Raw genomic sequence first — 115,343 nt, forward strand, 5'->3', positions numbered from 1 at the left:
AAGACTTGAAACAAATGAGAAAAATATTCGGACTTTTGAGCTATATAGTATTATGAAATAGCCATGATTAATGAATCGCAATTACTAATAAAGATAACTCCTCATGGCGTATAACATATTCCCCGACCGCTCGGATATGAAGTAAATATCTCGTTCAACGGATAGCCCCCGACCGCTCGGATATGAAGTAAATATCTCGTTCAACGGATAGCGCGGTTTTGCAGACGAGCGATAGCGAACTGAGAAAGTAACCCGACTGCTCGGATATGCAATAAATATCTCGTTCAACGGATAGCGCGGTTTTGTAAACCGTGCCCACAAAGGAGAGCAAGCGATAATTTTGTTGATTGTTTTATTTGCCTATTGGAACGTGCACAGATTATAAATCTGCGCTATCTTTCGTTCGAACAGAGAAAGCAAACCGTGCCCACATAGGAGCAAGCAATAATTTTGTTAGTTGTCTTATTTGCCTATTGGAACGGGCACAGATTACAAATCTGCGCTATCTCTCGTTCGAACTGAGAAAGTAATTGTGTTCACAAAGGAGAGCAAGCAATAAAATTTAAAAAGCTACAGCAATAAAAATGTTGTAGCTTTTTTTATATATTTAAAACAAAAAATGTCTACAAAATACAAAGCTCCTACAACAGATCAAGCTTATTTTATAACTATAACAACAGTAGGCTGGATAGATGTTTTTACTAGATTGAATCAGAAATACAATATCATTAATGCTTTGCAATATTGTCAAAAAAACAAAGGATTAGAAATATATGGGTATTGTATTATGTCGAGTCATATTCATTTGCTTTGTAAAGGAACAAATGGTTTTATTTTGTCGGATATTATGCGAGATTTTAAAAAATTTACTTCAAAGAGAATTATACAAACGATTCTAGACGAGCCTGAAAGTAGAAGAGAGTGGATGTTAGATTATTTTAAAAAATCATGTGAACATTTAAAAAGAGAACAAGAGTATAAGGTTTGGCAAGATGGTTATCATGCAGAGATTGTAGAAACAAATTGGTTTATTAAACAAAAGATGAACTACATTCATAATAATCCAGTAAAAGATAAAATAGTGACTCTTGCCGAAGATTATTATTTTAGTTCAGCAAGAAATTATGCTGGTTTAGAGAATGATTTAGAAGTGATTTTACTAGATTTGTTTTAGTTGCCTATTGAAACGGGCACAGATTACAAATCTGCGCTATCTCTCGTTCGAACTGACGAAGTAAACCGTGTCCACAAAGAGAGCAAGCAATAAAATTTAAAGAAGCTACAACCTGAAAAGACAATCAAGACTTGAAACAAATGAGAAAAATATTCGGACTTTTGAGCTGTATAGTATTATGAAAAGAGGATTTGAATTTCTTAAACAGATAAAAGAAAATAATAATCGGGAATGGTTTACTAAGCACAAACCAGAATACGATTTGATTGTGAAAGAAAATAAATTTTTTTTCGAACAGATTTATTCCGAACTTCAAAAACACGATAGTTTACAAGGCATCCATATTTTTAGAATTTACAATGATGTTCGTTTTTCTAAAGATAAATCACCTTATAAAACTAATTTTGGAGCTGGATATTCCCGTACAAAGCCAATGTTAAGAGGCGGTTATTATATTCATTTAGAACCCAATAATAGTTTTGTAGGTGGAGGATTTTGGGCTCCAAATAGTGAAGATTTACTTCGTATCCGTAAAGAATTTGAAATAGATACCACAGCAATCGAAAAGATTACTTCCGACGATACTTTTGTGAAATATTTCGGAGAGCTTAAAGGAGAAGATGGAGTAAAAACGGCTCCGAAAGGCTTCGATAAAAATCATGCTGCAATTAATCTGATTAAGAAAAAACAATTTGTAGTGAAGAGAAAATTTACAGACAAGGAAGTTTTATCGGATGATTTTCAGAAAGAAGTGATGGCAACATTTTTAGCAATGAGACCTTTTTTCGATTATATGAGTGAATTACTCACTACGGATTTAAATGGAGAATCTTTATTCTAAAAGCAAACGATAATAAAGAAATGTAATTCTAAAAAAAGATTAGAACATTTTAAAATAAAAAAGAAATGACGAGATTAGTATGTCGAACAACTTTAATAGTATTATTGATTTCTTCTCAGGCCTATACGCAAAGTATAGACTCATTGCGGCATCATATTAAAAAAATTGCAGCATCAACGAATGCGGTGGTTGGAGTTTCGATTGTAGGTAACAATGGGGTAGACACCATAGCTGTAAATGCCAAAAGACATTTTCCAATGCAAAGTGTTTTTAAATTTCATATCGCAGTAACAATGCTGTCTGAAATTGATAAGGGCAATTTTTCGCTTGACCAAAAAATAAAAATTCAGAAGAAAGATCTTGTGCCGGGAATTTACAGTCCAATAAGAGAAAAATATCCTGAAGGGACAACGCTTACTATTGCAGAAATTTTGAAATATATGGTTTCTCAAAGCGATAATATAGGCTGCGATGTGCTGCTAAGACTTCTTGGCGGGCCTCAGTTTGTTGAAAATTACTTTTTGAATAATAAGTTCAAAGACATTTCAATAAAAATCAACGAAGAAGTGATGCAGAATAATTGGGATTTACAATTTCAGAACTGGACCACTCCCATGGCAGCAAATCAGGTTTTAGCATCATTTTATAGTAACAGCCAAAAGCTGCTTTCCAAAAAGAGTCATGATTTTATCTGGAAAATAATGCGGGAAACTTCAACAGGATTAGACCAGCTGAAAGGAAAACTGCCAGAGGGAACTGTGGTTGCTCATAAAACAGGATGGTCAGGAAGGAACAAGACTACCGGAATAACAGCTGCGGTAAACGATGTTGGCGTTGTCTTTTTACCAACCGGAGAACACTTTTTTATTAGCATTTTTATAACCGACTCAAAAGAAGATAAAACAGCAGATGCGAAAATAATTGCAGCTATTGCGAAGGCTGCCTGGGATTACTTTTTGGTAAAGACAAAATAAAATCCGATGAACAATTACAGCAATCTATAAAAAACGATTGTTTAACCAATAAGTATAAAGAGATGAAACTTTCAACAAAAGCAGAGGAAATACTTAGTCAAATAAACGAGAAGAATACCAAACTTGGTGACTTGCGGAATATTGCCAAGGAGGTTAAAAAGGATCAGCAATTGGCAGATGAACTTTGGTCTTCTAAATCTTTTTTTGCCCGCCAATTGGCAATCCTGATTATGGACAAAAAACTTCTTACTGAAGAAGGAGTTGACCATTTAGTTAGCGATATGGATCAACACAATCAAAATGAAAAATTGCAACTAATAGATTGGTTAATGGCAAACCAACTCACCAAAGACAAAAAGACAATTGCTTTAATAGAGAGTTGGGAAGACAGTCAATCTTCGCTAAAAAGACGAGTTTATTGGTACTATCAGGCCCACTTGCGTTGGACGGGAAAAATACAAGCCAACAGCGAAGCACTGCTTTCAAAAATTGAAAATAAAATTGAAGAAGAGCAGCCAGAAGTGCAATGGGCAATGAATTTTGCAACAGCCTGGATTGGGGTTTTTGAGAAAAAGTATCGGAGTCGTTGTATTGCACTTGGTGAAAAAACTGGGCTTTACAAAGGTCAAATGGTTTCAAAAGGATGCACACCCGATTATTTACCGGAGTTCATTTCGATTGAAAGTAAAAAAAGAAATTTATAAATAGTTTGTTAGACTCCGAAAATAAAATGAAAAAAATAATTCTATTAATAGTATTTCTGATTGGTTTTGAAACCTATTCACAGGCTAAAAAAGATCCTTTTACTGTTGAGGTTACAAAAGTGATGGGAGATTTAAATAAAGATAATTTAGAAGATAAAGTCATCGTTACTCAGGATACTGTTAATGAGAAATCGCCCTATAAACTTCAAATATTTTTTGCCCAACCCAACGGCAAATTCAAATTAATTGCGACTTCGACTAAAATTATTGCACCACAATATCCTGATGGAAGAGATGGTTACCGCACAGGCGACGGATTTATGGATGTGACCATTACTAAAGGAGTTGTTAGTGTGAATTTTGGTTTATTAAGAGGACACTTTGAACATAAATTCCGATTCCAAAATGGCAATTTTGAACTAATAGGTTTCTCCTATGTAGCATCTGATGGACACGGAACGATGTCTTCTATAGACTTTAATCTTTCAACAGGCATACGAATTGAAAAAACAGAAGCTTACGGCGAAGATGATTTTGCACCAACGTATACCAAAAAGAAAATCCTGATACGACCTCTACCAAAAATTCAGGATGTTGAACCTTTTGAGAATGAGTTGTATTAGGAAAACCGATCTTTTGAATTTGCATTAGAAAGTTTCCTAACTTGATAGAATAGTTTTGCATACGATCGATTACGAACTTGCTAATTAACTATAATCAACTTTCAGTCAGTGTAATAAAAATTATGGAATAGAATTTTGTAAATTTGTGAGATAATAAAAATACTATTATTATGAATACATTGGAATTAAAACAAGAGCTACATCAATTTATTAATGAAGGGGACGAAAAATTCATTAAGATGTTCTATGAAATGGCAAAAGCCTATAGTATTCAAATAAAAAAAGACAGAATGATTGCGGAGTCAGAGAATGATATAAAAGCAGGGAAAATTCATAGTCAAACCGAGGTGCAAAAAATGATTGAAAGTTGGAAAGAATAATCAAGCCTGTTTATTGGACAAGTAGAGCTATTAAAGACTTGGAGAAAGTAACTCGATTTAATGCTACACTACACGGTTTTAAAAAAGCGATAGTAATTGCAACAGAATTAAGGGAAACTACTGAGATTTTAGAAAATAGTAACTTTAAAGAAATAGGAGCTGTTGATGAAGATTTTGTTCATTTAAAGTATGAGTATAGAAAATTAATTCACCATCATTGCAAAATCACCTATCGAGAGGGTAAAACAAAAATTTACATCAATAGAGTTTTTGATACCAGACAAAATCCGAATAAAAATAAATAGTAAAGCTCAAGATTTCGTTCTTGGGCTTTTTCATTTTCTAGACTTCAATCTACTCAAAGTTTCCTGAGAGATATTTAGATAAGAAGCCACCACTTTATTAGGCAGTCTTTGTATCACAATAGGTCTTTCTTTGAGGAGGTTTTCGTAGCGTGTTTTGGCATCCATGGTGATAAACGACATCAGCCGATTAGTATTGGTAACATAAGCAAATTCCAAATAATGTCTGTAGAATTGTTCCCAAACAGGGTATTTTTCTAACAGGTAAAAGAAATCTTTTCGGTTAATGTAAAGCAGTTCAGAATCTTCCAATGCCTGCACATATTCTACAGCAGGAGATTCGGTAATAAAAGAAACTAAGGCTGAGGCAAAATGGTTTTCGAAAGCCAGAAAACGAGTCGATTCCTGTCCTTCTTCATTGATAAAAAAAATACGAAGACATCCTTTTTTTACAAAATACATTTGTTGTCCTAATTCGTCATGATGGACTAAAAGTTCGTTTTTTTGAACAGCAAGTGGTTTAAAAAAAGGCAGGATAATCTCTAAGTCTTCATCAGCAATTGCGACTTTGTTTTTAATAAATTGGATCAGTTGTTCGTACATGGTGATACTTTTTTACAAACTTAAATGAGGATTGGTGACAAACCAAAAATCCGATGGATTAAAATCGGATGTTTTGGGTTGTTTTTGTTTGAGTTGTAGTTTTCTCGGCAAGCTTTCTCGCTCTGGGAATAATGATAAAAGCGGCGAGGTAAGCAACAGGAAGCATCACGCTCCAGGCTTTTAAGAACTTGAAAAACCAGTCTTCGCCAAAACCATAATTTCTAATCAATCCCACAAATGCCATAATCAAAGTCATAGGCAAAACCACAAATAAAGTATTGATATACTTGAAATATTTTTTCTGCATCTTTCTTTAAATTTTAAATTCGGTACAAAGATGAAGTTTGTATTAATCTTAAAAATTGATGTAAGTCAATAAATGAAAAATCCTTTTATTCATGGCGGGAATAAAAGGATTTCTGGGTAATATGAGAGTTTAAAATTAAGTAGAAAAACTAGCTATATACGGCTGTTCTTTTTCTTTCGGCAATTTTTAAAATATCGTTCAGGATACTTTTTGCTGTATTTTGTTTTCCAAATGCGGCTCCCTGAATTCTAATAGGAGTGGTGCCGGTATTTAGAGTGTAAAGTTCAATTAAATGTTCGCCCGCTTTGAGTTGGCCGAAATTAGAATCAATCGGTACTGATACTAATTTAACTTCAAAGGTATTGTGTTCCAAATCGATTTCTCCTATGTAACGCAATACGTGTTTCTCTTTTTGATTTTGTTTGGCAATTTTAAAAAAGCGATCCAAAATTTTCTTTTGCGAATTGTAAATTACTTTTGAAGTCGATTTACTGATACTTTCAGTCAGTAACGATTGGACTTTGATGTCTTTCAGTTCTACCTTTTGGTCCAGTTCTCTTGCTATGATCAATAATTTTCGGGCAACGTCAATTCCGGATAAATCTTCTCTGGAATCGTTGTGAGTATAGCCTAACTTTTCGGCATCTTCAAGTATTTTCGAAAAAGGAACAGCTTCGTTTCCAAAGCGGCTAAAAATATAACTCAGCGAATTAGACGTGACAGTACGTACTTTGGTTACAATATCTCCCGAAGCCTGTAAATCTTTGATGGTATCTACAACGGCTAATCCCGGGCTGATATGTGATTCGTATAAAAATTCGGTGTTGTATTTTTTTAGATTTCTACGCACTTCGGTGTAATAATCATGATGCAGGCTGTTAACAATATTGTTTACTGAAACAATATCAAAACCATTCTGAATGAGCGAAATGTAAGATTTGGCAAATTCAGGACCTCTGGTAGCATCAATAGCAATCAGGTTTTCATGACCTTTCTCTTTAGCACGGTCTATAATATAGCTCATTGTGTACGGAATAGTGAGTTGGTTAACATCGGCTTCCCAATTGTTTTTCTGGTCTTCTTTTTCGAAAAAAGCAAGATTAGAATTAGCAATTATAGGAAAACGAAGGTCTATATTGTGATGGTCTAATAAAGACTGCTGATTTTTGATTACTTCGCGAATAAGTGCACTTCCGATAGTTCGAATGCCAAAAAGGACGATATTTATTCTATAAACTGACATAATTTTGTTTTTGTTGATTGTTTAAGATAGGTCTTAAAATACCTGAAAGCTGATCGAAATCCATTAAAAAAGCATCGTGTCCGTACACCGATTTAATTTCGTTGTAATAAACATTTTGTTTAACGCTTCTTAATTTTTGATAGGTTTTAAGACATTCTTCAGTGGTAAACAAATAATCAGTATCAACAGTAACTAAATGAATATTCGATTCCAGTCTTCGGGCAATAATGCTAATGTCATTTCGATTGCGGGTTACATCATTTGTTTTTAGCAAATGATTCATGAACTTGTAAGCGGCAAGCTGATACCTGTTTTTAAGCTGGCTGCCTTTGTCAGTAAGCCATTCTTCAATTTTAAAAGAAAAAGAATCATCCGTTTCTTCTCTTTCATACAATTGACTGATGTAAGTTGGGCTATGGTACAAAAGTGTCGCGTGCATTCGGGCATCGGCAATAGGATTTTTAGAATTGTTAAGAATTTGATCCTGAATCAAAACATTAGCAATTACCCAGTCCGTCGCTTTCCAGTCGGTCGCAATAGGAACCAGATTTTCAATTTTATCAGGTTGTAAAGCGGCCATTTCCCAGGAAACGGCTCCGCCTAAACTCACGCCAATTACCGCGTAAATTTCATTAACATCCAAAAAGAATAAAGCTTCCCAGAAAATACGGGCTACATCGCGAATACTAAAATCACGGTAATTTTCGATCAAATTCGCTTCGGGATCTCCGTAACCATTTCCGGGTACATTAAAAGAGATAACGGTAAACAAATTGGTGTCGATTGCTTTGTCTTCGCCAACAATTTCTTTCCACCAACCTTTTTCGCCGCCAACAGAAGAATTGCTGGTAAGCGAATGGTTGACCACTATTACAGGTGCCGTTCCAAGTGGTAAACCAAATGTTTCGTAATATAAATGTAAATAGGGTTTTTGTTTGCCATTTTCTAAATCGAAATCAAAAATAGCTATCCTTTTAATATTTCTCATGGTGTACAATTTTATTAGATTAATTTTTGAAAAGAAGATTTGAGGACTATTTGCTTTTCAAAATTTGGATATTTATGCTTCCTGAAGCACTTTAATAGATTCGAATACCGCTTTCAAATCGGCTTTTAAATCTTCAACATCTTCTAAACCTACTGATAATCGAATTAAATCATCGGTAACTCCTGTAGCCAGTTGTTCATCGTAAGTAAGCTGTTGATGTGTGGTACTTGCCGGGTGAATGATTAGGGATTTTGTGTCTCCAATATTAGCCAGAAGCGAAAATAGTTTAGTCTCATCAGCTACTTTTTTAGCTACTTCGTAACCGCCTTTTAGACCAAAGGTGATGACACCGCTTTGTCCTTTTGGTAAATATTTTTGAGCTAAAAGATAGTGTTTGCTAATTTTTAAACCAGGATAATTTACCCAGGCAACTTCGTCCTGAAATTCTAACCATTGTGCTAATGCTAAGGCATTTTCGCTGTGTCTTTTTACACGAACGGCTAAGGTTTCTAATCCCTGAATAATCTGGAATGCATTAAACGGACTTAGTGCGGCTCCCACATCACGTAAACCTTCAATTCTGGCTTTGGCAATAAAAGCAGCGTTTCCTAATGCTTCGTGATATACTAAACCGTGATAAGCAGGAGATGGGCTGGTGAATTCAGGAAATTTTCCGTTGCTCCAGTCAAATTTTCCGGCATCAATAATCGCTCCGCCTAATGAAGTTCCGTTTCCGGAAATGTATTTAGTTAATGAGTGAATAACAATATCAGCACCATGCTCGATTGGGTTTAACAAATAGGGAGTGGCTACTGTATTGTCTACGATGAAAGGAACTTTAGCAATTTTTGCTTCGTTAGAAATAGCTTTTAAGTCCAATACATCCAGTTTAGGATTTCCTAATGATTCTACAAAGAAAGCTCTGGTGTTTTCCTGAACAGCATTACTAAAATTTGCTGCTTCTGTAGGATCGACAAATGTAGTTGTGATTCCTAATCTTGGTAAAGTTACTTTTAATAAGTTGTAAGTTCCGCCATACAAACTATTCGATGCTACAATATGATCTCCGGCTTTTAATAATACTAACAAAGTAGTCGAAATGGCAGCAGCTCCAGATGCTGTTACAACAGCTCCAATTCCGCCTTCCAGTTGGGCTAATCTTTGTTCTAAAATATCATTTGTTGGATTATTTAAGCGAGTGTAGATAAAACCAGATTCGGCTAGTTTGAATAAGTTAGCAGCATGTTCTGAATTATTAAATACATAAGAACTGCTTTGATAAATAGGCACTGCTCTGGTTCCTTTATTGTTTTCTACGTCGTGTCCTGCGTGTAAAGCTTTAGTTTCAAATTTTTGTGTACTCATGATACTATATTTTAAAGTGATTTGTCTATTATTTTTTTATGGAAATTTTGTTTGATTCTGAACTATAAAAAAACCTCTGTTGAGGTACAGAGGCTTTTTAATTTTTTATAAAATTTCTACAGCAACTCTGTCGAAGAATCGAACATTTAGGACATATATCTTGCATCATCTTTTTCATTTTATGTGGCTTTTTTTGTTTTTGTTGAAGCAAATGTGCGAACAAAAATTGAGTTAAACAAATAAAATATATAAATTCTATCAAAATAGTCGAGTATTGTTTTTGAAAGAAAGTAAAATCTTATGTTTTTATATGTGTTTTTAATCTGAATGGGTGTTGAGATATTTAAAAATGATATAGAGTAGGGAAGGAGTAAATTGGGAATTCTTTACAAATATTAAAAAGAAAAAAACCGACTGATTATTCAGTCGGTTTTAAAAATAAGTATGCGTTTTACAAGCTTATTTATTTTGATTTACAAATGGAAACAGAGAAGATTCTACATGTGATGAATTCATTAATACTTCTAATTCTTTCGCTTTTTCAGGAAATTGCTTAGCGATATTTTTACTTTCAGCCGGATCTTTTGCTAAATCATATAATTCTACTTCATTTTTAGGATTAACAGCTGCGTTTAGTTTTACTGCTTTCCAATTTCCCTGTCTTATAGCTTGTTTTCCTCCATTTTCATGAAATTCCCAATAAAGATAGGCATGTTTTGCTTGTGTTTTATTGCCTTTTAAAGTCGGCACAAAAGAGAGTCCGTCGATATTTTGAGGTGCTTTTACACCAGCTAATTCAGCAAAAGTGGGTAAAATGTCCCAAAAAGCACCAATGTGATTACTCTGAGAATTAGGTTTAATGACGTTAGTCCAGCGAGCAATAAATGGCTCACGTATTCCGCCTTCGTACAAATCTCGTTTAACGCCTCTAAAACCACCGCCACTGTTAAAGAAAACAGGATCAGCCCCGCCTTCTATATGTGGTCCATTATCACTTGTGAAGATTACCAAAGTATTTTTATCTAAACCTTCTTGTTTTAGTTTTTCAAGAATTTGCCCTACATACAAATCCAGTCGGCTAACCATTGCAGCAAAAGTAGCGTGTGGATACTCTTGTGAAGTATAACCACCTTTTGTAGCTTCTACACCATAATCATTTCCTTTATATGGCTTTTCATTAAACTGTTTTTTATAATATGCTAATATGCTATCGTTAGGAACAAGTAATTCGGCATGAGGCAGAATATAAGGTAAGAATAAGAAAAACGGTTTGTCTTTTGCTCTGTTATCCACAAACTCCAATGCCTTTTTTTGAATAATATCTGGAGCATATTCTTTATTCTCAATTAGATTTTTATTGGCTTCCAATACGATTTTCTGTCCATTTTCCCATAAATGATTTGGATAATAGCGGTGTGCCAGCGTTTGACAATTGTAACCAAAAAACTGATCAAAACCCTGTTTATTCGGATCTCCCTCAGAACCTACAGAACCTAATCCCCATTTGCCAAAAGCAGCAGTTTGATAACCTGCTTTTTGAAGTATTTCAGCAACGGTAAGCACAGAGTCAGCAATAGGTTCTTGTCCTTCAGGATCAACACCTTTGTTGCCACGAATATAAGTATGTCCGGTATGTTGTCCTGTCAGTAACGAAGAACGTGAAGGAGCACAAACACTTGTGCCTGCATAAAATTGCGTAAAGCAAACACCTTGACTGGCTAATTTGTCAATATTGGGCGTTTTGATCAATTTTTGTCCATTGATTGCGATGTCTCCATAGCCTAAATCATCTGCTAAAATGAAGATAATATTGGGACGAGTATCATTTGGATTTTCTTTGTTTTTTTGTGCCAATAAACTAATTGTTTGTAAGAACAGTAAGGCGGCAATGAATATGACTTTTTTCATGATGATGCGATTTTAAATTTGCTATAAAACAAAAAACATACGTAATAAACTAAATTACTACGTATGTTTTAAAAGACTAGAGCTGTTTAATTATATCCAGGGTTTTGTTTGTAAAGACCTGCTTTTGTATCTATTTGTGTTGCAGGAATCGGATAAATCAAATAATCGGATGTTACGGTATTGATGGTGAGGATTCCATCATTTTTTATCCAGGAATTCATTTTAGTAACAGCATTTCCTGAACGAACTAAATCATTCCAACGTGTACCTTCACCTAAAAATTCTTTTCGTCTTTCTTCAAGTAAGGTATCAAAAGAAACGTTTGAGATAGGACTTTTCAATCCTGCACGATTTCTTACTTCATTCACTAAATCATCTACTTCGGTTTGTGTACCAATTCCTCCTTTTAAAATGGCTTCTGCTTTCATCAAAAGGATGTCAGCATAACGTAAAACGATAAAATTAATAGGCCAGTCTCTACCGTTTGTTCCTCTTTTTGCCACTTCAATATATTTTTTAATGAAGGGTTGCGAATAAGATAATTGAATGTTGAAAGCGTTTCTCACATCTAAGGTATTGGTAAGGTAAGAAGATTTAAGCTCTTTAGAAATATTAAAGTTACTTGCGCCATAACCATTACCATAAGAGTTCGAAATCCCTTGACCAGTCCAGAATGCTACCGGAGCAAGGTGACTTGGAAAACCTGCACCATTTGAAGAACTCATAAACTGTACATCAAAAATTACCTCTTTATTGTTTTCGTTATCATAAGCAAAAACCGAAGAATAACTAGGTAGTAATTCATATTGATTACTTGCAATTACTTCATTGAAAAGTGTAAGTGCTTTATCGTATTCGTTACTGTTCAACCCAGGACCTTCAATGTTATAGTTTGCTCCAGAGCGGGTTAAATAAACTAAGCCTAATAAACCTTTAGCAGCATTATTTGTAGCGCGACCAATGCTTGCACCAGTATAAGAAACAGGAAGATTTTGTGCAGCAAATTCTAAATCGCTAATAATTAATTTATAAATATCAGCTACTGCACTTCTGGGAACAGACTCTACTTCTGTGGCAGTTAAAGGTTTTTCAATTAATGGTACTTTACCAAAAGTGCGGACTAATTGAAAGTAGTAGAAAGCTCTCAGGAAACGTGTTTCAGCGGTAAATCTTGTACGTAAAGCAGCATCAGTGATAATATTTCCTTTGGTTTCTATGGCTTGTAAAACTGAATTAGCGTTGAAAATTCCATTAAAATTATCATTCCATGCACTGGCGATAAAGCCGGTTGTAGCAATACCAGGGGTAAAATCGTTAATTCCCTGCCAGTCACGGTTACCATCATGCAATACATTGAGGTTGTCGCTACGCATTTCGCCTAACCAAAGAACCTGACTAGGATAGGAGGTTAGTTTACTATAAACACCATTTACAGCTTGTGTAAAATCGTTTGTATTAGTATAAAAATTTTCGGCTGTAGTACTGGAAACAGGTTTTTGATCCAGCTGATCTTCGCAGGAAGTAAGTCCTAGTAAGACGGCACTAAGTGCTATATAAATTGTTTTTTTCATGACTATAAAATGAAATTGTGTGAGTTAAAAATTAAGATTAACACCTATTGAAGCAGTTTTGCTTAGTGGCATTGATCCATAATCGCCAGGAATTGGATAACTGCCATTTCCACTTACATTGGTGTTTTGGGCTTCCGGGTTTACTCCGCCTCTATATTTATCGTGGTTAAACCAGTTTTGTAAAGCCATATAAATACGGGCAGATGAGAATACACTATATTTTGCTAAATCCTTAAAGTTGTAACCTAGTGTAATATTTTGAATACGGATAAAATCAGTTGAATAAACCCAGTCTGACGTTACTTGAGGAACGGTATAAGTACTTGCTAATTTTCCACGAGGCGCATTGTAGTTTTGATTTTCCGGAGTCCATCGGTCTCTCCAAACTCCAGCGATATTAGCAGTGGTACTTCCGCTAAAATCAATCGCACGACCAAAATAAGAAAGAATAGAACCGCCAACCTGTCCATATACCTGCACGCTTAAATCAAAGTTTTTGTATTTGAAATTGTTAGTAATTCCCCAGGTATATTTTGGATTTGGTTGTCCATGAATCACTCGGTCATTAGCATCAATTACACCATCATTGTTAGCATCGTAATATTTCGTGTCACCAACAGTTTGATTTTTTATTTTAGCCACTTTTGGATCATCTAAATCAGCTTGTGTTAATATTCCGATTGATTTGGTTACATAATAACTAAACATTGGTAAACCTGGCTGTAAAATATAAGGAGCATTACTTCCGCTATATGCCGAAGGAATATAAATAGGGGAACCGTCAGCATTTAATGAAATTACTTCATTTCTGTTAAATGCAATATTAGCATTGGTACTCCATTGAAAATCTGGTGTTGTTATGTTTCTTGACGTTACGGCTACTTCAATTCCCTGATTTTTTACAGAACCTGTATTTTGTAAACTAGTAGAGAAACCACTGGCACCTAAAACAGGTAGATTCAGTAATAAATCGGTACTTTTCTTAGTGTAAGCATCAAAAGAAAGCGTAAGACGATTGTTAAAGAAAGCAGCGTCTAAACCTAAGTTATATGTATTTGAAGTTTCCCATTTCAAGTTGGGATTTGCTAAACCTGCTACTACCTGTCCGTTTGCTACTATTGGTGTGTTTCCTCCAAAATTGTATGAAGTTCCTGTTAAAGTAGGAATTGAATTGTAGTTTCCAATGTTGTTATTACCTGATTTACCCCAGCTAAAACGCAATTTTAAATCACTAATTTCCTTAACATCTTTCAAGAATGATTCTTGCGAGATTCTCCAGCCGATTGACGCTGATGGGAAAGTTCCCCATTGGTTATTAATACCAAATTTAGAAGAAGCATCTCTACGAATAGTTCCAGTAATTAAATACTTACCATCATAATCATACTGAAGTCTTCCGTAGTAAGAAAAAAGCGTATTGTTGTTTTCGGTAGTTGTACCGGTTACTGTTACTCCGGCAGCATTTGGAATGGCATTGTTAATAGTATTTACAGTATTATTAGCAAAACCACCAGCAGTACGAATATTGAAAGCTTCACTATGAACTGAATTGAATGAAACTCCAGCCACTGCCGAAACATTGTGTACATTATTAAAAGTCTTGATAAAATTCAAAGTGTTTTCGTTTACAAAATTTTGCTTTCGATAACCTCCATAAGAACCACTTGCATTTTTCCCGGGATTTGTAATGCGTTCAGCTGCTCCTCCAACTGCTACGTAATCGGATACATATGTTTTTGTTTGTTGGTTTACATCATCATAATTGATGGTTGTTTTAGCAAACAAACTTGGTAAAATGTAATATTCAGCATAAACTGAAGTGAGAAGACGGGTGTTTTTTGTCAATCCAATTGAATTATTCAAAATAGCATAAGGACTTACTAATCGAGGGCTGCTCCAAGTATAAGTTGGGAATTCACCAGCACCGGAATTCAATCCTGCATTTGCTTCCACTACCGGAGCAATTCCGGCAATATTCATAATTGGACTATCTTTTCCGTCACCTTGCGGAGTATTGTTTTCAGAATAAGTAGGAGCTATATTGATACCTAATTTCAATCTTTTATTGGCTTTTGCTTCAATATTTGCACGTACACCATAACTTTTAAAATCAGTATTTATCAAAGTAGATTGCTGATTTAAATAGTTTGTTGAAAAGAAATAACTCACATCTTCAGTGCCTCCTGTTGCTGATAACTGATAGTTTTGAAAAATCGCCTTTCTATAAATAGCATCTTGCCAGTCCACATAAGTTAAACCGGGATGTCCTGGTTGAGACCAGCGTTCGTCTGGCATATAGGAAGTATTGTATTCACCCGCTTTTAAACCTAAAATAGCTCTTCGTTGGTCATTAGTTTGCTCAGCTGTACGTCCGGCTCCTGAACGTACCCAGTTGGTATTGGCAACTTCGGTGGCTACGTCAACCCATTCGTCAGCACTTAAAATATCCAGTTTTTTAGCAACGCTGCTAACACCGGTATTAGTATTCAGGCTAATTTTTAGTTTGCCTGATTTTCCTCTTTTGGTTGTAATAAGCACAACACCATTGGCAGCACGAGAACCATAAATGGCTCCGGCAGCTGCATCTTTTAATACCTGAATACTCTCAATATCATTGGCACTTAGATTTGCTAGTGGACTCGTTCCGATACTTCCATCAGCACTTTGTCCAGCAATATCTAATGGGAATCCATCTATTACGTAAAGAGGCTCAGAGCCAGCATTGATAGAACCTGTTCCTCGAACCACAATACTTAAACCAGTTCCGGGCATACCTGTTTGTTGTTTTACTTGTACACCAGCCATTTGTCCTATAAGTGCCTGTTCAATTCTTGCGATTGGTTTTTCTTCCAGATGTTTTGCATCAAAAGAGGTTACAGCACCTGTAATGTCACGGTTTTTTTGTGTACCATAACCAATTACAACCACTTCATTCAATGAATTAGATTCAGGTTGTAGTGAGATATTTATTGTCGACGATTGTCCGTTGATTTTTACTTCTTTTGTTAAGTAACCAATGAAAGAAAAAATCAAAGTGGCATCTTTTGTATTAGCAGCAATCGAATATTTTCCGTCTGCATCAGAATTAACACCTATTTGTGTTCCTTTAAGGATTACGTTTACTCCAGGTAGAATATCGCCTTTTTCATCTTTGGTAGTACCAGATATAATTTGTTCTATAGATTTTGTAGAATTTTGAGCAAAAATTTGTGAGGATGCACCTATTGATACAAAAAATATTAAAAATAGTGTTTGAAGTTTTCGTGATTTTTTTTTCCATTGTTTTTGTTGAGTCATAATCTTGTAGTTTAAAATTGGCAAATACTTTTACTTCCATCATGTTCATGATGTTGCTTAAGTTGTCAAAATATTTAAGGTAATTAGCATTGAGAATGCTAAGTTTACTAAGGGGATTATTTATTAAATACGTAGTAAAAAACCATTGATGAAATTGATTTTCAAAAAAGGTTTTCTATGTATTTTTTGCTTCATTTCTAAGCAAAAAAATATTCGAATTTATAACTTAACAGGTAGGAAAATAGAGGTTTTATTTAGTGTAAAAAACACTGACTGTCGAGAATAGAATGTATAGTTATTTCGAACAGTTGATTTTTTCAGGTTCTTATGGTATGAAAAACTTACTATATGTGGTTATATATATTCGTAAGTATTCTACTAAGGGAAGTTTTTATTGTATTTAAATGTTTAATTCTTTTGAATTTGAAGAAAGAAACAAGTTTTTATTGATATTTTATTTAATGTAAATTGGGGCAATTTAGGAAAAGTAAAGCCTATAATTTTAAATTATAGGCTTTACTATATTTATTATAATGAGTATTTCAAAGTAATTCCGTATGTTCTTTGGTCACCTAATACACCAGCATAGTGTCCGGCATTTCCACCAGCAGGTAATAATTGCTCGTAGTAGTTTTTATCTAAGATGTTACGTGCCCAGAAGTTGATTGATAAACCTTCAGTAGCTCTAAATCCGATACGACCATTAAAAATAGCATAACCTGGAACGATTAAGTATTTTGAAGCCGATGGGCTAGAAGAGAATTCAGAACGAGCATAAGAATCAATTCCGATGAAGAATTTACCTAAGTTTCCAAAGAATTTAGCTGCGTTAGTATATTCACCTCCTAAACTTCCTGACCATTTTGAAATTCCTGGTAGTTCGCTTCCAGAAACATCTTTAAAAGCTACTTGGACTCCATTTTCAGTCTTTCCTGTTTCTTCTAATGGAAGTGGCGCATTGGTAAACTTAACATATTTACCATCAGTGTAAGTTACCGCTCCATTGAAAGAGAAATGTTCGTTAATTACAAAACTAGCATCAAGTTCAGCACCTCTTACTCTTACTTTATCAGCATTTGCAAGGTATCCACGATTTACACCTAATTCAGCCGCCTGAACGTTTGTTTGGTAATCTTTAATATCGGTATTATATAAAGTTACGTTCAAGATTGCATTTTTAAATGGAGATGTTTTTACACCTACTTCATAATGATTTACATCTTCTGGTCTGATTACTGCAAGATCAGCTAAAGTTTGTCCGGCTGCAGGAGTTGGAAGACCAGCTACGTTTACACCCACAGGCTTGTAACTTTTTGCATAAGTTGCATAAGCATTCACCTTATCATTTGCTTTGAAGTTCACTGTTAAGTTTCCAGAAAAGTCAAATTTGTCTTTTTCAGCAGCAAATGTTTGATTTGTGTAAACCGCTCTTTTGATAGCTAATAATTGTGGGTCAGTTGTCTCAAGACCTCCATAAGTTTGACGATCGTATTTTGAATCTTTATTATCATAATTGTATCTTAAACCAGGTAAGATGTGTAATTGATCAGTAACAGCCCAGTCTAATTGACCAAATATAGCTGCACTCACTGCATGAATACTTGCATTAGTTCTAATTCCGTATCCTTCAAGAAGTCCTGGTTCAGCCCATCTTGCTAATGGAACCGGAGTAGATACACCATTGTTATTGTAGTTTACAGGTGATTGAGAAAATCTCCATTGTGCACTTCCTGATTCTTCTGTTCCTTTAATTTTAACAGTCTGGTCAATAAAGAAAGCACCAATAACACCGCTTAATTTAGAAGTAACTTGTCCTGCATAACGAATTTCCTGAGTTAATTGTGTATGTCTTGCAGGGTTTTGTGATTTAGCTAATACTTGTAATCCTGTAAAATCTCTATCATTTGATGGATCCCATGTCCAGAAACGCCAAGCAGTAGTTGAAGTCAATGTTCCTCCACCAATTTTTGTATCGATGTTAAGAGAAGCTCCTCCTAAATCTTGACCTGAACGCCATGGTGTATCATGATCAATTTTACGGTCAAAAGCATTTCTGCTAGGAAGTTGGTAGCCTAAATCAGCAATAATGGCATCAAATTGCCTGTAAGCCGCTCTTTGAGTTGGTGCAACTCCTGCAATAACCTGAGCATATCCGTCAGGACGTTGTGTTGTAATATCTCCGGCCAATAAAATACTTGTGTTGTCAGATGGTTCATAAAGTAATTGTCCTCTAATACCTTGATTGTTTAAAGTATTTGTAGGTCTTCCTGTAGCAACGTTATCAATTAAACCATCGCGTTGTGTTCCGGAAAATGAAATACGGCCTGCTAATTTTTCAGTCAATCCTCCAGTTATAGATGTTTTTGCTTGTAAGAAACCATAATTTCCGTAGCTCAATTCAAAATCAGCTCCTGTTGTAAAACTTGGTTTTCTTGTTGTAATATTGAATGCTCCAGAAGTGGTGTTTTTACCAAATAATGATCCTTGTGGCCCACGCAATACTTCGATTCTGTCAATATCAATGAAATCTAAAGTGGTAGCAGCCGGACGTGCATAGTAAACTCCGTCAACATAGAATCCAACACCTGGATCGATTCCGTCATTGGTAAGTCCGTAAGGAGAACCCAGACCACGAATGTTGATACCAGTATTTCTAGGGTTTGATGAATATAATTGAACAGAAGGAACTAATTCTTTAATTCTGTTTACATTAAAAGCACCAGCTTGTTCTGCTTGTTTTCCGCTTACTACCGAAATTGGAATAGGCACACTTTGTGCTTTTTCATTTCTTCTTCGTGAAGAGATAACTACTTCAACTAATTCGTTTTCCTCTGTTAATTTAACAGCTAATGGAGAAGTGGTTTGTCCTTTAACCGCGATTTCTTCCGTTCTGTATCCAACATATTGTACTAAAAGAGTAAAGATTAGTTTATCTCTTGTGTCAATTGAGAAATTTCCGTTCTCATCTGTTGTTGTGTTGTATTTTGTTCCTTTTAATATAATGTTAGCTCCTGGCAAAGCTTGATCCTGACTGTTTTTTACTGTTCCTTTTACAATATTTTGTGCCTGAGAAACTGAATAGGTAAGTAAAAAAGCTAATAATATAAATGATTTTGTATAGATTGTTTTCATGTTTATTTTGTATGTATATTATATGTATATAGTAGAGTTTAAAATTAAATTTTTTTAACTAGCACATACACATTATCATACTATTCTGAATTTGAATTTGGCTTTCTTTTGAATGATCATTCGAAAAAATAAATTTTGTTCGATACGTTTTCATACGTTTGATTTTTGATTATTAAATTGGTGTTAAATTCTGGGGGCAAAGATATAATTAATTCTATAAAAATAGTAGAATTTAAAAAATATTTTTTTATTTTTTTATCAGTGAGGCTATTGTGATCCCTTGCATCGCTTTTAAAGTTTCTTCACGAATCGCTACTAAACCGTGTCGTAGCGCGCATTCCGTCTCGCTAACACAGTCTGAACATGGTTCGTAAAAATTAAGAGAAGCACATGGAAGTAATGCAATTGCACCATCAAAAAGGCGATGAATATCGGCCAGAGTAATGTCATTTTTAGATTTTATTAGATAATAACCTCCAAATTTACCTTGCTTACTACCCACAAAATGAGCACGTTTTAAGTCTAATAGAATTTGTTCAAGAAATTTTTTAGGTATCGATGCTCCATCAGCAATTTCCATTGTACGGGCAATATATCCTGTATCTTTTTCTGCAAGAAATAATAACGCTTTTAATGCATATTTGGTTTTGTGTGAAAGCATATTCTGTTTAGTGTGTTGTTTTGTCTAATAAAATTGGTATAAAGATAAATAATTTTATAGATGAGTCAAGTAATTTTAATGCAGTTTTCTAATTATAGCTTTAAAATGTTAAAATAATTTACTTATCCTAAGTAAAACGCTATTTTATGTTTTCGCTAGCATATAAGATAAATAAATGTGGAAGAAAGGAAAAGAAATACAATGATTCAAGATTTTAGATAAAAAACAATAGCCCATTTCATTGCGAAATGGGCTATTGTTTTTTAGTATTTGATAAAGTGGGTTTTACCAACTTCCGCTAGAGCCACCGCCGGAGAATCCTCCGCCGCCAAAGCCACCACCGAAGCCGCCTCCTCCGAAACCACCGCCAGAAGAACCGCCACCGAAGCCTCCTCCAAAACCACCGCTGTTGCGACCTAAATTACTTAAGATAATTACATCTAATAAACTTGGACCGCCTCCGCCTTGATTTCCGGAGTTTCCGCTACCGCCACCTTTGTTTCTTGAAATTAAAATGATAATAAAAACAACGATGATAACAAAAGGAAGAATTGGAAAATCCTGTCCTTTAGTTTGTTTTCGGGTTCCTTTGTATTTGCCTTTAAAAACGTCAAACAAAGCATCAGTTCCTTTGTCTAAACCTTGGTAATAACTTCCAGCTTTAAATTCCGGCAGAATAATATTTCGAATAATTTCTCCGCCAATTCCTGCAGTCAATCGGTCTTCGAGACCATATCCTGGATTGATGGCTATTTTTCTATCGTTTTTAGAAACCAGAATAATTACTCCGTTATCGTCTTTTTTTGTTCCTCCAATTCCCCAGGTATGTCCCCATTTAGTCGCTAATTGGCTCACATCTTCGCCTTTTAAACTTTCAACTGTAATTACAACAATTTGAGTTGTTGTAGAATCAGAATAACGAATTAATTTTTCTTCTAATTGTGTTTTTTCAGAACTACTTAGAAGATTTGCATAATCATAAACTGAGGTTTGTAAAGAAGGTACTTCAGGAATTGTAAATTGAGCTGACAGGAAATTACTATTCAGTAAAAATGCAAAACTTAAAACAAGATACTGTACTTTTTTTGTTAACAGTTTCTGGATTACTGCTTTCTGATTACTGCTTTCTACTTTTGTTAATTTCATTATTTATCCTTTTGAAATTTCGTTTGATAATTCGTTAGTATCATTTGCTGTTCTGGGAAAATGAATTTTTAATTTTTCTCCAGCCCTCAGGATACCATCTATCAAACCTTGTTTGAAGTTCCCGTTTTTAAAATGAGTTACCATAATATCTTTGGTACAATCCCAAAAAACATTTTCAACAATATCATTAATGCCTTGATCACCACAAATAACAAAAGTGTGATCTTCTACGGCAATATATAGCAGAACTCCATTTTTGAGTTGGGTTTCATCCATTTTAAGATCGTGAAAAACTTCTTTAGCGCGATCATAAGCATCGGCAGAAGAGGATGTTTTTTCAATATGAACTCTGATTTCGCCCGAAGTATTTTTTTCGGCAAGGCAAATTGCCTCAACAATGGCTTGCTCTTCTTCTTTAGTTAAAAAATCTTCAACTTGTGACATGGGATTGATTTTAATTTTTGAATTAAAAAGCCCCTCTTTTGGAGGGGTTGAGGTGGATTAGAACTTTACTTCAGGAGCTTTGTCTGCACCTTCAACAGCATTGAAATACGTTTTTTCTTTGAAACCAAAAATACCTGCAAATAGTGAATTTGGGAAGGTTTTAATGTGATTGTTGTATGGTTTCACTGCTTCATTAAAACGAGTACGTGCTGTTAAAATTTGGTTTTCAGTACTAGCTAATTCGTCTTGTAATTTTAAGAAATTCTGATCAGCTTTTAAGTTTGGATATTGTTCTACAGTAAGTAATAAACGCGATAAAGTGCTGCTTACACCACTTTGTGCTTTGTTGAAAGCTTCTAATTGTTCAGGTGTAATGTTAGTTGGGTCAACCGTTGTTTGCGTTGCCTTTGCACGAGCTTCAATTACAGCAGTTAAAGTGCTTTTTTCGTGCTCAGCATATCCTTTTACAGTATTAACAATGTTTGGGATAAGGTCATTTCTTCGTTGGTAAGCTGTTTGTACATTTCCCCAAGATTCTTCAATATCTTGATTTAAAGTTACTGCAGTATTATTAATTCCTTTAATCCAGCTATATCCGGCAATAACGATAACAGCTACAATAATCCAAGGTAAAAATTTTTTAAAATCCATGTTTCTATTTAATTTAAAGTTTAATATTTATTGTTTTAATTGATTTATTTCAAAATTCATATTGTTTGGAACTCTCTAAAATTGTAATTGATTTTTGCAATTGTCTTTGAGATTTTAAAGTTCGTTTTTAATATTAGTCAGCTGTACTTTGATAGCTTCCAGTTTACTAATGATTTCAAATTTGTCCAATGTTTTCTTTTGCCCTTCTTTTAAATGTATTTTAGCACCTTCGAGAGTAAATCCGCGTTCTTTTACCAAATGATAAATTAATTGCAGGTTTTTGATGTCCTCCGGAGTAAACATTCTGTTGCCTTTAGCATTTTTTTTTGGTTTTAGAATATCAAATTCGCTATCCCAAAATCGAATTAATGAGGCATTGACATCAAAAGCTTTTGCAACTTCGCCAATGCTGTAATATCTTTTTCCAGGTGGTAATTCTATGTGCATATTTTTTTAAATTCCAAATTAATAAATTCCAAAATCCAATATTTTAATTCTAAAATCAGAAATTAACAATCAAAAATTGTTAATCAAGCGACTGATTTTCCTGGTTAGCCAGTTTTGATATCGCAACGTATTCCACCGCCGAAATATTGCCATAATAAAAATTAAGCGGATTTACAACACGACCATCTTTATGAACTTCGTAATGTAAATGTGGTGCTTCTGATCGTCCTGTACTTCCTACATAACCAATAATATCTCCACGTTTAATACGTTGTCCTACTTTACAATTGTATTTGCTTAAATGAGCATACAAGGTTTCGTATCCATAACCATGCCTAATCACTATGTGATTGCCGTATCCTGAAGCTCTGTCATCTGCCTGCTTGATAACACCATCACCAGTAGCAAAAACAGGAGTTCCGGTTTTTGCTGTAAAATCCATGCCTTCGTGCATTTTTCTTACTTTGGTAAAAGGATCCGTTCGATATCCAAAGCCTGATGCCATGTGTTTTAAATTTTCATTTCTGACAGGTTGTATGGCAGGAATGGCAGCTAATAATTTATTTTTTTCCTTGGCTAATTTTAAAATATAATCCAATGATTTGGATTGAATAGCCAGTTCTTTTGTCAAAATGTCAACTCTTTTAGTGGTTTCTAAAACTAGTTTACTATTGTCATAACCTTCTAATAATTTATATCTGTTTACATCTTTAAAACCTGATTTTCTTTCTTCTTCAGAAATAGGAGCAGTGTTGAAATATGTTCGATACAAGTTATTATCTCGTTCTTCGATAGCTTCAACAACGTTGTCCAGCTGATCCATTTTCTTGTTCAAAACGGCATAATTTAGTTTCAAATTTTCAATTTCCCGAAGCAAAAGACGGTCTTTTGGTGTGTCAAAATAAGGTGTATTCAGTAAAATGACAAAACAGATAAAACCAAATAAGGCTGAAGCCAATAAAAACAGAGCAGCAAAGCCAAATTTTCTTCTTTTTTTGACTTTGATTTTTCGATAGGCCAGATTTTCAGAATCGTAATAATATTTTACTTTCGCCATATTTTAAAATACCCTATTTTTGCAGCTTCTAAAAAAGCGCATTGCAACAAATTTAATAAATGTTTTAGTTGTTACGCCCTTTTTTTAGTATTAAATATAACATAAAATTGAGTGAAAGATTTAAAAATTTGATGATTTAAAAATTGTTGAATTGATATGAGTTTTACAAAAAATAAATAAAAACTTTGTGCCTTAGCGCCTTAGTGGCAAAAAAATAGATAAATGAAATCACAAGACATTCGCAAAGCGTATTTACAATTCTTTGAAAGTAAAGGACATTTAATTGTTCCTTCGGCACCTATTGTTCTAAAAGATGATCCAACACTGATGTTCAACAATTCAGGAATGGCACAGTTTAAAGAATATTTTTTAGGAAACGCCACGCCAAAAAGCAATCGTATTACTGATACGCAAAAATGTCTTCGTGTTTCAGGAAAACATAACGATTTAGAAGATGTAGGTTTTGATACTTACCATCATACGATGTTCGAAATGTTAGGAAACTGGTCTTTTGGCGATTATTTCAAAAAAGAGGCTATTCCGTGGGCTTGGGAATTTTTAACAGAAGTGTTGAAATTAGACAAAGACCGTTTGTATGTTTCTGTTTTCGAAGGAAACGAAGCTGAGAACGTTCCTTTTGATCAGGAGGCTTTTGATATTTGGAAACAATTTGTTTCTGAAGACCGAATTATTCTTGGAAATAAAAAAGACAATTTCTGGGAAATGGGAGATCAGGGACCTTGTGGACCTTGTTCAGAAATTCATATCGATTTGCGTACCGATGCTGAAAGAGCTGAAGTTTCAGGTTTCAGTTTAGTAAATGCCGATCATCCGCAGGTGGTGGAAATCTGGAACAACGTATTTATGGAGTTCAACCGCAAAGCCGATGGTTCATTAGAGAAATTACCGGCGCAACACGTAGATACAGGAATGGGATTTGAGCGTTTGTGTATGGCGATGCAAAACGTAACTTCTAATTATGATACGGATGTGTTTACACCGCTTATTGAAAAAGTGGAGCAAATTACAGGATTAAAATATACTTCAAACGAAGTTAAAAATATATCAGAAGAGCAAAATAAAACCAATATTGCGATTCGTGTGGTTGTAGATCACGTGCGTGCGGTAGCCTTTGCTATTGCTGATGGACAATTGCCATCTAATACAGGAGCAGGTTATGTAATTCGTCGTATTTTACGTCGTGCTATTCGTTACGGATTTACTTTTCTGGGAACAAAAGAACCATTTATCAATCAATTGGTGGCTGTTTTAGCAGATCAAATGGGCGAATTTTTCCCTGAAATCAAAAAACAACAAGCATTGGTTACCAATGTAATTCGTGAAGAAGAAGCTTCTTTTTTGAGAACTTTAGATCAGGGATTACAATTGCTTGAAAATGTAATGGCAGAAACTAAAGGGACGGAAGTTTCAGGAGCTAAAGCATTCGAATTGTATGATACTTTTGGTTTCCCAATTGATTTAACGGCTTTGATTCTTAGAGAAAGAGGATTTAGTTTAGACGAAGCCGGTTTTGAAAAAGCGATGCAGGAACAAAAATCACGTTCGCGTGCAGCTTCTGAAGTTTCTACTGACGACTGGCAAATTTTGGTTGACGGAAATGTGGAATCTTTTGTAGGTTATGATCAAGTTGAAAATGAAGTGAAGATTACCCGTATCCGTAAAGTTGATTCTAAAAAAGATGGGGTTTTGTACCAAATCGTATTAGATACTACGCCATTCTATCCGGAAGGTGGAGGTCAGGTAGGTGATAAAGGAACTTTGGTTTCGGCTAACGAAACGATTGAAATCATCGATACCAAAAAAGAGAATAATTTGATTCTGCATTTTGCTAAAAAATTGCCTGAGAATTTAGAAGCTAGTTTTGTAGCTAAAGTAAATACCGATTTAAGAACAGCGACTTCTAAAAATCACTCGGCGACTCACTTGATGCATCAGGCTTTACGAGCTATTTTAGGAACACATGTGGAGCAAAAAGGATCTTTGGTAAACCCGAAAAACTTGCGTTTTGACTTCTCTCATTTTTCTAAAGTAACCGATGAAGAATTACAACAGGTAGAGGATTTTGTAAATGCCCGAATTCAGGAGCAATTACCATTAATCGAAAGAAGAAGCATTCCTATCCAACAGGCTTTAGACGAAGGTGCGATGGCTTTGTTTGGTGAAAAATATGGAGATAATGTGCGTGCAATAAAATTTGGCGACAGTATGGAATTGTGTGGAGGGATCCACGTGAACAATACGGCTGATATCTGGTCTTTCAAAATCGTTTCTGAAGGAGCTGTGGCTGCCGGAATCCGTCGTGTTGAGGCAATTACAGGTGAAGGAGTGAGACAGTTTTTTGCTTCGCAGGAAGAATTGTTGAGCGAAATTAAAACAGCATTGAAAAATCCGCAAGATACTGTGAAAGCAGTAGTTTCTTTACAGGATGAAAATGCTAAGTTGAAAAAGCAAGTTGAAGCTTTATTGAAAGAGAAAGCAAAAAATATGAAAGCTGAATTGGCTAACGAACTTCAGGAAGTAAACGGAGTACAATTTTTAGCGAAACAAGTTGATTTGAATCCAGAAGGAGCAAAAGATTTGGCTTATGAATTAGGACAAAACAGTACTAATTTATTTCTGGTTTTGGCTACAGCCGAAGAAGGAAAACCAATGTTAAGCTGTTATATCTCTAAAGAATTAGTAGCTGAGAAAAATTTAAATGCGGGACAAGTAGTTCGTGAATTAGGAAAATTTATCCAGGGTGGAGGCGGAGGACAGCCGTTCTTTGCTACCGCAGGAGGTAAAAATGCTGCCGGAATCCCTGAAGCATTAGCTAAAGCAATTGATTACGTGAAATAATTAATTTTAGTTCTATAAAAAATTTGAAACCCTTTTAGTTTGTTTTAGGCAAATTAAAAGGGTTTCTTAGGTTAGGGTTTGTAGTTTTTATTTTTACGAATTGGAAATTTCAATACCATTTTCTTCAAGAATATCAAGAAGATATAGGTTTTGTTTGGGGTCGTATTTCTCAATTCCGCTTTGGTACCATTTAAGTAAAACACTTATTTGAAAATGGGTATAGCCTTCGGTATCGATATTAATACCTAATAAACCGGCTAAAAGAAATTCGTCTAAGGTTTTTTCGCTGATTATTTTTTTCGGAATGCCATTAGCAACACTACCGTTTATACTTTCATAATCCAGTCTTCCGGAATTAAAACCTTCATTAAAAGCCGAATTAGGAGTGTTGTTTTTTACTTCTGAATAAGGATTTAGACCAGTAGAATAACCTTGAAGGTAATCTTGTCTGTAAATTGGGTTAAAGATGTTTTTCATGATGTTTTTAGTAGTATTCTTTGTCAAATGTAGAAGCATTAAATCACTAAACCACTTAAAATCGTTGAAAGGAGAAAAAACTCTTTAAACCGCTTGGCACATGTATTTAGTCGTTAAAATAGGTAGTTTAAAATAAGCGTTTTTATTGATAAATGCTTTATTTGATACCATTTAAGGAGAGTAAAAACTCTTTTTTATAGTCTTTTATAATGAAGTGTGAATTTTATGTTTGTTTTCTATAATAATGTTCGTTTAAACGGGTTTTTAGGTTGTTGAACTTGTTTTGTTGACTAAACTGAATTTAAGTTCTAAGTTTGGATACCCCAAAATACCTAAGTTTAAAACATAACCTAAATACACCATGAAAAATTTAGTTAAAACATTTTTTTTCATTTCGATTACTGCTATTTTCTTAAGTTCTTGTTCTAATGACAAAAACGAAAAAGGGAAAAACTTCATTAAGATTATTGAATCTACTCAAAACGGAATTGTTGAGAATTCAGTGTTCACTTATAATGATAAACAGCTTGTCAGTGCTGAGAATTCGAAATCAAAAACAGATTATACATATAATGATGGTTTGATAACTAAAGTTATCACTTATAGTAAGACAACTAATGCAACTATTGTTGTGAATTATAAGTACAATAATGAAAAATTAACTGAAGTTACTTCTTCTGAAAATTATGTAATCAATTATACTCACAATTCAGATGGAACGGTAAGCTATGAGAAATTTACTGTTGACGCTAAAAAACAACAGCAAAAAGTATATCATGGTACATTGGTTTTTAAAAACCAAAACCTGATTAAAGACGAACGTGTTTTTGATGACGCCGATGAAAATTCGGTTTCTAGTTCTAAAACTACTTTTGATTACGATACTTTCAATAATCCGTATTTTAGTATTGTAGGATTTGATAAATTATTAGATCAGGGAGCTGCTATTTCTAAAAACAATATTGTAATGACTGTTGCCGAAACTACTGTTGTTTCTGGTGAAGGAACAATTTCTTCTGCAAATATGTATAAAACTACTTTTAAATATGATTCGGATGATTATCCAACAGAGCAAGTGTCTGAAGCTAGTTTGAACAATCCAAATTATTCTAAAATCCAGTATTTGTATTAAATTTTAATACTTAATTTTGGAAAAAAGTCCTAATGCAATTTCGTACCAAAATTCCTGTTCAACAAAATCCGTTTCTTATTGATTATAATTCGTCAATGCTATCATTAGGATCTTGTTTTGCAGTAAATATGGCTAGTAAATTAGATTATTATAAATTTCAAAATAACTGCAATCCGTTTGGGATTATTTTTAATCCTGTTTCAATTGAAAAATTAATTGAAAGAGCTGTCAATAAGCAATTATTTACTGAAAAAGATATTTTTTTCTACAATGATTTATGGCATTGTTTCGAAGTGCATTCGGAACTTTCAAATCCTGATAAGGCAACTTTTTTAAAGTTATTAAATGAATTGGTTCTGGCTACAAATCAACAAATAGCAGAATCGACTCATTTTATAATTACCTACGGAACGTCATGGGTATATCGAAATATTGAAAGCAATACCATTGTTGCCAATTGCCATAAAGTGCCACAAAAACAATTTACGAAAGAAATACTTTCAATAGAAACGATTCAAAACGCAATCCAGAAAACATTTGCTTTAATTGAATCCTTAAACCCTAAAGCAAAATTTATTGTAACCGTTTCGCCAGTGCGACATGTCAAAGATGGTTTTGTAGAAAATCAAAGGAGTAAAGCTCATTTAATTTCTGCGATTCATTCAGCCCTTAACTCACAGCTCAAAACTCATAACTACTTTCCAAGTTACGAAATTATGATGGACGAATTACGTGATTATCGTTTTTATGCTGATGATATGTTGCATCCAAGTGCTATGGCTGTCGATTATATTTGGCAAATTTTTAAAGAAAAAAATATTTCAGAAACTACATTTGATGCAATGGAAGAAATTGCTACTGTTCAAAAAGGTTTGGCGCACAAAGCTTTTAATCCAAATTCTGAAAGTCATTTAAAATTTGAAGCCAATCTCCGAAAAAAAATCAGTAAATTAGAATCTCAGTATCCATTCATGAAATTTTAGTTATGATAAAAAAAATAATCATTGGTATAATCGTTGTTGCAGCAGTTTTGTTATTATTCAAATATTGTGATTTCAAAAAAGATAACGAAGATGATATCACTTACAATACGAATCTTATTCAGCAGCAAATTGTAAATGTTGGCAAATTAGTAGTAACCGAAGGGCATTTCTCTGAAGTGATTACCTATAAAAATCAGCAAAAATATTTGATGAATATGGTTTCTTTCGAAAAGAAAGCACTTATTGTAGTCAATGCTGATGTAACGGTGGCTTATGATTTGCACCAAATGAAATACGATATTGATGAAAAAAATAAAACCATCACCATTGTAAGTATTCCAAAAGAAGAAATTAAAATCAATCCTGATATCAAATTTTATGATGTCGAACAAAGTAAGCTGAATCCTTTTACAGGTGACGATTACAACAAAATCAATAAATCAGTAAAAGCTAATTTGGCTAAGAAAATAGAAAAATCGACATTAAAATCGAATGCTAAAAACCGTTTGATAAGCGAACTTTCTAAAATTCTGATTCTTACTAATACAATGGGCTGGACGTTACAATACGAGGGTCAGGTTGTTGAAACCGAAAAAGATTTAGGACAACAGCTTAAATTGTAATTTAGAAAACAATTTGAATCAGAAAAGCTTAACTAAATAATTAGTATCTTTATAATGCTAAAAGTTTTTAAAATGAATATTGAAGCACATAAAAATCAGATAATTAAAAAACTGAAAGGGGTTCAAGATGAGCAACTTTTAAATCAAATAGATGCTGTTTTAAATGGTAATCCTATCTTGGCTTATACTGCCGAAGGTCAATCCTTAACTGCATCTCAATATCTTGCTCACATAGAATCCATTAGTGATGCAGTAGCTGATGGAGCAGAAACCTATACATCTGAACAAGTTCGTGCATCCATTTTGTCTAATAAAAAATGAAAGTAGTCTGGTCACAGGAAGCAAAGAATTCTCTTTCTAATATCTATTTTTATATTTTAGCAGATAGTCCTCAAAACGCTCTAATGGTTGTGGATAAAATTATAGAACTTGTAGAAACATTACAAGATGAGCGTTTTGAATATTCTAAAGATCCTATTATTAACAAAGAAAAATTCCGCCATGTAAGTATTTGGTCGTATAAAATTATTTACGAACGAACTGAAAATAAAGTAATTATTTTAGATATTTTTAATGGGAGGCAAAATCCGGACAAATTGAAAAAGTATTAAAATAGTTCTCAATTTTCGAAAAAATTCCGTCCTCCATTTCTGAAATATTCAATTTTATAAAAGAACATTTCTGCCATATTTTTAGCTCTAAGTTTAGCCTCGTCAGCAAGTGGACCCTGGTACAAAGAATCAATGGTTTCGGTAAAAATTTCCATCCAACGGTTAAAATGTTCTTTGGCTACCGGTAAATGTTTATGTGCAGGAAACGGACTTCCGGAATAAGTATGTTCTTCGAGTAAAATAGTTTGCCAAAAACGGTACATTCTTTCTAAGTGTGAAGGCCATTGATTTCCGATTTTTTCGTTAAAAATAGGTCCAATTAATTCGTCCTTGCGAACTTTAGTATAAAAACTATCAACTAATAATTTGATGTCATCAAGGTTTTGTATGTCGGCTATGCGGCTCATGTTTTTAGAAATAATAAATTGTAAAGTTAGTTTTTAACCAATTAACTGATGGAATAAATCTTGTTTTTCGTTAAGGTATTTGTATTCAAAACCTTTGGCTTCCATTTTTGTCTTTATGGCAATAATATCGTTTCTGTTTTTAAGTTCAAGACCTACAACGGCCGGGCCTACTTCGCGGCTGTTTTTTTTGGTAAACTGAAAATAAGTAATATCATCATCAGGGCCTAAAATATCATTGACAAATTCTTTTAAAGCACCAGGACGTTGCGGAAACTGAATCATAAAATAATGCATCAATCCTTCGTAAAGTAAAGAACGTTCTTTTATTTCGGCAGTGCGTTCAATGTCGTTGTTACTTCCGCTCACAATACAAACTACTGTTTTTCCTTTTATTTCTTCTTTATAAAAATCCAGAGCGGCTATTGTTAAAGCGCCTGCTGGCTCGACTACCATAGCTTCTTCATTGTATAAACGTAAAATGGTTGTGCAAACTTTTCCTTCGGGAACAAGAATGATGTCGCTTAGATTTTTTTGACAAATATCAAAAGTCATTTTTCCCACTTGTTTTACGGCTGCTCCGTCTACAAATTTGTCGATATTTTCTAAAACACTCACTTTGCCGTTAGCGATAGAAGTTTTCATAGATGCCGCTCCTTTGGGTTCTACACCAATAATTTTAGTGTTAGGACTCATGTGTTTAAAAACTTCCGAAAGTCCAGATGCTAGTCCGCCACCGCCAATAGGAACAAAAACATAATCAATAGGTTTTGAATAATTTTCTAAAATTTCTAAACCCACAGTTCCTTGTCCAGCAATTACTTTGTCATCATCAAAAGGATGAATGAAAGTCATTTTATTCTTGGTAGCATCTGCCATCGCAGCAGCATAAGCATCGTCAAAAGTATCTCCTGTAAGTACAATTTCGACAAACGCACCGCCAAAAAGACTCACTTGTTTCAGTTTCTGTTTTGGAGTGGTTTTAGGCATATAGATTTTACCTTTTATTTGCAATAATTTACAAGAATACGCCACGCCCTGAGCGTGATTTCCAGCACTGGCACATATTACACCTTGCTCTTGTTCTTCGGAAGTTAGTGTGCTAATTTTGTTATATGCACCTCTAATTTTATACGAACGAACGGTTTGTAAATCTTCTCTTTTTAATAAAACACGGGCACCGAATTCTGTAGAAAGATTTAAATTTTCCGAAAGTGGTGTAGCCATTACAACTCCTTGTAATTGTTTTTTTGCTTCTTGTATTTTATGGAATAATTTCATGATTTTATGGGTATAAAAAAACCTCCTTAAAAAGGAGGTTCATAAATTGTATTGTTTACTTATTTACATAACACTCCGCCATTATTGTTGAATAATAATGTTAATAGCAATGTTAATGATAATAGTGTTGTTCATTGTTCTGATTTGTTTTACAAATATACAGAATCTTTGCTTCTAAGAATGAAAAATTATTTTTTTGTTTCAGCAGATGGAGGAAATTGCGCCAGAATTTTAGAAACAAATTCATTAATTTGATTTTCTTTCTCTCTTCGGTTTTCAGTCAGAGTTCCTATTCCTTCTCCTTGCCAAATTAATTCTTTTTTCTTAGCATCGATCAAATCAATGTAAAGTGTTCCTTGAGTTGATGAGGTAACGTAAGTATTATTTCCTCCCCAGAAATAAGGATTCCATCCCCATCCCCAACCGTAACCCCAACCCATGTTGAACTGGTTCACGTCAAGTTGTTCTCTTTCTTTAGTGAAAATGTTCACTAATAAATCAGGATTATTACTTCGGGTCATCCCTTTTTTAGTAAATTCATCTTCAATGGCATGTAAAATTCTTCTTTTGTCCAATTCTGATATCTGAACTCTGTCAATACCTTTTTTGTGAAAAGCATAAGTTTTGTATTTGCTAAAATCAGCACGACTATCGTAATCAGAGTGAACTCTAATGGAGCTGCAAGAACTCAATATAAAAAGAAATAATAGCGGTAATATTTTGAGTGTTTTCATGGTGTAATTATTTGATTAATAATGTATAATTAAAATTTGGTTCTGCTTTTATTAATTTACGATAAAAAGAAAAAAAAGATTTAAAATCATTGTGTTTTTTTCGTCAGTACCGTTATTTTTTGATTGTTCCTGTTTTTTTATCGTATCCGTAAGGACAATGACGACAGCCACTTTTACAACAATACCCTCTTTTTAAATGATATTTTTCAGTAAAACATTTATATCCTTCGGGGGTGTAATAGAAATCTTCGCCTTCTATTAATTTATTTTCATTACTTTGCCCTATCATTAATGGTTTTGTTGTTGATTATCAATACAAATTTATAAATTAAACAAACAATGTTTTTTATTGTTAACAAGTATTTAATACCAAAAGGTTTCCGTGGGTTAACGGCTTATCCATTTGTATTTTTAAAATACCGAACTGATAAAAACGATGCTGTTTTTATCAACCACGAACGTATTCATTTAAGACAACAAATAGAATTGTTAATACTTCCTTTTTTTATTTGGTATTTTATCGAATATCTTATTCGCCTGTTACAATATAATAACAAAAATCGTGCCTATCGAAATATTTCCTTTGAGAAAGAGGCATATAGTAACGAATTTGATACTGATTATCTTAAAAATAGAAAGATGTTTGGTTTTTGGAAGTATTTATTTCGAATAAAATAAAACTGTTTTTCTTACTAAATACCTAAAGATTTCACAAAGATTGACTAAGTTGCTATGAAGTTTTATCTTTGCGAAAAAGAATTGCTTTGAATCAAAAACTGCAAATACAATTTCCTAATTCCATTTCTGTTACTATTAAGAGAGAAGATTTGATTCATTCTGTAGTTTCTGGAAATAAATTTCGAAAATTAAAGTACAATTTGCTTCAGGCAAAAACTGAAAATAAAAAATCGCTGCTTACTTTTGGTGGTGCTTTTTCGAATCATATTGCGGCGGTTGCTTTTGCTGCCAGAGAAAATGGTTTTCAGTCCATCGGAATTATTCGTGGAGATGAATTGAGAGATAAGATTGCTGGAAATCCCACTTTGAAATTTGCTCAGGAATGCGGAATGCAATTCGAATTTGTTTCCCGTGAAGCTTATCGGTTGAAAACAGAAGACACTTTTTTAGCCGATTTGAAATCAAAGTTTGGCGATTTTTTCCTGATTCCTGAAGGCGGAACCAATGCTTATGCAATAAAAGGCTGCGAAGAAATTTTAACTTCTGAAGATAAGGAGTTTGATTATATTTGTTGTGCAGTTGGAACCGGCGGAACTATTTCCGGAATAATCAATAGTGCATTGCGACATCAAAAAGTTTTAGGATTTCCGGCTCTGAAAGGCGATTTTTTAAAAGATGAAATCCGTATTTTTGTGCAAAATGAAAATTGGGATTTAATTACTGAATATCATTTTGGCGGATATGGTAAAGTAAATACAGATTTGGTTCAGTTTATTAATCAGTTTTATCATGAAAATCAAATTCCGTTAGATCCTGTTTATACTGGAAAAATGGTTTTTGGCGTTATAGATTTAATTCAAAATAATTATTTTCCAGCTCAATCTAATATTTTACTCATTCATACCGGAGGATTACAAGGAATTCAAGGAATGAATGCTGAATTGAAAAAGAAACAATTACCAACAATAGCTATCCATGTTTAAGAAAAACCTACTGTTATTTGTCGTTTTACTGCTTGTAAGTTGTCATGCTTCAAAATCCCCAATTGCGACAACAAAAAAGGCAGTCAGTAAAAATACTTCCTATTCTCAAAAAAATAAAAGAACCCATACTTCTAAAAGTCGTAGCGAAGTGATTGAATCTACTTCAAGAACCGTGGTTACTAATGATATTGTAAGTAGTTATGTGTTGCAGTACAAAGATATTGCGATGAGTAATATGAAAACTTACGGGATTCCGGCGAGTATTATTCTGGCTCAGGGAATTTTAGAATCAGGAGCCGGAAGAGGGAATTTAGCAGTAAATGCTAATAATCATTTTGGAATAAAATGCCATGCTGATTGGGTAGGAGATAGTGTAAGACATGACGATGACAGTAGTCAGGAATGTTTTAGAAAATACAATAAAGCATCCGAATCGTATCGTGATCACGCTTTGTTTTTAACAGGGAAAGGCAGGTATGCAAGTTTGTTTACATTAGACAAAGACGATTATGAAGCCTGGGCAAAAGGACTAAGAAAAGCAGGTTATGCGACTGATCCAAGATATCCGGATAAGTTGATTTCTTATATTGAACGTTATAATTTAGCCGAATATGATGCTATCGTTTTAGGAACTAAATTTGTGCCTATCGAAAATCAAAATTCCAGATCTGTTAATGTGAGTTCGAGAAATGATGGTTATTATGAGGTTCAAAAAGGAGATACTCTGTATTCAATTTCGAAAAAATATAATGTATTAGTAGAAGACTTAAAACAGAAAAATAAACTTTCAGATAATACACTTTCAATAGGTCAGCGACTGAAAATAAATTAATTATAATTCAATAAAAAATAATAAGATGTTTGGAAATCAAGATTTGTAAATCTAAAATCTGAACTCAAAAAAATAAAATCATAAATGTTATATCAAAGAAGTAGCCAGCTTTTTGCTGAAGCAGAAAAAGTAATTCCGGGAGGCGTGAATTCGCCGGTAAGAGCATTCAAATCAGTAGGTGGAACGCCAATTTTTGTTAAAAAAGCCAAAGGAGCTTATTTATATGATGAAGATGGAAACCGATTAATTGATTATATTAATTCCTGGGGACCTATGGTTTTAGGTCATGCTTTTGAACCTGTAGTACATGCAGTAACTGAGAAAGCGAAACTAGGAACTTCTTTTGGGATGCCAACAGAATTAGAAACCCAAATAGCGGCTTTGGCAGTTTCGATGGTGCCTAATATCGATAAAATTCGTTTTGTAAATTCAGGAACTGAAGCTTGTATGAGCGCAATAAGATTAGCCCGCGGATTTACGAAAAGAGATAAAATAATAAAATTTGCAGGTTGTTACCACGGGCATTCTGATTCTTTCCTGATTCAGGCAGGAAGTGGTGCTATGACATTTGGATCGCCAAATAGTCCGGGAGTTACAGCAGGAACAGCCAAGGATACCTTGTTAGCTACCTACAATGATTTGCAAAATGTAAAAAACTTAATTGATGTTAACAGAAACGAAATAGCAGCAATTATAATAGAACCGGTTGCGGGTAATATGGGATGTATACCACCAGCTGAAGGTTTCTTAAAAGGCTTACGCCAATTGTGTGACGAAAACGGAATATTACTGATTTTTGATGAGGTAATGACAGGTTTTAGATTAGCCAGAGGTGGTGCACAGGAATTACTAAGTATTAATGCTGATATTGTTTGTTTCGGAAAAGTAATTGGCGGCGGATTGCCAGTAGGGGCTTTTGCAGCCCGCAAAGAAATTATGAATTATTTAGCGCCACTTGGACCGGTTTATCAGGCTGGAACTTTATCAGGAAATCCATTAGCAATGGCTGCTGGTTTAGCTATGTTAGAATCTTTAAATAATGATACTGCTATTTTTCAGCGATTAGAAGAAAAAACAGCTTATTTAGAAGCTGGAATAAAAAAAGTTTTAGAAGCTAATAATGTAGTGCATACAATCAATAGAGTTGGTTCTATGATTTCAGTACATTTTGATGCTGATCCGGTTGTTGATTTAAAAACTGCGGCTAATGGAGATAATGATACTTTTAAAAAATTCTTCCATGGATTATTACAAGAAGGAATTTATATTGCACCTTCAGCTTATGAAACCTGGTTTATCACCGATGCTTTGACTTATGAAGATTTAGATTTCACAATCAATGCCATCGATAAAGTTTCAAAAACTTTATAATTTTAAAAAGCAAAAAAGCTTCGGGTGTTTATCCCGAAGCTTTTTTCTTTTAGTTTTCCATGTTGTCTCCTCCTTGTGGTCTGTCATTCATTCCACCACCTTGTCGGTCACCCATTCTTTGCTGCATTCTTTGTCTCATTTGTGCCTGATTAGCTTCCCATTTTTTTAATTGTTCAGGAGTTAGAATTGCTTTTAATTTGTCATCTGTTTTTTTTCTTTCTTCCTGCATTTGCTCTCTGGAAAAACCTTTTTGGTTTTCTCTGTTTTTAGCTTGCTCAGCATAAAGCTGTTTTAATTGATCCTGTTGTGCTGCGTCTAAGTTTAATTCTTTAGACATTCTTTCAACACGTTGTTCAGGAGAGAAATTACCTCTTTGTGGTCTGTTGCCATTTTGTGCAAACGTAGATACACTAACAACTAATAATGCGGCAATAATTAATTTTTTCATTTTTTCGTGGTTTATGTTAAAGTTATAGGGTTAAGACAATAAATAATGAAAAAGGTTTAATTATTAATGTTTTTTATGAAGTGGTTTTTTGAAATTGTTCTCGAATCTTTAGTATTTATTACAATTGTACTGAAAAATATTTTTCCAGTTTTGTTGCTTTAGGGAATAAAATATTGTTTTCTAAATGAATGTGTTTGTGTAAATCTTCTTCAAATTCTTTTAGCATGGCAAAAGTTACTTTATAGGTATTACACGCATCGGCCGGTGGAGTGTAATTATTACTTATTGCGGCTATTTTTCTAAAACGTTCCCCTTCGGTATCGTGTTCATGCATCATCATCGTGATTGGGTTTTCGATAGTTCCAAAATGGGGTTGTTCAATGAGCTCATCTGAAATAGTTGCACGAACTAATTTCTTGATGAAAGGAAATAAAATAAGTTCTTCTTTTTTCATGTGCTGGGCTAATTCTCCGGCACAGCCTGTAAAAAGTTCGTTAATTACGAATAATTCGGGATGAGAATTTCCATGTACTTTGCACAGTTTGTTTAAAAAAGGAAGTAAAATGGCTGTTTTTTCTTCAACATAGCGATGATGCGTTTTTTCGATATAATCGACTAATAAATCTAAAGGCCATGCATTGAAATCAATTCCAGAATCGTTTTTTGTATTTAAAACCGTATTTAATTCTTCTAATAAATAGCCAGAAGACAAGTTTTTCTGATGACAAACTTCTTCAATTGTTCTGTTTCCTTTACAGCAAAAATCAATTCCATGTTTTGAAAAAACAGCTGCTGTTCTAAAATCGTTTGCTACATATTTTCCAATTGTAGTTTTTTCTAAAGTTTCCATAATAGTTGTTTTTATATTGTAATTCATTATTTTGATGTTTAAAATTATTAATAACAAAACCTGTGGAATATGATTTAAATCATATGTTACATTTTTTATCCGTGCTTTCTTTGTAGTGTTAAAAAAGGATTACAATTTTTTAACCGAAAAAACTGATAATTTAGAGATGAAATTTGTATCTTGTCTTTTCTTGAAGTAGTATTTTTCGTTGTTTATTTTGTTTGTGAAATTTAATTAAAGAAAGTATGAGTAACTTGTCACAATCACACCAAATATTATTTTTAAATACACTCGCTTTTGCAGTTTGTTTTGCCTGTTGGACTTTAAATGGAGTTTTGGTTACTTTTTTAGTAGATCAGGAAATTTTCGATTGGAATGTAGTTCAAATCGGCTGGCTATTAGGAATTCCGGTACTTACAGGTTCCTTGATGCGGTTACCAATGGGAATTTTGACAGATAAGTTCGGAGGTCGGGTAATGTATTCTGCTTTATTGATTTTAGCTTCAATTCCTTTGTTTTTACTGCCTTTTGCTACTAATTTTTGGATGTTTGCTTTGTTGAGTTTCATGTTCGGAATGGTAGGAACCAGTTTTGCAATAGGTGTGGCTTACACTTCACTTTGGTATCCAAAAGACTGGCAGGGACGTGCATTAGGAATCTTCGGAATGGGAACTGCCGGAGCATCAATTACTCCTTTTATAGCACCAAGTTTATTAAAATATTTCTCCGAATCAGATCCTGTGAATGGCTGGAAATATCTGCCGGTAATTTATGGTTCTGCATTATTGATTATGGGAATTGCTTTTATCTTTTTTTCGAAAACAAAAAAGATTGAGGGAAAACCAAAAACTGTGAAAGAATTGTTGCAACCACTTAAAGAGGTACGGGTTTGGCGTTTCGGGACTTACTATTTTTTATTGTTTGGTTCTTTTGTGTCATTTTCTCAATGGTTGTTGCCTAATTTCATGAATGTTTATCATACCACTCTAATTTTAGGAGGATTGTTTACGACCTGTTTTAGTTTGCCGGCTGGTGTTATTCGTGCCTTTGGCGGATTTTTATCAGATAAGTTTGGTGCCAGAAAAGTGATGTATTGGGTGTTGAGCACTTCGGTAGTATTGAGTTTTTTGCTATTGTTCCCAAAAATGAATATTACAACTTCGGGTAATGGCTTAATGGCGGGTAAAGCTGGTACTGTTACGCAGGTTTTACCTTCTAAAATTGTGATTGACGAAAGAGAATACGTAGTTACTCCAAAAGATAATAGTGAAAATAATAGTCAATTTTTTCCCTCTAAAAAAACCTGGCAGGAAGTTGTTGTTGCCGAAAATCAAAAGATTCAAAAGAAAGAATTAATTGCTGATGGAATTACCCAAATCCATTTTGAGGCTAATATGTGGGTGTATCTTATTTTGGTGATTTTAATTGGTACCTGTTGGGGGATTGGTTCAGCGGCAGTTTATAAACATATTCCGGAATATTTCCCAAATCAGGTGGGAGTTATTGGTGGAATGGTTGGAATGATTGGTGGTTTAGGAGGTTTTATTGGACCAATTGTTTTTGGATATCTACTTGCATTTACTGGTTTCTGGACAAGTTCATGGCTCTTTATTTTTGCTTTATCAATTGTTTGCCTGATTTGGATGCATCGTGTAATTGTAAAAATGACAAGAGAAAGACTACCTGAATTTGCTCAGGATATGGATCGAAAAGACCAATAATTATAACATTATTAAGTATTATTGTTCTTTGTATGTACTTAAGTATTTTTTCTTATTTTTTTACTTAGTTTTGTGTGACCTATAAAATGAAACTATTAGTTTTTAGCGGAATTTTAAAAGTGTTGAGATTTAAAATAATACGAAATGAAAGACAGACAATTTAATATAAAAGCCTTGCTCATCGCTACCTTACTTTCAATAGTGATGATTGTATTAGTGTTTTATGGGTCAAGAAAATTACAGAATTTTGATGCAGCTTTAATTACGTATCTTTTTGGAACCGTATTTGCATTTTTCGGTATTGTATATCGTTATACGGTTTGGTTACAAAGACCTCCAACATGGATTTATTTTAAAAGAGGAATAATATTTTTATTTACAGGAAAAGTATTTTCTCATTTTTGGTTTGCTACTAAAGAAACGGTCGAAAATATCGCATTTCAAAAATTTATTTATCCTCGGGGAAAATACCGCTGGATGGCGCATTTTATGATTGCAATAGGTTGTACTTCTGCTTTTTTAATCACAATACCGCTAACTTTCGGATGGATTCATTTTACGATGGCTCCTAATAGTATTTCAGTTTACGAAGCTCATTTTTTTGGATTCAAAGTAATGGACTTTGAATTAGATTCCATTATGGCATTCCTTACATTTCATGCATTGAACTGGTCTTCTTATCTGGTGATTTTTGGTTCCTTATATTATTTAAGAAGAAGATTGACAAATCCCGGATTGATTGCCACACAAACTTTTGAAGGCGATTTACTGCCGTTAATTTTATTGATTGCTATTTCGGTAACAGGATTAGGATTGACTTATTCGTACCAATTCATGAAAGGTTTTGCTTTCGATTTCTTAGCAGTACTGCATGCCGTCACGGTAATTATGTTTTTGATTTGGGTTCCGTTCGGAAAGTTTTTTCACATTATTCAGCGTCCGGCACAAATTGGGGCGCATATTTATAATAAAGAAGGAAGAAAGAAAGGAATGGCAGTTTGTCCACATACTCATGAAGAGTTTGCTACAAAATTACATATTGACGATTTGAAAATTGTAACTAAAGAACTGGGTTTTGATTTTACCTATGAAGACGGAACTTCACATTTGGATTTAAGCCCAGAGGGAAAAAGATCAAGATTAGCCCAGGCACATTTAAAAGCGAGACAGTCTGGAGGGAATTTATTTGGATAATTAAAAGATAAAAGAATATAAACATGGCAAAATTACCTGTTTCAGAAGAACATATTGTTGCACATTTTGGACCTCATAAAAATTATAGTCCAAAGGAAGGTTATGAAGGAAGGGATGAACCGGATGAATTGGTAAAAACCCATTGTTGTTTTTGCGGAATGCAATGTGGAATTCAATTATCAGTAAAAGAAAATAGAGTTGTAGGATTTGAACCCTGGATGGAATTTCCTTTTAACGAAGGAAGATTGTGCCCAAAAGGTGTTCAGCGTTATTTGCAAAATAATCATCCTGACCGACTTTTGTCTCCGTTAAAAAGAGTACAAGGACAAGGATTTGTACCGACTTCCTGGGATGAAGCCATGGAGAAAACCGTTTCAGAAATAAAGCGTATTCAGGAGACTTATGGAAATGATGCTTTTTCGATGCTTTCGGGAGTGTCATTAACTAATGAAAAAAGTTATTTGGTTGGAAAATTCGCCCGTGTAGCTTTAAAAACAAAAAATCTGGATTATAACGGACGTTTATGTATGGTAAGTGCAGGGGCGGGAAATAAAAAAGCTTTTGGATTAGACAGAGGTTCGAATAATTATTCAGATTTAGAATATGCCGAAGTAATTATTGTAGCCGGAGCTAATATCAGCGAAACGTTTCCAACATTGACGCATTGGATTTGGAAAGCCAGAGACAGAGGAGCTAAACTGATCGTAATTGATCCAAGGATAATTCCATTGGCAAGAACTGCTGATATTCATTTGGATGTCCGCCCTGGAACCGATTCAGCTTTGTATGGTGCCATGCTGAAATATTTGGCAGATCATGACATGCTAGACCATGATTTTATTGATAATCATACTTCTGGATTTCAGGAAACTCTAGATGCCGTAAAGGATAATACACTCGAATGGGCCGAAGAAGTTACAGGAATTAAAAAAGAAAAAATACAACAAGCTGCTGAGTTATGGGGTAAAGCCAATACCAGTTTCTTGCTGCATGCCCGTGGAATTGAGCACCATTCTAAAGGTGTTGATAATGTGTTAGGTTGTATCAATCTGGTTTTGGCAACCGGAAGAATTGGTAAACCCTATTGTGGTTACGCTACTATTACCGGGCAAGGAAACGGTCAGGGAGGTAGAGAACACGGTCACAAATGTGATCAATTACCGGGAAACAGAGATATCGAAAATCCGGAACATCGAAAGTATATTTCAGAAGTTTGGGGAATTAATGAGCAGGATTTACCGGGGAAAGGTTTGTCGGCTTATGAGATTATAGAAGCCATTCATCGAGGAGAAATAAAAGGTTTATTGTCTATTTGTTTCAATCCATTGGTTTCTTTACCAAATAGTAATTATGTTCGTCAGGCTTTAGAAAAGTTAGAATATTATGTGTGTATTGACTTTTTCTTAAGTGAAACAGCCCGACATGCTGATATGATTTTAGCAGGTTCTTTGCAGGAAGAGGAAGAAGGAACGACTACTTCTGCAGAAGGAAGAGTGATTCGTATTCGTCAGGCAGTAACTCCTCCGGGTGATGCCCGAACCGATACTTCTATCATTTTGGAAATTGCCAAACGTTTGGGCGTGAAGGATAAATTTACGTATGAAAACAGTGAAGCTATTTTTAACGAATTGCGTGTCGCTTCGAAAGGTGGAACGGCAGACTATTACGGAATTACATACCAAAGAGTCGAAGACGAAATGGGTGTTTTTTGGCCTTGTCCGGAAATAGGGCATCCGGGAACGCCACGTTTGTGGGAAGATAGAAAATTCAAAACGCCAGATGGAAAAGCGCATTTTAATCCTGCGCCCTATAAACTTCCGGGCGAAGTAACCGATGAAGATTATCCGGTGATTTTAACAACAGGACGTGTGGTTTCTCAATATTTAAGTGGAACACAAACCCGAAGGATTGGAAAATTAGTAGATCAGTTTCCGGAACCATTATTAGAAATTCATCCTAATATGGCAAAACAATATGGAATAAGACAAAGAGAATTAGTAAAAGTTTCAACTCGTAGAGGAGAAGGAATTTTTCCAGCCAATATTGTAGAAACAATTCGGGAAGATACGGTGTTTATTCCGTATCACTGGTCAGGAAAAAAATCGGCAAACCAATTAACTCCGGGAACATTAGATCCAATTTCGAAAATACCCGAATTTAAGGTTTGTGCCTGTTATTTAAAACCTCTCAATGAAATTGCACCGCCTTCAAGCGAATCAACGGCTTATGCCAGTATTTAATCTATAAAGAATTGATAAAAAATGAACTATACCAGTTTTAATAGAAACGAAGAATTTTTTGTAGATATGCAGCGTTGCATTGGTTGTAAAGCCTGTGAAATGGCATGTGCCGAATGCGAAACTAATGGTCAGGAAAGCATGATTCATGTCAATTATGTAGATAGAGCTGCAACGGTTCAAACTACGGTTCAGGTATGTATGCACTGCGATGATCCTGTGTGTGCCAATGTTTGTCCTGCTGATGCTATTTCGAAAGACGAATTCGGAATTGTTCATACCGCGAATACCGAAAGATGTATTGGGTGTTCAAATTGCGTAATGGCTTGTCCTTTTGGTGTACCAAAAAAAGAAGAAAATTATGATTTGATGATGAAATGTACGATGTGTTATGATAGAACGAGCGTAGGTAAAAAACCAATGTGTGCGACTGTTTGTCCAAGTGGTGCTTTATTTTATGGAACTAGAGATCAAATTCATGAAATGCGTCCTAATAGTACCCCTGTAAACAGTTTCATATTTGGTAAGGAAACAGTCAATACCAAAGTGAATATTATGATGCCAAAAGGAAGCACTGAACTTGTAATATATTAAACAATATCCTCATGTCTAAAGAAGATAATTTAAATAAAAACTGGAAAAAAGACTTTCCCATCGAAAAGCAGCAGGCAACTAATGTAAGCCGTCGTGATTTTGCTAAATTCCTGACTTTAGTTTCCGGAGGATTGATGGTAGGAAGCGGTTTAGTTACAGCTAAGGCATATTTGTATCCAAAAGAAGAGGTTTTAGGGGAACATTTTGTATGCAACAAAGACGAAGTTCCATTAGGCGGAACACGCGCTTTTGTTATCGAAGGAAGTACTATTCCATATATATTGATTCATCTGGAAACTGGCGAGTTTAAAGCTTATGAGCAGAAGTGTACCCACCTTTCCTGTTCAGTTTTTTACAAGCCAGGAACTGGAGTTATTCATTGTCCTTGTCACGAAGGCTCTTTTGATGCTAAAACAGGAAATGTATTGGCGGGTCCGCCACCAAGAGCTTTGCCTAAACTGGATGTTTTTTTTAAAGACGATGCTGTTTATGTAAGAGCGGTTCAGGAAGAAAAAATTGCTAAATTATAAATGAGTAAATATGAGTAATTTTAGAAGAAGCCAAAATCAGTCTAATCCGAATAAGTTAAATGCGATTCTTTCGACATTGATTTTTATATTAATTCTTAATGTAACGATGCAAATTTGGTTGCTTTATGTAGCATTAAATAATGCTTTAGATAACAATAAAGAAATCCTCATTCCGGCATTTGTGGCTTCCTTAATATTGTTTATAATAGGTATAAGCCTGCTTTATTATCTGCCAACAGGAAATAGAAATATTCGAAAATAAAAAGTTGGTTTTTTATGTAAATATTATACTTTTTTTAAGATTGAAAAGATATTATTGTATTTTTGTGTACCCCAAAATCGCAAAAACTATGAAAAAACTTGTACTTGCCTTGTCACTATGTGGCTTGTTTTTAATTCAATCTTGTCAATCTGATGATAATTCCGGAGAAGACGAAAAAGTTATCCTAAACACTAATTCCGAAAGTTTAAGCAATAGAATCAATCTTGATGGTTCTGGAGTATTGGATTTAGTTACTTTAAATGTTACCGGAAAAACTGAAGAAACCGCAGCAGGAACTTTTCCAATGTCATTATTAGCTGAGGTTAAAGCACCTACTTATAATGGGAAAACTTTAATGGCAACTCATGTTGATGTTAAAGATAATTATGTTTATGTATCTTATAATACTCAGGGAGATGTTTATTTAGGAGGAATTGATGTTATTGATATCAGCAGCCCTAATAACCCTAAATTAGTAGTTCAGGCCATTTTACCAAATGTTGATGTTAGCACTGTGCTTTTTGATAACGGAAAATTGTATATCGCCGGAGCAGTAGATGCTGATTTTAATAAGGTAGCAACTCCAGCATTTGTAGCTCAAATGCCATTGCAGTCAGGACTTTTGACAAATACTTATGTTTCAAATCAGTTATCAGGATATGTAGGTACAGGACTTGCAGTAGCTGATGCTAAATATTATGCTGTTTCAGGAGATAATGGTGTGATAGCTAAGTTAGATAAAGCGACTAATGTTTTAGAAACAACAATTTCTGTAAATGATTTAAGAGCTATGGGACGCATCAACAATAAAATTGTTGTTTTAAGTGGTGCCGAAGGTGTTAAAGTATATAATGAGGGAACATTAAAATTAGAATCTTCATTTAAAACAGCTATTGATGTAGTCGATGCAAAAAGAACTATTGATTTTCAAGGAAACAATATTTTGGTGTCTCAAGGAGCTTCAGGCTTAGGTGTTTATAATTTGACTACAGGTGCATCAGTACAAACTTTTGCTGTTCCTACAGCTGTAACAGGTATTGATCAAGTTGATATTGTAACCAATGCAGTTTCTGTAAATGGAGATTATACTTATGTTGCAAATGGTGCAGCAGGAATTTCAGTTTATAAAACTACAGATACAAAATTAGCTTTATTAGGAACAATTGCTCTTTCTGGTTCTTCAAATTATGTAAAAAGTGTTGGAGACTACATCTATGTTGCTAGTGGAAACGGCGGACTTAAGATTATCAAAAAAGTAACAGTATCTTCTATTGATTGTACTGGTTTTGCTACTTACAAAGGTGGCGAATGGTTAAATGTAAATTCTAACGAAGATTTAAAATATCAGGGAAGTACTTCTGTAAAAGGAGTGAATGTTAATGATAGACTTACTTTCTGTGGTTCATTGGCTGTGTCAGAAGGATTGAATGTTAATAGTAATGGTATTTTTACTATGAAAGGTTCTTTGGCTCAAGGAAATGCTAATAACCGATGGTTATCTCTTAATATAAATGGTACTATGAGAGTAGAAGGTAGTGTTGTAATTTATGGAAATCTTATTTTGAATAGCGGTGCTAAGCTTGAATTTTTAGGAAACAATTCTGAAATAACTATCCATGGTACTGTAACCAAAAATAATGGAGCTACAATTACAGGTACTTATAAAGATATTTCTAATAAGCTGAAATAAAATAAAAAAAGTTTAGATTAAAAGCTGTTTTACAATTTGTGAAACAGCTTTTTTTGTTTTAGAAAAAGATTTATTATGCGGTTTGTTTTTATAGATTTAGAAATTATTTCTTACTTTTAGTAAATCAATAAGTTTTAAATCCAAAACAATTTACCATGAGTTCAAGTGCTGCATTAAATACTAATAAAATTGCTTTTTTTTCTACACAAGCTTACGATAAAACGTTTTTTAATAAGTATAATAAAGATTTTGATTTTCAATTAGAATTTTTTGAAACACAACTTAACCCACAAACAGTAAGTTTAATAGAAAATGCATCCATAGTTTGTGTATTTGTAAATGATATTATCAATGCAACTGTTATTGAACAATTAGCAGAAAAAAAAGTAAAAATTATAGCTTTACGCTGTGCGGGTTTTAATAATGTCGATTTAGAAGCAGCTAAAAAGTACAATATAAAAGTATGTCGTGTTCCGGCATATTCTCCACAAGCAGTTGCTGAACATGCTATGGCGATGATTTTAACCTTAAATAGAAAAACACATAAAGCTTACAACCGAGTTAGGGAACAGAATTTTTCTCTAAACGGATTATTAGGGTTTGACTTATTTGGAAAAACAATTGGAATCATTGGAACAGGAAATATAGGGAAAGCTTTTGCTAAAATAGCTTTAGGTTTCGGCTGTAAAGTATTGGCTTACGATATTATCGAAAATGATGAAATGGTAAAAGACGGTGTTTCATTTGTTACTTTGGATGAGATTTTTAAATCAAGCGATATTATTTCGCTTCATTGTCCGCTAAACAATCAGACAAAGCATATTATCAATAAAAAGTCTATTGATTTAATGAAAGAACATGTAATGATTATCAATACAAGCCGGGGCGGACTGATAGAAACAGCCTGTGTTATCGAAGGTTTAAAACAGGGGAAAATAGGTTATTTAGGAATCGATGTTTATGAACAGGAAGAAAAATTGTTTTTCAGGGATTTATCAGAAGATATTATTCAGGATGATGACATTCAGCGTTTAATGAGTTTTCCAAATGTTTTGGTAACGGCACATCAGGCATTTTTTACCAATGAAGCTTTAACACAAATAGCATTAATCACTTTCAACAATATAAAATCATTGTTGACAACAGGAGAAATCGAAAATAAAGCAGCATTATTGGTTTAGAAAGTATTAATTAAATGAAGTAAATTATGAAAAATAGAATTCTAATTTTAATAGTAATTCTGGCTATGTATTCCTGTCAGAATAAGAGCGAATCAAAAAATATCATCGAAACTATTGCAGAAGATACGCTTTCGAAAACAGCAGCAGGTACTGCAGATGTAAGTGAAGCTCCGGTAAAAGAAGATAAAAATGCCGAATTGATACGAAAACAATTGCAGATCATTTTAAAGAAGGATTTGTCAATATTGACAAAAGAAGAACGCTATTTTTATTATGAAGCTTTCGATTTAAATAATGATAAGAAAGACGAATATTTCGTTGGTTTTTCTAATCCGTATTTCTGTGGAAGTGGCGGCTGTTCAGGATATATTTTAAATAATGACGGAAGTTTAATCAATTCTTTTACAGTAACTGATTTTCCTATTTTTGTGGCTACTTCTTCTAACGAGAAGTTTTATAATTTAATTGTAAAAAGCAGAGGAATATTTCATCTTGTAAAAATGAACAACGGAAAATATCCATTAAATCCATCTGTTCAGGAAAAATGGAAAGGAGAAATTCCGAAAGAAAGTTCCAAAGTTTTGGATATTTACGGAGATAAATTAGAGAAACATTCGTTTTAAATAAAAACAAGAAAGCCGATAGCTAAACTATCGGCTTTGGTATTTTTAAGACCAACTTATTTTGTTTCTTCTTTTTCAATAGGAATGTCTTTTTTCAAGCCATGACTGTATGCTTTCCTGAATTCAACATTTTTTCGGTGGTGTGTGTTTTGAGCAATTCTATGCTTAAAGTGTTTTTTGAAATCTTCACGATGATGTTTTTTTGTAGCTTCCCATTTTTGAAACTGTTCTGCCGAAAGCGTTTTTTTCATTCTTTGCTTCATTGCTATTTGCTCGTCAAGCATTTTACTTCTCATTTCAAATAGCTCGTCTGAAGTGGGTTTTGCAGTTTTGTCTTTTCTGTTTTTTATAAAAGCTTCTCTTTTTTCATTTTGTTCAGCAATTATTTTACCCATTTCTTTTTGTTGCGAAGCGTTCAAATCCAACTCTAATGTCATTTTTTTTAACATCAGTTGATTGCGTTGTTCCGGTGTGAATTTCACCATCTGATTTCTCTCTGGTCTTTCGCGTCTTTCCTTTTTTTCAGGTCTTTCTGTTTTTTCTTGTGCAAAGGCTGTCATTCCTATAACAGCTACAAGTACGGTTGCAATTAATTTTTTCATGGTAATAAGGTGTTTAAGGTTTTTAAATAAGACCTTAGAAGTTGTGTAAAGTTTAATTACAAATAAAATTTATGAAATTATTAGGTTTTCGAAATTACGAAACACAAAAAAAGGAACTCCGTTATGAAGTTCCTTTTTTATGTATTTATTCTTTTATTTCGTTCTGCTCTTTTTTGCGAAATATAAAATTCAGCATCTGAAATTAGTTTATGAACTGTTTCATCTGAATGTTTTACTAAATTATTTAATGATTCATAAAAAGGATTTACTCTAATTTTTATCCAATCACGATTATCAATAGTTGAGCAATAAAAATGAATTTTACACAGTTTTTTTATATCCTCTTCGATGGTTGTTATATCAAGATAAATGTAAAGATTATTTGAAAAACTATTGTTTACTGATCGATTTGAGATAAATTCAAATAAAATTTTTTCATTATTGATGGTGTGCTCTAAATAACCAAGATTATTTTCTTTTAATCCGGTGTACTTGCTTTTTAATAATTCTAAAATTTTTTGTTTTCTCTTTATTGGGATTCTTTTTGCAACTACTTTTTCAAAATAGATTTGATAGCAGATTACTATTGAAATTAAAAAGCAAAATATTATAATTGTGGATTGCTGCATTTGGAAATGTCTTTTGTTTGGTGATTTTATAAAAATACAAAAGGAACTCCATTATGAAGTTCCTTTTTACGTATTTATTATTTAAGATTTTGAATTATCCCACTAATTCCACAACTTTACTTTCACCATCCACAGCTACTTTTGTCAAGCCATGTTTTGATAAGTTTTTCATAGACGCATCCCATTTTTTACCGCTTAAATTAGCATTCATTTTTAGTTGCTGAAGATCCATTTTGTTTTCGCTTTTCTTCAATAAATCTACTATGAATTTCTCTTCGTCAGATAATTCAACAGTTTGTTTTTTCTCCGGACGCATTTGCGGGAACAATAATACTTCCTGGATAGAAGCATTATTAGTAAGGAACATCATCAAACGATCCATTCCAATTCCTAATCCAGATGTTGGAGGCATTCCGTATTCTAAAGCCCTTAAGAAATCTTCATCGATAATTCCGTTTGCTTCATCATCACCTTTTGCAGCCAAACGCATTTGATCTTCAAAACGCTCTCTTTGATCAATTGGGTCATTCAATTCAGAATAAGCATTGGCAACCTCTTTTCCACAAACCATTAATTCAAAACGCTCCGTCAATTCAGGGTTGTCACGATGTTCTTTACATAATGGCGACATTTCTTTTGGATAATCAGTAATGAATGTTGGCTGAATATAGTTTCCTTCGCATTTAGCTCCAAAAATTTCATCAATCAATTTTCCTTTACCCATGGTTTCGTCAACCTCAATTCCCATGCCTTTAGCCGCTTCGTACAATTCAGTTTCACTTTTTCCTGAAATATCAAAACCGGTAAAATGTTTGATAGAATCAGTCATCGTTACACGGGCAAATGGCGCTTTGAAACTGATTTGGTGTTCTCCAAAAGTTACATCGCTGGTTCCGTTAACTGCAACAGCACAGTGCTCTAACAATCTTTCGGTGAAATCCATCATCCAATTGTAGTCTTTGTAAGCTACATATATTTCCATAGCGGTAAATTCCGGGTTGTGAGTTCTGTCCATTCCTTCGTTACGGAAGTTTTTCGAAAACTCATAAACACCGTCAAATCCACCTACGATTAATCTTTTTAAGTACAACTCATTGGCAATACGCATGTACAACGGAATGTCAAGCGAGTTGTGGTGCGTAATAAACGGACGCGCCGCAGCTCCACCCGGAATCGATTGTAAAACCGGAGTTTCAACTTCTAAATAACCTGCATCGTTAAAGAAACCACGCATGGCGTTGAACAGTTTCGTTCTTTTAATGAAAGTTTCTTTTACGGCTGGATTTACCGTTAAATCTACATAACGCATACGGTAACGCAATTCGGCATCGTTAAAAGCATCAAATACTTTTCCGTCTTCGTCTACCTTTGGTAATGGTAACGGACGTAAAGTTTTACTTAAAAATGTAAATCCACTCACACGAATACATTTTGCACCCACTTGTGTAGTAAATAATTCACCTTCAATACCAATAAAATCACCTAAATCGGTCAATTTTTTGAAAACCTGATTGTATAAGGTTTTGTCGTCTCCTTCGCATAAAACATCACGGTTCACGTACATTTGGATACGTCCTTCGCTGTCTTGTAACTCAGCAAAACAAGCTTTACCCTGATCACGAACACTCATTAAACGTCCCGCAACAATTACCTTCTTACCTTCTTCAAACGTTTCCTTTATCTGCTTTGATGTATGATTTACAGGAAAAAGGTTAGCAGGATATGGGTTGATTCCCAGGTTGCGTAATGCTTGAAGTTTTTCTCTTCGGATAATTTCTTGTTCTGATAATGCCATTATAGTCTGATTTTAAGACCGCAAAGATAACAAATTGATTGCAGATTTCAGAAAGCTGATTTTAGAATTTTAAGAAGATGTAAAAGAAAGAAAAATCAGTAATAATTGTGATAGGAATTAAGAAAAGTTTCTTAAACTTGTGGATGTTTAATAGTTTACAGTAATTGCTAAATAAATGTTCAGTAAGAATTTTATATCGTTTTTAAAAGAAGCACAATTCACTTTTGAAATATTAGCTAGCGGTATTACACAGCTTGGAAAAGTAAATTATGCAAAAAAAGGATTGTATTTTACATCTTTCACTTCTATTTCTACTGGATTAGAAAGAATCGGGAAAATTTGTTTAATATTAGATTACTGCATCAGAAATAATGGAGATTATCCATCAGCAAAAACCTTAAAGAATGACATCGGTCACGATCTGGAAGAATTATACAAGAAATCTAAGGAGATAATTTCTCATTTCGATTTTAAATTAAACTATTTGCAAGACTTAGAAGATCCTATTTATATTGAAATTTTATCTATACTTTCCAATTTTGCAAAAGGAGACAGATATTCAAATATAGATTTTCTTGTGAATAAGAATCCTAAAAATGATCCAATAAAAGATTGGCATTTAAAAGTTGACCAGGTTCTTTTTGAGGAAAGGGTTTCGCAAGCAAAAAAAGCCAAAATAAAATTCAATTCGGAAATGGCTGGTCGTATTTTAGGTGGGCTTTCAATAGTTCAACATTTAAGTGAAACTGGATTAGAGTTGAATGACATCGAAACATCCAGTTATCAAACAGGAGTTGCAAGTGCAGTATCAAAATATCGACAGTTATATACGTTGCACATAATAAGATATTGGGTATGCCTGCTACGAAAACTTCAAGATGAAGCCTATAAGAAAAAGTTAGACATTCCTCATTTCTCGGAAATATTTGCAATATTCAACAATGAAGATAGTTATCTCCTAACTCGAAAGACATTTGAGAGATTATAATAGTTACAGATATAAGATAAGGCGGATTTTAATTGCAAATCCTCCTATCGATGAGTGGAAAATCTCTTTAACTTAATTTTCAAAAATAATAATTTTATAAATTGGCGTCTTCGTGACCTCGTGCGATTAGTTTGTATATTTGGCAAAACAAAAAATAAAAACATCATGAAATTATACCAATTACTTAGTGTTTCACTTTTAGTATTAACTCTTGCAAGCTGCAACTTCACCGAAAATATCAATGTTCAGCCTGACGGAACGGGAACTTTTGCTTTAGAAATGGATGGTTCGGGTTTTATGGCGATGGCGGGAGATCAAGCATTAAAAGGACTTGATCCGGCAAAGAATAAAAAAAGTATTGATTCTACTTTTTTATTCAAACAGATTTTTGAAGAAAAGAAAGACAGTATTGCAAAGTTAGCTCCTGAGCAACAGGCGGCTTTAAAGAAGCTGGAAAACTTTGTGATGAATATTAAAATGAATCCCGAAGCCAAACAATTTTTATTCTCGATGAATACACCTTTTAAAAGTATCAATGAATTAGATGGCGTGATGGAAAGCATGGGGAGTTTAAAAGACCTCAAAGGAAAATCAGACAAAAAAGACAATCCGGCGGCAATGTTGAGCGGTCTTGGAAACAATAATTCGAAGTTGAGTTTTAGCTATAACGGCAAGAATTTTATCCGAAAAGCTATTGTTTCTAAAGAAGCACTGAATAAAATAAACGCCGATTCAACAGGAATGGCTAAGATGATTTTTGCTTCGTCTAAATATACGTTGAAATACCATTTTCCAAAGGCGGTAAAATCGGTTTCAAATCCTGATGCGATGTTTAGCGCTGATAGAAAAACAATTACGGTTGAATATCCTTTTACTGATTATTCTGAAAATCCGGAGAAGTTGAATTTAAATGTGGTTTTTGAGTAAATTTTTTAACCACAAATTATACGAATTGTCACAAATGAATCTTTGTAAATTTGCGAATTTGCGGTAAAATAATCTCATTTGTGATGTTGTTGTGACTTCGTCGTAAAACAGAATATTTAATCGTAATTTTGCACTTCAAAGTAATGCAATGAACAAAATTATCCAGTTTCAAGATTTAGGCGCCAAAGATTATAAATCGACCTGGGAATATCAGGAAGAGTTATTCAAAGGAATTGTGGATTTGAAAATCCAGAATAGAAGAGAGGAAACCGAAATTCCGACACCTAATTATTTTCTTTTTGTAGAGCATCCGCATGTCTATACTTTAGGGAAAAGCGGTGATTTTGAAAACTTATTGCTTTCGGAGAAACAATTGGAAGCCAAAGGAGCTACTTTCTACAAAATCAATCGCGGTGGTGATATTACCTATCACGGTCCGGGACAAATTGTAGGTTATCCTATTCTGGACTTAGAAAATTTCTTTACTGATATTCATAAATACCTGCGTTTTTTGGAAGAGGCCATTATTCTGACTTTAGCTGAATACGGAATCGAATCCGGACGCAGCGATGGCGAAACAGGAGTTTGGCTAAGTGTAGGAACACCATTTGCTAGAAAAATTTGTGCAATGGGTGTACGCGCTTCGCGCTGGGTAACCATGCACGGATTTGCTCTAAACGTCAATGCCGATTTGGGTTATTTTGATAATATTATTCCTTGTGGGATTCGCGGTAAAGCAGTGACTTCACTACAGGTAGAACTTGGTGTCGAAAAAGTGGATGAAGAAGAGGTGAAATCCAAAATCATTAAGCATCTGGCTGAATTATTTGCTTGTGAATTCCAGTTTCAATAGCAATATCAAAAAATCAACAGCAATTTCAACAGCAATTAAAACTTTTTGAACTTAGCGTGAGTTTCGTGAACTTCGTGGTTAAATTAAATCCAGACTCAACTGCTCTGGCAACAATCTAAAACTCATGCGGTGGTATTTTGTTGTTCCATATTTTTTTATGGCTTCACGATGTTCCTGAGTAGGATAACCTTTGTTTTTTTTCCAGTTGTACATTGGGAATTCTTCGTGAATTAGGTTCATGTATTCATCCCGATAGGTTTTTGCTAAAACAGAAGCCGCAGCAATACTCAAATATTTAGAATCTCCCTTAATGATACTTTGATTTGGAATTGATTTTAACAATTCGATTTCTTCAAAGGTAAATTGTTTGCCAAAATTATGCTTTAACCCCAATTTAGCATTCAATTTCCTATTGCCATCAACAATAATAAATTCAGGTTTGGTGTGCAATTTCAAAATAGATTCCTGCATGCCTTTCATCGAAGCGTTCAGAATGTTGATTTCGTCAATTTCTTCAGGAAACAAATGCGTTACCGCAAAAGTAATTGCTTGTGATTCGATAATAGATTTTAGTCTCTCACGTACTTTTTCAGAAAGTTGTTTACTGTCATTCAATAGAATATTTTCGAAGTCTAAAGGTAAAATTACAGCAGCAGCAGTTACAGGTCCGGCGAGGCATCCGCGACCAGCTTCATCGGTTCCGGCTTCAAGAATAAGTTGTGAAAAAGTAGAGGCAAGCATATAGAAATAGTTACGAACGGCAAAGATTATAAAATTTTTAATATTATTGTTCGTTAATCTTATGTTTGCTTATAAAGAAGGCATAATTAAGATGTTTTTTTATACCGTTTTATCGTTTACCTTTGCCACGTTATAAGTTTGAAAATAAAAGCCCAATTATATATCTGTTTCGAATGAGAATTCTCTTTTTTATATATTTTTTAGCACTGCCAATATTGATGTTTTCTCAACAGAAAGATTCGAAAAAAGATCCTAGGGAAAACGAAAAACCTAAACAAAGTTTTTCAGACAGGCTGAAAGGGAAAAATGAAAAGGATACCGCTAAGGTGGCCTCAATAGATATGTATCGTTTTATCACTTTAGAGCGGGATACGACTTATTTAGATACTGCATTAACTATTCAAAGAGAATATACGATGAATTATCTTCGCCGTGATCTCTTTGGATTATTAGCTTTTTCGAATGAAGGTCAGCCTTATAACACATTGCAATATACTGTGACCGATAGTTCACCTTATCCTGAATTTGGTTTTAAGGCAAAGCACTTTAATTTTTTAGAAGCGAACCAAATCAGATATAGTTCTGTTGCAACTCCTGTAACCGAATTATTTTTTAGATCAACCATTGGAAAAGGACATTCAGTAGATTCATTTTTTACATTAAATCTTTCGCCAAATCTTAATTTTTCTATTGCTTACAAAGGATTACGTTCAGAAGGAAAATATATTAATCAGTTAACCAGTACCGGAAGTTTTAGGTTTACAGCAAGTTATCACACTACGAGTCATCGTTATCATTTAAATGCCCATTTTACGGGACAAGATGCTTTGAGCGAAGAAAATGGCGGAATTACAACAACAGATAATTTCGAAGGCGAAGATCCAAATTTTAATAACAGACAGCGTTTACAGGTTTTTTTGACTGATGCTGAGTCTTTCTTGAAAGCTAAACGTACATTTGTAGATAATAGTTTTAGAGTGAATCCAACTCATGCAGCCAATAATTTATATGTAATGCATCAGTTGAATTACGAGAATAAATTTTTCGAATACTATCAGCCTACTATACTTTCTGCGGTAGGGACACAGTCTGTAGTTCGTTTTGGTGATGCTATTATGGCTTCGGGGCTTAAAGACCAAACCCGTTACAACAAAATGTACAATAAAGCTGCTTTAAAGTATGAGAATACCACACTGGGTGAATTTCAGTTTTTTATAGATGATTTCCGCAGCAATTATTATTATAACCGAATATTAATTAGAGATAATGATGTTGTTCCATCCAGTTTATCCCGAAACATTAATAGTATTGGTGGTCAATATGAATATCAAAAAAATAAATGGCATGGTAAATTCCTGCTTTCCAGATCGATTACAGATCAGTCCTTATCTAATTTGGATGCCAAATTAAATTATGATTTGAATGATGATTTTCAGTTTGTTTTTGGATACCAAAACCTGAATAAATTGCCTAATGATAATTATAATTTGTTCCAAAGTAATTATGTGAATTACAACTGGTCTAATAATTTTAAAAACGAAAAAATCAATGTTCTTAGCGGAAGTGCTGTTACGCCTTGGTTTGACGCTTCTTTGAACCTGTCTACATTGACAGATCATTTGTATTTTGAAAATATTGCAACTAATGAGCTACAGCAAATTATTGCTCCAAATCAATATGGCGGAACGATAAAATATGTTTCTCTTAAATTGAGTAAGGAAATTACTTTTGGAAAATTTGCCTTGAATAATACTGTTTTGTATCAAAAAGTAGATCAAAATGATGCCATATTAAATGTTCCTGATTTAGTGACACGTAATACCATTTATTACACGAATTATTTCTTTAGCAGAGCTTTATTTCTTCAGGCTGGTGTGACTTTTAATTATTTTACAAATTATTTTGCTAATGATTACAATCCGGTAATTGGGGAGTTTTTTGTACAACAGAAAAAAGAAATTGGCAATTATCCTAATCTTGATTTCTTTATCAATGCTAAAATTCAGAGAACCAGAATTTACATAAAAGCCGAACATTTTAACGCGGCTTATACAGGTAATAATTATTATTCTGCACCAAATAATCCGTATCGTGATATGACGATTCGTTTTGGTTTAATTTGGAACTTCTTTAACTAATAATCAAATGACTTTTACCGCAATCGATTTTGAAACTGCAACCGCTTTTCATCCTTGTTCTGTAGGGATTGTAACGGTCGAGAACGGAATTGTCATTGATGAATTTGTTACTTTAATTCAGCCGCCTAATAATTTGTATTCGCCATTTACAATTCAGGTTCATGGTATTTATCCAAGTGATACGGCCAGAGCCAAAAACTTTCTTCAGGTTTTTCCGGAAATTCAAAAGCGACTTCAAAACAGAGTCATTGTTGCTCATAATGAAAGTTTTGATCGAAATGTTTTGGCAAAATCAATGGCGTATTACGGTTTAAATTATGAAGATTTAAATATTGCATCCCGCTGGGAATGTACTGTGAAAATCTACAAGGCAAAAGGAATTAAACCTACTAAGTTGAGCGATTGCTGTCGCGAAATGAATGTTAAACTGAATCATCACGAAGCTTTGTCTGATGCCAGAGCTTGTGCTCAGCTTTTTCTTCGACAATAAAAAAAAACTTTTTCATGTAAGTTTTTTCATTAAATTAGGTGTGTTGATTTTTAAAGTCTTTACACCATGAAAGAAGATTTTTTACATTACCTCTGGAAATTCAGGAAGTTTGATACTCTAAATTTAAAAACTTCCAATGATCAGGAAATTACTATTATCAATTTTGGGCAATATTTACAATTAGCCGGACCTGATTTTTTTAATGCCCAAATTATCATTGGCAACCAAAAATGGGCTGGTAATGTCGAAATTCACTTAAAATCTTCCGATTGGTATGTACACAATCATGAAAAAGATGCGGCTTATGATAATGTAATTCTTCATGTAGTTTGGGAACATGATACCGAAGTTTTTAGAAAAAATAATACCGAAATTCCGGTTTTAGAACTAAAAAATTACGTCAGCAAAGATGTTTTAATCAATTATCAAAAATTAATGACTCCCAAATCATGGATTCTATGCGAAAAACAATTGCGGGATGTAGATGAGTTTGTGTTGAGGAATTGGCAGGAACGTTTGTTTTTTGAACGCTTAGAACGAAAATCAAAAGCTATTTACGAGCTTTTAGAAAAGACAAATAATGATTGGGAAGCTGTCTTATTCTGTATGTTGGCTAAAAATTTTGGTTTGAATACAAATGGAGAATCTTTTTTAAAAATAGCAGAATCCATTCCTTTTTCGATTATTAGAAAAGAAAGTTTTGAGGTCGAAAATTTAGAAGCGCTTTTGCTGGGTAAAGCTGCTTTACTGAATTCAGATAAAGAAGATACTTATTTTAAAGATTTAAAATTTAGGTATTTTTATTTGCTGCATAAATACCAATTAGAAACTTCAAGCGAATTTCAAGTACAGTTTTTTAAACATCGTCCGGATAATTTTCCGACTATTCGACTTTCGCAATTAGCACATTTGTATCACCTACACCAAAATCTTTTTTCGAAAATTTTAAATGTTACTTCGCTGGAAATAATTTATGATTTGTTTCAAGTAAATACTTCGACATATTGGGAAAATCACTATCAGTTCGATAAAGAAAGCCCTAAGAAAAATAAAAAGCTTTCCAGATCTTTTGTAGATTTAGTATTGATTAATACAATTGTTCCTATTCAGTTTGCTTATGCAAAAAGTTTAGGAAAAGAAATTTCGGAAGATTTAATAACAATGCTCACAGCAGTTGCTCCAGAAAAAAATGCTATTATTGATAAATTTAATTTGTTTGGAATAAAAGCGAATAATTCGTTTGAAACACAATCTTTAATACAATTGAAAAATGAATATTGTAATAAGACCAAATGTTTAGATTGTGCTATTGGTATGGAATTACTGAAAAACTGCTGATTTCTTTAATTTATTAATTTGCCAATACTTAAATAATATAATTTTGTAATTTTACCCAATATCAAAAAAAGAATATAATGTCGGCGATAATTAAATTGAAGTTTTTCTTCGAAAAATACGGATTTCATGTTTCTTCGCGTCTTGCAGATAAATTGGGAATGCGTGTAACCAGTGTGCGCTTGTTTTTTATTTATATTTCTTTTGTAACTGTTGGATTGGGTTTTGGAGTTTATTTGACTTTGGCCTTTTGGATTCGCTTAAAGGATTTAATAAGGGCTAAGCGAACATCAGTATTTGATTTGTAATTTGCACCAAATAAAAACGGACTCTAAAATAATTTAGAGTCCGTTTTTATTTTGATGATAATTTTATTTAGGTCTTTTAAACATGTAGCCATATAAAAATGTATGTACTAATGCAAAAAGTAATGAGAAATAAAATAAATATTTGTCATCTAAAGTAGGATCACTGTGATGGATAAAAGCAACTACGATAAGTATAAATACCATTGCTAAACCAGAACCTGCAACCGTTTTTTTGTTTCCTAAGCTATATCCTTCAGGATTCAAATGACTGTTTTTCATTCCGTAGAATAAATACAAATCAAAACCGATCATCATCCAGACAATAAGACGAATCCATGTGTCTAAAGGTAAAAATACCATCATAAATAAACACACAGCAATTCCGGCAATAGGTACAAAAGGAACGAGAGGAGTTCTAAAAGCTCTAGGTGCTTCTGGCATTTTTTTACGCATAATTAATACGCCTAAACAAACTAGAATAAATGCAAACAATGTACCTATACTAGTCATTTCGCCAACAACTTTTGCTGGTACAAAGGCAGCAAAAATACTCACGAGAACCATGAAAAGTAAGTTGTTTTTAGCAGGTGTTCTGAATTTTTCGTGAACTTCAGAGAAGACTTTAGGGATCAATCCATCTCTACTCATAGAGAAAAAGACACGACTTTGTCCCATTAAAAGTACAAGAATCACTGAAGCATAACCTGCTAATATAGCTAATAAAATAGCATTGTTTAACCAGGGATAAGAAGGAGTAATCATTCCGTTTGCTCCGGTAGGTCCCATCGCTTCAACGGCAATGGCAACAGGAGCAATTCCGTCTTTACCGGCAAAAGCCTGATAATTGATAACACCCGTCATAACGTGAGCAAACAATATATATAATACTGTGCAAATCCCTAATGATAATAAAATACCAATAGGCATATCTCTTTTTGGATTTTTAGCTTCTTGCGCTGCGGTTGAAACAGCGTCAAAACCTACGTAAGCAAAAAATACGATTGCTGCCGCTCTAATAATTCCTGAGAAACCAAATTCTCCAAATTTACCCGTGTTTTCAGGAATGTATGGAACATGATTTTCTGGTCTTATGTATTGCCATCCCACAGCAATAAAAGTTAATACAATGGCAACTTTTAATAAAACAATAATTCCGTTGAACAAAGCAGATTCTTTTGTTCCGCGAATTAAAATTAATGATACAATCATTACAATAAATACTGCCGGAAGATTGATAATCCCTCCTTCAAATGGAGAAAGTGTATAAGCATCGTCAAAGTGTATTCCGTAGCCGCTTAAAAATTTACCTAAATACCGCGACCAGCTTATTGATACTGTTGCTGCTCCCACAGCATATTCTAAAACAAGATCCCAGCCAATAATCCAGGCTATAAATTCTCCCATTGTTGCAAATGAATAGGTATAAGCACTTCCTGCAACAGGAATCATAGAAGAAAATTCAGCATAACACAAACCTGCAAAAATACAACCTATTGCTGCGATAAGGAAAGAAATGGTAATGGCCGGACCAGCATTTAGTGAAGCTGCAAGACCGGTTATTGAAAATAATCCTGCTCCAATAACGGCTCCAATACCTAATGCAACAAGGCCTGGGGCGGTTAATGTTTTCTTTAATCCTTTCTCAGAATCTTCGGCTTCGGCTAAAAGTTGAGTTAGTGGTTTTCTTCTCCAAATAGACATGATTTGCTTTTTTAGGTTATGAATTTTCAAAAGTATAGTTTTTTATGAAAAAAACAATGACTTTGACTTTAAGTTGTAAAATTTATGTTAAAGTGTTTTTAAGTTTAATTTTTATTCAAAAAATAATTCGATTGAAAAATTTATTTCCTATATTTATTTAAGAAAAAACTTATTTACAAAGTAAGATGAATTTTGAAAGAAATAAGACTTATTTTAATTTTACAAAGCAACAGCAAAAAGGTATTCTTGGGTTGTTTAGTATAATTGTGATTTTGCAAATGATTTATTATTTGGTTGATTTTAAAAATACAACAAAAATAGATCCGGAAGAACAAAAGTGGCTTTCGTTACATTCTGAAATAGATTCGATAGCAAAATTGCAAAACCAAAAGACTATTAAAATATATCCTTTCAATCCTAACTTTATTACGGATTATAAAGGTTATAAATTAGGAATGTCGGTCACGGAGATAGATAAGTTGCTTGCTTTTCGAAAAGAAAATAAATATGTAAATTCTGCAGAAGAATTTCAAAATGTTACCGGAGTTTCTGATTCTTTATTAAATGTGATTTCTCCTTATTTTAAATTTCCTGATTGGGTGAAAAATAAGCAAATGTCGAAATCAGTTGTTTCGTCAAATGTTAATTCATTTCAATTTTCGAAAAAAGATAAAATAGTTGTCAAAGATATTAATCAGGCAACTCAGGAAGATTTAATTAAAATATATGGAATCGGTGAGGCGCTTTCTGTGCGGATTTTAAAATTTAAAGAAAGTTTAGGTGGTTTTGTTTCGATGGAGCAAATGAAAGATATTTGGGGATTATCACCTGAAGTAATCGAAAAATTAAACGAAAGTTTTAAAGTAAAGGTCTTGCCGAATGTAAAGAAAATAGATATCAATAATGCATCTGTAAAAGAATTGGCTCAGTTTCCTTATTTCAGGTATAATTTGGCTCGGGAGATTGTGATTTACAGAAGCATGCATGGAGATATTAAGAACGCTGGCGATTTAATAAAAATTAAAGGTTTTCCAGTTGATAAAGAAAATATAATTGGTTTATATTTGGACTTTTAAAAAAAGCCATAATGATGCACTTTGATTACAGTGAAACACAAAATATGATTGCCCAGTCTATAAGGGATTTTGCCGATAAAAACATTAAACCATATGTCATGGAATGGGATGAAGCTCAAACTTTTCCGGTTCCTTTGTTTAAGAAATTAGGTGAAATGGGATTTATGGGAGTTTTGGTTCCGGAAGAATTAGGAGGTTCAGGCTTGGGGTATCACGAATATATTACTATTGTAGAAGAGATTTCTAAAGTAGATCCGTCAATAGGTTTGTCGGTAGCGGCACATAATTCATTGTGTACGAATCATATTTTGACTTTTGGAAATGATGAACAAAAAAAGAAATGGGTTCCTAAATTGGCTTCCGGAGAACATTTAGGGGCTTGGGGATTGACGGAACATAATACAGGGTCAGATGCTGCTGGGATGAATACAACCGCTAAAAAAGATGGTGATTACTGGATTGTTAACGGAGCGAAAAATTTTATTACGCATGCTATTTCGGGAGATATTTCGGTGGTAATTGTTCGAACGGGTGAAAAAGGAGATTCCAGAGGGATGACTGCTTTTGTTTTTGAAAAAGGAATGGAAGGTTTTTCTTCAGGGAAAAAAGAAAATAAATTAGGAATGCGTGCTAGCGAAACAGCTGAATTGATTTTTGATAATTGCCGCGTTCCCGATGCGAATAGATTAGGTGAAGTAGGAGAAGGTTTTATTCAGGCAATGAAAATTTTGGATGGCGGACGAATTTCTATTGGAGCATTGTCATTAGGTGTTGCAAAAGGAGCTTATGAAGCGGCTTTAAAATATTCGAAAGAAAGACAGCAATTTGGTAAACCTATTTCTGAATTTCAGGGAATTTCGTTTAAATTAGTAGATATGGCTACTGAAATTGAAGCTTCAGAATTGTTGTTACATAAAGCGGCTTTCTTAAAAGAGCAGCATCGTCCGGTGACAACTGCGGGAGCAATGGCTAAAATGTATGCCTCAGAAGTATGTGTAAAAGTCGCTAATGAAGCCGTTCAGATTCACGGAGGTTATGGTTTTACCAAAGATTTTCCGGTTGAGAAATTTTATAGAGATGCTAAGTTGTGTACTATTGGCGAAGGAACTACCGAGATTCAGAAAGTGGTTATATCGAGAAACTTATTGAAAGAGTAAATAATGAAGAATAAAGATAGTATAAAATCTATTTTCTTTGTTCTGTTCTCTATCTTCTTTTTTAGAAAAATAATTTACAATTCATAACTAATAATTAATAATTAATTTCTACTTTTGCAGCCTTAACGAGAGGAGGTGTCAAAATTATGTTAATTATACCAATTAAAGACGGAGAAAATATCGATAGAGCATTAAAGCGCTATAAAAGAAAATTTGATAAAACTGGAACAGTTCGTCAATTAAGAGCTCGTACAGCTTTCATTAAGCCGTCAGTTAAAAATAGAATGAAATTCCAAAAAGCTGCTTACATCCAAGGTTTGAAAGATAGCTTAGAGAGTTAATAGTTTCTTTTTGAAATAAAATAATACCGTTAGTGGTCAGATTTTTTATAAATTTGATGCTAACGGTTTTTTTATGGTTACAAATTTAGATGCATTTGCGGATTATCTTCAAAAGGAGAAAAAATATTCTCCACATACGCTGTGTGCTTATGTGAAAGATGTGTTGGATTTTCAGGAATTCAATAAAGTGAATTTTGGGCAGGATGTTGTTGATAATGTTGAGTATGTTCAAATTCGGTCGTGGATTGTTTCTTTGGTTGATTGTGGTTTGTCTTCTGTCTCTGTTAATCGAAAGATTGCTTCGCTAAAAGCTTTTTATAAATTTCTTTTGAAAATAAAACAAATCAAAGTCAATCCTTTGTTGAAACATAGGTCTTTGAAGGTTTCTAAGAAAATTCAAATTCCTTTTTCGGAAAAAGAAGTGAATCTTGTTTTGGATGGTTTTTCGTTTGAGGATAGTTTTGAAGGAGTTAGGGATAGGTTGTTGATTGAGTTGTTGTATTCGACAGGGATTCGTAGGGCTGAATTGATTTCGTTACGATTGGATGCGGTTGATTTTTCTAATTCGGTTATTAAGGTTTTGGGTAAGCGAAATAAAGAGCGGATAATTCCTGTTTTAGCTGTGGTGATGAATCAGATGAAATTGTATCTTAAAAAAAGAGATGATTTAGGGTTTGTTAGGGATGAAGAATATTTTTTTCTAACAAAAAAAGGGTTAAAATTGAGTGAATCGTTTGTTTATCGATTGATAAATTCATACTTTAGTGAAGTCTCTGAAAAGGTAAAAAAGAGTCCGCATATGTTACGACATACGTTTGCGACTCATTTGTTGAATAACGGAGCCGATTTGAATTCAGTTAAAGAGTTGTTAGGGCATTCTAGTTTAGCTTCAACGCAGGTTTATACTCATAACAGTTTGTCGGAGTTGAAAAAAGTGTATGTTGGAGCACATCCTAGAGGTGGTAATGATTCTGAAGTTTAACCATAAAAAATATTGATTATGAAGGTAAATGTTCATGCTGTTAACTTTAATGTTGATGGGAAATTAGTTGATTTTGTTCAAGGAAGAATGGATAAATTAGAAAAATACTACGACAGAGTGGTTTCTTCAGATGTTTATTTAAAGGTGGATAATGTGAGTGAAAAAGAAAACAAAATTGTAGAGGTTAAAATTAATGTGCCTGGAGATGATTTTGTGGTAAAAAAACAATGTAAAACCTTTGAAGAGGCGGTGGAATTATCGGCAGAATCATTAGAGCGTTTGCTAGTGAAAAGAAAAGAAAAAATAAGAACTCATATATAATTGAAATTTTTTTTAAAAAATGTTTTGATTGAGAGATAAAATCTATACATTTGCAGTCCGTTAGAAATAGCGGACTTTTTTATTGATACTGCCAGCGTAGCTCAGCTGGCTAGAGCAGCTGATTTGTAATCAGCAGGTCGTGGGTTCGAGTCCCTCCGCCGGCTCTAAAAGAAAGCAGTAGTGTTGTTTTGATTTGGTTAAAAAACAATATTAAAAATAAAGAAGAGGGGAGATACTCAAGCGGCCAACGAGGGCAGACTGTAAATCTGCTGTGTGAACTTCGCAGGTTCGAATCCTGCTCTCCCCACGATTTTGATTTTAGATTAATGATTTCAGAATTTAGATTTAGCGAAAAAAAAGAACTTGGTTTGTTTTTTTTATTTTAATCTAAAATCAATAGCCTAAAATCTAAAATTAAAACTCTGCCGGTGTAGCTCAGGGGTAGAGTGCTTCCTTGGTAAGGAAGAGGTCTCGGGTTCAAATCCCGACATTGGCTCAATTAAGTAAGAAATTGAAATTAATATATAACTAAGATTAAAAATTAAGTAAAATGGCAAAAGAAAGTTTTAATCGTTCGAAACCGCACTTAAATATTGGTACTATCGGACACGTAGATCACGGAAAGACTACTTTGACTGCTGCGATCACTAAAGTATTATCTGATGCAGGATACTGTCAAGCAAAGTCTTTTGATCAAATTGATAACGCTCCAGAAGAGAAAGAAAGAGGTATTACTATTAATACATCTCACGTAGAGTATGAAACAGCTAACCGTCACTACGCTCACGTAGACTGTCCAGGTCACGCGGATTACGTTAAGAACATGGTTACTGGTGCTGCTCAAATGGACGGTGCTATCTTAGTAGTTGCTGCTACTGATGGTCCAATGCCACAAACTCGTGAGCACATCCTTTTAGGACGTCAGGTAGGTATTCCACGTATCGTTGTTTTTATGAACAAAGTGGATATGGTTGATGATGCTGAGTTATTAGAGCTTGTTGAGATGGAAATCAGAGATTTATTATCTTTCTACGAGTATGATGGTGACAACTGTCCAGTAATCCAAGGTTCTGCTTTAGGAGGATTGAATAATGATGCTGCTTGGGTTCCTAAAATTCTTGAATTAATGGAAGCTGTTGATAACTGGATCGAAGAGCCAGTTCGTGACGTAGCAAAACCTTTCTTGATGCCAGTTGAGGATGTATTTACAATTACAGGTCGTGGAACTGTTGCTACAGGTCGTATCGAAACTGGAGTTGCTAATACTGGAGATCCTGTTGAAATCATTGGTATGGGAGCTGAAAAATTAACTTCTACTATTACTGGAGTTGAGATGTTCCGTAAAATCCTTGACAGAGGTGAAGCTGGAGATAACGTAGGTTTATTGTTAAGAGGTATTGATAAAGCTGATATCAAGCGTGGTATGGTTATTATTAAGCCAGGTTCAGTAAAACCACACGCTACTTTCAAAGCTGAGGTTTATATCTTGAAAAAAGAAGAAGGTGGACGTCATACTCCATTCCATAATAACTACCGTCCACAGTTCTACGTACGTACAACTGACGTAACAGGAGTTATTACTTTACCAGAAGGAGTAGAGATGGTTATGCCAGGTGATAACTTAACTATCAATGTTGCTTTATTGTCTCCAATTGCTATGAACGTAGGTTTACGTTTTGCTATCCGTGAAGGTGGTAGAACTGTAGGTGCGGGTCAGGTAACTGAAATCGTAGAGTAATTTATAAATAATTTTATTCAGTGTCGTTTTATAACGACACTGAATATATTTACGGGCGTAGTTCAAGGGTAGAATAGCGGTCTCCAAAACCGTTGATGGGGGTTCGAATCCCTCCGCCCGTGCAAAAAAAATATATCATAATGGCAAAAATTGTTAATTACATATCTGAATCATTTGAAGAATTGAAGTCAAATGTAACTTGGCCGGAATGGGCTGAGGTACAAAAACTAACAATTGTTGTAGCTATTTTTTCAGTGCTATTTGCTTTAGCAACTTGGGGAGTAGATGAGTTTTTTACAAAAGCATTAGCAGGATTTTTTAACTGGATCAAAGCTTAGTTTTTATTATGGCAGATAATAATGTTAAAAAATGGTATGTTGTTCGAGCAGTAAGCGGACAAGAGAATAAAGTTAAGGCATATATAGAAACAGAAATCGCTAGATTAGGGATGTCTGATTATGTGTCTCAGGTTCTTGTTCCTACTGAGAAAGTAGTATCTGTAAAAGAAGGTAAGAAATTAGTTAAGGAGAAAGTATATTTTCCTGGCTATGTTATGATAGAAGCAAATTTGGTTGGTGAGATTCCTCACATCATTAAGTCGATAACTAGTGTTATTGGGTTTTTAGGTGAGACTAAAGGAGGTGAACCGGTTCCATTAAGGCTTTCAGAAGTAAACAGAATGCTTGGTAAGGTTGATGAATTAGCTGTTAATACAGACACTAAATCAATTCCATTCAGCTTGGGCGAAACAATTAAGGTTATTGATGGACCTTTCAATGGTTTCAATGGTTCAGTTGAAAAAATTAATGAAGAAAAGCGTAAACTTGAGGTTATGGTTAAAATTTTCGGAAGAAAAACACCATTAGAATTAAGTTTTATGCAAGTAGAAAAAGTATAATTTTCGTTACACTATAATAATCACTTCAATTGCTTCCGTAAATTGTTGTGTTAAATTTTTTAAAAAATGGCTAAAGAAATTAGTAAGGTAGTTAAACTACAAGTTAAGGGAGGTGCTGCGAATCCGTCGCCACCGGTTGGACCTGCTTTAGGAGCTGCTGGGGTTAATATCATGGAGTTCTGTAAGCAGTTCAATGCTAGAACACAAGATAAACCTGGCAAAATATGCCCAGTACAAATTACTGTGTATAAAGACAAATCATTCGATTTTGTTGTTAAGACTCCTCCTGCAGCAGTTCAGTTAATGGAAGCTGCAAAGCTAAAATCTGGTTCAGGTGAGCCTAATCGTAAAAAAGTAGCTAGCGTTACTTGGGAACAAATTAGAACTATTGCTGAAGACAAAATGCCAGACTTAAATGCTTTTACAATCGAGAAAGCTATGAGTATGGTTGCTGGAACAGCTAGATCTATGGGTATAACTGTATCAGGAGACGCTCCTTTTTAATTAAGAGAAAGACATGGCAAAATTGACAAAAAAGCAAAAAGAGGCTGCTTCAAAAATTGAAAAGAACAAATTGTACTCTTTAAAAGATGCTGCTGCATTAATTAAAGTGGTTGCTTCTGCAAAATTTGATGAGTCTGTTGATATCGCAGTACGTTTAGGAGTTGATCCTAGAAAAGCGAATCAAATGGTTAGAGGTGTGGTAACATTGCCTCACGGAACTGGTAAAGATGTAAAAGTATTAGCATTAGTTACTCCGGATAAAGAAGCTGAAGCTAAAGAAGCTGGTGCTGATTACGTAGGACTTGATGACTACTTACAAAAAATTAAAGACGGTTGGACAGATGTTGATGTAATTATCACAGTTCCTGCTGTTATGGGTAAATTAGGACCATTAGGACGTATTTTAGGACCTAGAGGTTTAATGCCTAACCCTAAAACAGGTACAGTAACTATGGATGTTGCTAAAGCTGTTGCAGAGGTAAAAGCTGGTAAAATTGACTTTAAAGTTGATAAAACTGGTATCGTACATGCAGGAATTGGTAAAGTTTCTTTTGGAGCTGAGCAAATTTATGACAATGCACACGAAATTATTCAAACATTAATCAAACTTAAGCCAACTGCTGCTAAAGGTACCTACATTAAAGGTATTCACCTTACAAGCACAATGAGTCCTGCGATTGCATTAGACCCAAAAGCAGTATAATTGGTAGTTAAAAATTTTTAGTATGACTAGAGAAGAAAAATCAATCGCGATTGAAGATTTAACTGCACAGTTAGCTGGTACAAATATTGTTTATGTATCTGATATTTCTGGACTTGATGCAGAGACAACTTCAAACTTAAGAAGAGCTTGTTTTAAAGCTGGAATCAAATTAGAGGTTGTTAAAAATACATTGCTTGCAAAAGCTATGGAAGCTTCTGATAATGATTATGGTGATTTACCATCAACTTTAACAGGTAACAGTGCTATTCTTATTGCAGATGTAGCAAATGCTCCAGGTAAAGTAATTAAAGAATTTAGAAAAAAAGCAGCTAAACCTCTTTTGAAAGGTGCTTATATCAATTCTGAAATTTATATTGGTGATGATCAATTAGATGCATTAGCAACTATTAAATCTAAAGAAGAGCTTATTGGAGAACTTATTGGATTATTACAATCTCCAGCTCAAAAAATTATTTCTGCACTTCAAAACCAGTTTTCTGGAGAAGAGTCAGAAGCATAATAAAATAGAGTTTGCGCTCTGTTTTACTTAAAATGCGCACAATAAATAAATTATAATTTCACAAATCATTTTAAAAGATAGAAAAAATGGCAGATTTGAAACAATTCGCAGAACAATTAGTTAACTTAACAGTTAAAGAAGTTAACGAATTAGCAACAATATTAAAAGATGAGTATGGTATCGAGCCTGCAGCTGCTGCTGTAGTTGTAGCTGGTGGTGGAGATGCTGGTGCTGCTGCTGAAGAGCAAACTGAATTTACTGTTGTATTGAAAGAGGCTGGTGCTTCTAAATTAGCAGTAGTTAAATTAGTAAAAGAATTAACTGGATTAGGTCTTAAAGAAGCTAAAGACGTAGTTGACGGTGCTCCATCTAACGTTAAAGAAGGAGTTTCTAAAGAAGAGGCTGAAGGTCTTAAAAAATCTTTAGAAGAAGCTGGAGCTGTAGTTGAGCTTAAATAAGTTTAAACAGTTTTAAGAACTAGGTTTAGGTATTGAGTTAATCACTCAATGCCTAAACCATTTTTCGTATAATAAAATAGTGCATTTTATTATCATAATAATAAGTTTAAAATACGAAAAAGTTTTTGATCAGTACGAAGACAAAAAATACAGTCAATTTTAAGAATTGCTTTATTTTTAAAGATGTATTGATTACAAAAAGAAAGTATCAATTAAACAGTGTTTTACACAAAAAACTACTTTTTTTTAATCAAAATTTTGTCCATTGATGATAACAAATCAGACTGAAAGATTGAATTTTGCCTCTACAAAAAATATTCCTCAGTATCCGGATTTTCTGGATGTTCAGGTAAAATCTTTTCAAGATTTTTTTCAATTAGAAACTAAATCAGATGAAAGAGGCAACGAAGGTTTATACAACACCTTCATGGAAAACTTTCCAATTACAGATACAAGAAATAACTTTGTATTGGAATTTCTGGATTATTTTGTTGATCCACCACGTTATACAATTCAAGAATGTATCGAAAGAGGTCTTACACACAGTGTACCTTTAAAAGCAAGGTTAAAACTTTATTGTACTGACCCGGAGCACGAAGATTTTGAAACTATTGTTCAGGATGTTTATTTAGGAACAATTCCTTATATGACTCCAAGTGGAACTTTTGTTATTAACGGTGCTGAGCGTGTAGTTGTTTCTCAATTACACAGATCTCCAGGGGTTTTCTTCGGACAATCATTCCACGCAAATGGAACAAAATTATATTCTGCCAGAGTAATTCCTTTTAAAGGATCCTGGATTGAATTTTCTACTGATATCAACAGTGTAATGTATGCTTATATCGATAGAAAGAAAAAATTACCTGTTACTACTTTATTCCGTGCAATTGGTTTTGAAAGAGATAAGGATATCCTTGAAATCTTTGACCTTGCTGAGGAAATTAAAGTTTCTAAAACAGGACTTAAAAAATATATCGGTAGAAAATTGGCTGCCCGTGTTTTGAATACATGGCATGAGGATTTCGTAGATGAGGATACAGGTGAGGTAGTTTCTATCGAACGTAACGAGATTATCCTTGATCGTGATACTATTATCGATAAAGATAATGTTGAAGAGATCATCGAATCTAACGTTAAATCTATTTTGTTACATAAAGAAGATGCTAATCAGGCTGATTACGCTATCATTCACAATACGTTACAAAAAGATCCAACAAACTCTGAAAAAGAAGCTGTTGAGCACATCTACCGTCAGTTGCGTAACGCAGAACCGCCTGATGAAGAAACTGCTCGTGGTATTATAGATAAATTGTTCTTCTCTGACCAACGTTACAACTTAGGTGAAGTAGGTCGTTACAGAATGAACAAAAAATTAAGTCTTGATATCCCTATGGACAAACAAGTTTTGACCAAAGAAGATATCATTACTATCGTTAAGTATTTAATTGAGTTGATTAACGCTAAGGCAGATATCGATGATATTGACCACTTATCAAACCGTCGTGTTAGAACAGTTGGTGAACAATTGTCTCAACAATTCGGTGTTGGTTTAGCACGTATGGCCAGAACTATTCGTGAGAGAATGAACGTTAGGGATAACGAGGTGTTTACACCAATTGATTTGATTAATGCTAAAACATTATCATCAGTTATCAACTCTTTCTTTGGTACGAACCAGTTATCTCAATTTATGGATCAAACGAATCCATTGGCTGAGATTACACACAAAAGAAGATTATCTGCACTTGGGCCAGGTGGACTTTCGAGAGAAAGAGCCGGATTTGAGGTTCGTGACGTTCACTATACGCACTACGGACGTTTATGTCCTATTGAAACTCCTGAGGGACCAAACATTGGTTTGATTTCTTCTCTTGGTGTTTATGCTAAAGTAAACGGAATGGGATTCATTGAAACTCCTTACCGTAAAGTAACTAATGGTGTGGTTGATTTAGTTTCTGAGCCAACTTACCTAAGTGCTGAAGAAGAAGAAGGAATGTTGATTGCTCAGGCAAACATCGAAATGGAAGATTCTGGAAAAATTACTGCCGAAAACGTAATTGCGCGTGAAGAAGGTGATTTCCCGGTTATCGATCCTTCTAATGTACATTATACTGACGTTGCTCCTAACCAAATTGCTTCGATTTCTGCATCTTTAATTCCTTTCTTGGAGCATGATGATGCGAACCGTGCGTTGATGGGATCTAACATGATGCGTCAGGCGGTTCCTTTGATTCGTCCTGAAGCTCCAATTGTAGGTACTGGTTTAGAGCGTCAGGTAGCTTCTGATTCTAGAGTATTGATCAATGCTGAAGGGCATGGTACTGTAGAATACGTAGATGCTAATATCATTACTATCAAATACGATCGTTCTGAAGAAGAAAGAATGGTAAGTTTTGATGCTGATGAAAAGACATACAACTTAATTAAATTCAGAAAAACGAACCAGGGAACAAGTATTAACCTGAAACCAATCGTAAGAAGAGGTGACAGAGTTATTCCTGGACAAGTATTGTCAGAAGGTTATGCTACTGAAAATGGAGAATTAGCTTTAGGTAGAAACTTAAAAGTAGCGTTCATGCCATGGAAAGGGTATAACTTCGAGGATGCTATTGTAATTTCTGAAAAAGTAGTTCGTGATGATATCTTTACATCAATCCACGTAGACGATTACTCATTAGAGGTAAGAGATACTAAATTAGGTAACGAAGAGTTAACGAATGATATTCCTAACGTTTCTGAAGAGGCTACTAAAGACTTAGATGAAAACGGTATGATTAGAATTGGAGCCGAGGTAAAACCTGGTGATATTTTAATTGGAAAAATTACACCAAAAGGAGAATCTGATCCAACTCCGGAAGAGAAATTGCTTCGTGCAATCTTCGGTGATAAAGCTGGTGATGTAAAAGATGCTTCATTAAAAGCGTCTCCATCTTTACACGGTGTTGTTTTAGATAAAAAATTATTTGCAAGAGCTGTAAAAGATAAACGTAAACGTACTCAGGATAAAGATGCTTTAGGAGCATTGGAAATGGAGTTCGAAGTTAAATTTACAGAGTTAAAAGACAGGTTAATTGAAAAACTTTTCTTGATTGTAAACGGAAAAACATCACAAGGTGTAATGAACGATTTGGGTGAAGAAGTTTTACCAAAAGGTAAAAAATATACTCAAAAAATGCTTTACGCTGTTGAAGATTTTGCTCATTTAAGTAAAGGTCAATGGGTAGCTGATGATGCAACTAATAAATTAGTTAATGATTTGATTCATAACTATAAAATTAAGTTGAACGATTTACAAGGAGCTTTAAGAAGAGAGAAATTCACGATTACTGTTGGAGATGAATTACCATCAGGAATCTTGAAATTAGCTAAAGTTTATATCGCTAAGAAACGTAAGTTGAAAGTAGGGGATAAGATGGCGGGACGTCACGGTAACAAAGGTATTGTTGCAAGAATCGTTCGTCATGAAGATATGCCTTTCCTTGAAGACGGAACACCTGTAGATATCGTGTTGAACCCACTAGGGGTACCTTCTCGTATGAACATCGGTCAGATTTACGAAACTGTTCTTGGATGGGCTGGACAAAAATTAGGTAGAAAATATGCTACTCCTATTTTTGACGGTGCTTCTCTTGACCAAATCAATGAATTGACTGACGAAGCTGGAATTCCACGTTTTGGACATACACATCTTTATGATGGTGGTACAGGAGAGCGTTTCCATCAGGCAGCAACTGTGGGTGTAATTTACATGCTGAAATTAGGACACATGGTTGATGATAAGATGCACGCACGTTCTATCGGTCCATACTCGTTGATTACTCAACAACCATTGGGAGGTAAGGCTCAATTTGGAGGTCAGCGTTTTGGAGAGATGGAGGTTTGGGCACTTGAGGCTTATGGTGCTTCTAGTACACTACGTGAAATCTTAACAGTTAAATCTGATGACGTAATTGGTAGAGCAAAAACTTACGAAGCTATCGTTAAGGGTGAAACTATGCCAGAACCAGGCTTACCGGAATCATTCAATGTATTAATGCATGAATTGAAAGGTCTTGGATTAGACATTAGATTAGAAGAGTAAAAAAGTTAGCAGTATTCAGTTTTCAGACAACAGTGTTTGAAAACTGAATACTCATTTATAAAAGTTTTTAGGATTTATACCCGTAAACCGTTCCGATTTTTTATACAAACCTAAAAGGTTTTATAACTAGCACTTCAAAATGTCGTTTGAAGTTTAGAGAAGTAATTCGAGGTAGTGGTTTTATGAATTTCATTAACCAAAATCAATTTTTAATTGCAAATAAATCAATAGTAAAAACTATGATGAATAATAGAAATAATAACAAAGAGAAAAACCAGGTAAAAAGGTTTGACAAAATTTCGATAGGACTAGCTTCTCCAGAATCAATCTTGAAAGAATCAAGAGGTGAAGTTTTAAAGCCGGAAACTATCAACTATAGAACTCACAAACCAGAGCGTGACGGACTTTTCTGCGAAAGAATCTTCGGACCAGTAAAAGATTTTGAATGTGCTTGTGGTAAATACAAAAGAATTCGTTACAAAGGAATTATTTGTGACCGTTGTGGTGTTGAAGTTACGGAGAAAAAAGTACGTCGTGACAGAGTTGGACACATCAACTTGGTGGTGCCAATTGCTCACATTTGGTATTTCCGTTCTCTTCCTAATAAAATTGGTTATATCCTTGGACTTCCGTCTAAGAAATTAGATATGATCATTTACTACGAAAGATACGTAGTAATTCAGGCAGGTATTGCTAAAAATGCAGATGGAGAATCTTTACAAAGATTAGACTTCTTAACTGAAGAAGAGTATTTGAATATTTTAGATACACTTCCACAGGACAACCAATATTTAGATGATTTTGATCCTAATAAATTTGTTGCCAAAATGGGAGCAGAGTGTATTATGGATTTATTAGCTCGTATTGATTTAGATCAATTGTCTTACCAATTAAGACACTCAGCTAATAACGAAACGTCTAAACAACGTAAAACAGAAGCATTAAAAAGATTACAAGTTGTAGAATCTTTCCGTGAGTCTAACTTAAATCGCGAAAATCGTCCTGAGTGGATGATTATGAAGGTGGTTCCTGTTATTCCACCAGAATTACGTCCGTTGGTGCCACTTGATGGAGGTCGTTTTGCAACTTCAGATTTGAATGACTTATACCGTCGTGTAATTATTCGTAACAACCGTTTGAAAAGATTAATGGAGATTAAAGCTCCTGAAGTTATCTTGAGAAACGAAAAACGTATGTTACAAGAATCTGTAGATTCATTATTTGATAACACTCGTAAAGCTTCTGCTGTTAAAACAGAATCTAACAGACCATTAAAATCATTATCTGACTCATTAAAAGGTAAGCAAGGACGTTTCCGTCAAAACTTACTTGGAAAACGTGTGGATTATTCTGCTCGTTCGGTAATTGTCGTTGGTCCTGAGTTAAAAATGTTCGAGTGTGGTCTTCCAAAAGACATGGCTGCTGAACTTTACAAACCTTTCGTTATCCGTAAGCTTATCGAAAGAGGAATTGTAAAAACAGTTAAATCAGCTAAGAAAATCATCGATAAAAAAGAGCCTGTAGTATGGGATATCCTTGAAAATGTAATTAAAGGACACCCGGTATTACTTAACCGTGCTCCTACTTTGCACCGTTTGGGTATTCAGGCTTTCCAGCCAAAATTAATTGAGGGTAAAGCGATTCAATTACACCCATTAACGTGTACGGCTTTCAACGCAGATTTCGACGGTGACCAGATGGCAGTTCACTTGCCATTAGGACCAGAAGCAATCCTTGAAGCTCAATTATTAATGCTTGCTTCTCACAATATCCTGAACCCTGCAAATGGTGCTCCTATTACAGTACCATCTCAGGACATGGTTTTGGGTCTTTATTATATGACCAAAGAGCGTTTGACTACTCCTGAAAAGAAAATTTTAGGAGAAGGATTGACTTTTTACTCTGCTGAGGAAGTAAACATTGCCTTAAACGAAGGTAGATTAGAATTGAATGCTCGTGTAAAAATCAGAGCTAAAGATTTTAATGAAGAAGGAGAATTGGTTTACCAAATTATCCAAACAACTGCAGGACGTGTATTATTTAATGAAGTAGTACCACCAGCTGCAGGATATATCAATGAAGTATTGACTAAGAAAAACTTAAGAGATATTATCGGTCACGTATTAAATTCAACAAGTGTACCTGAAACGGCTGCATTCTTGGATAACATGAAAGATATGGGGTATAAATTCGCATTCCGCGGAGGATTATCATTCTCATTAGGTGATATTAGAATTCCTGAACAAAAAACACAATTGATTGCTGATGCAAGAGAGCAGGTTGAAGGAATTTCTGCTAACTATAACATGGGTCTTATTACTAATAACGAGCGTTACAACCAGGTTATTGACGTATGGACTTCTGCCAATGCACAATTGACAGAATTAGCAATGAAAAACATTAGAGAAGACCAACAAGGATTCAACTCTGTGTATATGATGCTTGACTCTGGAGCTCGTGGATCTAAAGAGCAGATTCGTCAGTTAACTGGTATGCGTGGTTTGATGGCTAAGCCTAAAAAATCTACTGCCGGTGGTGGTGAGATTATTGAAAACCCGATTCTTTCTAACTTTAAGGAAGGTCTTTCTATCCTTGAGTACTTTATCTCTACTCACGGTGCTCGTAAAGGTCTTGCGGATACGGCTCTTAAAACTGCCGATGCGGGTTACTTAACTCGTCGTTTACATGACGTTTCTCAAGACGTTATTGTTAACATCGAGGATTGTGGTACGCTTAGAGGTGTTGAAGTTTCGGCATTGAAAAAGAATGAGGAAATCGTTGAGTCATTAGGAGAAAGAATTCTTGGACGTGTGGCGTTACAAGACGTTATTAATCCATTGACTAATGAAGTATTAGTGGCTTCTGGTGAGCAAATAACTGAAGGTATTGTTAAAGCTATCGAAGCTTCTCCATTAGAAAGTGTGGAAGTTCGTTCTCCATTAACTTGTGAGGCTACCAAAGGTATTTGTGCTAAATGTTACGGACGTAACTTGGCAACTGGAAAAATGACTCAAAGAGGTGAGGCAGTAGGTGTAATTGCTGCTCAGTCTATTGGAGAGCCGGGTACACAGTTAACGCTTCGTACGTTCCACGTTGGAGGGGTTGCCGGAGGTATCTCTGAAGAGTCTAGCATTGTTGCTAAATTCCCAGGAAAACTTGAAGTTGAAGATTTAAAAACAGTAAAAGGAGAAGACAGCGAAGGAAACGAAGTGGATATCGTAGTGTCTCGTTCTACTGAATTGAAATTAGTTGATGAGAAAACAGGTATTGTTTTAAATACTCACAATATTCCTTACGGATCTAGTATTTATGTAAAAGACGGTCAGTCTATTGCAAAAGGAGATGTAATCTGTAAGTGGGATCCATATAATGGTGTAATTGTTTCTGAGTTTACCGGTAAGATTGCTTACGAAGATTTAGAGCAAGGACAAACGTTCATGGTTGAAATCGATGAGCAGACAGGATTCCAGGAAAAAGTAATTTCTGAAGCTAGAAATAAAAAATTAATCCCTACTTTATTAGTTTATGGTAAAGATGGTGAATTGATTCGTTCTTACAACTTACCAGTTGGTGCACACCTTATGGTAGAAGATGGAGAGAAAATTAAAGCAGGTAAAGTATTGGTTAAAATCCCACGTCGTTCTTCTAAATCAGGAGATATCACGGGAGGTTTACCAAGAATTACTGAACTTTTAGAAGCTCGTAACCCATCTAACCCAGCTGTAGTTTCTGAAATTGATGGTGTAGTTTCTTTTGGAAAAATCAAAAGAGGTAACCGTGAGATTGTTATCGAATCTAAATTTGGTGAGATTAAAAAGTATTTAGTTAAACTTTCCAGCCAAATCTTAGTACAGGAAAATGACTTTGTAAGAGCAGGTTCACCTTTATCTGATGGAGCTATTACTCCGGATGATATCTTAAGAATCCAAGGACCATCAGCTGTTCAGCAGTATTTGGTTAATGAGATTCAAGAGGTTTACCGTTTACAAGGGGTAAAAATTAATGACAAGCACTTTGAGGTAGTTATTCGTCAAATGATGCGTAAAGTTCAGGTTCAGGATCCAGGAGATACTTTATTCTTAGAAGATCAATTGATCCATACTAAAGACTTTATCGTTGAAAATGATAAGTTATACGGAATGAAAGTGGTTGAGGATGCAGGTGATTCGGCTAACTTAAAAGAAGGTCAAATTGTAACGCCTCGTCAATTAAGAGACGAAAACTCATTATTGAAACGTACTGATAAGAATTTAGTTGTAGCACGTGATGTAGTTACTGCAACTGCAACTCCAATCTTACAAGGTATTACAAGAGCTTCGTTACAAACTAAGTCATTTATCTCTGCTGCTTCATTCCAGGAAACAACTAAAGTGTTAAATGAGGCTGCTGTAGCAGGTAAAGTGGACCTTTTAGAAGGATTGAAAGAGAATGTTATTGTAGGACACAGAATCCCTGCTGGTACAGGTATGAGAGAATACGATAATGCTATTGTAGGTTCTAAAGAAGATTACAACGATATGATGGCAAACAAAGAAGAATATATTTATTAATAAATAATAATATACTTTGTATTTAAAAATAGAAAGATTACCTCGTGTAGTCTTTCTATTTTTTTTACTTTTAACTTTTTAGTTTAAAAAAGATCTGATATGAAAGAACAACAAGAACAAATTAATATTGAATTAGATGAAAAAACAGCCGAAGGGATTTATTCTAATCTGGCTATAATTAATCATTCTCCTTCGGAGTTCGTTTTAGATTTTGTTAGCATTATGCCTGGTGTGCCTAAGGCTAAAGTGAAATCAAGAATTGTTTTAACTCCACAACATGCCAAAAGATTGTTGAAAGCAATGAGTGAAAATATTCATCGTTTTGAAGTGGCTCATGGCGAAATTAAAGATGTAGAACAAGTACCTATTCCGTTGAATTTTGGTCCTGCAGGACAAGCATAAAATTATAAAGGCTTTCATTTATTGAGAGCCTTTTTTTATTTGTTTCGGGATAATATTACTCTTTTTTTAGTAGCTAAACGAGTTTTATAGTAGTTTATCGGAAATGTTTTTTACTGGTTTTATATTGCAATAGATTTGTTTCATAATAAAATCATAACCAAAGAAACAAGGCCATGAATAATTCAAAAGCAAATAAAACTACTTCAAAATCAGTACAATTTATAGCTGTATTTGTAATGTTTTTTATGTTTTCTTTTTCAGCTTTTAGCCAGTCTCAAACAGCTTCTACTACTGATTTTAATGATAAAATTGAAACAGTGAATGTAAAGTTAGAAAGTTCAAGAGCTACTTCTAACATGGAGTTTGCACTTTGGTTCATGGGAACAAAACAAGATCCTAATGCTGCAATTTCTACAGAAGGAACTAATACTAAAAAAATGATTATGACTTCTGGAATAGCTCCAAATCGTTTATTGATTAAAGCTTTTTTAAAAAAAGTTGTAAACTATGAAAATGCATTATCTTAATTGATAAATAAAGTATAAAAAAAACGTCCCGAAGTAATTTATCGGGACGTTTTTTTTTATGAAGTAAAGTGTTGTTTTTAGTCCAATTCTGAAGTAAAAAACAATTTAACACTTGGATATTTATTTTGTGTCATTTGGATGGTAAAATCCGAATCGGCTAAGAATACTAATTGATCGTATTTATCTTTGGCAAGGAATTTTTGCTTGATTCTTTTAAATTCTTTGAATTCCTCATTTTTAACATCATCAGGTTTTACCCAGCAAGCTTTGTGAACAGGGAAATTCTCATACGTACATTTGGCACCATATTCATGCTCTAAACGGTATTGAATTACTTCATATTGAAGTGCTCCTACAGTTCCAATTACTTTTCGATTGTTCATTTCTAAAGTAAACAACTGCGCCACACCTTCGTCCATTAATTGATCCACACCTTTGTCAAGCTGTTTTGCTTTCATTGGATCGGCATTATTGATGTATCTAAAGTGTTCCGGAGAGAAACTTGGGATTCCTTTGAAATTCATGATTTCACCTTCGGTTAAAGTGTCTCCAATTTTGAAATTTCCGGTATCATGTAGTCCAACAATGTCTCCAGGATAAGAGATGTCTACAATTTCTTTTTTCTCAGCAAAAAAAGCATTCGGACTGGAGAATTTTAAATTTTTCTTTTGGCGAACGTGATAATACGGTTTGTTTCTTTCGAAAGTTCCCGAAACAATTTTGATAAAGGCCAAACGGTCACGATGTTTTGGATCCATATTAGCATGGATTTTAAATACAAATCCGGAAAGTTTTTCTTCTTTTGGATCAACTAAGCGGGTTTCAGATTCTTTTGGTCTTGGCGAAGGAGCAATAGTAACAAAACAATCTAATAATTCCCGAACACCAAAATTATTTAAAGCCGAACCAAAAAATACAGGCTGTAATTTTCCGTCCAAATAATCCTGTTGATTGAATTTTGGATACACTTCATCAATTAATTCTAGTTCTTCACGAAGTCTATCAGCTGGTTTTTGACCAATTATTTTTTCTAATTCAGGATTTTGAACATCCGAAAAAGCAATCGTTTCCTCAATGTTTTTACGGCTGTCTCCGCTAAATAAGTTAATGTTTTGTTCCCAAAGATTGTAAATTCCCTGAAAATCATAACCCATTCCAATAGGGAAACTTAAAGGAGTAACAGTAAGTCCTAATTTTTGTTCTACTTCGTCCATCAAATCAAAAGCGTCGTGTCCTTCGCGGTCTAATTTGTTGATGAAAACAATAATGGGGATTTTTCGCATTCTACAAACAGCAACTAACTTTTCAGTTTGTTCCTCAACCCCCTTAGCAACGTCAATAACCACAATCACACTGTCAACAGCGGTTAAGGTTCTAAAAGTGTCTTCGGCAAAATCCTTGTGTCCGGGAGTATCAAGTATATTGATTTTTTTGTCTTTATAGTTGAATGCCAAAACAGAAGTAGATACCGAGATTCCTCTTTGACGTTCAATTTCCATGAAGTCACTGGTAGCTCCTTTTTTTATTTTGTTGTTTTTTACAGCTCCTGCTTCCTGGATTGCTCCTCCAAACAGCAATAATTTTTCAGTAAGAGTAGTTTTTCCGGCATCGGGGTGCGAGATAATTCCAAAGGTTCGTCGACGTTGTATTTCTTTTAAAAAGCTCATATTTCGTATAAATAGTTTGCAAAAGTACTATTTATATATGCGATTTAAAAATAAATAAGTCATCACTTGATTTACTGATTTTTAGTAAAAGATTCAGGCTTTTTATTTTATTGGTCTCAGTGATAGAAAGGCTTCAAGGAAGAGCTTTCTTTTTTCGAAGATAATTTTTTGTTAATAGTCAGGTGGAAACTTGTATAATGTAATTGAATTGCTATTTTTGTTCGTTTTTATTAAAATAAAATTTACGTATTATTCTTTTAAATTGATGATTTATCAGAATGATAATTCGATAAAGAAATAAGGTTCAGATTCCAATTAAAAAATTAAAGTTACCAAAAGTAAAATCCTTAAGAATGAAATCCATAAATATTAAAAATGCACTACTGTTTTTTGTGCTGTTTTTGTTGAATATAACAATGAATGCTCAGGAAATAATTAAAGATACTGTTGTTGCTGAAACAAAAAAAGTAGCTTCAGGTCAAAGACAAAAAATTGATGGTGTAATTGCAACAGTGGGTGATTATATTGTTTTGGATTCAGACATTGATAAGGCGTATTTAGAGATTTCAAGTCAGGGAGGTTCTGTAAAAGACATCACAAGATGCCAGATGTTAGGTAAATTATTAGAAGATAAATTATATGCTCATCAGGCCATTCAGGATAGTGTGAAAGTTACTGATGCCGAGGTTAAAGGAATGATGGACGAGCGTTTGAGTTATATGATTCAACAGATTGGTTCAATGGAAAAAGTAGTTAAATACTATAAAAAAGATACAGAAGAAGAATTTAGAAGTTATTTCTTTGATATTTTGAAAGAAAACAAGCTGACTTCTGAAATGCAAAAAAAGATAGTTGACGGAGTTGAAATTACACCTGAAGAGGTTCGTAATTTTTTCAAGAAATTGTCAAAAGATGAATTACCGGTTTTTGGTGCAGAAATGGAAGTTTCGCAAATTATTGTTGAGCCTAAAGTAACGGCAGTTGAAAAACAAAAAGTGATTGATCAGCTGAATGGTTTTAAAAAAGATATTCAGGAAGGTTCAAGTTTTGCTACAAAAGCGGTTTTGTATTCTCAGGATCCGGGATCGAGATCAAGTGGTGGTTTTTATAAAATGACCAGAAAAACACCTTTCGTTAAAGAGTTTAAAGATGTTGCTTTTGATTTGGAAGAAGGAGAAATTTCAGCCCCATTTGAAACAGAATATGGTTTTCATATTATCTATTTAGAAAAAATTAAAGGTCAGGAGTTAGAGTTACGTCACATTTTGATAAGTCCTACAGTTAGTAAAGAATCTCTTGAAGAAGCTAAGGAAAAAGCAAGTTTAATTAGAAAACGTATCGTTGATAAAGAAATTTCGTTTGCAGATGCTGCAAGAACGATGTCTGATCAAAAAGAAACAAGAGCGAACGGAGGAGTTTTAATCAATCCAAACACTCAAGATACTCGTTTTGAGTTGACTAAAATGGATCCTGCTTTGTATTCTCAGGTTTCAAATTTAAAGGATAATGAGATTTCGATGCCAATTTTAGATGAGACTGCGTCAGGAAAAAAACAATATAAAATTATTACGGTTACTAATAGAATCAACGAGCACACTGCTGATTATGCTCAGGATTATGTGAAGATTAAAGAATTAGCTTTGAAAGAAAAACAAATCAAAGCAATTGGGAAGTGGTTTGACGAAAAAATCAAAGAAACTTATATTAAGATTGTTGGAGAGTACAGAGATTGTGATTTTACAAACAACTGGTTGAAAAAATAATTTGTTCAAAATAAATAAAAAGAGTTAGTTTTATGGATTCATAAAGTTGACTCTTTTTTTAATTTAAAATAGTTTGAAAATGTCTGATGTTGCGGCAATACATAATTTGGTTCAAAAACATGCTCAGTTAAAAAGTGAAATAGCAAAGATTATTGTAGGTCAGGAAAAAGTAATTGACCAGTTATTACTTTGTGTTTTTTCCGGAGGACATGCTTTGTTGGTAGGTGTTCCCGGCTTGGCAAAAACATTGATGGTAAATACACTTTCGGAAGCTTTAGGATTGAATTTTAAAAGAATTCAGTTTACGCCGGATTTAATGCCTTCGGATATTTTAGGAAGCGAAATTTTAGATGAAAACCGTCAGTTTAAATTTGTAAAAGGACCTGTTTTTTCGAATATTATTCTGGCAGACGAAATTAACAGAACTCCGCCCAAAACGCAGGCAGCTTTACTTGAAGCAATGCAGGAACGCTCGGTTACAATTGCCGGAGTAAATCATAAAATGGATTTGCCGTATTTTGTTTTGGCTACACAAAATCCAATTGAGCAGGAAGGAACTTATCCGTTGCCTGAAGCGCAGCTGGATCGTTTTATGTTTGCAGTAAAATTAGAATATCCCACTTTTGAAGAAGAAGTTCAGGTGGTGAAAAGAACTACATCTGATGTAAGTCAAAAAATAAATCCATTGTTTACGGCTCAGGAAATTATCGAATTTCAACATTTAATCCGCAGAATTCCAGTGGCTGATAATGTGGTGGAATATGCGGTAACTTTGGTGGGAAAAACACGTCCCGATAGTAATTTGGCAACTGATTTTGTGAAGAATTATTTAGATTGGGGAGCAGGACCAAGAGCTTCTCAAAATCTAATTTTGGCCGCTAAGGCTCATGCCGCTTTTAATGGTAAATTTTCTCCGGATATTGAGGATGTAATTGCAGTGGCAACATCAGTTTTAAGGCACAGAATTATTAAAAATTACAAAGCTGATGCCGAAGGAATTACTGAAGAAATGATTATTGCTAAACTGGTTTAAAACGGCTAATTAGCTCGTTTTTTATTAAAATTATGCTTTTCAATATAACAAGCTATTTTAAGTTTGTTATAAATTAAGTTTTCGAATTATTGATTGTTTATAAATTGAGTTAAAATTTGTTTTTTTCTTAGTTTAATGCTTTCTGAATGCATATTTTTCAATAATGGAACTTTTGAAGGCAGTGGGAGATTAAAAACCTTTTAATTCTCAGCTTAAATAACTAAATTTGCAGCACAAATTAAAAAAAAAAATCTAAATTTTATGGCTTTTGATCTTGAGCTAATCAAAGGAATTTGCCATTAACAAAGACTTCAATTATGAATATTTATAACGATTACATCAAGGAGATCGAAGAGAGAAAATTACAGGGTCTTCATCCTAAGCCAATTGATACTGCTGAATTAGTAAGCGAAATCATTGCGCAAATTAAGGATTTAGATAACGTAAACAGAGAAGATTCTCTTCAGTTTTTTATTTACAATACTTTGCCGGGAACAACGAGTGCTGCTGGTGAGAAAGCTAAGTTTTTAAAAGACATCATTCTTGGTGGATCAGTGGTAAAAGAAATAACTCCTGCTTTTGCTTTTGAGTTATTGTCACACATGAAAGGAGGTCCTTCAATTGAAGTACTTTTAGATTTAGCTTTAGGTAGCGATGCTGCTATTGCTAAAGATGCTGCTGAAGTTCTTAAAACTCAGGTTTATCTTTACGATGCGGATACAAAACGTTTAAAAGATGCTTATGATAACGGTAATGCTGTTGCAAAAGATATTCTTGAAAGTTATGCTAAAGCAGAATTTTTTACAAAATTACCAGAAACACCAGAAGAAATTAAAATCGTTACTTTCATCGCAGGTGAAGGTGATATTTCAACAGATTTACTTTCTCCAGGGAACCAGGCTCACTCTCGTTCAGACCGTGAATTGCATGGAAAATGTATGATTACTCCTGAAGCTCAGGCTGAAATTCAGGCATTACAGGCACAGCATCCTGATAAAAGCGTTATGTTGATTGCTGAAAAAGGCACAATGGGAGTAGGTTCTTCACGTATGTCAGGTGTAAACAACGTAGCATTGTGGACTGGTAAAAAAGCTAGTAAATACATTCCTTTCGTAAATATTGCTCCAATTGTAGGTGGTACTAATGGTATTTCTCCAATTTTCTTAACTACAGTTGATGTAACCGGAGGTATTGGTATCGATTTGCAAAACTGGAAGAAAAAAGTAGATGCTAACGGAAATGTTGTTCGTAACGAAAAAGACGAGCCAATTTTAGAAGAAGTGTATTCTGTTGCTACAGGTACAGTTCTTACCATCAATACAAAAACACAAAAATTATATAACGGAGATAAAGAATTAATTGATATCTCTAAAGCTTTAACTCCACAAAAAAGAGAGTTTATCAAAGCGGGTGGATCTTATGCAATTGTTTTTGGTAAAAAAATCCAAACATTTGCTGCTCAGACTTTAGGTATTACTGCTCCAACTGTGTTTGCTCCAGCTAAAGAAATTTCTAAAGAAGGTCAGGGATTAACAGCTGTTGAGAAAATCTTTAACAAAAACGCTGTAGGTGTAACTCCGGGTAAAGTATTACACGCTGGTTCTGATGTTCGTGTTAAAGTAAACATCGTAGGTTCTCAGGATACTACAGGTTTAATGACAGCTCAGGAATTAGAAGCAATGGCTGCTACAGTTATTTCTCCATTAGTTGATGGTGCTTACCAATCAGGTTGTCATACTGCTTCTGTTTGGGATAAAAAAGCACAGGCAAATATTCCGAAATTAATGAAGTTCATGAATGATTTCGGATTGATTACTGCTCGTGATCCTAAAGGAGAATATCATTCAATGACTGACGTTATTCATAAAGTATTAAATGATATTACTATTGACGAATGGGCTATCATTATTGGAGGTGACTCTCATACTCGTATGTCTAAAGGTGTTGCTTTTGGTGCCGATTCTGGTACAGTTGCATTAGCATTAGCTACAGGTGAAGCTTCTATGCCAATCCCGGAATCAGTAAAAGTTACATTTAAAGGAAGTATGAAAGAACACATGGATTTCCGTGATGTGGTTCATGCTACGCAATCACAAATGTTACACCAATTTGGTGGTGAAAATGTTTTCCAAGGTAGAATTATCGAGGTACACATTGGAACTTTATTAGCAGATCAGGCGTTTACATTTACTGACTGGACTGCAGAAATGAAAGCAAAAGCATCTATCTGTATTTCTCAGGATGAAACATTAATTGAGTCATTAGAAATTGCAAAAAGCCGTATCAAAATCATGATTGATAAAGGTATGGATAATAAAAATCAGGTGTTGCAAGGCTTGATTGATAAAGCTAACAAACGTATCGAAGAAATTAGATCTGGCGAAAAACCAGCTTTAACTCCGGATGCTACAGCTAAATATTATGCTGAAGTAGTTATTGATTTAGATATTATCGACGAACCAATGATTGCTGACCCGGATGTAAATAACGAAGATGTTTCTAAAAGATATACACACGATACAATCCGTGATTTGTCTTACTACGGTGGAGATAAAAAAGTTGATCTTGGTTTCGTAGGTTCTTGTATGGTGCATAAAGACGATTTGAAAATCGTTTCTCAAATGCTTAAAAACATCGAAAAGAATCAAGGTGAAGTTAAATTCAACGCACCATTAGTAGTTGCTGCTCCTACTTATAATATCATCGATGAATTAAAAGCTGAAGGTGACTGGGAATATTTACAAAAATATTCTGGTTTTGAATTTAGCGATGCTTTACCAAAAAGTACAGCTCGTACAGAATACGAAAACATCATGTATTTAGAGCGTCCAGGTTGTAACCTTTGTATGGGTAACCAGGAAAAAGCAGAAAAAGGAGATACTGTTATGGCGACTTCAACTCGTTTATTCCAAGGACGTGTGGTAGAAGACAGAGACGGTAAAAAAGGAGAATCTTTATTAGCTTCGACTCCGGTAGTAGTACTTTCTGCAATTTTAGGTAGAATTCCAAATATTGAAGAATACAAAGTAGCTGTAGAAGGAATCAACTTAACTAAGTTTGCTCCTGTGTCTACTAAGTTGTAAGTTCTAAACTTTAAATATATTTAAGCGAGGTAATCTTTTAGGTTACCTCGCTTTTTTTATACTGTATTTTCTTTTTTAACGATGTAGGTATTTACAGAATAAATTCTGCTGAATAGAATCGTTTTAAATTAGGTATTCTTAACATTTTTTAAATAATAATAGAATAAAAAAAGCCGTAAATTGTATAATGTTTTTGTTAAATTAAAAATAGAATTATGGCTTTTGATATTGAAATGATAAAAAAAGTGTATGCTAACATGACTAGTGGTGTTGATGCTGCACGTAAAATAGTTGAACATCCACTTACCTTAACAGAGAAAATTTTATACAGTCATCTTTGGGACGGAGTTGCTAAGCAGGCTTACGGACGAGGAGTAGATTATGTAGATTTCGCTCCAGATAGAGTGGCTTGTCAGGATGCGACGGCACAAATGGCTTTGTTGCAGTTTATGCATGCTGGAAAGAAAACAGTTGCTGTGCCTACCACCGTACATTGCGATCACTTGATTTTAGCTAAAAACGGAGCCGAATCTGATTTGGCTTTAGCTAATAAACAATCCAAAGAAGTTTTCGATTTTTTATCGTCAGTTTCTAATAAATATGGAATTGGTTTTTGGAAACCGGGATCAGGAATTATTCATCAAATTGTTCTTGAAAATTATGCATTTCCGGGAGGAATGATGATTGGAACTGATTCACACACTGTGAATGCTGGTGGATTAGGAATGTTGGCAATTGGTGTTGGTGGCGCCGATGCCGTTGATGTAATGTCTGGAATGTCATGGGAATTAAAATTTCCTAAATTAATCGGGGTGAAATTAACCGGGAAATTATCGGGATGGACTGCTCCAAAAGACGTAATTCTGAAAGTAGCCGATATTCTTACTGTAAAAGGAGGAACTGGAGCTATTGTGGAGTATTTTGGTGAAGGAGCTCTAAATATGTCTTGTACAGGAAAAGGAACGATTTGTAATATGGGTGCCGAAATTGGTGCTACTACTTCTACTTTTGGATATGATGATTCAATGAGAAGATATTTAGCCGCAACAGGACGTCAGGATGTAGTAGATGCTGCAAATGAAGTAGCTGATTATTTAACAGGAGATCCGGAAGTTTATGCTGATCCAGAGAAATATTTTGATCAGGTTATCGAAATTAATCTTTCAGAATTAGAACCACATATTAACGGTCCTTTTACTCCGGACAGAGGAACTCCGGTTTCACAAATGAAAACGGAAGCTGCGGCTAATGGCTGGCCAATAAAAGTAGAATGGGGGTTGATAGGCTCATGTACGAATTCTTCTTACGAAGACATGGCTCGTGCTGCTTCTATTGTTAATCAGGCTGTAGAATTAGGTATTAGTCCTAAAGCTGAATTTGGTATTAATCCAGGTTCGGAGCAAATTCGTTATACAATCGAAAGAGATGGAATTATTGCTACTTTCGAAAAAATGGGAACAAAAGTCTTTACCAATGCTTGCGGACCATGTATTGGGCAATGGGATAGAGAAGGGGCAAATAAAGAAGAGAAAAATACTATTGTGCATTCATTCAATCGTAATTTCTCTAAAAGAGCAGATGGTAATCCAAATACCCATGCTTTTGTAACTTCTCCGGAAATGGTGGCTGCTCTGGCAATTTCAGGGCGTTTGGATTTTAATCCTATAACCGATACATTATTAAATGATAATGGTGAAGAAGTGAAATTAACCGCTCCTTATGGAGATGAATTACCGAAAAAAGGTTTTGATGTTGAAGACCCAGGATTTCAGGAACCAGCTGCCGATGGTTCAAATGTTAAGGTAAATGTAAGCGAAACCTCAGATCGTTTGCAGTTATTAGCTCCATTTGAAGCCTGGGATGGTAAAAATATTTCAGGTGCTAAATTACTGATTAAAGCATTTGGAAAATGTACTACTGATCATATTTCGATGGCAGGACCTTGGTTGCGTTATCGTGGGCATTTAGATAATATTTCTAATAATATGCTCATTGGAGCTGTAAATGCTTATAATCAAAAAACAAATTCAGTTAAAAATCAATTAACAGGAACTTATGATGCTGTTCCAGCTGTAGCGCGTGCCTACAAAGCAGCTGGTGTGCCTTCTATTGTTGTTGGTGATCATAATTATGGTGAAGGTTCCTCTCGTGAACATGCTGCTATGGAGCCTCGTTTTTTAGGTGTAAAAGCAGTATTAGTAAAATCATTTGCTCGTATTCATGAAACCAATCTTAAAAAACAAGGTTTGTTAGGATTGACTTTTGCTAACGAAGCGGATTATGATAAAATTCAGGAAGATGATACAATCAATTTTATTGATTTAGTAGATTTTGCTCCAGGAAAACCATTAACAATAGAATTTGTTCATGCTGATGGTTCTAAAGATGTTATTTTGGCTAATCATACTTATAACGAAAGTCAAATTGGCTGGTTTGTGGCTGGTTCGGCTTTGAATTTAATTGCTGCAGAAGCCCAATAATGATAAAAAATATACTTCGAAAAAAGCGCTTTATATGTTCATAAAGCGCTTTTTTTATGTCTTTTCTACAAAAAACAGTATAAAGTAGTGTTAAAAATTGGGTTTATTGGTATTAAAAAGTTAAATTCGCTTTCGTTAAATTTTTATTACAAAAAGTGAATTTTTAGACACTACTATTTTTTGTAATGTTATTAAAAATAAAACGATTGCATTTTTTTAACTTAAAATGACTTTATGAGGTATAAATTTTGGATTGTAATATTGATTCTGTTTAGCAGGTTTAATGGTTTTTCTCAGGAAAAATTCATTCAGCACGTAGTTGCTAAAGGAGAGACAATTTCCAAAATTGCTCAACGTTATAATGTAGATGCCGTTACTATTTACCAAATTAATCCGAATGCAAAAGAAGGAATAAAAGTAGAAGAGGTTTTATTGGTTCCTTTTGTTATTGGTAAAGAAAAAAAATCAGAAACAATTGCTTTTAATTCTGCTGTTGAAGACAAGAAGCACGTTGTTTTGGCAAAAGAAACCATGTATGGTATTGCTAAGCAATATGGGGTTAAAGTTGCTGATTTATATAAATTGAATCCTAATTTAGAGAGTAAAGGATTACAGGTAGGTAATACAATCCAGATACCGGTTCTTCCATCAAATGCTAAAGTAGCTGAAAATAAAAAACCAATACTTAAAACTGATGTTAAAGAAGTTTTAGTTGAAGAAAAGAAAGATGTTTTTACTACAACTCCTGTTGATGCTGATGGTAATTATGTTAAAGAAGTTGTTGCAAAAGAAACGTTGTATGGAATTGCCAGAGAGTATGGTGTATTAGTTGCCGATTTAGAAAAAGCAAATCCAATATTAGAAACGCAGTCGTTACGAATAGGTCAAAAGTTAATTATTCCAAAAACAAGTTCGCAACAACAGCAAGTTGTTAAGCAAAATTCAACTGCTTCAACTGAAGAAGTGAAAGCAATTTTGAATAAAAAAGCTACAGAAGTAAAAGAAACTGTAGTAGTGGCTAAAAAAGAAAAAGAAGATGAAGTTGAAATTATTCGTGAAGTTTTAGCTAAAGAAACAAAATACGGAATTGCCCGAGAGTTTGGTCTTACGGTAAAAGAACTGGAGGCTCAAAATCCTACTATTGTAAATAAGCTTTCGATAGGAGATAAACTAACAATTCGTACTTCAAAATCGAATGTAAAAACACCTGCTCGGAATGTCGCTAATACTGAAGAATCGTTAGATAATAAAGAAGTATTTAAACCAAACTCTTTCCTGGGAGCAGATTTTGCAGATCAATTGATCTCTACAGCTTCAGAAAATATTGGAGTTCGTTACAGATCAGGTGGTACATCTAAAGATGGTTTTGATTGTTCTGGATTAATGTGTACCACATTTGGAGCTTATGATATTCAATTGCCAAGATCATCTTTTGAACAAGCGCAATATGGCGTTAAAATTGATACCGAGGATGCTAAAAAAGGAGATTTAGTCTTTTTTAAAACAAATGGTCGTAGCCGAATTAACCATGTAGGAATGGTAGTCGAAGTTGGTGAAGACGGAGAAATTAAGTTTATTCATGCTTCAGTAGGAAATGGAGTTATTATTTCGTCTAATAAAGAAAGTTATTATAGTAAAAGATTAACACAGGTAAACAGAGTTTTCTAATCGATTACAATGAAATTTTATAAAGAGAGCGCTTTTAAAAGCGTTTTTTTATTTATTAGATATTTTTAATCTTGACACAAGAAATGTTTTTTAGTCCTAGTTCGCTTACTTTGTCTAACAAACCTGTTTTTGTATTTCTTTTAAAAACAATTATGTTTCCGCTATTCATATTGGCTACAATAAGGAATTTTCCACTCGGGTCAATAGCAAAATTTCTTGGGTGATTTCCTAAAGTAGATTCAGTAGCAACGCTTTTTAACGAACCATCTTTTTTGATGCTGTAAATAGAAATGTTGTTTTCAATTCCTCTATTCGAAACATATAAAAATTTTCCATCTGGAGAAATAAGGATTTCAGCACTCCCAAAATCTGCAGAAAGGCTTTTTGATTCAATTTTAGTTCGTTCTATAAGATTGAATTTTCCATTTTTTGTGTTGTAAGCGCTTATTGCGCCAGCAATTTCTTCAATAGCATATCCCCATTTTTTGTTAGGATGAAATACAAAATGTCTTGGTCCGCTTCCGGGAGTTGTTTTTGTGAAACGCTCATTTTGAATATTTACAGGTTCTTTTTTGTTGCTATCGAAAGGGAATATTCTGATTTTATCAGCACCCAAATCTGGTGCAACGATGTAATCATTATCTGGTGAAAAAAATATAGAATGGATATGTGAGCTTTTTTGACGTTCAGGATTGATACTTCCTTCGGTAAATGGCAGATGTTGGACAATGGGATTTATTATACCATTTTTGGCTAAAGGAAATACAGAAAGACTGCTTCCTGTATAATTAGCGTCAATGAGCCATTTTTCGGTGTGATCTAACGAAAGATAGACAGGATTCTCTCCATTTGTCTTTTGACTGCTTATGAATGTCAGACTTTTATTTTTAGGGTCAAATTTAAAACTACTCACACTTCCTGCATTTGGTGTTTTACTTTCGGTACAGGCATATACAAATTCTCCGTTATTAGATAAGGTAAGATAAGAAGGATTTGAAATATTACTTATCGAAGTAATCTTGTTTAGTTTTCCTGTATTAGTGTCTAATTGATAAACATATATTCCTTCATCGCTCTTATTGGTGGTATAGGAGCCAAAAAAGACATAGCTGTTTTGCGAGTTGACAACTTGAAAACAAAGTAAAACGAGCAATAGTAAGATAGTTTTTTTCAAGGGTATTCGGTTTTAATTACTGTATGTTCAAATGTATTTCTTTTTAAATAATATTGATTGCTATTTTTTAAAACAAAAAGAGCCAGCTTTAAAACTGGCTCTCTCTTTATTTGTTTACAAAGATTGAAATTAAATAATAATTCGGATAATTTCTCCATTTTTATTTATCATTTCAATGCGAACACTTTGGCGCTCATCTTTACTGTTTAAGAATTTAGACACCGTTTCGATATCATTGGCTTTAATATTATCAATACTCAAAATGATATTACCGTTTAATTCACTAGCATATTGACTTAGATTTTCATTGTTAACTGATTTGATTTTTACACCATAAGTCACATTGAATTTTTTCTTGTCTGCAGGCGTGATGTTTTCAAGTTCCATTCCTTTGAATTCGGTGCTGAAAAATTCGTTTTTGCTTAAAGTTACATTGACAATTTTAGTTTCGCCATCTCTAATAATATTTACAGCTACTTTGTCATTTGGTCTTTTAGTATTAATATATCCTGAAAGATCGGCAAATGTAGAAATGTTTTGATTGTCAATTTTTACAATAATATCTCCTTTTTTCAAACCAGATTTGTCTGCTCCGGTATTTTTTCGAACATTATTAATGTAAAATCCCTGAGTTTGTTTAATGCCTAATTCTTTAGAAGCAGTTGCGTTCAATTCGCCTCCTTCAACCCCAAGAATTCCTCGTTGTACATTACCATATTCCATAATGTCTTCGATTATTTTTCGGGTGATATTTGAAGGAACGGCAAATGAATAACCAACATAAGAACCCGTCATAGAAGTAATCATGGTGTTGATTCCAATTAAATCACCACGCGTATTTACTAATGCGCCACCACTATTTCCCGGATTTACTGCAGCATCTGTTTGTATAAAAGATTGAATACCGTCTGTTCCTAAATTTCTGGCTTTTGCCGAAACAATTCCGGCTGTTACAGTAGAAGTCAGGTTGTATGGATTACCTACGGCAAGAACCCATTCGCCCACTTTTACATCATCAGAATTTCCAAAAGGAGTATAAGGTAATTTTTCATCGGCATCGATTTTTAAAAGAGCAATGTCCATTTTAGAATCGGTACCAACAAGTTTTGCTTTGTATGATTTTCTGTTATTTAAGGTAATTTCAATTTCAGAAGCATCTCTAATTACGTGATTATTGGTTACGATATAACCATCTTCAGAAATAATTACTCCTGAACCTGTTCCTACTTGTTCCTGTGATTGTCCGCCTTTGTAACCGTAGAAAAATTCAAGCATTGGATTGTTGACTTTGTGATAAGATACATTTTTCACGTGCACAACAGTATGTATTGTTTTGTCTGCAGCTTCGGTAAAATCTAAAAGTTCGGAAGATAAACCAACTCTTTTGGTATAATTATCAGCTGCTAATGTCGTTATTGTTTTTTTGTTATTCGAAAAATAACCATCGTTGTCAAATAATAATTTGTAAGCCCCTAAAGTTGTGGCTCCACTTAATAAAGACACTAAAAATAGATTAGAAAATCGTTTCATAATAGAGATCATTTTGGTGTTATTTTAAAGTAAATTTAAAGCGAAATTAATATGTTAAAAAATACTTTAACGCTGTTTAACAATGATTAACATATCATTAATAGTTCGTACTTTTGTAAAACAAATTTAGAAAAAATGTTAGTACAATTTTATAAATATCAGGGTACCGGAAATGATTTTGTAATCATCGATAATCGTACCAATTTTTTTCCAAAAGAAGATACAAAACTGATTGAACGTCTTTGTGACAGACGATTTGGAATAGGAGCGGACGGATTGATGTTGCTTGAAAATGATCCTGAAACTGATTTTAAAATGGTTTATTATAATTCCGACGGGAATCAAAGTACGATGTGTGGAAATGGCGGAAGATGTTTGGTCGCTTTTGCTAAACAATTAAAGGTAATTGGTGATACTACTTCATTTAATGCTGTTGACGGATTGCACCATGCTTCAGTTGATAAAGATGGAATCGTTTCTTTGCAAATGATAGATGTTGATGGTATAAAAATAAATCCGAATTATAGTTTTTTAAATACAGGTTCGCCACATCATGTACAACTAGTAGATGACTTAGAACATTACAATGTAAAAGAAAATGGTGCTGCTATTCGTTATGGAGAATTATACGGAAAAGCAGGAAGCAATATTAATTTTGTCAAAAAAATTGATGATGCCACTTTTGCATTGCGTACTTACGAGCGTGGTGTAGAAGATGAAACTTTGGCTTGTGGTACTGGAGCAACTGCAGCGGCGATTGCTATGAATGCAACAGGACAAACGGATTTAACAGCAATCAATATGAATGTTGAAGGCGGAAAATTATCGGTTTCTTTTGAAAAAGAAGGCGATAAATATGTTAATGTATTCCTGAACGGTCCTGCCAAATTTGTTTTTGAAGGCACTATCGAAATTTAATTTCCAGAAAATTACTCACTTCTTTATGATAACATTAAAAGGCGATTCTATTTATTTACGGGCTCTTGAACCGAATGATTTAGAATTTATTTATGCTATAGAAAATAATGAAAGCATCTGGGAAGTGAGTAATACTCAAACTCCTTACAGCCGATTCCTAATTAGACAATATCTCGAAAATGCCCATCAGGATATTTATGAAGCAAAACAACTACGATTAGCCATTTGTCAGGACGAAGATTTTCCAGCCATTGGATTGATTGATTTGTTTGATTTTGATCCAAAAAATAATCGTGCAGGTGTTGGTATTTTAATTCAGGACGATGCTAACAGGAATCAAAAAATCGGTTCTGAAGCTTTAGAAATGTTAATTCGTTATTCTTTCAGACATTTAAATTTACATCAATTGTATGCAAATATTGGCATGCAAAATGAACCAAGTAAAGCACTTTTTACTAAATTTGGCTTTCAGTGTATAGGTGTAAAAAAGGATTGGAATCTCATTAATGGAGTATATCAGGACGAAGCCATCTATCAGTTAATTAATCAACAATTTTAAATTTTTAGCTTTGAGCACAAAAAAAATAATTTCAATCATTTCCATTGTCGTCATTTCTGTATTGATTATTTATGGTTTTGTTTTAATTGGACAAATATTTTCGAAAAACACAAAATTCACTGAAAATGAAGTATATGTTCATATTCCAACAGATGCAACTTATCAGCAGGCATTAGATTCTTTAAGTAAATATGTAGAAAATCTGGATCGCTTTGAAATGGTGGCTAACAAAATGAGTTATCCTGAAAATGTAAAATCGGGACGTTTTTTATTGACCAAAGGAATGAATAGTTACAAACTGGTAAAGGCAATGCGATACAATGTTCCTGTAAAGTTAGCTTTCAACAATCAGGAGCGAATTGAAAATTTAGCAGGTCGTGTAGGTTCACAAATTGAAGCAGATAGTTTGTCGTTATTGAATTCATTTAAAGATTCTATCTTTTTAAAAGAAAATGATTTTACTGAAGATAATGTTTTATCTATGTTTATTGCCAATACTTATGAAGTGTATTGGAATACTTCGGCAGAGAAGTTTAGAGATAAAATGATTAAGGAATACCGTAACTTTTGGAACGAAGAACGTGTTGCAAAAGCAAAAAAGCAAGGATTGTCGCCTACAGAAGCTACAACTCTGGCTTCTATTGTACATAAAGAATCCGTTAAAAAAGACGAAAGACCTAGAATTGCAGGTGTTTATTTGAACAGATTGCGAGCTGGAATGCCACTTCAGGCCGATCCTACAGTGATTTATGCCAAAAAGAAAAAGGATAACGATTTCGCTCAGGTTATCAAACGCGTTTTTTACAACGATTTGTTTTTAAACTCACCATACAACACTTATAAAGTAATTGGGCTTCCTCCAGGACCTATCGCAATGCCGGATATTACGGCACTTGAAGCGGTTTTAGATCCGGAAAAAAATAACTTTATCTATTTCTGCGCTAGTGTGGATCGTTTTGGTTACCACGAATTTGCAGCTACTTTGGAAGAACATAATGTAAATGCTAAAAAATATTCTAATTGGATTAGTAGCCAGGGAGTAAAAAGATAATTTTGAAGTATAAAAATATTTTTCTTTTCTGTTTTTTACTTACAATTTCTAATTGTTTGGCTCAAAACGGTATAGAACGTTTTTTAAAACCGTCTGATAGTTTAAATTTAAAAAGAACTAAGGCGGTTTTTATTTCAGAAGCAGCAGTTTCTACCGTTGCCTTGGTAGGTTTAAACCAATTGTGGTATGCTGATTATCCCCGATCGAAGTTTCATTTTATCAATGATAATAAAGATTGGCTGCAAATGGATAAGGCAGGGCATATTTATTCTTCTTATCATTTAGGACGATTAGGCAGCGAAATGTTACAGTGGAGCGGTGCCAGTTCTAAACAGCAATTAATTTATGGTGCGGGATTAGGATTTGCATTTTTAACCGCTGTAGAAGTCTTAGATGGATTTTCTTCAGAATGGGGAGCATCTACTGGAGATGTAATTGCTAATGCTACCGGAACAGCCTTATATGTTTCACAGGAATTATTATGGAAAGAACAGCGTATTACTCCAAAATTTTCTTTTCACACGACTCAATTTGCAAAATACCGACCTGAAGTTTTAGGAAGTAGTTTTTCTGAACAAATTCTGAAAGATTATAACGGACAAACGTATTGGTTATCGGCTAATTTAAAATCCTTTTTTAAGGACTCCAAAATTCCAAAAATTTTGAATATCGCCATTGGTTATGGAGCCGACGGAATGATCGATTCAAGGGGAGAAAATACTACTTTTTTGGCACATGAAAATTGGCAAAGATCAAGACAATTCTACCTGAGTTTGGATCTCGATTTGACGAAAATTGAGACAAAATCACATTTTTTAAAGACTTTTTTTTCTGTTTTTTCCGTTTTAAAAATTCCTGCACCTACGCTCGAATATACAGCTAACGAGGGGTTTAGGACGCATCTGTTGTATTTTTAGAAAGCTTTAACATGCTGATTTACAGTTTTATGAAAAAAGTTGTATCTTTGCGGAGCAGAAATTTCTAAATGTGACAGGTTTAGAAGAAAAACAATTTATGATAAAAAAATGGTATTTTTACACCAGTCTGACTGTAATTATTGTCTTTTTAAGTTACAGTTTTAAACCGCTAAAGTTAGATACTGAAGAGTGGTTTTCGAAAGAAAAAAATGATGGATCAGATTACTTATTTCCATCAGTCAAACAAGAAGATTATACTAGTTTGAATATCCCTTTTACAGGAAATTTATTCATTGCGTTCAAAGAAGCAATCGGATTCAAAGAATCTGAAAACAAGTATAAAAAAGTAAATTCTTTAGGGTATTTAGGAAAATACCAATTTGGGAATCAAACTTTAAAATCTATAGGAATCCACGATACGGATAAATTCCTAAAAAGCCCCAAACTACAAGAAAAAGCATTTGTTGCTTTATTATCTAAAAACAAATCGATTTTACAGGATGTTATCGAAAAGTACGACGGAAAGGTTGTAAATGGTATTTTGATAACAGAATCTGGAATTTTAGCAGCAGCTCATCTTGGCGGGCCTGGATCGGTTAAAAAGTATTTTAGAAGTAAAGGGAAGCGCTACATTAAAGATGCTTATGGTACTTCGATTCAGAGTTATTTGAAAAAATTTGGAGGTTATGATACTTCCTTTATCGTGCCAGATGTAAATGCAGTGGTAACACTTTAAAGAAAGATAATTTGCCTTAAAGAAGAAAGGAGTCTATTTGAAAAGAAGTAGACTCCTTTTTTTATGCTTCATCAATAAATAAGTTTAAAATAGTCGAAGCTATTTTACTTATGTTAGTTCCTGGTCCAAAAACTGCAGCAGCGCCAGCATCAAATAAATATTGATAATCATGAGGAGGAATCACTCCGCCTACAACAACCATAATATCTTCGCGACCATATTTTTTAAGTTCTTCTATTAATTGAGGAACTAGTGTTTTGTGACCAGCAGCCAATGATGAAATGCCCAGAATGTGAACATCATTTTCCATAGCCTGTTTAGCTGTTTCCGCAGGAGTTTGAAAAAGTGGACCAATGTCAACATCAAAACCAATGTCGGCAAAAGCAGTAGCGACTACTTTAGCGCCTCTGTCGTGTCCGTCCTGTCCCATTTTTGCTACCATAATTCTAGGACGGCGTCCTTCCTGTTTAGCAAAAATATCGGCTAATTTTTTTGCTTCATCAAAGCTTTGATCTTCTTTTATTTCTTTACTATACACACCGCTAAAAGATTTAATTTGAGCCTTATGTCTTCCAAATACTATTTCTAATGCCTGACTAATTTCGCCCAATGTTGCTCTCTTTCGAGCTGCATCAATAGCTAATTCCAGTAAATTTCCTTCTCCAGTTTGGGCGCAAAGCGTGATTTTTTCTAAAGTTGCAGCCACTTTTTCCTCATTTCGGCTTGCTTTTACCTGATGAAGCCGTTCCAGTTGTTGCGCTCTGACTTTTTTAATGTCAATATCTAAAATAGTCAAAGGAGCTTCTTTTTTAAGCTTGTATTTATTAAGTCCTACAATTATATCTTGTTTGCTGTCAATACGGGCTTGTTTTCTTGCAGCAGCTTCTTCAATACGCATTTTCGGAATTCCGGATGCCAATGCTTTTGTCATTCCGCCAAGAGCTTCGATTTCTTCAATTAATATCCATGCTTTTTCGGCTATCTCATTGGTTAAACTTTCGACATAATAACTTCCTGCCCAGGGATCAACGGTCTTCGTAATTTTAGTTTCTTCTAATAAAAACAATTGTGTATTTCTGGCAATTCGTGCTGAAAAATCGCTTGGTAACGCCATAGCTTCATCTAAGGCGTTGGTGTGAAGCGATTGTGTGCCTCCAAAAACAGAAGCAGTCGCTTCAATACAGGTACGGGCAACATTGTTAAACGGATCCTGAGCTGTTAAACTCCAGCCGCTTGTTTGACAATGTGTTCGTAAAATAAGTGATTTAGGATTTTGAGGATTGAATGTTTTAACCAATTTAGTCCAGAGCATTCTTGCTGCTCTCATTTTGGCAATTTCCATAAAATGATTCATCCCGGTTCCCCAGAAAAAGGATAATCTTGGAGCGAATTCATCAATTTTCATTCCTGTCGAAAGTCCGGTTCTAATGTATTCTAATCCATCGGCTAGGGTGTAAGCCAGTTCAATATCGGCAGTAGCTCCAGCTTCCTGCATGTGATAGCCTGAAATGGAAATCGAATGGAATTTCGGCATTTTTTTGCTGGTATATTCAAAAATAGCAGCCGTAATTTTCATCGAAGGTTCAGGTGGATAAATATAGGTATTGCGAACCATGAATTCTTTTAGAATATCATTTTGAATAGTTCCCGAAAGTTGTTCAGGTGTAACCCCTTGTTCTTCGGCAGCTACGATATAAAATGCCATGATGGGTAAAACGGCTCCATTCATGGTCATCGAAACCGACATTTTATCTAGTGGAATTTGGTCAAAAAGTATTTTAAAATCTTCAACAGTATCAATAGCAACGCCGGCTTTTCCAACATCGCCTTGTACACGTTCATGATCTGAATCGTAACCGCGATGTGTGGGCAAATCAAAAGCAATCGAAAGTCCGCCTTGTCCTGCGTGAATGTTTTTTCGATAAAAATGATTACTTTCTTCAGCCGTTGAAAAACCCGAATATTGACGAATAGTCCACGGTTTTTGAACATACATGGTGGTATGTGGTCCTCGCAAATAAGGCGGAAATCCTGCAGCAAAATCCAGATGTTCTAAATTTTCAATATCTTTCTCGGAATAATTTTGCTTGAGTTCAATTCCTTCTGCGGTAACAAAAATTTTAGCATTCGTTTTTTCTTTTGCATAAGAATCCTCTAAGCTATTAGTAGCTTTCGATTTTTGATTGTCGAGTTGAATATGTCTGAGGTCTTTTCGAATCATTTTTTTGGGATGCTTTTTGCAATTTATTTTGGATACTTCATCATTGTTCTGAAGCCAGTCGTTCCTGTTCTAATTTTTCTGCCAGTCGTTTTTCTATAATTGGTGTAATCAGCGTTTTTCGGGGTTTAATTTTTACAAAAGGATACAATTCAATTTGTTCTTTCATTTTGTCTTTCGGATTCGAATATTTATTGGTTCCAATTAGGATTTCTTTCCCTGAATCAAAAAGTTGTTGTTCCTTATCTGCGCTTTCTTGAATTTTTCTTTTGATAATTCCGTCGTTCAATTGTTTTAAAAAACCGCCATTAGCTTCAATTTCTTTAAACAATGTCAAAGCTTTTTCAGCTAATTGTTGCGTTAGAGTTTCAATATAATAACTGCCATCAGCGGGATTATTTACTTTATCAAAGTAACTTTCGTTCTTTAAAATCAGTAATTGATTTCGGGCTATTCGATCGCCAAATTCATTGCTTTTATGATAAATAGAATCGTAAGCTAAATTAGCAATAGCATCTGCTCCGCCTAGAATTGCCGACATACATTCGGTGGTGGTACGCAACATATTATTGTTGAAATCATACAAGGTTTTGTTCCGTTTTGTAGGCGTTGCCAGAATGTGACAATTGCTGTCATGATAATATTCTTTGGCAATTAATTGAAACAATAATCGAAGTGCTCGCAGTTTTGCAATTTCAAAAAAGTAATTAGTTCCCACTGCAACTTCAAAAACAATTGCCTGATGAATAGTTGGAATTCGGTTTAGATATTCATTGGCATGAGCCAAACTATAAGCAATTTGCTGAACAATATTTGCTCCCGCATTTTGATATAAAGTCAAATTAACGCTTATCAAAGAGCTGTCTCTAGTTGTTTTTGAAAGCAAGCGAAGTGTCTCGAAATTGTCTTTTTCTTTGGTCGAAAACCAATTCCCGTCTTTGGCTAATTGCCCAATAGGATCCAGATTGTAAAATACTCTGGCTTTTTTTTGCTCGACAATCGTATTTGTTTTTGAAATAAAATCAACCGATAGAAATTTTAGATCAAAATAAATTGCCGTATTTTCTAATGGTAGTTTTTCTAGTAATTTGGTAATATCAATTGATTCGTTTTCGATGGTAAATCGTAAACTTTCAGCACCTCGTTTTAAAGAATCTAAGGCTCTTTCTGCTGATTTTTCGACATCGAAGACAAAAATATTTTGGCAAATTTTAAATTCAGAGGCTTTAGTATCAGCAGTATTCGCCTGGCTAAAATCGTCCCGATGATAAAAAGGTTTTACTTTAATATCTTCTGGCGAATTCCAAACTAAGCTTTCGTTATAATCGGCTCCATCAAGTTCAAACTGGATGTTTTGTTTCCATTGTTTTGATGAAACCGGGTCGAAATCTTCGAATAGAGGAGTAGCCATTTTAATTTTATTTTTTGAAGCTTCGCTTCTTTTTTACTGCAGCTAACACAGAATGTGTAAAACTTTCCAGAAAGTTAGTGAATTATTATTGCTTTTCGATAGTGTCGCCTTCAAATTCGATGATATAAATATCCTCGCTATCTTTTTTCATATAATATTTTTCACGTGCATATTTTTCTACCTGTAGCGGATTTTTAAGCTGCTTGATTTGGGCTTCGTCTTTTTTAATTTCTTCCTGATAATAGGTTTTATTATCTTCCAATTCTCCAATCTGATTGTCTAAAACACGATGATCAAAATAGGAATAATTATCTAAAAATAACATCCAGATTACAAAAAATAATAGCGACCAGATGTATTTATTACTTAAAAATTTAAACCAGGATTTATCTTTATATGGGTTTTTCATTTGTTGTTTTGTGTCTAGTTAAACTAAAAGAGAAAATTTTAGTTTTTCGAATCTAAAATTACAATAAAATTATAGAATTCGTTGGTTAATTACGGTGCGAACAATGTCAATTGCTACGGTATTGTACTTATCATTTGGGATGATAATATCAGCAAAAGCTTTAGTTGGTTCAATAAATTGTTCGTGCATGGGTTTTAAAGTTTTTTGATAGCGGTTGAGTACTTCTTCCATATCACGACCACGTTCGGCAATGTCTCTTTTTATTCTACGAATCAATCTTTCATCAGAATCGGCGTGAACATAAATTTTAATATCAAATAAATCTCTTAGTTCAGGATTTGCCAAAATCAAAATTCCCTCAACAATTACTACTTTTCTGGGATGTGTAATTATTGTATCTTCTGTTCGATTATGAGTTACAAATGAATAAACAGGCTGATGAATTATTTTACCTTTTTTAAGGTCTTTTAAGTGATCTACTAATAATTCGAAATCAATGGCTTTGGGATGATCAAAATTGATTAATGCACGTTCGTCATAACTAAGATTATTGGTCATTTTATAATAAGAATCCTGAGAAATAACGCCTACTTCGGCATCATGTAATTCTTTAATTATTTGATGTACCACCGTTGTTTTTCCACTTCCTGTTCCGCCTGCAATTCCTATAATGAGCATAAAATGGTTTTGTTGTTGTTATTGAACAAAAATAGGAATTTAATTGTGAGGAGTTTTGTGTTTTGAGAGGAAATGTTGAAGGGTTTTCAATAGTTTTTTATGTTGTAGCTCCGCAAAGTCTTTGACTTTGAGGAAGTGTTAAGCTGTCTGTGACAGCTGTAAAAATAAATCATTAAAATATCGGTTGCAAACCGACAATCACTACCGCAAAGTTGCAAACTTTGCGGAGCTGTAAAGGTTGTTTGGAGGCTATAAATAGTCTCCAATAGTACTAAAATAGGTAGTTATACTACTAAAAAGAGTTCTTAATGGTACCTTAAAAGGTTCTTTTAGTACTTAAAAGAGTCTATAATAGGACTTAAAAAGGTCATTTTTGTACTAAAAAGACCCGTAATGGTAGTTAAAAAGGTTCTTATGGGGGTAAAAAAGTCCCCTTTTGGGTATAAAAAAGCCCCATTAGGACAATGAGGCTAGGTATTGAGGTGTTATTTATTCTTCTTCGCTTTAATCATCATTTCGAGTTGATCCCAAAGTTCTTCGGGAATGGCTTCTAATAAATTGAATTGTCCGGCACCTTTAAGCCATTCGCCACCATCAATAACTACTACTTCGCCATTGATGTAAGCAGAGAAATCAGAAACTAAATAAGCGGCTAAATTGGCTAATTCCTGATGATCGCCCACGCGTTTTAGTGGGACTTTTTTAGCCATATCAAATTTTTCAGAAAGATCTCCGGGAAGTAATCTGTCCCAGGCGCCTTTGGTTGGGAATGGGCCCGGCGCAATGGCATTGGTGCGAATACCATATTTTGCCCATTCTACAGCCAGACTTCGGGTCATGGCGAGAACACCCGCCTTCGCAGTAGCACTTGGAACTACGTAAGCCGAACCCGTCCAGGCATAAGTAGTCACAATATTTAAAACGGTAGCTGAAGTTTGCTTGCTGTCAATCCAGTGTTTTCCAAAAGCCAGCGTACAGTTTTTTGTTCCTTTTAAAACAATATCAATAATGGTGTCAAAAGCATTAGCTGATAAACGCTCGGTAGGAGAAATGAAATTCCCTGCGGCATTGTTGAGTAAAATATCAACTTTGTCAAAAGCTTTTAAAACTTGTTGGAGCATGTTTTCAACTTCTTCGTAGTTGCGAACATCGCATTTTAATGGCAAACAAATCCCAGCAGTTTCCGATTCTAATTCGGCAGCCGTGGTTTTCAATTTCTCTAAATCGCGGGAAGTTATGGCAACTTTCGCGCCTAGTTCCAGAAAATATTTGGTCATCGCTTTTCCCAGTCCGCTGCCGCCACCGGTAACTACAATTACTTTTCCTTTTAAGGCATCGTCTCGTAACATTTTTTGGCTAAAGTTCATTTGTTTATCGTTTTATTGTAAATATACAAAATCAGTCAGAATGTTGCCGGAATTAAAAATTAAGTTTTTTTTTAATATTAAATCCGTCTTAAATTAAAGTAATTGTAGTGTGTTTTATCTTTATGTTTTTATATTTGTTAAAATGCAATAGTCGGTTTTGTAGATAAAATTAGACTTGTATTGAATTCTTTTAAAAAATAAATCTGCACATGACTGATTTTATAAATCACCTAATTCATGAATTTGAATTACCATTAGGCAATCCGGTATTGGTTTTTTCATTAATATTATTCATCATATTATTATCTCCTATACTTTTAAAAAGACTGAATATTCCCGGGATTATTGGTTTAATTATTTCAGGAGTTGTTATTGGACCTCATGGATTGAATATCCTTGAAAAAAACTCAGCTATTGATCTGTTTTCGACTATTGGTTTGCTGTATATTATGTTTATTGCTGGTTTAGAACTCGATATGAATGAGTTTAAAGCGCATAAAAATAAGAGTCTTTTGTTTGGTTTTGTAACCTTCTTTTTTCCTTTAGTTATTGGTTTTCCGGTATGTTACTATTTTCTGGATTATAATTTTAATGCCAGTTTTTTAACAGCGAGTATGTTTGCGACGCATACATTAGTGGCGTATCCTATTGTAAGTAAACTGGGGGTTTCTAAAAATCAGGCGGTTGCTATTACCATTGGCGGAACAATATTGACTGACACGGCGGTATTGATTATTCTGGCTGTGATTATGGGAAATACTAATGGCAATCTAAATCAGGAATTCTGGTTGCGATTAGGAATTTCTCTGGCAATATTTTCGGCAATTATGTTTTTAATTATTCCCCGAATTGCCAAATGGTTTTTTCGAAAATTAGAAAGCGAAAAACATTCGCATTATATATTTGTTCTGGCAGTAGTGTTTTTTGCAGCTTTTTTAGCTGAAGTAGCAGGAGTAGAGCCTATCATCGGTGCCTTCGTAGCAGGTTTGGCTTTAAACAAATTAATTCCGCATTCCTCAGCATTAATGAACCGAATTGAGTTTATTGGAAATTCATTATTTATTCCGTTTTTCCTGATTAGTGTAGGGATGCTGGTAGATATTCGCGTAATTTTAAACGGAACTACAGCACTTATTGTAGCCGGAACGCTTTCGGTGGTGGCATTGTTAGGAAAATGGGTTGCTGCCTTGATTACACAGTTCATGTTTAAATATTCTACTGTACAAAGACAGCTTATTTTTGGTTTGAGTAGTGCACATGCTGCGGCTACACTTGCAGTAATTTTAGTAGGTTATAAAGCGAATATTCTGGACGAAAATATTTTGAACGGAACTATTATTTTAATTTTGATAACCTGTATTATCGCTTCTTTTGTTACTGAGAAAGCAGCAAAGCGTCTTGTAATTGAGTCAGAAGATGAGAAAATAGATTCGGTTGGATCTGGTGGATTGACAGATGAGCATATTTTACTTCCAATAGCAAATAGTAAGAAGATTGAAAAAATACTGGAATTTTCGATATTGATAAAAGATAAAAAATCGCCTAATCCAATATCGATTCTTTCTGTGGTTTCGAATGATGAAGAAGCTGAATTGAATATTTTAAAAACGAGAAATAAGTTAGAAGAATTTGTAAAACAAGGATCGGCAACGGAGACAAAAGTAAATGTAATCACAACGATTGATCATAATATTACCAGCGGAGTAACACGTATTTCGAGAGAAATTATGGCAAATATTGTGGTGTTGGGCTGGCCTTCGCGTACAGGATTACTAGATAAATTAGTTGGCGAAAAAACCGAAAGTATTTTGAGTAATACTGATAAAACGGTTTTTATTTGTGATTTGGTTAAGCCTTTAGTGCTTCACAAAAGAATTTTTGTTGCAGTTCCGCCACTTGCAGAACATGAAAATGGTTTTGATTTGTGGATTATCAAAATTGCTAAACTGGCACAAGAATTAAGTATTCCTTTGTGTCTAAATTGTAATGAAATGACCCAAAAAGCAGTTGAAAAGTTTTTAGAAAGAGCAAGATTGTCTCTTAATATGACGATGCCTCTTTTTGATGATTGGGACGACTTTTTAGTATTGTCAAGAAAGGTTAATGATGATGATTTATTTGTACTTATTTCAGCCAGAAAAGGTTCTGCTTCTTACATGAATGTACTTGAAAAGCTACCTTCGAAATTGCAGAAATATTTTAAAGAGAATAGTAAGTTGATTATTTATCCTCAGCAATTTGATAATAGTTATATCACACAGCGTTATGAAGATATTTCGTCAGAGCCTTTGAACATTGGTATTGAAACCATTCAAAAAATCGGAAAAGATATCGGAAGTATTTTTAAATAGATTTTAGATTTTGCATAATCTTCTGGCAGCTTCTTCCAGAGTTGTATTGTCTTTTGCAAAACAAAATCGGATTAAATGTAAATCTTTGCCATTTTCGTAAAAATTAGAAATCGGAATGGCAGCAACGCCGTGTTCAGTGATTAAACGTTTGCAGAAATCGACATCATTTTCATTCGAAATTGCTTCGTAACAAACAACCTGAAAATAAGTGCCTTCGCAAGGCAACAATTTGAATCGGCTTTTTGAAAGTAATTGCCTGAAATAATCCCTTTTTTGCTGATAGAAATCGCTGATTTTGTCAACTGAAGTTTCTTCTAAATAAGCGCTGATAGCAGCCTGTGCTACGCTATTGACACTAAAAACCAGAAATTGATGTACTTTTTTAATTTCCATCATCAAATGTTCGGGAGCAACTAAATAGCCGATTTTCCAACCAGTAATATGAAATGTTTTTCCAAAAGAAGAAACAACTATTGCCCGATTGCGAAGTAATTCGCGGGTATGAACCGAAATATGTTTTTGTTCGAAAGTAATGTATTCATAAACTTCGTCAGAAAGTAAAATAATTTTTGGATACTTTTCGAGTAGTTTTTCTAGAGCTTCAAAATCTGTTTCGGTCAAAATTTTCCCCGTTGGATTATGCGGATTATTGATGATAATCATCTTAGTTTTTTCTGAACAAGTCGCTTCGATGGTTTCCCAATTTGGAGTGTAATCATTGTTTAAAGGAACTCGAACTGGTTTTGCGTTGCACAATAAAACCGGTGCTTCGTAGCAATCGTAACTTGGATCTAAAATAAGTACTTCATCATTATTTTCGACCAAAGCCTGGATAGCGGTAAAAATCCCCTGAGTAGCACCGGTAGTTACCAGAATTTCAGTTTCGGGCAGAATATTTCTTTGGTACGAATCTTTAACTAATAACGCAATTTTCGATAAGAGCGGAGGATAACCCGCCATCGGCGTATATTGATGGATGTCTTCCTGTGCCAATTTTGAAACAATTGCTGTCAGTTTTTCATCAACAGCAAAGTTAGGGAAGCCTTGTGACAAATTGATAGCATTGTGTTCGGCAGCCATTTTTGACATGACGGTAAAAATGCTTGTGCTGATATTGGGAAGTTTCGACATGTTTTACTTTTTAAAAGGCTAAAAGTAAGGAAAGAACTTGAGTTGGAAAATAGTTTTTTTAAATGTGATATTTGAGGATTTATAAAATAATTATTTTTTTTGTAATGTCAATTTCTGCTTTTCCTCCATATCTAAATTTTACAATGACTTTGTTTTCATTACTTTTATTAATTATTACTCCCTTATTTATTGGTAATCCAAGGAATTCGAAAGGAACTTTTGTTTTTGAATTATCAACAATGATGTAAAGCATATAAACATTCCAACCAAAATTTTTAATTCCAAATTGTTTTGCATTAATTTTGAATTTATCAATGAATTCATTAACAATTTCCATTTTTATGTTTTGCCCTTTTGTTGGATTATATGGATCCCAAAAATGATTGATGATTTTTAACTTTTCTTCTTTAGAGAATGTTTTCCATTTTATTAGATCATATTCAAAGTCTTTATCAATCATTTCTATTTACTTCTAAAATTTATGTATAATAAAAATAGTAGGACGTTTGTGTAAATCGATTGTTTCTTTTTTCCAGGCTGAAATTTTCTTGGTTTTAATGTATTCGGTTGGTAGTGTAATATCACAAGCAATACATAAATGTGTTTCGGGATGAAGAATCTGGATTAAATCTTCCAATAATTTATTGTTACGATACGGTGTTTCTATAAAAATTTGGGATTGATTTTTTTCGAAAGAAATTCGTTCTAAACTTTTGAAACTCGCTCTTTTTTCATCTTTTTCGATAGGTAAATAACCGTGAAAAGTAAAACTTTGTCCGTTCATTCCTGAAGCCATAATAGCTAATAAAATAGAAGAAGGACCAACAAGCGGAATAACCTGAATGCCCTTTTCGTGAGCTAGTTTTACAATTACTGCACCAGGATCAGCAACGCCAGGGCAACCGGCTTCACTCATTAGGCCTACATTTTTTCCTTCCAATAAAGGTTTTATGAAATCGAGATACTCTCTGGTTTCGGTATGTTTGTTTAATGCAAAAAGCACTAAATCTGATTGTTTTTTTTCAGGAAGAACTGCTTTGATTGATTTTCGGGCAGTTTTTTCGTTTTCTACAATATAATAATCAATAAGTTCAATCGCTCTTTTTATGGTTTGCGGTAAAACATCCATTGGGTCACAATCGCCCATTGTGGTAGGGATTAAATAGAGTTTTCCTAAAGTAGCGTTTGATTTCATTGGGATGAATTTTATAAGTAAAATAGAGAAGTTTAGCTGTGCTTGGCTTTTAGTTTTTCGGCGATGTTTTCACAGGCTTCATCAAGCATTTGGTAAACCATTTCAAAACCATTAGAAATTCCGTAATAAGGGTCGGGGACATCTACATTTTCGTTAGGATACAATTCGTCAAGAATCATTTTGACTTTTGCTTTTTGAGTTGCATCTTTAGTTAAACTGATGATATCAGTATAATTTGAATAATCCATTACATAGATATAGTCAAAATTGTCGAAGTCAGCTATGCAAAACTGTCTTCCTTTTTGTTTCGAAATATCTAGCTGGTATTTTTTTGCAACAGTAATAGAACGTGAATCGGGCTGACGACCAATATGCCAGGAACCTGTTCCTGCAGAATCTACGATGAATTTATCTTTAGGTAATTTAGATGCTAAAATTCCTTCTGCCAAAGGAGATCGGCAAATGTTGCCTAAACAAACCATTAAAATCTTTACAGGCATGATGCTTTTATAGCGTTAGTTTCTTGTGAATGTCTTCGACAAATTTTTTGAATTGTTTGTCGGTCGCTACCAGATTGTCTACCGTTTTACATGCGTGTAACACTGTTGCGTGATCACGATCACCTATTTGAGAACCAATGTTTGCTAAAGAAGATTTAGTGAATTTCTTTGCAAAAAACATAGCTAACTGTCTCGCCTGAACTACGTGTCTTTTTCTTGTTTTTGATTGTAATGTTTCTACATCCAACTGGAAATAGTCGGATACGATTTTTTGGATATAATCGATAGAAATTTCGCGTTTTACATTCTTGACAAATTTTTCTACAACGCTTTTTGCCAGTTCGATAGTAACTTCTTTTTTGTTGAAAGAAGACTGTGCAATCAATGAAATAATAGCGCCTTCAAGTTCACGAACATTTGATTTAATGTTGCGGGCAACGTATTCGATAATTTCGTCTGGCATTTCAACACCATCGCGGTACAAAATGTTTTTCAGGATTGAAATTCTTGTTTCGTAATCCGGTTGATGTAATTCAGCTGATAATCCCCATTTGAAACGAGATAGTAAGCGTTGCTCAATATCCTGCATGTCAACTGGAGCTTTGTCGGAAGTCAGGATTACCTGTTTTCCGTTTTGGTGCAAATAGTTAAAGATGTGGAAAAATACATCTTGCGTACCTGATTTTCCAGATAAGAATTGCACATCATCAATGATTAGTACATCGATTAACTGGTAGAAGTGAATAAAATCATTTCTATTATTTTTCTTGACAGAGTCAATATATTGTTGGGTGAAAATTTCGGCAGAAATATATAAAACCGTTTTTTCAGGGTATTTGTCTTTAATTTCAACACCAATAGCGTGCGCTAAATGTGTTTTTCCTAATCCAACTCCTCCAAAAATCAATAAAGGGTTAAATGAAGTTCCGCCTGGTTTATTGGCAACAGCCATACCAGCCGAACGCGCTAAACGGTTAGAATCTCCTTCAAGGAAATTGTCAAAACTATAATTAGCATTTAATTGCGATTCAATTTTTAAATTTCTGATTCCGGGAATTACAAAAGGATTTTTTAATTCAGGATCCAGATTTTTTAAAGGAGCATCAACATTTTGCGGTTTCATAGGAGACCTGTTAGCACTTGGCAATTGTTCCGTAAACGGTTGTTTGTTGCCATAAGTGTTCTCCATTTTAATTTTATAGAGTAACTTTGCGTTTTTACCAAGTTCTTTAGTCAGGGCAACTTTTAATAATTTAACATAGTGTTCTTCTAACCATTCGTAGAAAAATTTACTAGGAACCTGAATATATAATGCGTTATCGGTAAGTTCAACTGACTTGATTGGCTCAAACCAAGTTTTGTAGGCTTGGTCTTGAATATTGTCTTTTATAAAAGACAAACAGTTATCCCATACTGATTGAGCAGTTTTGTTCATAAATTCTGTTAAATTATTATATTTTTTATTCTGTTTTCTGAAGTAAATAATATCGCGTAGGATGTTATTTCTTGGGGTAACAAATATGTGAACAATTTTCGTTAAAAAAAAATAAATAGGGGTTGATTTTGAAGAAATATTGTTGTAAGTAAGAAGAAAATGATTTCAAATTAATATATAAAAAAAATAAAATTTAAAATGAAAATATACGAGTTTAATGTGCGGGTTAGATATTCAGAAACTGATCAGATGGGAGTAGTTTATCATGGAAATTATGCACAGTATTTTGAAATGGGACGCGTGGAATGGCTTAGAAACATTGGGATTTCGTATAAATGGATGGAAGAAAACGGAGTTATGCTTCCCGTAGTTTCATTAACAACAAATTTTAAAAAACCAGCCCGATATGACGATTTATTAACGGTAAAAACTATTTTTAAAAGTCAGACTTCGGCGAAGATTGAATTTGATTATGAGATTTACAATGAACAAAATGAGTTATTAACAATTGGGAACTCAATTTTGGTTTTTGTGAACATGAAAACAGGTCGTCCGATGGCTGCTCCGGACTATGTCAAAACGAAGCTTTTACGAATATAAAAATCTACTCAAAAAGATATTGATTATTCTTTAATTTTTATCTCAATTTCATAAAGAGAATTAAAAATGTCGAGCACTTGTTCGGCATTTTTTTTTCGGGTTTTGATTTCGATTTCGCAGCTCATTTCCATTTTTTGATTCACAACATCCAGATTTTTTTCTTTGATGATGCGCATGACTTTATTCATGTTTTTGTAATCAAAAGAAATTAAATAATGAATATCGATGGTTTTTTCGACGATTGTGCAATTCTCCAATGTAATTTGAGCCGCGGTTTTATAAGCTGTAATTAATCCGCCTACACCTAATTTAGTGCCGCCAAATATTCGAACAATCACAACAAGTGTATTGGTAACCGAAAAAGACTGAATTTGACCATAAATAGGCATTCCTGCACTATTGCTGGGTTCACCGTCATCGTTAGCTCTGTAACTTATTTTTTCGGAGCCTAACTGGTAAGCGTAACAATAATGACAGGCAGTAGGATGTTTTTTTCTTAAAACATCAATTATGGGTTTGACTTCTTCCTCAGAAATAATAGGAAAGGCATAGCCAAAGAATTTACTTCCTTTTTCTTTAAATAAAATTTCTTCCGAAGGAAAAGCAATGGTGTTATAGGTGTCTTTCATTAGCAATGGCAATGGCAAAAATCAATATCAATTTCAATCAAAAAATCAATGTCAAAAATATAAGCTTGATATTGTCATTGCTATTGATTTTTGAAATTACTATTAAAGAATATTTTTGCTTAATAAATCAGTGATATCTTCTTTTCCTACCTGAAGATTCCAAACCTGAATTCCTAGTGTTTGCGCCGCATCCGTGTTTTCTTTTTTATCGTCAACAAATAAGGTTTCGCTTGCTTGCAAAGCATGATTGTTTAAAAGGGTGCGATAAATTTCGGTATCAGGTTTACGCATTCCCATTTCGAATGAAAAATACACTTTGTCAAAACATTCGCAAAAAGCTTTGTAAAAAGTTGGTCCAACAGTTTCTTTAAAAGTGTCGATATGAATAGAATCCGTATTGCTTAATAAAAATAAACGGTATTTTTTAGAAAGTTCTTGAAGAAACTCTAATCGGTACAAAGGGAAATCGGCTAAGATGGCATTCCATGCTTTTAGAATTTCGTCTAAACTGGCATTAGGTAGTTGTTTTTGAAATCCGGCTAAGAATTCTTCTCTTGAAATATGCCCTTTTTCAAATTGAAAATTCAATTGGTCTAAATCTTCATTCCATTCTTTTAGACCTAAGTTTTTAAGTCCGTCAATAGTCGCTTTTTTATCTAAATTGATAAAAATATCTCCAAAATCAAAAATGATAGTATTAATCATGGTTGGTGAAAATTAAAAGCTCATCGTTTATAATGCGCTGTTTTTTAGTTACTTTTTCTAGTATTTCCGGGGCTTTTATCCCCTTTTTAAAGATAGTTTTGCCTTTAAAAATTCGGGCTTCGTCCCAAAGATTCTCATCAATAAAAGTTTGTATAGTTTGGCGTCCGCCTTCAATAATTACAGACTGAATTTGGTGTTGAAATAAGATTTCTAAAACCTGATGAGCTATGTTTTTTTCGAAATTGATTTTTTCGAAAATAATATTTTCCTGATTCGAATTCGTATCTGATTCGTTAAAAACAATGGTTTTGATTTGATTGTCGAGCAGATAATTTTCCTTTGGAATCCGATTTTTTCGGTCTAAAACGACTCTTACCGGATGTGTTCCTGTCCAATCTCTTACATCTAATTTTGGATTATCATCTACAGCTGTTTGTGTGCCAACCAGAATTGCTTTTTCTTCACTACGCCATTTATGAACCAGTTGTCTCGAATATTGATTTGTAATCCAGACTGGTTTTTGTTCATTTCTGATTGCTGGAGCAATAAAACCATCCTGACTTTCAGCCCATTTTAGGATTGCGTAAGGACGTTTTTTTTGATGAAAAGTAAAAAAGCGTTTGTTAAGCTCGTTGCATTCATTTTCGAGAACGCCAACGATTACATTTATTCCGGCTTCTAATAGTTTTTTAATCCCATTTCCAGCCACTTTTTCGTTAGGATCTACAGTTCCAATAACGACATTAGGGATTTTATTTCGAATAATCAAATCGCAACAAGGCGGTGTTTTTCCAAAATGACTGCAAGGTTCTAAACTCACATAAATTGTTGCTTTTTCTAATAAATATTTGTCTTTAACTGAATTTACGGCATTTACTTCGGCATGTGGTTCGCCCGCTTTTTTGTGCCAGCCTTCGCCAATAATTTTATCTTCATAAACAATTACGCTGCCTACCATCGGGTTAGGATAAGTGGTTCCTAAACCGTTTTGGGCTAGTTGAATGCAGCGTTGCAGGTATTTTTCATGTATATTCACGGTGCAAAAATAGTTATTTTTGAGTTTATGATTAAGTTTTAAAACCACTAAAAATAACGATAAACTATTGCTATTTTTGCTTTTTTAATTTATAGCTTTTACAATTCACGATGCAAATCAAACAATACAGGACTCAATTTATTCAAACACTTTCAGCTATTTATGACGAAGGTGAAGCCGAAAGTTTTTTTTATTTGATATTAGAAGAAAAAAAGCAATTACGCAGAATTGATTTGGCCTTGCAACCTGATTTGGTTTTTTCGGAAGAAGAAATTGAGGTTTGGAATACCATTCTCGAACAGTTAAAATTAGAGATTCCTGTTCAGTATTTGCTTGGTAAAACCCATTTTTATGGTTTGGAATTTGAAGTTAACGAAAATGTTTTGATTCCAAGGCCGGAAACTGAAGAACTTGTTGATTGGATTATTGAAAGTCAGCAATCAGAAGTCAGCAATCAGAAGTTGAGAATTCTGGATATTGGGACGGGAAGTGGTTGTATTGCGATTTCATTGGCTAAAAATCTTCCCAATGCTACAGTTTTCGCGATTGATGTTTCGGAAAAAGCTTTGGCTACAGCCAAAAAAAATGCAAAAAATAATCAGGTTAAAGTAAATTTTATTCATAAAAATATTCTTGAAACAATTGATTTAGAACAAGAATTTGATATTATTGTTTCTAATCCGCCTTATGTTCGAAATTTAGAAAAGCAGGAAATCAAGAAAAATGTTTTAGACAACGAACCGCATTTAGCGCTTTTTGTTGAAGATAATAATGCGTTGGTGTTTTATCGAAAAATTGCAGAATTAGCTCAAGAAAATTTAAGCTCAAATGGACAATTGTTTTTTGAGATCAATCAATATCTTGGAAAAGAAATGATAGTATTACTCGAAAAAATGAATTTCAAAAATATTGAGTTAAGGAAAGATATTTACGGGAATGATCGAATGACGAGGGCTGGTGTTTAGTAAATAATTGTCTGTTTTCTTTTTTTCTTTTCAACGGATTAAAATCCGTTGCTACAATATAAATCGTTTCTCCAGAAGTTAGAGCCATAGGCTCGGATTGTTTTGTAAGGCTGGACTTTAGTCCAGTTGAACTAATGCTTACTCATAACGTAATGCTTCAATAGGATCTAGCATAGCAGCTTTGATCGCAGGGTATAAACCTGAAACAATAGCAACCATAAAACTGGTTAAGAAAGCCGCCATAATAGCGGTCCAGGGAATGACAAATGCAAAACTCAACGCAGTGGCGATTCCGTAACCAATTAATATTCCGAAAATAATTCCGGCTAAACCGCCTAATTGACCAATCAATAGCGTTTCTATAAAAAACTGAATGGCAACGGTAGAACGTTTAGCACCCAATGCTTTTCGTACGCCAATTTCGCGGGTACGTTCGGTAACCGAAACAATCATAATATTCATCAGAGCAATCGAAGAACCGAGAATAGTAATAATACCAATTACCCAAGATGCCCAGCCTAAATATTGTGTAATGCTTAGAATTCGATTAATCAAATCATCACTTCTGCTTACTCCAAAATTATTTTCTTTTACTGGTATTAATTTTCGAATACTACGCATCGTGCTGATTGCGTTATCTGTAGCCTGATCCAGAAATTCTTTGTTGTTAACCATTACACTCAGGTTGTAATTGATATTAGGTGCTGTAAAAAGTGAGCGGGCTACCTGAATAGGAATCAAAACTCTTAAATCCTGGCTGTTGCCAAAAGTAGAACCTTTCTCTTTTAAAACACCAATAACTTTAAATCGCGCGCCACGAATAGAAATGGTTTTGTTAATAGGATTGACATCTTTTAATAATCCTTTTTCGAAATCAGAACCTACTACACAAACATAATTGTTGTTACTAATATCGAAATTGTTGAAATTTCGACCAGAACTCGTTTCAAGTCCGGAATTTGTCACAAAATATTCATCAACACCTAAAACTGAAATTTCAGGATCGGTTTTTTGAGCTTCAAATTTTACTTCGGCAGTAGAAGTGGCTTTAAACGAAAGGGATGTTTGCGAAAGCGGATAATCGTAATTATTTTTAAAAGCTACAGCTTCCGGGTAGGAAATAATTGGATTGATAATTTCGCGTTCGTCGCCACCTTGTCTTTTTGTGGTGTTTTCGTAGCGATTAATATTGAAAGTGTTGGCTCCCATCGAAGCAAAATCAGAAGAAATGGTGTTCTCTAAGGCCGAAACTA

The 115,343-nt window shown here is 34.1% G+C and carries 106 protein-coding genes and 4 tRNA genes (1 of these 110 running past the window's edge); 66 read left to right on the forward strand and 44 right to left on the reverse strand.

Annotated elements, in window-relative coordinates:
* Nucleotides 1-619 precede the first annotated feature (619 nt).
* The 7 genes from FEM21_RS09185 (at nt 620) to FEM21_RS09215 (ending at nt 5,001) form a co-directional block, all read left to right on the forward strand.
* Nucleotides 620-1,174, forward strand: coding sequence for an REP-associated tyrosine transposase (locus FEM21_RS09185; protein ID WP_035659778.1), 555 nt, complete (start codon nt 620-622; stop codon nt 1,172-1,174).
* A gap of 178 nt (nt 1,175-1,352) precedes the next feature.
* A complete protein-coding gene (locus tag FEM21_RS09190) occupies nt 1,353-2,015 on the forward strand; it encodes a DUF2461 domain-containing protein (RefSeq protein WP_035659779.1) in 663 nt (220 codons plus the stop codon).
* Between the two features lie 65 nt (nt 2,016-2,080).
* The gene (bla, locus tag FEM21_RS09195) at nt 2,081-2,989 is read left to right on the forward strand and encodes a class A beta-lactamase, subclass A2 (RefSeq protein WP_035659782.1); all 909 of its coding nucleotides are present in this window, start codon (nt 2,081-2,083) and stop codon (nt 2,987-2,989) included.
* Between the two features lie 62 nt (nt 2,990-3,051).
* Nucleotides 3,052-3,693 carry a DNA alkylation repair protein gene (locus FEM21_RS09200; protein ID WP_035659785.1) on the forward strand — a complete coding sequence of 214 codons (642 nt, stop codon included), beginning with the start codon at nt 3,052-3,054 and terminating at the stop codon, nt 3,691-3,693.
* A gap of 26 nt (nt 3,694-3,719) precedes the next feature.
* Nucleotides 3,720-4,316 (forward strand): hypothetical protein, encoded by a 597-nt coding sequence (locus FEM21_RS09205; protein ID WP_051627542.1) that lies wholly within the window; start codon nt 3,720-3,722, stop codon nt 4,314-4,316.
* A gap of 170 nt (nt 4,317-4,486) precedes the next feature.
* Nucleotides 4,487-4,696: a hypothetical protein gene (locus tag FEM21_RS09210; RefSeq protein ID WP_035659787.1), complete on the forward strand. Its 210-nt coding sequence runs from the start codon at nt 4,487-4,489 to the stop codon at nt 4,694-4,696.
* Nucleotides 4,684-5,001: a type II toxin-antitoxin system RelE/ParE family toxin gene (locus tag FEM21_RS09215; protein WP_035659790.1), complete on the forward strand. Its 318-nt coding sequence runs from the start codon at nt 4,684-4,686 to the stop codon at nt 4,999-5,001. The genes FEM21_RS09210 and FEM21_RS09215 overlap by 13 nt, the downstream gene beginning before the upstream one ends.
* A 30-nt stretch (nt 5,002-5,031) precedes the next feature.
* Here FEM21_RS09215 and FEM21_RS09220 read toward each other — a convergent pair whose 3' ends face one another.
* The 15 genes from FEM21_RS09220 to FEM21_RS09290 form a co-directional block, all read right to left on the reverse strand.
* Entirely contained in the window at nt 5,032-5,601 is a 570-nt protein-coding gene (locus FEM21_RS09220; RefSeq protein ID WP_035659792.1) for a Crp/Fnr family transcriptional regulator, read from the reverse strand.
* Between the two features lie 58 nt (nt 5,602-5,659).
* Nucleotides 5,660-5,908, reverse strand: a complete 249-nt coding sequence (locus tag FEM21_RS09225; protein WP_051627543.1) for a DUF2798 domain-containing protein — start codon at nt 5,906-5,908, stop codon at nt 5,660-5,662.
* 148 nt (nt 5,909-6,056) lie between these two features.
* Nucleotides 6,057-7,151, reverse strand: a complete 1,095-nt coding sequence (locus FEM21_RS09230; protein WP_035659795.1) for a homoserine dehydrogenase family protein — start codon at nt 7,149-7,151, stop codon at nt 6,057-6,059.
* Nucleotides 7,138-8,139: an alpha/beta fold hydrolase gene (locus tag FEM21_RS09235; protein WP_035659797.1), complete on the reverse strand. Its 1,002-nt coding sequence runs from the start codon at nt 8,137-8,139 to the stop codon at nt 7,138-7,140. The genes FEM21_RS09230 and FEM21_RS09235 overlap by 14 nt, the downstream gene beginning before the upstream one ends.
* A 72-nt stretch (nt 8,140-8,211) precedes the next feature.
* On the reverse strand, nt 8,212-9,504 hold the full coding sequence (locus FEM21_RS09240; RefSeq protein ID WP_035659799.1) for an O-acetylhomoserine aminocarboxypropyltransferase/cysteine synthase family protein: 1,293 nt from the start codon (nt 9,502-9,504) through the stop codon (nt 8,212-8,214).
* 459 nt (nt 9,505-9,963) lie between these two features.
* Complete coding sequence (locus FEM21_RS09245) at nt 9,964-11,412, reverse strand: arylsulfatase (RefSeq protein WP_035659802.1); 1,449 nt, start codon at nt 11,410-11,412, stop codon at nt 9,964-9,966.
* 86 nt (nt 11,413-11,498) lie between these two features.
* Nucleotides 11,499-12,983: a RagB/SusD family nutrient uptake outer membrane protein gene (locus tag FEM21_RS09250; protein ID WP_035659805.1), complete on the reverse strand. Its 1,485-nt coding sequence runs from the start codon at nt 12,981-12,983 to the stop codon at nt 11,499-11,501.
* A 24-nt stretch (nt 12,984-13,007) separates the two neighbouring features.
* Complete coding sequence (locus FEM21_RS09255) at nt 13,008-16,280, reverse strand: SusC/RagA family TonB-linked outer membrane protein (RefSeq protein WP_035659808.1); 3,273 nt, start codon at nt 16,278-16,280, stop codon at nt 13,008-13,010.
* Between the two features lie 528 nt (nt 16,281-16,808).
* Nucleotides 16,809-19,412 (reverse strand): TonB-dependent receptor, encoded by a 2,604-nt coding sequence (locus FEM21_RS09260; RefSeq protein WP_035659810.1) that lies wholly within the window; start codon nt 19,410-19,412, stop codon nt 16,809-16,811.
* A gap of 247 nt (nt 19,413-19,659) precedes the next feature.
* Nucleotides 19,660-20,073: an RrF2 family transcriptional regulator gene (locus tag FEM21_RS09265; protein ID WP_035659811.1), complete on the reverse strand. Its 414-nt coding sequence runs from the start codon at nt 20,071-20,073 to the stop codon at nt 19,660-19,662.
* A gap of 285 nt (nt 20,074-20,358) precedes the next feature.
* The gene (locus tag FEM21_RS09270; protein ID WP_035659813.1) at nt 20,359-21,219 is read right to left on the reverse strand and encodes a TPM domain-containing protein; all 861 of its coding nucleotides are present in this window, start codon (nt 21,217-21,219) and stop codon (nt 20,359-20,361) included.
* Between the two features lie 3 nt (nt 21,220-21,222).
* Complete coding sequence (locus tag FEM21_RS09275) at nt 21,223-21,663, reverse strand: TPM domain-containing protein (protein ID WP_035659814.1); 441 nt, start codon at nt 21,661-21,663, stop codon at nt 21,223-21,225.
* Between the two features lie 57 nt (nt 21,664-21,720).
* On the reverse strand, nt 21,721-22,314 hold the full coding sequence (locus FEM21_RS09280) for a LemA family protein (RefSeq protein ID WP_035659815.1): 594 nt from the start codon (nt 22,312-22,314) through the stop codon (nt 21,721-21,723).
* A 114-nt stretch (nt 22,315-22,428) separates the two neighbouring features.
* Nucleotides 22,429-22,761 carry a MerR family transcriptional regulator gene (locus tag FEM21_RS09285; RefSeq protein WP_035659816.1) on the reverse strand — a complete coding sequence of 111 codons (333 nt, stop codon included), beginning with the start codon at nt 22,759-22,761 and terminating at the stop codon, nt 22,429-22,431.
* 79 nt (nt 22,762-22,840) lie between these two features.
* A complete protein-coding gene (locus FEM21_RS09290) occupies nt 22,841-23,818 on the reverse strand; it encodes a M23 family metallopeptidase (RefSeq protein WP_035659817.1) in 978 nt (325 codons plus the stop codon).
* 222 nt (nt 23,819-24,040) lie between these two features.
* On the opposite strand from FEM21_RS09290, the gene alaS reads away from it, so the two are divergent.
* Complete coding sequence (alaS, locus tag FEM21_RS09295) at nt 24,041-26,677, forward strand: alanine--tRNA ligase (RefSeq protein WP_035659818.1); 2,637 nt, start codon at nt 24,041-24,043, stop codon at nt 26,675-26,677.
* A 93-nt stretch (nt 26,678-26,770) separates the two neighbouring features.
* Here the strand turns inward: alaS and FEM21_RS09300 are convergent, their stop codons facing one another.
* Complete coding sequence (locus tag FEM21_RS09300) at nt 26,771-27,154, reverse strand: hypothetical protein (RefSeq protein ID WP_035659819.1); 384 nt, start codon at nt 27,152-27,154, stop codon at nt 26,771-26,773.
* A gap of 361 nt (nt 27,155-27,515) precedes the next feature.
* Here FEM21_RS09300 and FEM21_RS09305 point away from each other — a divergent pair, with 361 nt between their 5' ends.
* The 5 genes from FEM21_RS09305 to FEM21_RS09325 all read left to right on the forward strand — a co-directional run bounded on the left by FEM21_RS09305 (nt 27,516) and on the right by FEM21_RS09325 (nt 30,503).
* The gene (locus FEM21_RS09305; protein ID WP_051627544.1) at nt 27,516-28,286 is read left to right on the forward strand and encodes a hypothetical protein; all 771 of its coding nucleotides are present in this window, start codon (nt 27,516-27,518) and stop codon (nt 28,284-28,286) included.
* 32 nt (nt 28,287-28,318) lie between these two features.
* Nucleotides 28,319-29,269: a GSCFA domain-containing protein gene (locus FEM21_RS09310; RefSeq protein WP_035659820.1), complete on the forward strand. Its 951-nt coding sequence runs from the start codon at nt 28,319-28,321 to the stop codon at nt 29,267-29,269.
* 2 nt (nt 29,270-29,271) lie between these two features.
* Nucleotides 29,272-29,892: a DUF4230 domain-containing protein gene (locus tag FEM21_RS09315; RefSeq protein ID WP_035659821.1), complete on the forward strand. Its 621-nt coding sequence runs from the start codon at nt 29,272-29,274 to the stop codon at nt 29,890-29,892.
* Between the two features lie 72 nt (nt 29,893-29,964).
* A complete protein-coding gene (locus FEM21_RS09320) occupies nt 29,965-30,213 on the forward strand; it encodes a hypothetical protein (RefSeq protein WP_152547389.1) in 249 nt (82 codons plus the stop codon).
* Nucleotides 30,210-30,503, forward strand: a complete 294-nt coding sequence (locus FEM21_RS09325) for a type II toxin-antitoxin system RelE/ParE family toxin (protein WP_035659825.1) — start codon at nt 30,210-30,212, stop codon at nt 30,501-30,503. The genes FEM21_RS09320 and FEM21_RS09325 overlap by 4 nt, the downstream gene beginning before the upstream one ends.
* A gap of 8 nt (nt 30,504-30,511) precedes the next feature.
* On the opposite strand, the gene FEM21_RS09330 is transcribed toward FEM21_RS09325, so the two are convergent.
* From FEM21_RS09330 to FEM21_RS16555, 4 genes are all read right to left on the reverse strand, one after another.
* On the reverse strand, nt 30,512-30,910 hold the full coding sequence (locus tag FEM21_RS09330) for a group III truncated hemoglobin (protein WP_035659827.1): 399 nt from the start codon (nt 30,908-30,910) through the stop codon (nt 30,512-30,514).
* Nucleotides 30,911-30,943: 33 nt separating this feature from the next.
* On the reverse strand, nt 30,944-32,188 hold the full coding sequence (gene ilvA / locus FEM21_RS09335; protein ID WP_035659829.1) for a threonine ammonia-lyase IlvA: 1,245 nt from the start codon (nt 32,186-32,188) through the stop codon (nt 30,944-30,946).
* Nucleotides 32,189-32,376: 188 nt separating this feature from the next.
* A complete protein-coding gene (locus FEM21_RS09340; protein WP_035659831.1) occupies nt 32,377-32,922 on the reverse strand; it encodes a DUF4136 domain-containing protein in 546 nt (181 codons plus the stop codon).
* Between the two features lie 112 nt (nt 32,923-33,034).
* Nucleotides 33,035-33,211, reverse strand: coding sequence for a DUF5522 domain-containing protein (locus tag FEM21_RS16555; RefSeq protein WP_160171312.1), 177 nt, complete (start codon nt 33,209-33,211; stop codon nt 33,035-33,037).
* 50 nt (nt 33,212-33,261) lie between these two features.
* Here FEM21_RS16555 and FEM21_RS09345 point away from each other — a divergent pair, with 50 nt between their 5' ends.
* The 4 genes from FEM21_RS09345 (at nt 33,262) to hemL (ending at nt 36,786) form a co-directional block, all read left to right on the forward strand.
* On the forward strand, nt 33,262-33,600 hold the full coding sequence (locus FEM21_RS09345; protein WP_035659833.1) for a hypothetical protein: 339 nt from the start codon (nt 33,262-33,264) through the stop codon (nt 33,598-33,600).
* 86 nt (nt 33,601-33,686) lie between these two features.
* On the forward strand, nt 33,687-34,583 hold the full coding sequence (locus FEM21_RS09350) for a 1-aminocyclopropane-1-carboxylate deaminase/D-cysteine desulfhydrase (protein WP_035660058.1): 897 nt from the start codon (nt 33,687-33,689) through the stop codon (nt 34,581-34,583).
* Nucleotides 34,576-35,415, forward strand: coding sequence for a glucosaminidase domain-containing protein (locus FEM21_RS09355; RefSeq protein ID WP_035659836.1), 840 nt, complete (start codon nt 34,576-34,578; stop codon nt 35,413-35,415). Before FEM21_RS09350 ends, FEM21_RS09355 begins: the two co-directional genes overlap by 8 nt.
* Nucleotides 35,416-35,499: 84 nt before the next feature.
* Complete coding sequence (gene hemL / locus FEM21_RS09360) at nt 35,500-36,786, forward strand: glutamate-1-semialdehyde 2,1-aminomutase (RefSeq protein WP_035659839.1); 1,287 nt, start codon at nt 35,500-35,502, stop codon at nt 36,784-36,786.
* Nucleotides 36,787-36,835: 49 nt separating this feature from the next.
* On the opposite strand, the gene FEM21_RS09365 is transcribed toward hemL, so the two are convergent.
* On the reverse strand, nt 36,836-37,234 hold the full coding sequence (locus tag FEM21_RS09365) for a Spy/CpxP family protein refolding chaperone (protein ID WP_035659841.1): 399 nt from the start codon (nt 37,232-37,234) through the stop codon (nt 36,836-36,838).
* 118 nt (nt 37,235-37,352) lie between these two features.
* Entirely contained in the window at nt 37,353-38,084 is a 732-nt protein-coding gene (gene ric, locus FEM21_RS09370) for an iron-sulfur cluster repair di-iron protein (RefSeq protein ID WP_035660060.1), read from the reverse strand.
* A 245-nt stretch (nt 38,085-38,329) separates the two neighbouring features.
* Between ric and FEM21_RS09375 the strand changes: the two genes are divergently transcribed.
* From FEM21_RS09375 to FEM21_RS09415, 9 genes are all read left to right on the forward strand, one after another.
* The gene (locus FEM21_RS09375) at nt 38,330-39,805 is read left to right on the forward strand and encodes an MFS transporter (protein WP_035659842.1); all 1,476 of its coding nucleotides are present in this window, start codon (nt 38,330-38,332) and stop codon (nt 39,803-39,805) included.
* A gap of 144 nt (nt 39,806-39,949) precedes the next feature.
* Complete coding sequence (locus FEM21_RS09380; RefSeq protein WP_035659844.1) at nt 39,950-40,999, forward strand: hypothetical protein; 1,050 nt, start codon at nt 39,950-39,952, stop codon at nt 40,997-40,999.
* A gap of 23 nt (nt 41,000-41,022) precedes the next feature.
* Nucleotides 41,023-43,239 carry a molybdopterin oxidoreductase family protein gene (locus FEM21_RS09385; protein ID WP_035659846.1) on the forward strand — a complete coding sequence of 739 codons (2,217 nt, stop codon included), beginning with the start codon at nt 41,023-41,025 and terminating at the stop codon, nt 43,237-43,239.
* Between the two features lie 21 nt (nt 43,240-43,260).
* Nucleotides 43,261-43,830, forward strand: a complete 570-nt coding sequence (locus FEM21_RS09390; RefSeq protein ID WP_035659848.1) for a 4Fe-4S dicluster domain-containing protein — start codon at nt 43,261-43,263, stop codon at nt 43,828-43,830.
* Between the two features lie 11 nt (nt 43,831-43,841).
* The gene (locus FEM21_RS09395; RefSeq protein WP_035659850.1) at nt 43,842-44,360 is read left to right on the forward strand and encodes a QcrA and Rieske domain-containing protein; all 519 of its coding nucleotides are present in this window, start codon (nt 43,842-43,844) and stop codon (nt 44,358-44,360) included.
* A gap of 10 nt (nt 44,361-44,370) precedes the next feature.
* Nucleotides 44,371-44,622, forward strand: coding sequence for a DUF6755 family protein (locus FEM21_RS09400; protein WP_035659851.1), 252 nt, complete (start codon nt 44,371-44,373; stop codon nt 44,620-44,622).
* Nucleotides 44,623-44,710: 88 nt separating this feature from the next.
* Nucleotides 44,711-46,312: an LVIVD repeat-containing protein gene (locus FEM21_RS09405; RefSeq protein ID WP_035659852.1), complete on the forward strand. Its 1,602-nt coding sequence runs from the start codon at nt 44,711-44,713 to the stop codon at nt 46,310-46,312.
* Nucleotides 46,313-46,467: 155 nt separating this feature from the next.
* On the forward strand, nt 46,468-47,493 hold the full coding sequence (locus tag FEM21_RS09410; RefSeq protein WP_035659854.1) for a 2-hydroxyacid dehydrogenase: 1,026 nt from the start codon (nt 46,468-46,470) through the stop codon (nt 47,491-47,493).
* A gap of 26 nt (nt 47,494-47,519) precedes the next feature.
* Entirely contained in the window at nt 47,520-48,116 is a 597-nt protein-coding gene (locus FEM21_RS09415) for a hypothetical protein (RefSeq protein ID WP_035659855.1), read from the forward strand.
* A 56-nt stretch (nt 48,117-48,172) separates the two neighbouring features.
* Here FEM21_RS09415 and FEM21_RS09420 read toward each other — a convergent pair whose 3' ends face one another.
* The 3 genes from FEM21_RS09420 to lysS form a co-directional block, all read right to left on the reverse strand.
* Nucleotides 48,173-48,718, reverse strand: coding sequence for a hypothetical protein (locus FEM21_RS09420; RefSeq protein ID WP_051627545.1), 546 nt, complete (start codon nt 48,716-48,718; stop codon nt 48,173-48,175).
* 137 nt (nt 48,719-48,855) lie between these two features.
* Nucleotides 48,856-49,347: a hypothetical protein gene (locus FEM21_RS09425; protein WP_035659856.1), complete on the reverse strand. Its 492-nt coding sequence runs from the start codon at nt 49,345-49,347 to the stop codon at nt 48,856-48,858.
* A 94-nt stretch (nt 49,348-49,441) separates the two neighbouring features.
* Nucleotides 49,442-51,142 carry a lysine--tRNA ligase gene (lysS, locus tag FEM21_RS09430; protein WP_035659857.1) on the reverse strand — a complete coding sequence of 567 codons (1,701 nt, stop codon included), beginning with the start codon at nt 51,140-51,142 and terminating at the stop codon, nt 49,442-49,444.
* A gap of 175 nt (nt 51,143-51,317) precedes the next feature.
* Here lysS and FEM21_RS09435 point away from each other — a divergent pair, with 175 nt between their 5' ends.
* From FEM21_RS09435 to lipB, 3 genes are all read left to right on the forward strand, one after another.
* The gene (locus FEM21_RS09435; RefSeq protein ID WP_035659858.1) at nt 51,318-52,130 is read left to right on the forward strand and encodes a hypothetical protein; all 813 of its coding nucleotides are present in this window, start codon (nt 51,318-51,320) and stop codon (nt 52,128-52,130) included.
* A 165-nt stretch (nt 52,131-52,295) separates the two neighbouring features.
* Nucleotides 52,296-53,057 (forward strand): hypothetical protein, encoded by a 762-nt coding sequence (locus FEM21_RS09440; RefSeq protein ID WP_035659860.1) that lies wholly within the window; start codon nt 52,296-52,298, stop codon nt 53,055-53,057.
* Nucleotides 53,058-53,205: 148 nt separating this feature from the next.
* Nucleotides 53,206-53,910: a lipoyl(octanoyl) transferase LipB gene (gene lipB / locus FEM21_RS09445; protein ID WP_035659862.1), complete on the forward strand. Its 705-nt coding sequence runs from the start codon at nt 53,206-53,208 to the stop codon at nt 53,908-53,910.
* 78 nt (nt 53,911-53,988) lie between these two features.
* Here the strand turns inward: lipB and FEM21_RS09450 are convergent, their stop codons facing one another.
* On the reverse strand, nt 53,989-54,651 hold the full coding sequence (locus FEM21_RS09450) for a ribonuclease HII (protein WP_035659864.1): 663 nt from the start codon (nt 54,649-54,651) through the stop codon (nt 53,989-53,991).
* 218 nt (nt 54,652-54,869) lie between these two features.
* Between FEM21_RS09450 and FEM21_RS09455 the strand changes: the two genes are divergently transcribed.
* The 4 genes from FEM21_RS09455 (at nt 54,870) to FEM21_RS09470 (ending at nt 58,922) form a co-directional block, all read left to right on the forward strand.
* Nucleotides 54,870-56,789, forward strand: a complete 1,920-nt coding sequence (locus tag FEM21_RS09455) for a putative porin (RefSeq protein ID WP_236353598.1) — start codon at nt 54,870-54,872, stop codon at nt 56,787-56,789.
* A gap of 7 nt (nt 56,790-56,796) precedes the next feature.
* Complete coding sequence (locus FEM21_RS09460; protein WP_035659869.1) at nt 56,797-57,279, forward strand: 3'-5' exonuclease; 483 nt, start codon at nt 56,797-56,799, stop codon at nt 57,277-57,279.
* Between the two features lie 66 nt (nt 57,280-57,345).
* A complete protein-coding gene (locus tag FEM21_RS09465; RefSeq protein ID WP_035659871.1) occupies nt 57,346-58,617 on the forward strand; it encodes a DUF2851 family protein in 1,272 nt (423 codons plus the stop codon).
* 77 nt (nt 58,618-58,694) lie between these two features.
* Complete coding sequence (locus FEM21_RS09470) at nt 58,695-58,922, forward strand: PspC family transcriptional regulator (protein ID WP_035659873.1); 228 nt, start codon at nt 58,695-58,697, stop codon at nt 58,920-58,922.
* Nucleotides 58,923-58,985: 63 nt separating this feature from the next.
* Here FEM21_RS09470 and FEM21_RS09475 read toward each other — a convergent pair whose 3' ends face one another.
* Entirely contained in the window at nt 58,986-60,623 is a 1,638-nt protein-coding gene (locus tag FEM21_RS09475) for an amino acid permease (RefSeq protein WP_035659875.1), read from the reverse strand.
* A gap of 185 nt (nt 60,624-60,808) precedes the next feature.
* On the opposite strand from FEM21_RS09475, the gene FEM21_RS09480 reads away from it, so the two are divergent.
* From FEM21_RS09480 to FEM21_RS09575, 20 genes are all read left to right on the forward strand, one after another.
* Nucleotides 60,809-61,699, forward strand: a complete 891-nt coding sequence (locus FEM21_RS09480; protein ID WP_035659877.1) for a ComEA family DNA-binding protein — start codon at nt 60,809-60,811, stop codon at nt 61,697-61,699.
* A gap of 14 nt (nt 61,700-61,713) precedes the next feature.
* Complete coding sequence (locus FEM21_RS09485; RefSeq protein WP_035660063.1) at nt 61,714-62,856, forward strand: acyl-CoA dehydrogenase family protein; 1,143 nt, start codon at nt 61,714-61,716, stop codon at nt 62,854-62,856.
* Between the two features lie 146 nt (nt 62,857-63,002).
* Nucleotides 63,003-63,197, forward strand: a complete 195-nt coding sequence (gene rpsU / locus FEM21_RS09490; protein ID WP_035659878.1) for a 30S ribosomal protein S21 — start codon at nt 63,003-63,005, stop codon at nt 63,195-63,197.
* Nucleotides 63,198-63,270: 73 nt separating this feature from the next.
* Entirely contained in the window at nt 63,271-64,179 is a 909-nt protein-coding gene (locus FEM21_RS09495) for a tyrosine-type recombinase/integrase (RefSeq protein WP_035659880.1), read from the forward strand.
* A gap of 18 nt (nt 64,180-64,197) precedes the next feature.
* On the forward strand, nt 64,198-64,500 hold the full coding sequence (hpf, locus tag FEM21_RS09500) for a ribosome hibernation-promoting factor, HPF/YfiA family (protein ID WP_035659882.1): 303 nt from the start codon (nt 64,198-64,200) through the stop codon (nt 64,498-64,500).
* Nucleotides 64,501-64,590: 90 nt separating this feature from the next.
* Nucleotides 64,591-64,664, forward strand: a tRNA-Thr gene (locus FEM21_RS09505).
* A gap of 62 nt (nt 64,665-64,726) precedes the next feature.
* Nucleotides 64,727-64,807: transfer RNA gene (locus FEM21_RS09510), tRNA-Tyr, on the forward strand.
* Between the two features lie 117 nt (nt 64,808-64,924).
* Nucleotides 64,925-64,996 (forward strand) — tRNA-Thr (locus tag FEM21_RS09515).
* 54 nt (nt 64,997-65,050) lie between these two features.
* A complete protein-coding gene (gene tuf, locus FEM21_RS09520; RefSeq protein WP_035659885.1) occupies nt 65,051-66,238 on the forward strand; it encodes an elongation factor Tu in 1,188 nt (395 codons plus the stop codon).
* A gap of 51 nt (nt 66,239-66,289) precedes the next feature.
* A tRNA-Trp gene (locus tag FEM21_RS09525) sits at nt 66,290-66,360 on the forward strand.
* Between the two features lie 18 nt (nt 66,361-66,378).
* The gene (secE, locus tag FEM21_RS09530; protein WP_035660065.1) at nt 66,379-66,576 is read left to right on the forward strand and encodes a preprotein translocase subunit SecE; all 198 of its coding nucleotides are present in this window, start codon (nt 66,379-66,381) and stop codon (nt 66,574-66,576) included.
* A gap of 8 nt (nt 66,577-66,584) precedes the next feature.
* Entirely contained in the window at nt 66,585-67,136 is a 552-nt protein-coding gene (gene nusG, locus FEM21_RS09535; RefSeq protein WP_035659887.1) for a transcription termination/antitermination protein NusG, read from the forward strand.
* 66 nt (nt 67,137-67,202) lie between these two features.
* Entirely contained in the window at nt 67,203-67,640 is a 438-nt protein-coding gene (rplK, locus tag FEM21_RS09540) for a 50S ribosomal protein L11 (RefSeq protein WP_008466923.1), read from the forward strand.
* Nucleotides 67,641-67,653: 13 nt separating this feature from the next.
* Nucleotides 67,654-68,343 (forward strand): 50S ribosomal protein L1, encoded by a 690-nt coding sequence (gene rplA, locus FEM21_RS09545; RefSeq protein WP_035659888.1) that lies wholly within the window; start codon nt 67,654-67,656, stop codon nt 68,341-68,343.
* 22 nt (nt 68,344-68,365) lie between these two features.
* Nucleotides 68,366-68,863 carry a 50S ribosomal protein L10 gene (gene rplJ, locus FEM21_RS09550; protein WP_035659889.1) on the forward strand — a complete coding sequence of 166 codons (498 nt, stop codon included), beginning with the start codon at nt 68,366-68,368 and terminating at the stop codon, nt 68,861-68,863.
* Nucleotides 68,864-68,949: 86 nt separating this feature from the next.
* Complete coding sequence (gene rplL, locus FEM21_RS09555) at nt 68,950-69,321, forward strand: 50S ribosomal protein L7/L12 (RefSeq protein ID WP_035659890.1); 372 nt, start codon at nt 68,950-68,952, stop codon at nt 69,319-69,321.
* A gap of 268 nt (nt 69,322-69,589) precedes the next feature.
* The gene (rpoB, locus tag FEM21_RS09560; protein ID WP_035659892.1) at nt 69,590-73,402 is read left to right on the forward strand and encodes a DNA-directed RNA polymerase subunit beta; all 3,813 of its coding nucleotides are present in this window, start codon (nt 69,590-69,592) and stop codon (nt 73,400-73,402) included.
* Nucleotides 73,403-73,641: 239 nt separating this feature from the next.
* Nucleotides 73,642-77,952, forward strand: a complete 4,311-nt coding sequence (gene rpoC, locus FEM21_RS09565) for a DNA-directed RNA polymerase subunit beta' (protein ID WP_035660067.1) — start codon at nt 73,642-73,644, stop codon at nt 77,950-77,952.
* A 99-nt stretch (nt 77,953-78,051) separates the two neighbouring features.
* Nucleotides 78,052-78,354: a DUF3467 domain-containing protein gene (locus tag FEM21_RS09570; RefSeq protein WP_035659894.1), complete on the forward strand. Its 303-nt coding sequence runs from the start codon at nt 78,052-78,054 to the stop codon at nt 78,352-78,354.
* A 173-nt stretch (nt 78,355-78,527) separates the two neighbouring features.
* On the forward strand, nt 78,528-78,881 hold the full coding sequence (locus FEM21_RS09575; protein ID WP_035659896.1) for a hypothetical protein: 354 nt from the start codon (nt 78,528-78,530) through the stop codon (nt 78,879-78,881).
* A gap of 77 nt (nt 78,882-78,958) precedes the next feature.
* Here FEM21_RS09575 and FEM21_RS09580 read toward each other — a convergent pair whose 3' ends face one another.
* Nucleotides 78,959-80,548, reverse strand: a complete 1,590-nt coding sequence (locus FEM21_RS09580) for a peptide chain release factor 3 (protein WP_035659898.1) — start codon at nt 80,546-80,548, stop codon at nt 78,959-78,961.
* A 353-nt stretch (nt 80,549-80,901) separates the two neighbouring features.
* On the opposite strand from FEM21_RS09580, the gene FEM21_RS09585 reads away from it, so the two are divergent.
* The 5 genes from FEM21_RS09585 to FEM21_RS09605 all read left to right on the forward strand — a co-directional run bounded on the left by FEM21_RS09585 (nt 80,902) and on the right by FEM21_RS09605 (nt 90,575).
* The gene (locus FEM21_RS09585) at nt 80,902-82,311 is read left to right on the forward strand and encodes a peptidylprolyl isomerase (protein WP_035659901.1); all 1,410 of its coding nucleotides are present in this window, start codon (nt 80,902-80,904) and stop codon (nt 82,309-82,311) included.
* Between the two features lie 79 nt (nt 82,312-82,390).
* Nucleotides 82,391-83,344, forward strand: a complete 954-nt coding sequence (locus FEM21_RS09590; RefSeq protein WP_035659904.1) for an AAA family ATPase — start codon at nt 82,391-82,393, stop codon at nt 83,342-83,344.
* A 317-nt stretch (nt 83,345-83,661) separates the two neighbouring features.
* Nucleotides 83,662-86,427, forward strand: a complete 2,766-nt coding sequence (locus tag FEM21_RS09595) for a bifunctional aconitate hydratase 2/2-methylisocitrate dehydratase (protein WP_035659906.1) — start codon at nt 83,662-83,664, stop codon at nt 86,425-86,427.
* 215 nt (nt 86,428-86,642) lie between these two features.
* Complete coding sequence (locus tag FEM21_RS09600; protein WP_035659909.1) at nt 86,643-88,907, forward strand: aconitate hydratase; 2,265 nt, start codon at nt 86,643-86,645, stop codon at nt 88,905-88,907.
* A 234-nt stretch (nt 88,908-89,141) separates the two neighbouring features.
* A complete protein-coding gene (locus FEM21_RS09605) occupies nt 89,142-90,575 on the forward strand; it encodes a peptidoglycan endopeptidase (RefSeq protein ID WP_035659911.1) in 1,434 nt (477 codons plus the stop codon).
* A gap of 55 nt (nt 90,576-90,630) precedes the next feature.
* On the opposite strand, the gene FEM21_RS09610 is transcribed toward FEM21_RS09605, so the two are convergent.
* Together FEM21_RS09610 and FEM21_RS09615 are read right to left on the reverse strand one after the other, a co-directional pair.
* Nucleotides 90,631-91,749, reverse strand: a complete 1,119-nt coding sequence (locus tag FEM21_RS09610; protein ID WP_035659913.1) for a lactonase family protein — start codon at nt 91,747-91,749, stop codon at nt 90,631-90,633.
* A 129-nt stretch (nt 91,750-91,878) separates the two neighbouring features.
* On the reverse strand, nt 91,879-93,279 hold the full coding sequence (locus FEM21_RS09615; RefSeq protein ID WP_035659914.1) for a trypsin-like peptidase domain-containing protein: 1,401 nt from the start codon (nt 93,277-93,279) through the stop codon (nt 91,879-91,881).
* A 135-nt stretch (nt 93,280-93,414) separates the two neighbouring features.
* Between FEM21_RS09615 and dapF the strand changes: the two genes are divergently transcribed.
* The 5 genes from dapF to FEM21_RS09640 all read left to right on the forward strand — a co-directional run bounded on the left by dapF (nt 93,415) and on the right by FEM21_RS09640 (nt 97,460).
* A complete protein-coding gene (dapF, locus tag FEM21_RS09620) occupies nt 93,415-94,197 on the forward strand; it encodes a diaminopimelate epimerase (RefSeq protein ID WP_035659916.1) in 783 nt (260 codons plus the stop codon).
* A 25-nt stretch (nt 94,198-94,222) separates the two neighbouring features.
* On the forward strand, nt 94,223-94,756 hold the full coding sequence (locus tag FEM21_RS09625) for a GNAT family N-acetyltransferase (RefSeq protein WP_035659917.1): 534 nt from the start codon (nt 94,223-94,225) through the stop codon (nt 94,754-94,756).
* Between the two features lie 10 nt (nt 94,757-94,766).
* Nucleotides 94,767-95,807 carry an endolytic transglycosylase MltG gene (gene mltG, locus FEM21_RS09630; RefSeq protein WP_035659918.1) on the forward strand — a complete coding sequence of 347 codons (1,041 nt, stop codon included), beginning with the start codon at nt 94,767-94,769 and terminating at the stop codon, nt 95,805-95,807.
* Nucleotides 95,808-95,863: 56 nt separating this feature from the next.
* On the forward strand, nt 95,864-96,724 hold the full coding sequence (locus tag FEM21_RS09635) for a DUF2279 domain-containing protein (protein ID WP_236353600.1): 861 nt from the start codon (nt 95,864-95,866) through the stop codon (nt 96,722-96,724).
* Nucleotides 96,725-96,821: 97 nt separating this feature from the next.
* The gene (locus FEM21_RS09640) at nt 96,822-97,460 is read left to right on the forward strand and encodes a hypothetical protein (protein WP_035660068.1); all 639 of its coding nucleotides are present in this window, start codon (nt 96,822-96,824) and stop codon (nt 97,458-97,460) included.
* Between the two features lie 61 nt (nt 97,461-97,521).
* Here the strand turns inward: FEM21_RS09640 and scpA are convergent, their stop codons facing one another.
* From scpA to FEM21_RS09665, 5 genes are all read right to left on the reverse strand, one after another.
* Entirely contained in the window at nt 97,522-99,681 is a 2,160-nt protein-coding gene (gene scpA, locus FEM21_RS09645) for a methylmalonyl-CoA mutase (protein ID WP_035659920.1), read from the reverse strand.
* 40 nt (nt 99,682-99,721) lie between these two features.
* Nucleotides 99,722-101,089: a methylmalonyl-CoA mutase subunit beta gene (locus FEM21_RS09650; RefSeq protein WP_035659923.1), complete on the reverse strand. Its 1,368-nt coding sequence runs from the start codon at nt 101,087-101,089 to the stop codon at nt 99,722-99,724.
* An 85-nt stretch (nt 101,090-101,174) separates the two neighbouring features.
* Nucleotides 101,175-101,498, reverse strand: a complete 324-nt coding sequence (locus tag FEM21_RS09655) for an FtsB family cell division protein (RefSeq protein ID WP_035659925.1) — start codon at nt 101,496-101,498, stop codon at nt 101,175-101,177.
* A 69-nt stretch (nt 101,499-101,567) separates the two neighbouring features.
* The gene (gene udk, locus FEM21_RS09660; protein ID WP_035659928.1) at nt 101,568-102,176 is read right to left on the reverse strand and encodes a uridine kinase; all 609 of its coding nucleotides are present in this window, start codon (nt 102,174-102,176) and stop codon (nt 101,568-101,570) included.
* A gap of 485 nt (nt 102,177-102,661) precedes the next feature.
* Nucleotides 102,662-103,543 (reverse strand): SDR family oxidoreductase, encoded by an 882-nt coding sequence (locus FEM21_RS09665; protein WP_035659930.1) that lies wholly within the window; start codon nt 103,541-103,543, stop codon nt 102,662-102,664.
* Nucleotides 103,544-103,752: 209 nt separating this feature from the next.
* Here FEM21_RS09665 and FEM21_RS09670 point away from each other — a divergent pair, with 209 nt between their 5' ends.
* Complete coding sequence (locus FEM21_RS09670) at nt 103,753-105,894, forward strand: cation:proton antiporter (protein WP_035659932.1); 2,142 nt, start codon at nt 103,753-103,755, stop codon at nt 105,892-105,894.
* Between the two features lie 3 nt (nt 105,895-105,897).
* Here FEM21_RS09670 and FEM21_RS09675 read toward each other — a convergent pair whose 3' ends face one another.
* The 5 genes from FEM21_RS09675 to dnaA form a co-directional block, all read right to left on the reverse strand.
* Nucleotides 105,898-107,025, reverse strand: a complete 1,128-nt coding sequence (locus FEM21_RS09675; protein ID WP_035659933.1) for a methionine aminotransferase — start codon at nt 107,023-107,025, stop codon at nt 105,898-105,900.
* 79 nt (nt 107,026-107,104) lie between these two features.
* Nucleotides 107,105-107,485, reverse strand: coding sequence for a hypothetical protein (locus FEM21_RS09680; protein WP_035659935.1), 381 nt, complete (start codon nt 107,483-107,485; stop codon nt 107,105-107,107).
* A gap of 12 nt (nt 107,486-107,497) precedes the next feature.
* Nucleotides 107,498-108,220, reverse strand: a complete 723-nt coding sequence (locus FEM21_RS09685; protein WP_035659936.1) for an SAM-dependent methyltransferase — start codon at nt 108,218-108,220, stop codon at nt 107,498-107,500.
* A 32-nt stretch (nt 108,221-108,252) separates the two neighbouring features.
* Complete coding sequence (locus FEM21_RS09690) at nt 108,253-108,720, reverse strand: low molecular weight protein-tyrosine-phosphatase (RefSeq protein WP_035659938.1); 468 nt, start codon at nt 108,718-108,720, stop codon at nt 108,253-108,255.
* 7 nt (nt 108,721-108,727) lie between these two features.
* Nucleotides 108,728-110,155, reverse strand: coding sequence for a chromosomal replication initiator protein DnaA (dnaA, locus tag FEM21_RS09695; protein ID WP_035659940.1), 1,428 nt, complete (start codon nt 110,153-110,155; stop codon nt 108,728-108,730).
* A 198-nt stretch (nt 110,156-110,353) separates the two neighbouring features.
* Here dnaA and FEM21_RS09700 point away from each other — a divergent pair, with 198 nt between their 5' ends.
* Nucleotides 110,354-110,755, forward strand: a complete 402-nt coding sequence (locus tag FEM21_RS09700; RefSeq protein WP_035659941.1) for an acyl-CoA thioesterase — start codon at nt 110,354-110,356, stop codon at nt 110,753-110,755.
* 23 nt (nt 110,756-110,778) lie between these two features.
* Here FEM21_RS09700 and FEM21_RS09705 read toward each other — a convergent pair whose 3' ends face one another.
* From FEM21_RS09705 to ribD, 3 genes are all read right to left on the reverse strand, one after another.
* Nucleotides 110,779-111,384 (reverse strand): IMPACT family protein, encoded by a 606-nt coding sequence (locus FEM21_RS09705; RefSeq protein WP_394332868.1) that lies wholly within the window; start codon nt 111,382-111,384, stop codon nt 110,779-110,781.
* Between the two features lie 102 nt (nt 111,385-111,486).
* Nucleotides 111,487-112,089 carry an HAD family hydrolase gene (locus tag FEM21_RS09710; RefSeq protein WP_035659944.1) on the reverse strand — a complete coding sequence of 201 codons (603 nt, stop codon included), beginning with the start codon at nt 112,087-112,089 and terminating at the stop codon, nt 111,487-111,489.
* The gene (gene ribD, locus FEM21_RS09715) at nt 112,082-113,125 is read right to left on the reverse strand and encodes a bifunctional diaminohydroxyphosphoribosylaminopyrimidine deaminase/5-amino-6-(5-phosphoribosylamino)uracil reductase RibD (protein ID WP_035659947.1); all 1,044 of its coding nucleotides are present in this window, start codon (nt 113,123-113,125) and stop codon (nt 112,082-112,084) included. The genes FEM21_RS09710 and ribD overlap by 8 nt, the downstream gene beginning before the upstream one ends.
* A 110-nt stretch (nt 113,126-113,235) precedes the next feature.
* Here ribD and prmC point away from each other — a divergent pair, with 110 nt between their 5' ends.
* Nucleotides 113,236-114,090: a peptide chain release factor N(5)-glutamine methyltransferase gene (gene prmC, locus FEM21_RS09720; protein ID WP_035659948.1), complete on the forward strand. Its 855-nt coding sequence runs from the start codon at nt 113,236-113,238 to the stop codon at nt 114,088-114,090.
* A 138-nt stretch (nt 114,091-114,228) separates the two neighbouring features.
* Here prmC and FEM21_RS09725 read toward each other — a convergent pair whose 3' ends face one another.
* Nucleotides 114,229-115,343 carry the 3' portion of an ABC transporter permease gene (locus FEM21_RS09725; protein ID WP_035659950.1) on the reverse strand. Its footprint extends 127 nt past the window's final position, so only the last 1,115 of its 1,242 coding nucleotides appear in the window; its start codon lies off the right edge, out of view; the stop codon is at nt 114,229-114,231.

This window comes from Flavobacterium seoulense, from assembly GCF_000695795.1.
Lineage (GTDB): Bacteria > Bacteroidota > Bacteroidia > Flavobacteriales > Flavobacteriaceae > Flavobacterium > Flavobacterium seoulense.

What these genes read in the sequence shown, in the direction of transcription:
- FEM21_RS09185 (WP_035659778.1), top strand. Translation starts at nt 620, where the DNA reads ATGTCTACAAAATACAAAGCTCCTACAACAGATCAAGCTTATTTTATA.
- FEM21_RS09190 (WP_035659779.1), top strand. Translation starts at nt 1,353, where the DNA reads ATGAAAAGAGGATTTGAATTTCTTAAACAGATAAAAGAAAATAATAAT.
- bla (WP_035659782.1), top strand. Translation starts at nt 2,081, where the DNA reads ATGACGAGATTAGTATGTCGAACAACTTTAATAGTATTATTGATTTCT.
- FEM21_RS09200 (WP_035659785.1), top strand. Translation starts at nt 3,052, where the DNA reads ATGAAACTTTCAACAAAAGCAGAGGAAATACTTAGTCAAATAAACGAG.
- FEM21_RS09205 (WP_051627542.1), top strand. Translation starts at nt 3,720, where the DNA reads ATGAAAAAAATAATTCTATTAATAGTATTTCTGATTGGTTTTGAAACC.
- FEM21_RS09210 (WP_035659787.1), top strand. Translation starts at nt 4,487, where the DNA reads ATGAATACATTGGAATTAAAACAAGAGCTACATCAATTTATTAATGAA.
- FEM21_RS09220 (WP_035659792.1), bottom strand. Translation starts at nt 5,601, where the DNA reads ATGTACGAACAACTGATCCAATTTATTAAAAACAAAGTCGCAATTGCT.
- FEM21_RS09225 (WP_051627543.1), bottom strand. Translation starts at nt 5,908, where the DNA reads ATGCAGAAAAAATATTTCAAGTATATCAATACTTTATTTGTGGTTTTG.
- FEM21_RS09230 (WP_035659795.1), bottom strand. Translation starts at nt 7,151, where the DNA reads ATGTCAGTTTATAGAATAAATATCGTCCTTTTTGGCATTCGAACTATC.
- FEM21_RS09235 (WP_035659797.1), bottom strand. Translation starts at nt 8,139, where the DNA reads ATGAGAAATATTAAAAGGATAGCTATTTTTGATTTCGATTTAGAAAAT.
- FEM21_RS09240 (WP_035659799.1), bottom strand. Translation starts at nt 9,504, where the DNA reads ATGAGTACACAAAAATTTGAAACTAAAGCTTTACACGCAGGACACGAC.
- FEM21_RS09245 (WP_035659802.1), bottom strand. Translation starts at nt 11,412, where the DNA reads ATGAAAAAAGTCATATTCATTGCCGCCTTACTGTTCTTACAAACAATT.
- FEM21_RS09250 (WP_035659805.1), bottom strand. Translation starts at nt 12,983, where the DNA reads ATGAAAAAAACAATTTATATAGCACTTAGTGCCGTCTTACTAGGACTT.
- FEM21_RS09255 (WP_035659808.1), bottom strand. Translation starts at nt 16,280, where the DNA reads ATGACTCAACAAAAACAATGGAAAAAAAAATCACGAAAACTTCAAACA.
- FEM21_RS09260 (WP_035659810.1), bottom strand. Translation starts at nt 19,412, where the DNA reads ATGAAAACAATCTATACAAAATCATTTATATTATTAGCTTTTTTACTT.
- FEM21_RS09265 (WP_035659811.1), bottom strand. Translation starts at nt 20,073, where the DNA reads ATGCTTTCACACAAAACCAAATATGCATTAAAAGCGTTATTATTTCTT.
- FEM21_RS09270 (WP_035659813.1), bottom strand. Translation starts at nt 21,219, where the DNA reads ATGAAATTAACAAAAGTAGAAAGCAGTAATCAGAAAGCAGTAATCCAG.
- FEM21_RS09275 (WP_035659814.1), bottom strand. Translation starts at nt 21,663, where the DNA reads ATGTCACAAGTTGAAGATTTTTTAACTAAAGAAGAAGAGCAAGCCATT.
- FEM21_RS09280 (WP_035659815.1), bottom strand. Translation starts at nt 22,314, where the DNA reads ATGGATTTTAAAAAATTTTTACCTTGGATTATTGTAGCTGTTATCGTT.
- FEM21_RS09285 (WP_035659816.1), bottom strand. Translation starts at nt 22,761, where the DNA reads ATGCACATAGAATTACCACCTGGAAAAAGATATTACAGCATTGGCGAA.
- FEM21_RS09290 (WP_035659817.1), bottom strand. Translation starts at nt 23,818, where the DNA reads ATGGCGAAAGTAAAATATTATTACGATTCTGAAAATCTGGCCTATCGA.
- alaS (WP_035659818.1), top strand. Translation starts at nt 24,041, where the DNA reads ATGAAATCACAAGACATTCGCAAAGCGTATTTACAATTCTTTGAAAGT.
- FEM21_RS09300 (WP_035659819.1), bottom strand. Translation starts at nt 27,154, where the DNA reads ATGAAAAACATCTTTAACCCAATTTACAGACAAGATTACCTTCAAGGT.
- FEM21_RS09305 (WP_051627544.1), top strand. Translation starts at nt 27,516, where the DNA reads ATGAAAAATTTAGTTAAAACATTTTTTTTCATTTCGATTACTGCTATT.
- FEM21_RS09310 (WP_035659820.1), top strand. Translation starts at nt 28,319, where the DNA reads ATGCAATTTCGTACCAAAATTCCTGTTCAACAAAATCCGTTTCTTATT.
- FEM21_RS09315 (WP_035659821.1), top strand. Translation starts at nt 29,272, where the DNA reads ATGATAAAAAAAATAATCATTGGTATAATCGTTGTTGCAGCAGTTTTG.
- FEM21_RS09320 (WP_152547389.1), top strand. Translation starts at nt 29,965, where the DNA reads ATGAATATTGAAGCACATAAAAATCAGATAATTAAAAAACTGAAAGGG.
- FEM21_RS09325 (WP_035659825.1), top strand. Translation starts at nt 30,210, where the DNA reads ATGAAAGTAGTCTGGTCACAGGAAGCAAAGAATTCTCTTTCTAATATC.
- FEM21_RS09330 (WP_035659827.1), bottom strand. Translation starts at nt 30,910, where the DNA reads ATGAGCCGCATAGCCGACATACAAAACCTTGATGACATCAAATTATTA.
- ilvA (WP_035659829.1), bottom strand. Translation starts at nt 32,188, where the DNA reads ATGAAATTATTCCATAAAATACAAGAAGCAAAAAAACAATTACAAGGA.
- FEM21_RS09340 (WP_035659831.1), bottom strand. Translation starts at nt 32,922, where the DNA reads ATGAAAACACTCAAAATATTACCGCTATTATTTCTTTTTATATTGAGT.
- FEM21_RS16555 (WP_160171312.1), bottom strand. Translation starts at nt 33,211, where the DNA reads ATGATAGGGCAAAGTAATGAAAATAAATTAATAGAAGGCGAAGATTTC.
- FEM21_RS09345 (WP_035659833.1), top strand. Translation starts at nt 33,262, where the DNA reads ATGTTTTTTATTGTTAACAAGTATTTAATACCAAAAGGTTTCCGTGGG.
- FEM21_RS09355 (WP_035659836.1), top strand. Translation starts at nt 34,576, where the DNA reads ATGTTTAAGAAAAACCTACTGTTATTTGTCGTTTTACTGCTTGTAAGT.
- hemL (WP_035659839.1), top strand. Translation starts at nt 35,500, where the DNA reads ATGTTATATCAAAGAAGTAGCCAGCTTTTTGCTGAAGCAGAAAAAGTA.
- FEM21_RS09365 (WP_035659841.1), bottom strand. Translation starts at nt 37,234, where the DNA reads ATGAAAAAATTAATTATTGCCGCATTATTAGTTGTTAGTGTATCTACG.
- ric (WP_035660060.1), bottom strand. Translation starts at nt 38,084, where the DNA reads ATGGAAACTTTAGAAAAAACTACAATTGGAAAATATGTAGCAAACGAT.
- FEM21_RS09375 (WP_035659842.1), top strand. Translation starts at nt 38,330, where the DNA reads ATGAGTAACTTGTCACAATCACACCAAATATTATTTTTAAATACACTC.
- FEM21_RS09380 (WP_035659844.1), top strand. Translation starts at nt 39,950, where the DNA reads ATGAAAGACAGACAATTTAATATAAAAGCCTTGCTCATCGCTACCTTA.
- FEM21_RS09385 (WP_035659846.1), top strand. Translation starts at nt 41,023, where the DNA reads ATGGCAAAATTACCTGTTTCAGAAGAACATATTGTTGCACATTTTGGA.
- FEM21_RS09390 (WP_035659848.1), top strand. Translation starts at nt 43,261, where the DNA reads ATGAACTATACCAGTTTTAATAGAAACGAAGAATTTTTTGTAGATATG.
- FEM21_RS09395 (WP_035659850.1), top strand. Translation starts at nt 43,842, where the DNA reads ATGTCTAAAGAAGATAATTTAAATAAAAACTGGAAAAAAGACTTTCCC.
- FEM21_RS09400 (WP_035659851.1), top strand. Translation starts at nt 44,371, where the DNA reads ATGAGTAATTTTAGAAGAAGCCAAAATCAGTCTAATCCGAATAAGTTA.
- FEM21_RS09405 (WP_035659852.1), top strand. Translation starts at nt 44,711, where the DNA reads ATGAAAAAACTTGTACTTGCCTTGTCACTATGTGGCTTGTTTTTAATT.
- FEM21_RS09410 (WP_035659854.1), top strand. Translation starts at nt 46,468, where the DNA reads ATGAGTTCAAGTGCTGCATTAAATACTAATAAAATTGCTTTTTTTTCT.
- FEM21_RS09415 (WP_035659855.1), top strand. Translation starts at nt 47,520, where the DNA reads ATGAAAAATAGAATTCTAATTTTAATAGTAATTCTGGCTATGTATTCC.
- FEM21_RS09420 (WP_051627545.1), bottom strand. Translation starts at nt 48,718, where the DNA reads ATGAAAAAATTAATTGCAACCGTACTTGTAGCTGTTATAGGAATGACA.
- FEM21_RS09425 (WP_035659856.1), bottom strand. Translation starts at nt 49,347, where the DNA reads ATGCAGCAATCCACAATTATAATATTTTGCTTTTTAATTTCAATAGTA.
- lysS (WP_035659857.1), bottom strand. Translation starts at nt 51,142, where the DNA reads ATGGCATTATCAGAACAAGAAATTATCCGAAGAGAAAAACTTCAAGCA.
- FEM21_RS09435 (WP_035659858.1), top strand. Translation starts at nt 51,318, where the DNA reads ATGTTCAGTAAGAATTTTATATCGTTTTTAAAAGAAGCACAATTCACT.
- FEM21_RS09440 (WP_035659860.1), top strand. Translation starts at nt 52,296, where the DNA reads ATGAAATTATACCAATTACTTAGTGTTTCACTTTTAGTATTAACTCTT.
- lipB (WP_035659862.1), top strand. Translation starts at nt 53,206, where the DNA reads ATGAACAAAATTATCCAGTTTCAAGATTTAGGCGCCAAAGATTATAAA.
- FEM21_RS09450 (WP_035659864.1), bottom strand. Translation starts at nt 54,651, where the DNA reads ATGCTTGCCTCTACTTTTTCACAACTTATTCTTGAAGCCGGAACCGAT.
- FEM21_RS09455 (WP_236353598.1), top strand. Translation starts at nt 54,870, where the DNA reads ATGTTTTCTCAACAGAAAGATTCGAAAAAAGATCCTAGGGAAAACGAA.
- FEM21_RS09460 (WP_035659869.1), top strand. Translation starts at nt 56,797, where the DNA reads ATGACTTTTACCGCAATCGATTTTGAAACTGCAACCGCTTTTCATCCT.
- FEM21_RS09465 (WP_035659871.1), top strand. Translation starts at nt 57,346, where the DNA reads ATGAAAGAAGATTTTTTACATTACCTCTGGAAATTCAGGAAGTTTGAT.
- FEM21_RS09470 (WP_035659873.1), top strand. Translation starts at nt 58,695, where the DNA reads ATGTCGGCGATAATTAAATTGAAGTTTTTCTTCGAAAAATACGGATTT.
- FEM21_RS09475 (WP_035659875.1), bottom strand. Translation starts at nt 60,623, where the DNA reads ATGTCTATTTGGAGAAGAAAACCACTAACTCAACTTTTAGCCGAAGCC.
- FEM21_RS09480 (WP_035659877.1), top strand. Translation starts at nt 60,809, where the DNA reads ATGAATTTTGAAAGAAATAAGACTTATTTTAATTTTACAAAGCAACAG.
- FEM21_RS09485 (WP_035660063.1), top strand. Translation starts at nt 61,714, where the DNA reads ATGCACTTTGATTACAGTGAAACACAAAATATGATTGCCCAGTCTATA.
- rpsU (WP_035659878.1), top strand. Translation starts at nt 63,003, where the DNA reads ATGTTAATTATACCAATTAAAGACGGAGAAAATATCGATAGAGCATTA.
- FEM21_RS09495 (WP_035659880.1), top strand. Translation starts at nt 63,271, where the DNA reads ATGGTTACAAATTTAGATGCATTTGCGGATTATCTTCAAAAGGAGAAA.
- hpf (WP_035659882.1), top strand. Translation starts at nt 64,198, where the DNA reads ATGAAGGTAAATGTTCATGCTGTTAACTTTAATGTTGATGGGAAATTA.
- tuf (WP_035659885.1), top strand. Translation starts at nt 65,051, where the DNA reads ATGGCAAAAGAAAGTTTTAATCGTTCGAAACCGCACTTAAATATTGGT.
- secE (WP_035660065.1), top strand. Translation starts at nt 66,379, where the DNA reads ATGGCAAAAATTGTTAATTACATATCTGAATCATTTGAAGAATTGAAG.
- nusG (WP_035659887.1), top strand. Translation starts at nt 66,585, where the DNA reads ATGGCAGATAATAATGTTAAAAAATGGTATGTTGTTCGAGCAGTAAGC.
- rplK (WP_008466923.1), top strand. Translation starts at nt 67,203, where the DNA reads ATGGCTAAAGAAATTAGTAAGGTAGTTAAACTACAAGTTAAGGGAGGT.
- rplA (WP_035659888.1), top strand. Translation starts at nt 67,654, where the DNA reads ATGGCAAAATTGACAAAAAAGCAAAAAGAGGCTGCTTCAAAAATTGAA.
- rplJ (WP_035659889.1), top strand. Translation starts at nt 68,366, where the DNA reads ATGACTAGAGAAGAAAAATCAATCGCGATTGAAGATTTAACTGCACAG.
- rplL (WP_035659890.1), top strand. Translation starts at nt 68,950, where the DNA reads ATGGCAGATTTGAAACAATTCGCAGAACAATTAGTTAACTTAACAGTT.
- rpoB (WP_035659892.1), top strand. Translation starts at nt 69,590, where the DNA reads ATGATAACAAATCAGACTGAAAGATTGAATTTTGCCTCTACAAAAAAT.
- rpoC (WP_035660067.1), top strand. Translation starts at nt 73,642, where the DNA reads ATGATGAATAATAGAAATAATAACAAAGAGAAAAACCAGGTAAAAAGG.
- FEM21_RS09570 (WP_035659894.1), top strand. Translation starts at nt 78,052, where the DNA reads ATGAAAGAACAACAAGAACAAATTAATATTGAATTAGATGAAAAAACA.
- FEM21_RS09575 (WP_035659896.1), top strand. Translation starts at nt 78,528, where the DNA reads ATGAATAATTCAAAAGCAAATAAAACTACTTCAAAATCAGTACAATTT.
- FEM21_RS09580 (WP_035659898.1), bottom strand. Translation starts at nt 80,548, where the DNA reads ATGAGCTTTTTAAAAGAAATACAACGTCGACGAACCTTTGGAATTATC.
- FEM21_RS09585 (WP_035659901.1), top strand. Translation starts at nt 80,902, where the DNA reads ATGAAATCCATAAATATTAAAAATGCACTACTGTTTTTTGTGCTGTTT.
- FEM21_RS09590 (WP_035659904.1), top strand. Translation starts at nt 82,391, where the DNA reads ATGTCTGATGTTGCGGCAATACATAATTTGGTTCAAAAACATGCTCAG.
- FEM21_RS09595 (WP_035659906.1), top strand. Translation starts at nt 83,662, where the DNA reads ATGAATATTTATAACGATTACATCAAGGAGATCGAAGAGAGAAAATTA.
- FEM21_RS09600 (WP_035659909.1), top strand. Translation starts at nt 86,643, where the DNA reads ATGGCTTTTGATATTGAAATGATAAAAAAAGTGTATGCTAACATGACT.
- FEM21_RS09605 (WP_035659911.1), top strand. Translation starts at nt 89,142, where the DNA reads ATGAGGTATAAATTTTGGATTGTAATATTGATTCTGTTTAGCAGGTTT.
- FEM21_RS09615 (WP_035659914.1), bottom strand. Translation starts at nt 93,279, where the DNA reads ATGAAACGATTTTCTAATCTATTTTTAGTGTCTTTATTAAGTGGAGCC.
- dapF (WP_035659916.1), top strand. Translation starts at nt 93,415, where the DNA reads ATGTTAGTACAATTTTATAAATATCAGGGTACCGGAAATGATTTTGTA.
- FEM21_RS09625 (WP_035659917.1), top strand. Translation starts at nt 94,223, where the DNA reads ATGATAACATTAAAAGGCGATTCTATTTATTTACGGGCTCTTGAACCG.
- FEM21_RS09640 (WP_035660068.1), top strand. Translation starts at nt 96,822, where the DNA reads ATGATAAAAAAATGGTATTTTTACACCAGTCTGACTGTAATTATTGTC.
- scpA (WP_035659920.1), bottom strand. Translation starts at nt 99,681, where the DNA reads ATGATTCGAAAAGACCTCAGACATATTCAACTCGACAATCAAAAATCG.
- FEM21_RS09650 (WP_035659923.1), bottom strand. Translation starts at nt 101,089, where the DNA reads ATGGCTACTCCTCTATTCGAAGATTTCGACCCGGTTTCATCAAAACAA.
- FEM21_RS09655 (WP_035659925.1), bottom strand. Translation starts at nt 101,498, where the DNA reads ATGAAAAACCCATATAAAGATAAATCCTGGTTTAAATTTTTAAGTAAT.
- udk (WP_035659928.1), bottom strand. Translation starts at nt 102,176, where the DNA reads ATGCTCATTATAGGAATTGCAGGCGGAACAGGAAGTGGAAAAACAACG.
- FEM21_RS09665 (WP_035659930.1), bottom strand. Translation starts at nt 103,543, where the DNA reads ATGAACTTTAGCCAAAAAATGTTACGAGACGATGCCTTAAAAGGAAAA.
- FEM21_RS09670 (WP_035659932.1), top strand. Translation starts at nt 103,753, where the DNA reads ATGACTGATTTTATAAATCACCTAATTCATGAATTTGAATTACCATTA.
- FEM21_RS09675 (WP_035659933.1), bottom strand. Translation starts at nt 107,025, where the DNA reads ATGTCGAAACTTCCCAATATCAGCACAAGCATTTTTACCGTCATGTCA.
- FEM21_RS09680 (WP_035659935.1), bottom strand. Translation starts at nt 107,485, where the DNA reads ATGATTGATAAAGACTTTGAATATGATCTAATAAAATGGAAAACATTC.
- FEM21_RS09685 (WP_035659936.1), bottom strand. Translation starts at nt 108,220, where the DNA reads ATGAAATCAAACGCTACTTTAGGAAAACTCTATTTAATCCCTACCACA.
- FEM21_RS09690 (WP_035659938.1), bottom strand. Translation starts at nt 108,720, where the DNA reads ATGCCTGTAAAGATTTTAATGGTTTGTTTAGGCAACATTTGCCGATCT.
- dnaA (WP_035659940.1), bottom strand. Translation starts at nt 110,155, where the DNA reads ATGAACAAAACTGCTCAATCAGTATGGGATAACTGTTTGTCTTTTATA.
- FEM21_RS09700 (WP_035659941.1), top strand. Translation starts at nt 110,354, where the DNA reads ATGAAAATATACGAGTTTAATGTGCGGGTTAGATATTCAGAAACTGAT.
- FEM21_RS09705 (WP_394332868.1), bottom strand. Translation starts at nt 111,384, where the DNA reads ATGAAAGACACCTATAACACCATTGCTTTTCCTTCGGAAGAAATTTTA.
- FEM21_RS09710 (WP_035659944.1), bottom strand. Translation starts at nt 112,089, where the DNA reads ATGATTAATACTATCATTTTTGATTTTGGAGATATTTTTATCAATTTA.
- prmC (WP_035659948.1), top strand. Translation starts at nt 113,236, where the DNA reads ATGCAAATCAAACAATACAGGACTCAATTTATTCAAACACTTTCAGCT.